Raw genomic sequence first — 115,343 nt, forward strand, 5'->3', positions numbered from 1 at the left:
GAATCAGACACAAAAAAACCAAAAAAGAAACACCAACCGAAGAGACCAAAGACCTAAAAACCCAAAAAACAGACAAGACCGACAAGACAGACCAAAAACCCAAAAAAGAAGAATCAGCCTATCCAAAAAGAGAAGCCGGTTCACGCCGTGAAGCACGAGGCGAGATAGTCCGTGAAGAGACGCTCACACCAGAGAACAACAGAAATCTTAAAAAAGACCACAAAAAAGCCAGTGAACAGCACACCAAAAAACACGCTGAACATAGCAATCCTGATGAAGTCGTGGTCAGTATCAAAGCAATCCCAACCAACGAGTCGGCAGGCAAAGTGGTTCATCTATCCTTAGATAACAGCAAGCCCATCACCCAAGCCCAAGCTGACATCAGCGATGATGACAGCCACACCGCACCGACCAAAGCGGTGGTTGAGACAGTGATTGAGACAGTAGCCAAGTTCAGCTCTGATGATACACAGGCACTATCTGTACAGGCTCAAGCCGACCACGCCCCTGCCAATCACAAGATAACAACTGATGATACGCTTCAACAAGACGAGCCAAAACAGCCGGTGGTTGAGCAAACACAGCCCAAGCAGGTAGCCCAAAGCGTGTTCACCCATGACGCTCGCATCAGTAAACTTGCCCTACAGATGGACAAAGCAACAAACGACCCACGAGTCGTCATGGCAGTTCTACAGACCACTGCCCCCATCAGCGGTACAGCAGGCGAGTTCATCACTCGTGTGCTAGGTCAAAATGTGGGCGATGATTTCATCACCAACTTCACCAATGCCGTTGCCAAACACCGTACAACGACTGATGAGGTGTTTAGCTTCGCCAATTATGGTTATGTGCCACTGCCTGAGGACTATTTGGCAGCATTTGACAGACAGACCAGCGTCGCTTCACGCATCAGCACGCCACAGGGTAAAACCGAAGTCGCTCTGCCACGCACCACTCAGCGAGCCGACAACGACCCACGAGGTCAGCTCACCGAGACGCTCGGCACATCTGATGACCATCAAGAACCAAGCGACAAGAACACCGCCCAAGATGACTTGATGACTACTGCCATAACTGCTGAACAAACCCCAGCTCAGATGCCTAAGGTTCAAGACGCACCACAAGCAAAGCAAGCACCTACTGAGCATGACAGCCAGCAAGAGCAGGCAATCTCTACTCAGACCGAGCAAGACAGTCCAAGCGAACATCAAAAGATGTTCAACCAAATAGATAAGGCGATAGAACAAATCAAAGAAACAGCTGATGATGTCGCACAAACCATCAACAATAAAATCGCCGATTTATTTGATGGGCTTGATGACCCCCAAGAGGACAAAAACCATCAAGCCAAACAAGACGAACAGCCTGCCGAACAACCGACAACACCAAAAGCGGACGACAGCACCAAAAAACCCAAAAAACGCACCAACAGCTACAAAGACATGATAGAAAATGTCGCAGGTCAGCTGTTGCCACAAGTGGGGATTTTGAATTTAGCACAGCCAAAACCTGCCAAAACTCGCATCAAAAAAACCGCAGGCAAAGGCGACAACAAGCCAAAATCTGAGGTCAGAAAAGCCGGCTCAAAGGTAGCCAAAGCTAAGGCTGAGACCAAAAAACCCAAAGACGAATAACCCAAGTTTATTCATCAAAAAAAGAGAGTGTCATAACTCTCTTTTTTTGATGGGCTTTTTGGTGTATCAAAGAGAGATTAAGGCACAGAAAATCGCTGATTCATACATCAGCGTTGCCAAGCTATTAAACATTGCTCGTCTGCTCAGTGTGCGTCACTGGCATGACTAATAAAGGATTTTTCAATGAACACAGAACAAGCAAAAGATTTAACCATAGATGATACTGTAGCGAGCTTCAGAAGAACAACCACCCCTGCACTAATCGAAAGATGCTGGAATGATGTCGATATCGATGACGAAGATCCTACCGCAGTGTTAGTGCTAGAAGTATCATCAGAATACGCTGAATCTATCGGTGCCGAAGCTGCTGATGAAGATGATTTTGCCGCACATGGCGATTGGGATATTATTGGCAAAAATTAGGTGACAAAAATGAGTAAAAATAACAAAAAACCAGATGATTTTGGCAAGGCTATTGATAACGCCATAGAAGGCAAGCCGTTGGATGGTTCTAAAATTTGGGTGGGTAGCACGCCAAAAGTTTTACAAATGCTTGGTGTACAAGACTTGCCCGTCTATATCCACAGAAAAACGGTACTAAAAGATGCTATCAGAAAACACAACATCACCGTCTCGGACTTAAAAGCAATCCCAAGCCAGCTAGAACATCCAATTGCCATCATGAAGTCAGCACAAACATCTAGCAATCCAAACGCTTATTTGGTTCTGACCGAACTGATTGAAAAAGAAAATACAAAAGATAAACCTGTCATCGCTGTATTGTCTGCCACACAAAAACAAGACGGCATAGAAATTAATTCGGTGTATGGTAAAAGCAAAAGCCAAATTGAAAGAGATTTGAACAATGTGCTGTATTGTGATAACAAAAAAGGTCAGCAATTTATTGATAGCTTCGGGTATCAATTACCCCCCCTCGCCATCTAATGCTGACCTTTGCCATAATTATAAAACAGATCAAGATTTAAATCAATACATTTTAGTGCAAAATAGCAGAGAACACGCCGAACAATTTTTAAAAACTGCCGAAGAAATCAAAGCCGATTTGGGATATGCACCATCTAAACAGCATAATGTCAAAATTCCAGCCGATGACAAAGGCAGTAAACTTGGCTCAAGCAAAAATGATGAACATTTAGCCAAACTTAATACCACTCACAGCTTGGCTGATGATCGCCAGAGCTGACATCTGCTCAGCTCATCATCAATAGACATAACATCACCAAAAGCACCAAATAATATCATTATCAATAGTAACAATAAGATAACAATATTGTTGTATTATTTTATCTACCCCCTGCGGAAGCAACTTTATGGTAAAATATCTCTCTTAAGCTAAATATACTAGTAACAATTTTAATCAATCCTAAAACTTAAGCTTGGAATGGTTGCCAATCAGTTGCAACCAAAAAACACCCACACGATCAAACCAAGCAATGCATGGCACTGTTTGGCGATGGGTATCTGCCTTTTAAGTGTTTGGCAGAATTTCATCAGCAGTCATCATTTGTGAGTAAATTATGAATAAAAAACCAATAAAAAGCACAACAAGAGCCGTGCTATCCATAGCAACAACTCTGGTATGCCAGTTAAGATGAAAGCCCTGACACTGGCGGTGGTATCCACTTTGTCCATGATGGCTGCTGCACAAACAAATGACAGTAATGTTCGGAACCAGACTGTTAATGGTAATTTGACTGTGCAAGGTACTGCGCGTCTTGCAGGTAATTTGACTGCGAACAACAGTGTGACACTTAATAAGGGTTTGACGGTTAATGGTAGCACGCTAACCGCCAGAAGTGGTTTGACTGTATCAGGGGATACAAAGCTTGGAAGTTTGACTGCAGGGACTACAAAACTGGGAAATACAAACGCAAGTGGTTTGAATGTGACAGGGGCTACAACCCCCCCTTACCGGTCAATTTACCCTATCATAGCAATCACTGGCTAATTTTTCTATGCGAATTATTCATAAATACCAATAAATCATCAAAATTGTCAATAAATTTACCACAACCGCCCAAAATTTCGCTAAAATACAAAAAATTTCACCCAAAATCACAAAAATATTTGCCTTTTTTATGGTTTTGGCGAAAATATCCCAATCAACTTGTTATATTTCATCAACGAACCCAAAACTTTCGTTATCAAATCAAACCTTTTTTATTAAGTAACCAACATGATTGACACTCGCCCCATCGCCTTAGACCTGCAAGACATTCACAAAAACTACGGCTCACTGTCCGTACTCAAAGGCGTCTCTTTGACCGCCTATGATGGCGATGTCATCAGCATTCTAGGTTCGTCAGGTTCGGGCAAATCTACCTTGCTACGCTGTATTAACCTACTTGAAAAACCCACCAAAGGTAGCATCACCATCGGCAATGAAGCCTTAATCTTGACCGAGAAAAAAGGCGAATTGGTCGCCAAAAATCCAAGACAGCTAGAAAGTTTACGCTCAAAAATCGGCTTCGTATTCCAAAATTTCAACCTATGGCCACACAAAACCATCTTGGATAACATCATTGAAGGTCCAACCCAAGTACTCAAACAACCCAAAGATCAGGCAATCGCCGAAGCCGAACACCTGCTCAACAAGGTTGGTCTGCTTGACAAAAAAAATGCCTATCCTGACAATCTGTCAGGCGGTCAGCGTCAGCGTGTGGCAATCGCTCGTGCTTTGGCAATGAAGCCACAGGTGCTACTGTTTGATGAGCCGACCTCAGCATTAGACCCTGAGCTGGTCAATGAAGTGCTGTCTGTCATGCGTGGGCTGGCCGCAGAGGGTCGCACCATGCTCATCGTTACCCACGAGATGCGTTTTGCTCGTGAGGTATCAGATAAGATTGTGTTTTTACATCAAGGACGCATTGAAGAGATTGGCACGCCTGACGAGGTCTTTGATAACCCAAAATCTGAGCGTGTGCGTGAATTCATGGCATCGCATCGCTCTTAGGGTTTGACTTAAGGTTTGTTGTTCAAGTTCGTTTTTGGTACTTATTTTGTTAGTATTTGCTTATTAATATCTGTTTTGTTAATATCTACTTGTTAGTTTAAGGACATTTTATGTTATATAAATTCGCAGGCGTTACCGCCATCGCTCTTGCCCTAGTCGCTTGCAGTCAAGACAAGCCTGCCCAGACGACCGAACAGCGTCAGCTGACCATCGCCACCGAAGCGGCTTATCCCCCATTTAATGACACCGCTCCAGATGGCAAGATTGTCGGCTTTGATGTTGAGGTCATCAATGCCGTGTGTGCCGAAATCAACGCCAAATGCGACATTGTCGCCCAAGATTGGGAAGGTCTAATCCCTGGTCTTAATGCCAAAAAATACGACGCCATCATCGCAGGCATGTCCATCACTCCAGAACGCCTAGAGCAGGTGGATTTTACCGAGCCGTATTTTTCTAATACCATCGTTTGGCTATCTAAGACCGATGGTAGCTTCGACCCAAACAACATCACCAACAAAATCCTAGGTTCACAGCGTTCAACCACAGGGGCTGCCTATATCGCCGAAAAATATGACGGCAAAGATGGCAACACCGTCAAGCTCTACGACACCTACCTAAACGCCTATCTTGACCTAAAAGCAGGTCGTAACGCTGCTGTCATGGCAGAAAAAGTCTCTGCTGCCGAATGGCTAAAACAAGAACAGCAAGGCTTTGGCTTGGTCGGCGAAGAGATTGACAACAACGACAATCTGGGCATTGCGGTTCGCAAAGGCGACACCCTAAAAGATGAATTCAACCAAGCCCTTACCAAACTCAAAGAATCAGGTAAATTGGCAGAGATTGAAACTGCCAGTTTTCAATAATTCATCAGCCATCACTAGCGTGGCAATCAGCCCACGCTAAAACCAATCAAAAATAAGTAAGGGGCAATCATCATGAAACTAAAACTACTTAGCATATTGGCAATCAGCACCCTTGTTGTTGCCTGTAGCAATAATCAAGGGGCAGACGACAAGAGTGCAGCCACCACCGGCGAAAAACAAATCCGCATCGCCACCGAATCTAGCTTTAAGCCATTTAGCTACCTAGATGCCAGCGGTAACTTGGTGGGCTTTGAGATTGACCTAGCCAACGCCCTATGCCAAGAGATGGCCGCCAAATGCGATATCCAAAGCCAAGATTGGGACGGTCTGATTGTCGGTCTAAATGCCAAAAAATTTGATGCCGTCATGGCAGGTATGTCAGCGACCAGCGAGCGTGCCAAAGTGGTGGATTTTAGCGATTCGTATTTTAACAACACCCTAGTCCTGCTTGGTCAAAAAGGCGTTGAGCTCAATGCCAACACCCTAGATGACAAAAACATCGCCGTACAGCAGGCCACCGTTTCTGCCGACTACCTAACCAAAAACCACCCCAAAGCAACCATCAAAGCATACAGCACCCAAGACAATGCTTATCTTGATTTGACCGCTGGTCGTGTCGATGGTATGTTGTCAGACATCGTTCCTGCATTAGACTGGCTAAAAACCGAGCAAGGGGCTGATTTTGAAGTCAAAGGTGAACCGATTGACATCAACGACAGCGTCGCCATCGCCCTACGCAAAAATGACCCACTAAAAGACGAATTCAACACCGCTCTTGCCACCCTAAAACAAAACGGCAAATATGATGAGTTGGTGGATAAATATTTTGACAAAACCATCATCAAATAACCAAAATGGGCGTCAGCCACTTAACTTAACCACAAGAAATATTAACAGGAGGCAACAATCACTAATTAGCAACATAGCAGTTTTGTTACATCTACCCCCTGCTCTTGTCCATGCAGGCATCGTTGTGTTAGAGCCATCCAACTTCAACCAAGAGATGAATCGTTAACGCTTGGTCATATAAACAAAACTTAACAAAACACCCCATGACGAAGCCAAACAATGCCATGAGTCGTGTTTGGCTTACGAATAAATAGCAACATTTCATCAGTCATTATTATTTGTGAGCAAATTATGAATAAAAACCTAATGAAACAGCGCAACAAAAACCGTACCGCCCATACCAACAACTTTAGTATCCACATTCCAATAACATCCCTGACACTGGCAGTAATAACCACCCTACCCCTGATGACTACTAAGGCATATGCTCAGCAGGGATTTGTTCCTGCTGGCACTATAGCGGGGACAGGAGCTACTGCGGTTGGACAAGGGTCTCAAGCAATGGCAAATTTAGCTACTGCGGTTGGATCTGATGCCCAAGCAACAAAAGCGAGCTCTACTGCACTTGGTGCAGGTTCTAGAGCAACTCAAGGGACCTCTACTGCACTTGGTGCAAGTTCTCAAGCAATGGGACTGGATTCTACCGCACTTGGGCAAGGTTCTCAAGCATTGGAGCAAAACTCTACTGCGGTTGGACAAGGGGCTCAAGCAACAGCAGTAGGTACTATTGCACTTGGGAAAAGTGCTCAAGCAACAATGACAAGCTCTTTTGCACTTGGGCAGGGAGCTCAGGCAACAGGACAGAACGCTATTGCCATTGGTAACAATACTATGGTTCGGTCTGTAGGAGCTGTAGCACTTGGTCATGGCATCACCATTAGTAATGACTCTAATCATGCTGTGGTGCTTGGCAATGGGAGTACATATACTACACCCATGCCAACAGCAGATTACTCATTTATGCTTCCATCAGCCACCAATAGCTCCGGAGTGCGTACCACAATCAATTTTGCAGGAACTCGTCCAACATCAGCCGTTTCTATCGGTGCAAAACATCAAGAACGCCAAATCGTCCATGTCGCTGCTGGTCGTGTTACTGCAGACTCAACCGATGCGATCAACGGCTCTCAGTTATACGGCGTGCTAACTGCGATACAGAGCATAAAAATACCAGATGTATTAATTGGTGCTGGAGAGCCAAATACTCAAGGCAAAGAAGGTGATATCTACATTAACAGCACTACCGGAGATCTGTACAAAAAAACAGGAAATAGATGGGGTGCTAAAGTTGGAAGTCTCAAAGGTCCTAAAGGTGATAAAGGCGAAACTGGTCCGCAGGGTCCACAAGGTCCAGCTGGTGAAAAAGGCGAACAAGGGGAACAAGGTCCTAAGGGTGATAAAGGCGACACCGGTCCACAAGGCCCTAAAGGTGATAAAGGCGACACCGGTCCACAAGGTCCAGCAGGTCCAGCTGGTGAAAAAGGCGAACAAGGGGAACAAGGTCCTAAAGGTGAGAAAGGCGAAATTGGTCCAGCAGGTCCACAAGGTCCTAAGGGTGATAAAGGCGATATCGATCAAGCCACTAAGGATAAAATCCAACAAAGCATCAATGATGCCAAGACCGCCAATGACAAAGCTGTCATCGCTGATAATAAAGCCACCCAAGCACAACAAACAGCCAATACCAATGCTGCTAAAATCAGCAAAGGTCTGAATGTTAAAACTCAAGATAATAAAACCACCAACCACCAGTTAGGCGATACGATTACCATCACTGGTCAGTCGAACATTAGCACCAACACAGAGCAAGGCAGTGTTGTCGTATCATTAAATGACGATATTACTGTTAAATCGGCAACTGCTGAGCGTGTCGTGGCAGATCAGGTAGTAGTCGGTCCTGTCAGTATCGCAAAAGACACAGGCATCAATGCAGGTGGTCTGACCGTGCAGAATGTCGCTGATGGTCGTATCGCACCAGACAGCACAGATGCTATCAATGGTGGTCAGTTGTTGGGTGTTTATAACCACATCGATGAGCGTGTCTTTGGTATTGGCAACCGCATTGATGAGATCGAAGACCGCCTACAGGCAGGCATCGCAGGTAATCATGCAGCCATGTCATTACCACAAGCCACACTAGCAGGTCAATCGATGGTCTCAGTTGCACTGGGTGCATATGCCGATAAAGGTGCCATCGCCATCGGTTATTCTCGGCTAAGCGGTAGCGGACGAGTAACCTTGAAGTCGCATTTAAGTGCTGATACCAAAAAAAAGGTCGGTGCTGGCGTAGGTGTAGGCCTTGCGTGGTAACCCACCTTCTGTAATACCAATATACTAATAATGCCCGTGTGCTTTGCCCTATTTGGGCTAAAGCACACAGGTTAATTGTCTTTGGCAACACAATACAAAACCCCAACCACAGTAAGCCATTAGTAATAAAACAACAATTATTATTAATAGTAACAATAAAATAACAACTCTCTTTCATTATTTTATCCCCCCCCTGCGGAGTAAATATTGTGGTAAAATACACCCATTTAAGCTAAATATATTAGCAATATTATCAATTAATAATATCAATTGATAATATTAATTGATAATATCAATTGATAATATTAATGAATAACAACTTAAGTTTGGGTTATAATCCAACAAAACACCCAAACAATTACACCAAGCAATGCACAGCAAGTTTGGTTCATAAAGGTTTGGTCATCAAACCGCATTGATTTTTTTAACCACCCTTGTAAAAATTCAGTCAACAAGGGTGGGCTAACTACGCTGGAATGAAAGTATGAATAAAGTCTATAAGGTTATTTTTAACCGCACCACACAAGTGTTTCAAGCTGTCTCTGAATTGGCTCGTGGTCATCAACGCACCCAAACCGGTAGCACATCATTAAGCAAAGACCCTACTCAAACAGGCAGTAGCTTTCATCTAAACCCAATTGCCAGTGCAATAGACTCTCTTAAACCAGCAGTTCGTTCGTTCGCCCTAACCACCCTACTGCTCAGCGGACTTAGCTTTTCTGGGAGCGTGTCGGCTCAGTTTTGGGAAGGTAGTAACAGTGGTGCAGAGAACTTGGTTTGGGGGGGCGTAACGTAACCACTAATAACAGTAACATAACTGGCAATCCTGCACCTTATACTGGACGAGGAAACGTCAATGCCTATAACTCGATTGTGATCGGGCACAATACTTTCCTTGGCAAGTCAGGGGTTGCCGGTGCAAGTGTGCCAAACGCAAACGTGATTATCGGTCACGGGGCAATCGGACGGGGTGAGCAAGTTCAAAATGCGATTGCTTTAGGGGCAAGAGCGAATACTGGTGGTAACCAAACAATCTCTATCGGGGCAGACTCGACAACCGTGAGTAACGGCAACATCTCTATTGGTTCGCAAGCGTCCTCTAGGGACCCAAACTCTCTTGCTATCGGGACAGGGGCTAAATCAAGAGGCGGATCAGTAGCGATAGGTAACGCAGCAATAGCAGAGAATACGTCTATTGTGATTGGTTATAGCTCACAATCTAAGTCTAGCAACGGGACAGTACTGGGGATTGAAGCAGTCAATGCCAGTAATAACGGGACGGTTTTGGGTTTCCAAGCGAGGGTTAATGACAATTCACTAGATGGGATTGCAATAGGACGTTCTGCAACAGTTCAAGCCAGATCGCAAGGCGGTATTGCGATTGGTTCTGGCGCGAATATTCAAGGTTTGAATTCTCTTGGTATAGGAACATCAGCTATAGCAAGAGGATCATCAGTGGCCATCGGTAGTTCAGCACGGGCGGATAACAGCTCTATCGTTATTGGTATAGGCTCAGTTGGCTTATCCACCAACGGTGTGGTGCTAGGGAATCAAGCAATCAACAATGGCAAAGACAGTACGGTTATCGGGTATGGGGCAAAGCTTTCCGGTGATGGGGCAGACAGATTCAGAGCAGGTCGGACTCGTGCATTAGAAAACTCCTTAGTTGTGGGGACAGATGCTCGTGCGTGGTCAGGATACTCGGTGGTGCTGGGGCGTGAGGCACAGGTTGGTGATGCTAATAATGATGCGGTTAGCGGTACAGCCGTAGGTGAGCGTGCCAAAGCACTTGCCTATCGTAGTACGGCACTGGGGAGTAATGCGTTGGTTAACGCCAGCGGAGACGGCGGTATCGCGATTGGTCGCTCTGCTTTATCAAATGCCTCACAAGGGATTGCGATTGGCTCGGGAGATGCAGATAGCGCTAACAACCCTGCAACGGTAAATGCAGAGGGGGGGGTTGCGATTGGGCATAACGCCAAGGTTGACACTGATCATATACGAGCAGTGGCGATAGGTTATAGTACAACTGCCGGTGGTGCGTATAACGTGGTCATCGGTAATGGAGCATCAGCATCTGGCAGTGAAAATGTGGCTATCGGTAGAAATTCAAATGCGACCGATGTGGGAGAGAGAAGTGATTTAGTAATTGGTAATAAGACCTTTAATGCGAATCAATGGCAAGGCTACAACAAGAAAAATTCTTTTGCGGTAGCTAGTGGGGGTAAAGAACGGGTTATTCAACATGTAGCGGCCGGTACGATTAGCCCCAACAGCACCGAAGCGATTAACGGCTCGCAGTTGTATCACATTGTAAATGGTATCGGGTTTGATGTGCATGATAATGCCGGTGCTAAAAAAGCAACCGTTGGTATTGGTAATAAACTGGAATTTAAGAAAGGGACGAATAACTTAGTTAGTGTTACGGTGAATAACAAAGGGGGTACAAACGGCTCAAAACAAAATGCAGAAGTCGTATTTGATGTCATAACGCAGGAGCTTGACAGTGCAAATAATAAAACAAAGGTAACGGCTGCGAGAGGTCCAGCAGGTTTGGCGAAGTCTGCTGATGTGGCACAGGCGATTAACGATGTGGCAGAAGCGTTACAAAAGGATATAAAAAACATTGGCGTAAGCTGGAAGCTGGCTACAAAAGCCGGCACAGGTGGTACAGCGAATAACAAACAGCATACAATCACATCTAATAAGACAGTAACATTCCAAGCCGGTAAAAACATAGCACTGACACAGACAGATGGAACCATCGATATTGCCGTAAGTGATACGCCAAGCTTTACATCAATGAGTACAAGCGGTGCTGCGACGATTGGTGGGAAATTAACGGCTCGAGGTGGTTTGGATGTGACCGGCGATACCACGCTTAGAGGTACCACTGCAAGTACGTTGAATGTGACCGGTGCGACCACGCTTGGAACTACCACGCTTGGAAGTACCACTGCAAATAGTTTGACCGTGACGAACACGGCAAATGTTGGTGGTATGCTAAATGCCAACGGTGGTTTGACGGTAGCAAATAGAAAAACGGTTGATTTTAATAATAATAGACTGACTGAGGTGGGTGATGCTACAGCTGATACTGATGCCGTCAATAAGAAACAGCTGGATGCTTGGGCTGACAAAGGGATAAAGTTTTGGGGTGATTCAAACAAAAACGGACAACATCTCACACGTCAGTTGGGCATGGACATAAAAATTACCGGCGGTGCTAATGAGGGTCAGTTGACTGATAACAATATTGGGGTGGTTGTTGGTAACAAGGGATTGGAAGTAAAACTATCCAAAACACTAACTGGGCTAACTTCAGTAACAACAAACTCACTAACAGTCAATAATGGTGCCACCTTTAAACAAGGCATAACCTTAGGTAATGCCAACAATGGTCCGAAGATTGTTAATAATGGTGATGCCATCAAGGTTCAGAAGAACGGAGGAGGGTATGCTCGAATCACCAATATTTGGGACGGTAAAGATGCTTTTGATGCAGTCAATAAAGGGCAGTTGGACGAGCTGGCTAATACAGGATTACAGTTTGAAGGTGATTCAGCTAGTGATGTTGCCACTCGCAAGTTAGGCCAAAAACTGAATATTACCGGCGGTGCTAATAGGGATAAGTTGACTAATAATAATATTGGGGTGGTTGGTGGTAGTAATGGTCTGGTTGTAAAACTTGCCAAGAATCTTAAAGGCTTAGAGTCAGTAGAGACGAAGACACTTACAACCACCGGTCGTATTACAGCCGGTGGTGGTTTGACAGTGACTACTGGGGGCTTGACTGTTCAGGCTGGTAAAACCAACTTGAACGGTGGCTTGACAGTAACCGGTGACACAAAAGTTGCTAAACTAACAGCAACCGGTGATACACAAGTTGTTAAGCTAACAGCAACTGGTGATACCTCGCTTCAAAACACCAATGTTGGTGGTACGCTGAATGTGACTGGCTCAACCAATTTGACCAATGGCTTGACAGTGGCCGGTAATACAAATGTTGCTAACCTAACAGCGACCGGTAATACATCGCTTAACACAATTACTACGACAGGTGCTGCGACCATCAACGGTACGCTAAATGCCAACGGTGGTTTGACGGTAGCAAGTAGACAAACGGTTAATTTTAATAATAATCAACTGGCTAATGTGGGTAATGCTACAGCAGATCATCATGCCGTCAATAAGAAGCAGTTGGACGAGCTGGCTAACAAAGGGATAAAGTTTTTGGGTGATTCAACCGTTGTCGGACAACATCTCACACGTCAGTTGGGCATGGACATAAAAATTACCGGCGGTGCTAATGAGGGTCAGTTGACTGATAACAATATTGGGGTGGTTGTTGGTAACAAGGGATTGGAAGTAAAACTATCCAAAACACTAACTGGGCTAACTTCAGTAACAACAAACTCACTAACAGTCAATAATGGTGCGACCATCTCTGGTAAATTAACGGCTCGCGGTGGTTTGGATGTTAGCGGTGGTGCATTGACAGCGAGCAGTGGTGCGACCATCTCTGGTAAATTAACAGCGAACAACGATTTTGAGGCGAAGGGTGCGACCACACTTAGAAGTACTTTGAATGTGACGGGTGCGACCACACTTAGAAATACTTTGAATGTGACCGGCGCTACCACTGCAAATAGTTTGACCGTGACGAATGCGGCAAGTGTTGGTGGTATGCTAAATGCCAACGGTGGTTTGACTGTGAAAAATGGTTTTACTGCGAGCGGGACTCAAGAGCTTAATTTTGGGGGGAATAAGCTGACCAATATAGGTAATGCTACCGCCAACAACCATGCGGTATCCTATGGCCAATTTAAGGAAGGTCTAGTCACGATTAACGGGATAGGGCTAAACCCGAGTAATAAAACAGACGGGTTAACGATTGAGGCGGGTAAAAATACCAATATTCGGAGTGATGTCAGAGGTAAGAAAGTTATCGTTAATGCGTGGGATACCAAAGTACAAGCAGTTGATGATGGAGTGTTTTATATTAATGAGAATAATGCTAACGATACTTATATTCGTAGCTATACATTAGGGGTAAAGCCAGAATTTAAGCAGAAAATACAGAACCTTGAAGATGGTATTGCCGCAGGATTGAAGTTTGTTGGTGATGATGGGCAAGAAGTCACTCGTCCATTAGGCGAAACATTGAAGATTGTTGGTGAAGCTGATAAGAATAAGCTAACAGATGGCAATATTGGTGTATTGAAGCACGGTACTGACGGTCTGAAAGTAAAACTTGCTAAGAATCTTAAAAACCTAGAGTCAGTAGCGACAAACACACTGACAACCACTGGAGCTGCGACGATTGGTGGTACGCTGGAAGTAACCGGACAATCAACCTTTAAAGATAAAGTGACTGTTGAGTCTGGTGGCTTAGATGTAACTGGCGACACCAATTTGACCGGTAATCTAACAGTAACCGGTGGCAATACAACCGTTGAGGCATTAACAGCAACTGGCCCAGTGGAGCTTCAGGATACATTGAAAGTTGACGGGCAAGCACAAGTAGAGTCATTGGTTGTTGATAATCAGGCGACCTTTAATGGTGCAGTTACAGCAAATAATGGAGTGACAGTTGCTAACGGTGATTTGAAAGTGACCAATGGTAATACTACGCTTAAGACTGTGACTGTTAATGAAACGCTGGCTGTAACTGGCAAAACAACACTGAAAGAAACCGAAGTTGGTGGTCCACTGACTGTAACCGGTGAAACCACTGTTGAGAACTTAACAGCGAACGGCACTACGACGCTTCAGAAGACGGATATTACAGGTCCGTTGAACGTGACCGGTAATACAACCGTTCAGAAGTTAACAGCAACTGGCCCAGTGGAGCTTCAGGATACATTGAAAGTTGACGGGCAAGCACAAGTAGAGTCATTGGTTGTTGATAATCAGGCGATTCTTAAGAAAGGTGTAACCTTAGGTGATGCTACTGGCCCACAGATTGTTAATGAAGGTAATGCCATCAAAGTTCAGACAAACAATGGCGGTGCAGCACGTATTACCAATATTGCTGATGCTGTGAATCAAAATGACGCAGTTAACAAGAAACAGTTGGATGAAAAGGCGGCAGAATTAACCAATACAGGATTGAAGTTTGTTGGTGATGATGGGCAAGAAGTCACTCGTCCATTAGGCGAAACATTGAAGATTGTTGGTGAAGCTGATAAGAATAAGCTAACAGATGGCAATATTGGTGTATTGAAGCACGGTACTGACGGTCTGAAAGTAAAACTTGCTAAGAATCTTAAAAACCTAGAGTCAGTAGCGACAAACACACTGACAACCACTGGAGCTGCGACGATTGGTGGTACGCTGGAAGTAACCGGACAATCAACCTTTAAAGATAAAGTGACTGTTGAGTCTGGTGGCTTAGATGTAACTGGCGACACCAATTTGACCGGTAATCTAACAGTAACCGGTGGCAATACAACCGTTGAGGCATTAACAGCAACTGGCCCAGTGGAGCTTCAGGATACATTGAAAGTTGACGGGCAAGCACAAGTAGAGTCATTGGTTGTTGATAATCAGGCGACCTTTAATGGTGCAGTTACAGCAAATAATGGAGTGACAGTTGCTAACGGTGATTTGAAAGTGACCAATGGTAATACTACGCTTAAGACTGTGACTGTTAATGAAACGCTGGCTGTAACTGGCAAAACAACACTGAAAGAAACCGAAGTTGGTGGTCCACTGACTGTAACCGGTGAAACCACTGTTGAGAACTTAACAGCGAACGGCACTACGACGCTTCAGAAGACGGATATTACAGGTCCGTTGAACGTGACCGGTAATACAACCGTTCAGAAGTTAACAGCAACTGGCCCAGTGGAGCTTCAGGATACATTGAAAGTTGACGGGCAAGCACAAGTAGAGTCATTGGTTGTTGATAATCAGGCGATTCTTAAGAAAGGTGTAACCTTAGGTGATGCTACTGGCCCACAGATTGTTAATGAAGGTAATGCCATCAAAGTTCAGACAAACAATGGCGGTGCAGCACGTATTACCAATATTGCTGATGCTGTGAATCAAAATGACGCAGTTAACAAGAAACAGTTGGATGAAAAGGCGGCAGAATTAACCAATACAGGATTGAAGTTTGTTGGTGATGATGGGCAAGAAGTCACTCGTCCATTAGGCGAAACATTGAAGATTGTTGGTGAAGCTGATAAGAATAAGCTAACAGATGGCAATATTGGTGTATTGAAGCACGGTACTGACGGTCTGAAAGTAAAACTTGCTAAGAATCTTAAAAACCTAGAGTCAGTAGCGACAAACACACTGACAACCACTGGAGCTGCGACGATTGGTGGTACGCTGGAAGTAACCGGACAATCAACCTTTAAAGATAAAGTGACTGTTGAGTCTGGTGGCTTAGATGTAACTGGCGACACCAATTTGACCGGTAATCTAACAGTAACCGGTGGCAATACAACCGTTGAGGCATTAACAGCAACTGGCCCAGTGGAGCTTCAGGATACATTGAAAGTTGACGGGCAAGCACAAGTAGAGTCATTGGTTGTTGATAATCAGGCGACCTTTAATGGTGCAGTTACAGCAAATAATGGAGTGACAGTTGCTAACGGTGATTTGAAAGTGACCAATGGTAATACTACGCTTAAGACTGTGACTGTTAATGAAACGCTGGCTGTAACTGGCAAAACAACACTGAAAGAAACCGAAGTTGGTGGTCCACTGACTGTAACCGGTGAAACCACTGTTGAGAACTTAACAGCGAACGGCACTACGACGCTTCAGAAGACGGATATTACAGGTCCGTTGAACGTGACCGGTAATACAACCGTTCAGAAGTTAACAGCAACTGGCCCAGTGGAGCTTCAGGATACATTGAAAGTTGACGGGCAAGCACAAGTAGAGTCATTGGTTGTTGATAATCAGGCGATTCTTAAGAAAGGTGTAACCTTAGGTGATGCTACTGGCCCACAGATTGTTAATGAAGGTAATGCCATCAAAGTTCAGACAAACAATGGCGGTGCAGCACGTATTACCAATATTGCTGATGCTGTGAATCAAAATGACGCAGTTAACAAGAAACAGTTGGATGAAAAGGCGGCAGAATTAACCAATACAGGATTGAAGTTTGTTGGTGATGATGGGCAAGAAGTCACTCGTCCATTAGGCGAAACATTGAAGATTGTTGGTGAAGCTGATAAGAATAAGCTAACAGATGGCAATATTGGTGTATTGAAGCACGGTACTGACGGTCTGAAAGTAAAACTTGCTAAGAATCTTAAAAACCTAGAGTCAGTAGCGACAAACACACTGACAACCACTGGAGCTGCGACGATTGGTGGTACGCTGGAAGTAACCGGACAATCAACCTTTAAAGATAAAGTGACTGTTGAGTCTGGTGGCTTAGATGTAACTGGCGACACCAATTTGACCGGTAATCTAACAGTAACCGGTGGCAATACAACCGTTCAGAAGTTAACAGCAACTGGCCCAGTGGAGCTTCAGGATACATTGAAAGTTGACGGGCAAGCACAAGTAGAGTCATTGGTTGTTGATAATCAGGCGATTCTTAAGAAAGGTGTAACCTTAGGTGATGCTACTGGCCCACAGATTGTTAATGAAGGTAATGCCATCAAAGTTCAGACAAACAATGGCGGTGCAGCACGTATTACCAATATTGCTGATGCTGTGAATCAAAATGACGCAGTTAACAAGAAACAGTTGGATGAAAAGGCGGCAGAATTAACCAATACAGGATTGAAGTTTGTTGGTGATGATGGGCAAGAAGTCACTCGTCCATTAGGCGAAACATTGAAGATTGTTGGTGAAGCTGATAAGAATAAGCTAACAGATGGCAATATTGGTGTATTGAAGCACGGTACTGACGGTCTGAAAGTAAAACTTGCTAAGAATCTTAAAAACCTAGAGTCAGTAGCGACAAACACACTGACAACCACTGGAGCTGCGACGATTGGTGGTACGCTGGAAGTAACCGGACAATCAACCTTTAAAGATAAAGTGACTGTTGAGTCTGGTGGCTTAGATGTAACTGGCGACACCAATTTGACCGGTAATCTAACAGTAACCGGTGGCAATACAACCGTTGAGGCATTAACAGCAACTGGCCCAGTGGAGCTTCAGGATACATTGAAAGTTGACGGGCAAGCACAAGTAGAGTCATTGGTTGTTGATAATCAGGCGACCTTTAATGGTGCAGTTACAGCAAATAATGGAGTGACAGTTGCTAACGGTGATTTGAAAGTGACCAATGGTAATACTACGCTTAAGACTGTGACTGTTAATGAAACGCTGGCTGTAACTGGCAAAACAACACTGAAAGAAACCGAAGTTGGTGGTCCACTGACTGTAACCGGTGAAACCACTGTTGAGAACTTAACAGCGAACGGCACTACGACGCTTCAGAAGACGGATATTACAGGTCCGTTGAACGTGACCGGTAATACAACCGTTCAGAAGTTAACAGCAACTGGCCCAGTGGAGCTTCAGGATACATTGAAAGTTGACGGGCAAGCACAAGTAGAGTCATTGGTTGTTGATAATCAGGCGATTCTTAAGAAAGGTGTAACCTTAGGTGATGCTACTGGCCCACAGATTGTTAATGAAGGTAATGCCATCAAAGTTCAGACAAACAATGGCGGTGCAGCACGTATTACCAATATTGCTGATGCTGTGAATCAAAATGACGCAGTTAACAAGAAACAGTTGGATGAAAAGGCGGCAGAATTAACCAATACAGGATTGAAGTTTGTTGGTGATGATGGGCAAGAAGTCACTCGTCCATTAGGCGAAACATTGAAGATTGTTGGTGAAGCTGATAAGAATAAGCTAACAGATGGCAATATTGGTGTATTGAAGCACGGTACTGACGGTCTGAAAGTAAAACTTGCTAAGAATCTTAAAAACCTAGAGTCAGTAGCGACAAACACACTGACAACCACTGGAGCTGCGACGATTGGTGGTACGCTGGAAGTAACCGGACAATCAACCTTTAAAGATAAAGTGACTGTTGAGTCTGGTGGCTTAGATGTAACTGGCGACACCAATTTGACCGGTAATCTAACAGTAACCGGTGGCAATACAACCGTTCAGAAGTTAACAGCAACTGGCCCAGTGGAGCTTCAGGATACATTGAAAGTTGACGGGCAAGCACAAGTAGAGTCATTGGTTGTTGATAATCAGGCGATTCTTAAGAAAGGTGTAACCTTAGGTGATGCTACTGGCCCACAGATTGTTAATGAAGGTAATGCCATCAAAGTTCAGACAAACAATGGCGGTGCAGCACGTATTACCAATATTGCTGATGCTGTGAATCAAAATGACGCAGTTAACAAGAAACAGTTGGATGAAAAGGCGGCAGAATTAACCAATACAGGATTGAAGTTTGTTGGTGATGATGGGCAAGAAGTCACTCGTCCATTAGGCGAAACATTGAAGATTGTTGGTGAAGCTGATAAGAATAAGCTAACAGATGGCAATATTGGTGTATTGAAGCACGGTACTGACGGTCTGAAAGTAAAACTTGCTAAGAATCTTAAAAACCTAGAGTCAGTAGCGACAAACACACTGACAACCACTGGAGCTGCGACGATTGGTGGTACGCTGGAAGTAACCGGACAATCAACCTTTAAAGATAAAGTGACTGTTGAGTCTGGTGGCTTAGATGTAACTGGCGACACCAATTTGACCGGTAATCTAACAGTAACCGGTGGCAATACAACCGTTGAGGCATTAACAGCAACTGGCCCAGTGGAGCTTCAGGATACATTGAAAGTTGACGGGCAAGCACAAGTAGAGTCATTGGTTGTTGATAATCAGGCGACCTTTAATGGTGCAGTTACAGCAAATAATGGAGTGACAGTTGCTAACGGTGATTTGAAAGTGACCAATGGTAATACTACGCTTAAGACTGTGACTGTTAATGAAACGCTGGCTGTAACTGGCAAAACAACACTGAAAGAAACCGAAGTTGGTGGTCCACTGACTGTAACCGGTGAAACCACTGTTGAGAACTTAACAGCGAACGGCACTACGACGCTTCAGAAGACGGATATTACAGGTCCGTTGAACGTGACCGGTAATACAACCGTTCAGAAGTTAACAGCAACTGGCCCAGTGGAGCTTCAGGATACATTGAAAGTTGACGGGCAAGCACAAGTAGAGTCATTGGTTGTTGATAATCAGGCGATTCTTAAGAAAGGTGTAACCTTAGGTGATGCTACTGGCCCACAGATTGTTAATGAAGGTAATGCCATCAAAGTTCAGACAAACAATGGCGGTGCAGCACGTATTACCAATATTGCTGATGCTGTGAATCAAAATGACGCAGTTAACAAGAAACAGTTGGATGAAAAGGCGGCAGAATTAACCAATACAGGATTGAAGTTTGTTGGTGATGATGGGCAAGAAGTCACTCGTCCATTAGGCGAAACATTGAAGATTGTTGGTGAAGCTGATAAGAATAAGCTAACAGATGGCAATATTGGTGTATTGAAGCACGGTACTGACGGTCTGAAAGTAAAACTTGCTAAGAATCTTAAAAACCTAGAGTCAGTAGCGACAAACACACTGACAACCACTGGAGCTGCGACGATTGGTGGTACGCTGGAAGTAACCGGACAATCAACCTTTAAAGATAAAGTGACTGTTGAGTCTGGTGGCTTAGATGTAACTGGCGACACCAATTTGACCGGTAATCTAACAGTAACCGGTGGCAATACAACCGTTGAGGCATTAACAGCAACTGGCCCAGTGGAGCTTCAGGATACATTGAAAGTTGACGGGCAAGCACAAGTAGAGTCATTGGTTGTTGATAATCAGGCGACCTTTAATGGTGCAGTTACAGCAAATAATGGAGTGACAGTTGCTAACGGTGATTTGAAAGTGACCAATGGTAATACTACGCTTAAGACTGTGACTGTTAATGAAACGCTGGCTGTAACTGGCAAAACAACACTGAAAGAAACCGAAGTTGGTGGTCCACTGACTGTAACCGGTGAAACCACTGTTGAGAACTTAACAGCGAACGGCACTACGACGCTTCAGAAGACGGATATTACAGGTCCGTTGAACGTGACCGGTAATACAACCGTTCAGAAGTTAACAGCAACTGGCCCAGTGGAGCTTCAGGATACATTGAAAGTTGACGGGCAAGCACAAGTAGAGTCATTGGTTGTTGATAATCAGGCGATTCTTAAGAAAGGTGTAACCTTAGGTGATGCTACTGGCCCACAGATTGTTAATGAAGGTAATGCCATCAAAGTTCAGACAAACAATGGCGGTGCAGCACGTATTACCAATATTGCTGATGCTGTGAATCAAAATGACGCAGTTAACAAGAAACAGTTGGATGAAAAGGCGGCAGAATTAACCAATACAGGATTGAAGTTTGTTGGTGATGATGGGCAAGAAGTCACTCGTCCATTAGGCGAAACATTGAAGATTGTTGGTGAAGCTGATAAGAATAAGCTAACAGATGGCAATATTGGTGTATTGAAGCACGGTACTGACGGTCTGAAAGTAAAACTTGCTAAGAATCTTAAAAACCTAGAGTCAGTAGCGACAAACACACTGACAACCACTGGAGCTGCGACGATTGGTGGTACGCTGGAAGTAACCGGACAATCAACCTTTAAAGATAAAGTGACTGTTGAGTCTGGTGGCTTAGATGTAACTGGCGACACCAATTTGACCGGTAATCTAACAGTAACCGGTGGCAATACAACCGTTCAGAAGTTAACAGCAACTGGCCCAGTGGAGCTTCAGGATACATTGAAAGTTGACGGGCAAGCACAAGTAGAGTCATTGGTTGTTGATAATCAGGCGATTCTTAAGAAAGGTGTAACCTTAGGTGATGCTACTGGCCCACAGATTGTTAATGAAGGTAATGCCATCAAAGTTCAGACAAACAATGGCGGTGCAGCACGTATTACCAATATTGCTGATGCTGTGAATCAAAATGACGCAGTTAACAAGAAACAGTTGGATGAAAAGGCGGCAGAATTAACCAATACAGGATTGAAGTTTGTTGGTGATGATGGGCAAGAAGTCACTCGTCCATTAGGCGAAACATTGAAGATTGTTGGTGAAGCTGATAAGAATAAGCTAACAGATGGCAATATTGGTGTATTGAAGCACGGTACTGACGGTCTGAAAGTAAAACTTGCTAAGAATCTTAAAAACCTAGAGTCAGTAGCGACAAACACACTGACAACCACTGGAGCTGCGACGATTGGTGGTACGCTGGAAGTAACCGGACAATCAACCTTTAAAGATAAAGTGACTGTTGAGTCTGGTGGCTTAGATGTAACTGGCGACACCAATTTGACCGGTAATCTAACAGTAACCGGTGGCAATACAACCGTTGAGGCATTAACAGCAACTGGCCCAGTGGAGCTTCAGGATACATTGAAAGTTGACGGGCAAGCACAAGTAGAGTCATTGGTTGTTGATAATCAGGCGACCTTTAATGGTGCAGTTACAGCAAATAATGGAGTGACAGTTGCTAACGGTGATTTGAAAGTGACCAATGGTAATACTACGCTTAAGACTGTGACTGTTAATGAAACGCTGGCTGTAACTGGCAAAACAACACTGAAAGAAACCGAAGTTGGTGGTCCACTGACTGTAACCGGTGAAACCACTGTTGAGAACTTAACAGCGAACGGCACTACGACGCTTCAGAAGACGGATATTACAGGTCCGTTGAACGTGACCGGTAATACAACCGTTCAGAAGTTAACAGCAACTGGCCCAGTGGAGCTTCAGGATACATTGAAAGTTGACGGGCAAGCACAAGTAGAGTCATTGGTTGTTGATAATCAGGCGATTCTTAAGAAAGGTGTAACCTTAGGTGATGCTACTGGCCCACAGATTGTTAATGAAGGTAATGCCATCAAAGTTCAGACAAACAATGGCGGTGCAGCACGTATTACCAATATTGCTGATGCTGTGAATCAAAATGACGCAGTTAACAAGAAACAGTTGGATGAAAAGGCGGCAGAATTAACCAATACAGGATTGAAGTTTGTTGGTGATGATGGGCAAGAAGTCACTCGTCCATTAGGCGAAACATTGAAGATTGTTGGTGAAGCTGATAAGAATAAGCTAACAGATGGCAATATTGGTGTATTGAAGCACGGTACTGACGGTCTGAAAGTAAAACTTGCTAAGAATCTTAAAAACCTAGAGTCAGTAGCGACAAACACACTGACAACCACTGGAGCTGCGACGATTGGTGGTACGCTGGAAGTAACCGGACAATCAACCTTTAAAGATAAAGTGACTGTTGAGTCTGGTGGCTTAGATGTAACTGGCGACACCAATTTGACCGGTAATCTAACAGTAACCGGTGGCAATACAACCGTTGAGGCATTAACAGCAACTGGCCCAGTGGAGCTTCAGGATACATTGAAAGTTGACGGGCAAGCACAAGTAGAGTCATTGGTTGTTGATAATCAGGCGACCTTTAATGGTGCAGTTACAGCAAATAATGGAGTGACAGTTGCTAACGGTGATTTGAAAGTGACCAATGGTAATACTACGCTTAAGACTGTGACTGTTAATGAAACGCTGGCTGTAACTGGCAAAACAACACTGAAAGAAACCGAAGTTGGTGGTCCACTGACTGTAACCGGTGAAACCACTGTTGAGAACTTAACAGCGAACGGCACTACGACGCTTCAGAAGACGGATATTACAGGTCCGTTGAACGTGACCGGTAATACAACCGTTCAGAAGTTAACAGCAACTGGCCCAGTGGAGCTTCAGGATACATTGAAAGTTGACGGGCAAGCACAAGTAGAGTCATTGGTTGTTGATAATCAGGCGATTCTTAAGAAAGGTGTAACCTTAGGTGATGCTACTGGCCCACAGATTGTTAATGAAGGTAATGCCATCAAAGTTCAGACAAACAATGGCGGTGCAGCACGTATTACCAATATTGCTGATGCTGTGAATCAAAATGACGCAGTTAACAAGAAACAGTTGGATGAAAAGGCGGCAGAATTAACCAATACAGGATTGAAGTTTGTTGGTGATGATGGGCAAGAAGTCACTCGTCCATTAGGCGAAACATTGAAGATTGTTGGTGAAGCTGATAAGAATAAGCTAACAGATGGCAATATTGGTGTATTGAAGCACGGTACTGACGGTCTGAAAGTAAAACTTGCTAAGAATCTTAAAAACCTAGAGTCAGTAGCGACAAACACACTGACAACCACTGGAGCTGCGACGATTGGTGGTACGCTGGAAGTAACCGGACAATCAACCTTTAAAGATAAAGTGACTGTTGAGTCTGGTGGCTTAGATGTAACTGGCGACACCAATTTGACCGGTAATCTAACAGTAACCGGTGGCAATACAACCGTTGAGGCATTAACAGCAACTGGCCCAGTGGAGCTTCAGGATACATTGAAAGTTGACGGGCAAGCACAAGTAGAGTCATTGGTTGTTGATAATCAGGCGATTCTTAAGAAAGGTGTAACCTTAGGTGATGCTACTGGCCCACAGATTGTTAATGAAGGTAATGCCATCAAAGTTCAGACAAACAATGGCGGTGCAGCACGTATTACCAATATTGCTGATGCTGTGAATCAAAATGACGCAGTTAACAAGAAACAGTTGGATGAAAAGGCGGCAGAATTAACCAATACAGGATTGAAGTTTGTTGGTGATGATGGGCAAGAAGTCACTCGTCCATTAGGCGAAACATTGAAGATTGTTGGTGAAGCTGATAAGAATAAGCTAACAGATGGCAATATTGGTGTATTGAAGCACGGTACTGACGGTCTGAAAGTAAAACTTGCTAAGAATCTTAAAAACCTAGAGTCAGTAGCGACAAACACACTGACAACCACTGGAGCTGCGACGATTGGTGGTACGCTGGAAGTAACCGGACAATCAACCTTTAAAGATAAAGTGACTGTTGAGTCTGGTGGCTTAGATGTAACTGGCGACACCAATTTGACCGGTAATCTAACAGTAACCGGTGGCAATACAACCGTTGAGGCATTAACAGCAACTGGCCCAGTGGAGCTTCAGGATACATTGAAAGTTGACGGGCAAGCACAAGTAGAGTCATTGGTTGTTGATAATCAGGCGACCTTTAATGGTGCAGTTACAGCAAATAATGGAGTGACAGTTGCTAACGGTGATTTGAAAGTGACCAATGGTAATACTACGCTTAAGACTGTGACTGTTAATGAAACGCTGGCTGTAACTGGCAAAACAACACTGAAAGAAACCGAAGTTGGTGGTCCACTGACTGTAACCGGTGAAACCACTGTTGAGAACTTAACAGCGAACGGCACTACGACGCTTCAGAAGACGGATATTACAGGTCCGTTGAACGTGACCGGTAATACAACCGTTCAGAAGTTAACAGCAACTGGCCCAGTGGAGCTTCAGGATACATTGAAAGTTGACGGGCAAGCACAAGTAGAGTCATTGGTTGTTGATAATCAGGCGATTCTTAAGAAAGGTGTAACCTTAGGTGATGCTACTGGCCCACAGATTGTTAATGAAGGTAATGCCATCAAAGTTCAGACAAACAATGGCGGTGCAGCACGTATTACCAATATTGCTGCTGGTGAACAAGACGGTGATGCGGTTAACTTTAAGCAAGTGAAGGACGGAATTGCTGGTATTACCACTAAAGGTCTTAAGTTTGCAGGCGATATTAACGGTGAAGTCCATCGTGAATTAGGTCAGGCGCTGACGATTACCGGTGGTGTAACCCAAGAGGGGAATCTGACTGACAGTAATATCGGTGTAGTGAAAAATCCTAATAATCAGGGATTGATTGTAAAACTTGCCAAGAATCTTAAAGGCTTAGAGTCAGTAACAACAAACTCACTAACAGTCAATAATAGTGCGACGATTGGTAATGGTTTGACAGTGACCGCTGGCACTACATCACTTAAAGACACCACTGTTGATGGTACGCTGAAAGTAACCAAAGGTATGGATGTAAAAGGTAAATCAACCTTTGATGCGATAGAGATCCCAAGTTCAAAACATAATCAACTGCCACTGTTGCTTGACAATACAGGTATTAGTGGTTTGCCAGGTAATATCGCAGCGACTGCTGATAATACACTGTCATCAGATATTGATGCCAAATTAGATGTTTCTCAACCAACAGATGATCCGGAAGAAAAAGCGAAACGATTATCTCGTGCAGCAAACATAGCTGATGTGTTGTCGGTGGGCTTTAACCTAAAAAACAATGGTGCATCAAGAGACTTTATTCGTGGTTTTGATACAGTTGACTTTATCGATGGTAAGGCAACTACCGCAGTTGTCACTCGTGAGGGTAACAGCAAAACAAGCAAAGTGACCTTTAATGTCAATGTTGATAATGACACCATTAAGCTGATTGACGGCAATAAGATTGCTGCTAACACCACCGATTTGATGGTAGGCAATAGCGGTCGATTAGATATTCCAATGGTATCTTTCGATGCGATAGACAATGCTAAGAAACTGATGACCGCCAGAGATATTGCCTATGCGATTAATCAATCCGGTTTCCAAGTCATCTCCGGTCAAACCGGACTTGGTACTAATTCTGGTGCATCCGAAGAAGTGGTGAGAGCTGGTGATTTGATTAAGCTGATTGCCGGTGACAACTTGGATATTAAACAAGAAGGTACAACCTTTACCTTCTCTCTTAAAAAGACATTAACGCTTAAAGATGATAAGGGTGATGTAACCACACTCTCCCCTGCAGGTGTTAAGACACAGGGTAATGGCGGTGGTAGTACTCTGGGCAACGGCGGTGGTAGTAATGTCGGTGGCAATGGTGCTGGCGGCGGTGCAGTCGGTAATGGCGGCGGTGAGAGCACAGTCGATAAAGGCGGGCTTACTGTTGCAGACAGAGACGGTAATGTCAGCAAAGTGACGGCGAACGGTGTTGCTGTTGAAGGCAAAAACGGCAGCAGTAGTCTTGAAGAAGGCGGTTTGTCAGTTATCGGTAAAGACGGTAGTAGCAGTCTTGAAGAAACCGGTTTGTCAGTTGCGGGCAAAAACGGCAGTAGTAGTCTTGAAGAAGGCGGTTTATCAGTTATCGGTAAAGATGGTGAAAGCAGTCTTAAAGAAGGTGGTTTATCGGTCATCGGTAAAAACGGTAGTAGCAGTCTTGAAGAAACCGGTTTGTCAGTTGCGGGCAAAAACGGCAGTAGTAGTCTTGAAGAAGGTGGTTTATCGGTCATCGGTAAAGATGGTGAAAGCAGTCTTAAAGAAGGTGGTTTATCAGTTATCGGCAAAGACGGTAGTAGCAGTCTTAGTGGCGATGGTGTGAATGTTATCGATAAAGATGGTAACGGGGGCGAGTTTAATGCAAAAGGCATCTCACTCATTGGACCAAAAAACCAATTAAACCTACAAAACAATAAGCTTGAAATGACCGCAACCAATGCTGGTAAAACCAATACATTTAGTATTGAAAATACGGCAGAAGGAGCGAAAGTTGGTGGCGTTGCTGATGGTGTTGACCCTAATGATGCAGTCAATAAGGGCCAGCTGGATGCACAGGCAAATAAAGGCCTGAAGTTCGTTGGTGATGACAATCAAGAAGTCCATCGTAAATTAGGTGAGACGCTAACCATTGTCGGTGGCTTAACGGATGCAACCAAGCTGTCTGATAATAATATCGGAGTGATGAAAGATGGTGATGGCAAGTTGGTTATAAAACTTGCTAAGAATATTAGCGGTTTAAGCAATATTGAAACCACTGGTCGTATTACTGCCGGCAATGGTCTGACTGTTGAAGCTGGTGGCTTAAATGTTAAAGGTGATACGACGCTTCAAAAGACAACCGTTACTGATTTCACTGCAAATGGCGATACAACGCTTGAAAAATCATTGACTGTTAAAGAGAAAGCGACCTTTAAAGATGCAGTTGAGGTAAATAATGGCTTGACAGTAACCAATGGCGAAACCAAGCTGAAAAATACTGCTGTTAATGGTACGCTGAATGTGACTGGTAATACAACGATTGATAAAACCTTGATAGTTAAGGGTGATACAACTGTTGAGAAGTTAACAGCAAATGGCGATACAACGCTTGAAAAATCATTGACTGTTAAAGAGAAAGCGACCTTTAAAGATGCAGTTGAGGTAAATAATGGCTTGACAGTAACCAATGGCGAAACCAAGCTGAAAAATACTGCTGTTAATGGTACGCTGAATGTGACTGGTAACACAACGATTGATAAAACCTTGATAGTTAAGGGTGATACAACTGTTGAGAAGTTAACAGCAAATGGTGATACAACGCTTGAAAAATCATTGACTGTTAAAGAGAAAGCGACCTTTAAAGATACAGTTGAGGTAAATAATGGCTTGACAGTAACCAATGGCGAAACCAAGCTGAAAAATACTGCTGTTAATGGTACGCTGAATGTGACTGGTAACACAACGATTGATAAAACCTTGATAGTTAAGGGTGATACAACTGTTGAGAAGTTAACAGCAAATGGTGATACAACGCTTGAAAAATCATTGACTGTTAAAGAGAAAGCGACCTTTAAAGAGGGTATCACCTTAGGTGATGCTACTACAGGACCACAGATTGTTCATGAAGGTGATGATACCATCAGAATTCAGCAGAACGATGGCAGTGCAGCACGCATTACCAATGTGGCTGATGGTCATATCGCACCAGACAGTAAAGATATCGTCAATGGTGGTCAGCTGATGAATGTTTATAACCACATCGGTAAAATTGAAAGTCAGCTACAAGCAGGTATTGCCGGTAATAACGCTGCAGCGTCCCTACCACAAGTCATGATGCCAGGCAAATCTATGGTATCGGCAGCATTGGGCGGCTTCCGTGATAAGAAAGCAATCGCCATTGGTTATTCTCGCTTGAGTGACAATGGACGCATGGCATTGAAGTCAAACTTAAATGTTGACACCGAGAAGAACCTTGGCTATGGTGTGGGCGTAGGCTTTACCTGGTAACCCACCCATTGCGATAACTTTTATCTTAGGAAAACATGATATGAATAAAAAACATACCGCATTGTTTGGTGTGATGTTGATGGCGATGACGCTAACTGGTTGTGTTTCAACTTCTGCTTTGGAAGTTGAAACAGACACAGAGGTTGAGTTTCCAAAGATTGATGATGCTGTTGTTTCATCAAATAACTATAAAGGCTCACGGGCTAATTGGAGTAACATTGCTCAGATTGAACATGGCATGAGTAAAGATCAGCTGTATCATTTGATTGGCTATCCGCATTATCATGAAGGCTTGTATGGTGTTTATGAATGGAATTACATCTTTAATTATCGTGATCAAGTAGGTGATTACAGACAATGTCAATTCCAAATTCGTTTTGATAAAAACAAAACCATCAATGCCATGTACTGGTCTGCACCTGAGTGTGAAGAGAAAGTAAAACAAGCAGGTTTGCTACACACTCAAGCAGTGATTCAAGACATCGTTCAGCAGATGCCATCTTCGCCTGCGACACCAACAGAAACTTTTGCCTTGCAAGCAGATGCTTTATTTGCTTTTAATAAATCAGGTATAAAAGATATGTTACCAGGTGGTCTGACCAAACTTGATGAGCTTGCAGATAAGCTAAAAGACTATCAAAGCCAAGGTAAAGTAAAAGCCCATATCATCGGTCATACTGACAGACTAGGTTCAAAAGAGTATAATCTGGCTTTATCAAAAAGTCGTGCTGATACGGTTGCTACCTATCTGTTATCAAAAGGTATTGCATCAGATATACTAAATACCACAGGTGCAGGTGAGTATATGCCAATAAAAGACTGCTCTATCAATGGCACCAAAAAACAACAAATCCGTTGTCTACAACCTAATCGCCGTGTTGAGGTGCAGATTTATGTTGAGCAGTAGTTTTTGGTAGAATTGTTTAAAAAGATGCCACCCTGATGGGTGGTGTTTTTCTTTGGTCATGGGCAATCTTGGGCTATTTGTTGGTTGCCAAAACCCAACCAAAATCTTTAGATAAAGTCCAGACCGATCTCTTGGCATTTCATGCTCTCTTGATTTTGTTGTTGCTTTATGGGCTTGACAAACCAAACCTACCACCCCAATCTTATAAAATGCGCTAGAATAACCAATTCCACACCAATCAACTTTTAAGATAACCATGCCAACCCATCTCGACCGAACCCATTCATCAAAACCCTTTCCCACCTTATGGATCTTAATCATGGGGGTGATGATTGCCATCGGTCCGCTCGCCATTGATATGTACCTACCTGCCCTGCCAAGCATGGCAGATGAGTTTGGGGTCAGCACAACCAATATCGCTCGTTCTGTGCCTGCTTATTTTATAGGACTGGTATTCGGTCAGCTGTTTTATGGTCCTTTTTCCGACCGTGTGGGGCGTGTCAAACCCATGTATATCGGTATGATAATCTTTGTCATTGCATCTATAATCTGTGCCACCACCAACACCGAAGCCATACTGTTCATGGCTCGCACCCTACAGGCAGTCGGTGCGTGCGTTACAGGAGTGGTTACTCGTGCAGCGATTCGAGACACCCTAAACCCCATACAGTCCGCCAAAGCCTTTAGCCTTATGGTAGTGGTTATGGGCGTTGCTCCCATTTTAGCACCGACCTTAGGAGCTGCTATTTTAAGAGTGGCAGACTGGCACACGATATTTTGGTTCTTGGCGGCTTATGGCGTATTTGTCATCATCCTAACCAAGCTGTTCTTAAAAGAAACACTAACCCCAGAAAACCGCAATACCCAGCCCATCAGTCAGACAATCACAGGGTACATTGACCTACTAAAAGATAAAACCTTCACCGTGCCTGCGGTGGCAGCTGGCGTGCTTCAAGGGTCGTTTTTTATTTATCTGTCCATCTCTAGCGTGCTATTCATGGAGAATTATGGGCTATCTGAGGAGAATTTTGCCATCGCTTTTGGGGCGAATGCCTTTGGTTTTATTGCTTTAACGCAGGTCAATCAATTTTTAATTAAACGATTTAGACTGGTGCAACTCTTGCGTTTTGGGGCATCGGTGCAACTGGCTTCAGCGTCTTTTCTGCTATTGCTTGGGCTTGTGTTTGGTGGCGATGCTCATGTTGCTTTGGTTTTTATGGCAATTTTTTGTTGTATTGCCGGACTGGGACTGACACAGCCTAACGCTGGAGCAATCGCCCTAGCCTTTCAAAAAAAGCGTGCAGGCATGGCAGCAGCGATGCAAGGGGCATTGCAATTTTCGGTAGGGATTTTTGGTGGCTTGCTTCTTAGTTTGTTTGACACAAACCCTGTGGTAAAACTGGGCATTACCGCCACCATACTGACAGCAGTAGGCACTTGGTTGGTATATCGCATTGATGCTCGGCTTGACTTATCAAAAGTTGATTAAACCAATCACTAGCACATCTAACAACACCCAAGACCAAAAAGGATTACAACCACCCATCAGCCACCACGATGATAAGGGTGGTTATTGATCACACTCATCGCTCGATACAGCTGTTCAATGAGTATCACTCGCACCAAAGGATGTGGTAGCGTCAAATCTGACAACGACCATTTAAAATCCGCCGCCGCCAGCACTTGGGGGGATAAACCGTCAGCACCCCCAATCACCAAAGCGATGTCCATACCATCTGTCATGGCAACACTCAGCTTATCTGATAGACCTTCAGTGGAGAGCATTTTTCCTTTTACTTCCAGTACCCACAATTTTTCTTTTGGGTGGCGAGCTGCCAAGATAGCCTGCCCTTCTTGCTGTTTGTATTTGTCAATGTCTGCAGGCGATGGGTTCTTGTGGCGTTTGGCAGGGGCAATCTCAACAATCTCGGTATTCATCATCGGCTGAATGCGTTTGGCATACTCATCAATGCCTGCTTGCACCCATGATGGCATCTTATGCCCTACGCTCAATATTCTTAATTTCATGTAAGATTTCCTTTGGTTTTTATATATTTTAAAGAAAAATCACAAAAAAATCTTGTTTATTTATGCGAATAAATGGCGTAAAATCAAAAACTTTGCTATGCTAAGTACAATTTTATTTATAGACAGCCTATCATGTCAAATACAACACAACCAACACACCTAGACCACCCTGCTTACAATCAGACCATCTATCGCTATGCAGGATTTTGGATTCGTTTTGTGGCACAGCTTGTTGATGGCATACTGTTTTTGCTCATCAGCTTGCCCTTGTTATACCTCGTCTATGGCGATGCTTATTTTGATGCGTATTTTAGTGTTGAGCCGACCCAAACGATGTTTTTTGGTGTGGCAGATATCCTGATTTCAGTAGGCTTGCCGTTGTTGGCTACTTTTTGGTTTTGGACAAGAAAAGGAGCTACACCTGGCAAAATGTTGCTTGGTTTGCAAGTATTGGATGAACGCACAGGCAATCTTTTAACATTAAAGCAAGCTTTCATTCGCTATCTTGGCTACATCGTATCTTCTGTGGTGTTTGGATTGGGGTATATTTGGGCAGGCTTTGATAAGAAAAAACAAAGCTGGCATGACAAACTTGCCAAGACTGTCGTTGTGCGTAAGCAGTAATCAATTATTATAAGCTCATTGCTTGATACGCCCAGTTTATGCACAGCTTGATATGGTATATCAACGACCATCATTGACATCTTAATTGTAGTTATAAACTCTTGATGAACGACTTATCACAAAGACAATGTACCCATAAGACCACCCATCATCAAGCTGACAATAAAAAATCCATCGGTGATTTTTATGAACAGCGTGCCAGAGCATGGGCAGAGCATTCAGGGCTTGAACTGGTTGCTTGTAATTTTTATGCCCCAAGACTGGGTGAAATTGACATCATCGCCAAACAAAGTAATACCGACAGATTTGGCAGGACGATACAGACGCTGATATTTATTGAGGTACGCTCTCGCAAACTTGGACAATTTACCAACAGCATTGAGAGTATCACCCCTGCCAAACAACGAAAAATTATCCAAACGGCACAGTATTTTGTGGCACAAAATCCGCAGTTTGAGCAGTACGATTGCCGATTTGATGTGATCGCCTTTGACCATCAAGAAGGCATTGAAAACGCCCAATGGGTACAAGCAGCTTTTTTGACGCAGTGGTAGTCGCTCCCCTTGAGTACAAATTGATTAAAATATGAATATTGATTACAACTACCCATCAAAATTGATGAGAATTTGTTAAAAACTGATTGATAAATGGCATGACTACAACACCATGTGTTGAAGAGCCATCAGTTATTAAGTCGTTAGTAGTTAAAAGGATAAAGCCATGCAGACATTCATACAACACACCCCGAAGATGGCAATGCTAATACTAGCAGCCGCCCTAAACTTGACAGCGTGCAGTACGCTTGGTGGTGGCGATGCCTTTGGGGTTTATGAGATGGGTCGCAGTATCCCTGAACGCATCAGTGATGAGAGCATCGAGCTGATGGCTCGCAAGAACCTAGCTCGCATTAGCGGAGTGAATGAAAACACGGTACGAATCGCATTTGATAGCTTTCGTAAAGAAGTACTCATCACAGGCGAAGTGCCAAGTCAAGCCATCAAAGATGACATAGAAGCAATGGTAAAATCCATGAGGGATGTTGCAGAGGTGTACAATTACCTAACCATCTCTAGCACCCCAAAAAGCCAAAGCCATACCCTACACGAAGGCTACCTAAAATCCAAGATTAACGCACGCCTGCTGACCAATCAAGGCATCAAATCATCACAATACAAAATAGTCGTACGAGACCAAACAGCCTATGTGATGGGACACATGAGTCCAGAGCAACAAGACCACATACTAGCAGCGATACAAAACACAGCAGGCATGGCATTGGCAGTAACACTGACCACGCTAATCAATGATGATATGCCAGCCACGCTAACAAGCACACAAGACATCACAGCTGACAACAGCGTAGTATATGGCGGCGTGGTTAGCACCGAGCCTACCAACGAACCCTATTTGCTTCAAGAAATCTATGTGCCTAACGCCAGCACCGACGCCCCAACCAACATCGCCCCTGCCTACACCCCAAAAAGTGGCACCAGTGGCTATGTACAACTACATCAAGGGACGAACAATCCATAACCCAGACTAACACAACACACAAAACCTGTATAAATTTGGGTATAAAAAGCCAAAATTTTGTTATAATAGCAAGACTAAACCCCATATTTTAAACCACTTTGGAACCAACATGAACGCTGACGACCTAATTGAACTACTACAACCACATTTTCCCAAAGCTCACCTTCAAGCCGCCAATCAAGGCAACAAATTTGAAGTACTCATTGTTGATGCCGTCTTTGAGGGCAAACGCCCCGTACAGCGTCAGCAAGCGGTTTATGCGATTGTGAATCCACACATCCAAAGTGGAGCAATGCACGCCTTAACCATTCATGCCTTGACACCTGATGAATACAACACCAAAAAGGGACAATAAATGGATAAATTTAAGATCATTGGCAAGAGCCGAATTGCAGGTGAAGTCGCCATTTCTGGCTCAAAAAACGCAGCCTTACCACTGCTTGCTGCCATACTACTCCCAAATGATGAAACCGTCCTGCATAATGTCCCAACCCTAAAAGACACAGAGACACTTGTCAAGCTCATCGCGGGTACTGGCGTTGCCATCACAAAAGAAGGTAACACGGTCGTGGCAGATGCTCGCAGTGTAACCAACTATTATGCTCCCTATGAATTGGTTCGCACCATGCGTGCGTCCATCTTGGTATTAGGTCCATTATTGGCTCGCTTTGGCGAAGCGGAAGTCTCTTTGCCTGGTGGTTGCTCTATCGGTTCTCGCCCTGTGGATCAGCATTTAAAGGCATTTGAGGCAATGGGTGCAACCATCGCTGTAGAAAATGGCTATGTCAAAGCAAAAGCTCCAGCAGGTGGCCGCCTAGTCGGTTGTAACTTTAGCTTTGATATGGTAACGGTAGGTGGCACAGAAAATGTCATCATGGCAGCCGCCTTAGCTCGTGGTACAACTCGCCTAGAGAACTGTGCTTGTGAGCCAGAAGTGGTGGACTTAGCCAATATGCTTGTGGCAATGGGAGCTAAGATTGATGGCATCGGCACGCCAACCATGATCATCGAGGGCGTAGAAAGCCTGCATGGCTGTGAGTACAGTGTTATTGCTGATCGCATTGAAACTGGCTCATATTTGGCAGGTGCATTGATGAGTGAAGGCGATGTATTGACCACCAACACATCAGCAGAGCATCTGCACCCTGTCTTAAAGAAATTTGAGGCAATGGGTGCAACCATCACCACAGGCGATGACTGGATTCGTGCCGTCATGAAAGGCAGACCTAAGGCGACAGACATTCGCACCCAAGCCCACCCTGGCTTCCCAACTGATATGCAAGCACAACTGATGGCGGTGTGCTGTTTGGCTGATGGCACCAGCACCATAATTGAAAATATTTTTGAAAATCGCTTCATGCATGTGCCTGAGCTTAACCGCATGGGAGCAAACATTCGCATTGACGGACATACCGCCATCGTTACAGGCGTGGAGAAGTTCACGCCAGCACCTGTAATGGCAACCGACCTGCGAGCATCCATGTCTCTTGTCATGGCGGCAGCGTGTGCCGAAGGCGAAAGCATCATTGACCGCATTTATCACATTGATAGGGGCTATGATGATGTGGAAAACAAACTAAAAGCCTTGGGCGTAAATATTGAGCGGATTAAGGGATAAAAGTTGCCAAACCCTTTGCCGGCAACCAACCATTGAGAAAGCAATCCATAACGACAAGTTAGAACAATGAGCGTTTTGTTGAGCTGTCGCTAGCACGCCTTTGTTAATTTTTTATAAAAAGTAAGGCAATATAATGACTGATGATTTTAACGGCTTGACCATCGCCCTATCAAAAGGGCGTATCTTAGATGAGACTCTGCCTTTATTTGAAAAGACAGGCATTCGCCCTTTAGAAGACATGAATAAATCACGCAAATTAATTTTTCAAAGCAGTGATTCAAATGTCCGATTTTTACTACTTCGTGCATCCGATGTACCAACTTATGTCGAGCATGGTGTGGCGGATATCGGCGTGTCAGGCAAAGATGTACTGCTAGAATATGCTGCCGCTGTGTATGAGCTGATTGATTTAAAAATTGCCAAATGCCGTCTTATGACCGCAGGCGTTAAAGGAGCAACCCTACCTTCTCGCCGTCTTCGTATCGCCACCAAATATGCCAATGTCGCCAGAGAATATTTTGCCTCTTGTGGTCAACAAGTAGATATCATCAAGCTCTATGGCTCTATGGAGCTTGCCCCATTGGTTGGGCTTGGCGATTTGATTGTGGATGTGGTTGATACAGGGAATACTTTGCGAGCCAATGGGCTTGAACCACTTGATGAGATTTGTCAAGTGTCATCACGCCTGATTGCCAACCCCATCAGTTACAAGCGAAAACTTAGCCAGTTACAACCCATTTTAGACATTCTAGAACAGGCGGCTAGCTAATACCGCCAAGCCTTTTATTCACACGGAACACCGATAAGTTGTGCCATTTACTAGCAGGTATATCATGCCAGATTTAGCCATTTTAAATAGCCAAGATGCTGATTTTCAAGACAAATTAACCAAACTGCTTGCCTTTGAGACTGTAACCGATACAGACTTAATTCAGACTGTTGATGACATCATCGCTCAAGTTCGTACGCATGGCGATGAAGCCGTATTTGAATTAACCAAGCGTTTTGACCAACATCCTGCCATCAGCATGGATGAGCTGTTCATCAGTCAAGCTCAATTAAAAGCCGCCTTTGATGGTCTAACCGATGAGGTAAAAACCGCCCTAGAGCTGTCGGCTCAGCGTATTTTTGATTTTCATCAACACCAAAAAGAGACAGGATTTCGCTTCGTTGATGGGCTTGGCAATACTTTAGGTCAAAAAGTAACACCACTTGACCGTGTCGGCATCTATGTGCCAGGCGGTCTGGCGAGCTATCCATCAAGCGTCTTGATGAACGCCATTCCTGCCAAAGTTGCAGGCGTGGCGTGCATTACGATGGTCGTCCCTGCTCCAAAAGGTGAACTCAATCCGCTTGTCTTGGCGGCAGCACACCTAGCAGGTGTGAATGATGTCATCACCATCGGCGGTGCACAGGCTGTAGCCGCATTAGCCTATGGCACATCTCGCATCGCCCCTGTTGATAAAATCACAGGTCCGGGCAATAAATATGTCGCTGCTGCCAAGCGTGCAGTTTTTGGGCAAGTAGGCATTGACATGATCGCAGGACCATCTGAGGTCTTGGTTTATGCTGAGGGCGAATCTGCGGATAATACTGACTGGCTAGCGATGGATTTGCTGTCTCAAGCTGAACACGATACAGTGGCACAGGCGATTTTTGTAACAACTTGCCCCAAGCAACTAGAGGCGGTCAAAGTCGCCCTTGATAAGGCATTGGCAAACCTACCAAAAGCCGACATCGCTCGTCAGGCACTGAGCAATCGTGGAGCGTTAATCCTTGTTAAAGACAGGGCTGAGGGTGTGGCGGTCATCAACCAAGTCGCCCCTGAGCATTTGGAGCTATCACTTGATCAGCCTGATGAAGTAGAAAAACTGGTGCGTCATGCAGGAGCGATATTCTTGGGCAGACATACCCCAGAGGCGATTGGCGACTATTGTGCAGGGTCAAACCATGTGCTACCAACATCAGGGACGGTACGCTTTAGCTCACCTTTGGGCGTGTATGATTTCACCAAAAAAACCTCGCTCATCTACTGCACAGCCAAAGGTTCGCAGCCATTGGCTCATACGGCTGATGTCATGGCGGTACAGGAGAATCTAGATGCTCATGCCCTATCAGCACGCTATCGTTATGGCGTGGTTAACTTAGACTAATACAACATCAATCAAATCACACGAGCGACAACATGAGCATCAACAAAAGACTATGGAGCAAAAAAGTTAGCCAGCTTACCCCTTATGTGGCAGGCGAACAGCCAAAAGTGTCTAATCTATGTAAGTTAAATACCAATGAAAATCCATTTCCCCCAAGCCAAAAAGCAGTAGCAGCCATGCAGGCGGTCTTGGCAGATAACGGTCAAGCGTTACGCCTATACCCTGAACCAGAATCAGATGAATTATGTCAGGTGCTTGCTCATTATCACGGTTTACAGCGTGAACAGGTCTTTGTGGGTAATGGCTCAGATGAAGTACTGGCATTTGTGTTTGCCTGTTTTTTTACCAAAGAATTACCGCTACTGATGCCTGATGTAAGTTATAGCTTTTATCCTGTTTATGCACAGACTTTCGGAGTGGACACCAAAATCATTCCACTTGATGATGAGTTTTGTATCAATCCTAAAGACTATGATACAGCGTGCAGTGGCATCATTTTACCCAATCCAAATGCCCCAACAGGTATACTGCTTTCATTAGATGACATTCGTACTCTTGCCACCAACCACCCAGATTCGGTCATCGTCATTGATGAAGCATACATTGACTATGCAGATGATGTCAAATCAGCATCAGCAATTGGTTTGATTGATGAGTTTGATAATATCTTAGTCACACAAACTTTCTCAAAATCTCGTGCATTGGCAGGGCTTAGAGTGGGTGCAGCTTTTGGCAACGCCAATTTAATAGCGGCACTCGCTACTTATCAGAACAGCTTTAATAGCTATCCTATTGACCGTGTGGCACAAGCAGGGGCGATGGCAAGCATCTTAGATGAAGATTATTTCATCAAACAGCGTCAAGCAGTTATTAGACTGCGTAATGACCTCACCGAATCATTAGTGGCACTCGGTTTTAAAGTATTGCCATCAGCAGCAAACTTTGTCTTTGCAAAGCCAAATCACACATCGCTTAGCACCAAAGAGATTTTTAATCAACTGCGTGAACAAGGTGTCATTATGCGTCATTGGGACAAGCAACGCATTGCAGATTATCTGCGTATTACAGTCGGTACAGCTGAACAAAATCAGCGTTTGATTACCGCATTAACAGAGATTTTATCCTAGCCACCTAAGGCAGAGAAGGATTTTCACGCCTTGTTATTTGTGCTACAATAACAAGGCATTTATATACAATATCGCCAGTTGTCATCAGACAACCAGCCAAAAGGAAATCACCATGACCGTCATCAAAAAAGAAGACTTTATCCAGTCAATTGCGGACGCCTTTCAATACATCAGCTACTACCACCCCACCGACTATATCACGGCTCTATCCCAAGCCTTAGAGCGTGAAGAAAATTCTGCCGCCAAAGATGCCATGACACAAATCTTGGTAAACAGTCGTATGTGTGCCGAAGGCAAGCGTCCAATTTGTCAAGATACAGGGATTGCAACAATATTTTTAAAAGTAGGCATGAATGTTAAATGGGACACCGACATGAGTGTGGCAGACATGGTAAATGAAGGCGTTCGCCGTGCCTACAACCACCCTGATAATACCTTGCGAGCCAGCGTACTTGCCGACCCTGCAGGCAAACGCATCAACACCAAAGACAACACGCCAGCCGTCATCCACATGGAAATCGTGGCAGGCGACACGGTTGATGTTACCTGTGCCGCCAAAGGTGGTGGTAGCGAGAACAAATCCAAACTTGCCATGCTAAATCCTTCTGATGACATCGTAGCATGGGTATTAAAGAGTATTCCAGAAATGGGAGCTGGTTGGTGTCCGCCAGGAATCTTAGGCATTGGTATTGGTGGCACACCAGAAAAAGCGACCTTGCTCGCCAAAGAATCACTGATGAGCCATATTGACATTCACGAACTAAAAGCCAAAGCAGAGACTGGTGCAGAGCTTTCTACCACCGAAAAACTTCGCCTTGAAATCTTTGAAAAAGTAAACGCACTGGGTATTGGTGCTCAAGGTCTAGGCGGTCTAACTACTGTGCTAGATGTAAAAATCCTAGACTACCCAACACACGCTGCTTCCAAGCCTGTGGCAATGATTCCCAACTGTGCAGCAACTCGCCATGTACATTTTGAGCTTGATGGCTCAGGGGCGGTCAATCTAGAGCCACCAAGCCTAGACGCTTATCCTGATATCACTTATAGCCCTGACAATGGCAAGCGTGTCAATGTGGACACCCTAACCAAAGAAGAAGTCGCCACATGGCAAACAGGAGATGTACTACTACTAAACGGTAAAATCTACACAGGTCGAGATGCCGCTCACAAACGCATGACCGATATGCTCAATAAGGGCGAGCAACTACCTGTAGATTTCACCAATAAACTCATCTACTATGTCGGACCCGTTGATCCTGTGCGTGATGAAGTGGTAGGACCGGCAGGACCAACCACCGCTACTCGCATGGATAAGTTCACTCGTCAAATGCTAGAACAAACAGGACTTATCGGCATGATTGGTAAATCAGAGCGTGGCAAAATCGCTTGTGAAGCGATTGCTGATAACAAAGCAGTCTATCTCATGGCGGTGGGGGGTTCTGCTTATCTTGTTTCTAAGGCAATCAAAAACGCCAAAGTAGTCGCTTTTGAGGATTTAGGCATGGAGGCAATCTATGAATTTGAGGTTAAAGACATGCCTGTAACAGTCGCTGTGGATAGCAATGGCGTGTCAGTTCATGCAACCGCTCCTAAGATCTGGCAAGCCAAAATTGGCAAAATCCCTGTAACTCAAGAATAAAATCACCCACCAATCATGATAAAGCCCAACCATAATGTGTTGGGCTTTATCATCAATGCCAACCCAAAATCAATCCCTGCCAAGTGGCACAGCACCTACAAATCCATCAAAGTAACGCACATCAAAAAAGCACAAGCGTTAATCTTGTGCTTTTTTAAGTTTATTATCATATGGCAAATGGCACACCACCATCGCTATCTTAGCTTAAGCGTCATCAACCCAAGCACCACCAAGATGATGCACACGATATAAAACCTAGCAACAACTTTGGTTTCTTTTAGACCCATCTCTTCAAAATGATGGTGCAGTGGTGCCATCAAAAAAATGCGTTTTTTGCGAAGTTTGTATGAACCCACTTGTAAAATCACAGATAATGCTTCCGCCACAAAAACACCACCCATGATGACAAAAGCAAGCTCTTGGCGAGTCATGACCGCCATCGTACCAAGCATTCCACCCAATGACAACGCCCCAACATCTCCCATGAATACATCAGCAGGGGCAGCGTTATACCACAAAAAACCAAGCCCTGCTCCGATGATGGCAGCACAAACAATGATAAGCTCTGCATTATAGGCGATATAAGGCACATGCATATAAGCAGCATAATTCATTGAGCCTGAAATATAAGCAAATACCCCAAGTCCTGCCACCACCAACACCACAGGCAAAATCACCAGTCCGTCCAAACCATCGGTCAGATTCACCGCATTTGATGAACCATTGATGGTAAAGTAAGTTAGGATAATAAATCCCAAGCCAAATGGAATCGCTGATAGTGGAACTACCCAATGCTTAAATACAGGGATGAGTAAATCTTGCATGGCAGCAGCGGTGGCAGTATCCTGCTGTAAAGCGATATAATACAAAGAACCGCCCACAAACAGCGAACCCACCGACAGCCAAAAATACTTTTTACGAGCGATGAGGCCTTGTGGGTTTTTGTGCTTAATTTTTAGCCAGTCATCTGCCCAACCAACTGCACCAAAAACCACCATCACTACCATCAAAATCCATACATAAGGATTGGATAAATCAGCCCATGCCAAAGTTGCAATACCGATTGCCGCTAAAATGAGCACACCACCCATTGTCGGCGTGCCTTGTTTGACAAGATGTGTTTTTGGACCATCATCACGCACCGCTTGACCATACTTTAAAGTACGCAAATAACGAATGACAGGCTTGCCTGCACCGATGACAATGAGCAGTGCCGTAATCACCGCCAGCAACGCTCGTAGCGTCAAAGAAGAGATGGCAATGTCGCTATGCTGAAACAACCAGTAAAGCATAATCAAACCCTTGTAGCATTATTATCTATCTAAATCAGTTATCTAAAAAATTTGTCTAAAATCTATATCATCAAAGCCAAATTCACCCAAGATTCGCCAAATCACAAATCAGCGTCTCCATTTTCATACCACGAGACCCCTTGAACAGTATGGTTGTAGCACCATCTTGTAAACGCAGTCTTAGAGCATCAAGCAAAGCTGACTTATCCTCAAAGTGTGTCGCTATCGGTCGCAATTCATTGACAGCACGCACCATGTGCTTCATATTCTCACCGACAGCAAAGATGGCGTCTAAGGCAAGTGGTGCGATGTTTTGCCCCAACTGATAATGTTCATCAGCTGCCGCTTCGCCCAGCTCAAAAATATCTCCCAACACCAAAATCTTAGCATTATCCTCTTGCTCTAGCACTTTGGCAGCAGCAAGCATGGAAGTTGGATTGGCATTATAAGTATCATCAATGATAAGATGCTCACCAAACGCCATGCGAGTCAATCGCCCTTGTGGGGCAGTAACAGATTGCAGTCCACGAACAATGCTGTGAAGTGGCACACCCAAAGCGTAGGCACACGCTGATGCCGCCAACGCATTAGTTACATTATGCTCGCCAATGAGTGGCAGCTGTACCGGCAGGCTTTCAATCTCATCAATCTCAATATTTGTATTTAAACTAAAAGTGCTATGCGTGGTTGCCACATCAATGTCATCAGCAAACAAATCACCCATCATCAGCACCGAGCTAACACCCTGCTCAGACAACATCTGTATGTCCTCATCGGACAGCTGTGCCTGTGATAGTGGTACATTTTGTTCACCAAAGCTAAGCATTCTATCGGTAAAATTACTGGCGGTTTGGCTTAACAGCGTACAAAATTCATCGCCAAAAGGCACAATCGCCACGCCATCTTCACTAAGTGCCGAGTAAATTTCTGCTTTAGCACGAGCAATGTTGGCACGCCCACCGAACTCGCCTAAGTGAGCCGTACCGATATTTAGTACGCATGCCACATCAGGACGAACAAGCCCTGCCGTATAAGCAATCTCGCCCACATGGTTCGCCCCAAGCTCCATCACAGCAAATTTATGTTCGTCAGACAGCTCAAGTAGCATCATTGGTACACCCAAATCATTGTTTAGGTTGCCACGAGTGATGAGTGTCGGGGCGATTTGACTTAAGATATGCCCTAGCATTTCTTTCGTGGTGGTTTTTCCTGATGAGCCTGTCAAAGCAACCACCATTAAATCAGGGTGAGCATCTCGGCGGTATTTACCAAGAAGTCCCAACGCTTTTTTGGTATCGCCTGTGATGAGTTGTGGCAAATCACTTGCCACCTGTTCACTAACAATGGCAAGCACCGCTCCTTTTTCTTTTGCCATCTCAACATAATCATGCCCATCAAAATTTTCACCTTTGATGGCAAGAAAAATATCGCCCTGCTCTATTTTGCGAGTATCGGTCGTAATGCGGCAACTTTGAGCATCAAATTCGCCTGACCATCTGCCATTTGTGGCGGCCTGCAGGTTATCTTTTTGCCAAAGATAAGGGGTATGCACTGTCATCTTGTTATCCTATTTATTAAATGCGTTGATAAATTCACCAACCACCGCCACATCATCAAAATCATAACGAACACCGTTAATCTCTTGATAGGTCTCATGACCCTTGCCCAGTATTACCACAATATCATCACCACCTGCCATCATCACCGCTTCTTTGATTGCACGCTTTCTATCAGGCTCAATGATGACCTTGTAATGTGCTTGGCAATCAAGCTGTGTTTGCATGTCTCTTAAAATCGCATTGGGATTCTCAGAGCGTGGGTTATCTGCCGTCAGTATCACCATATCGGCATGACGAACCCCCACATTTGCCATGATAGGTCTTTTACTCTTGTCTCTATCGCCCCCACAACCAAATACCGCAATCAGCCTACCTGTACAATGCTTTTGTAGGCTAATGAGTACTTGCTCGATGGCATCAGGGGTGTGTGCATAATCAACAATGAACAACCCTGTTTTTGATGGTACTTGTTGCATTCTGCCACGAGCACCATGTAGCTTGGCAACTAATGCCGGTAGATTGTCTTGTTGATTAGGATATAATGCCAAAAATGCCGCCACCGCCGCCATTAAATTATCCACATTAAATAATCCAAGCAGTGGGCTGTGCAATGTCATCAGCTTGCCTTGTGCCACAAGCTCAATTTGCACCCCATTTAGGCTTGGCGTAATCTTTTTGACAAAATAATCCGCCTTCTCATCTTGACAAGAATGACCAAGTAGCGAATAAGGCAAAGCACCATCATTGTTTTGAAGCAGTGGATAAGTAGCGTCTTGATTGGTGATACCATGGGTGAGCGTACTAAAATAATGCTCATCAAACAACCTTGCTTTGGCTGCACGGTAGTCATCCATGTCCGCATGATAATCCAAATGGTCGTGCGATAAGTTGGTATAAATCGCCACTTGTACAGGCACGCCTTGCAGTCTGTGCTGATGCAAACCATGGCTACTGGCTTCTAATGCCACCACTTGCACGCCATCTTTTGCCATCTGATACAAAAACTCATGCACCGACAGCACATCGCCTGTGGTATTGGCTGATTGTACAAGCTGACCCAACCTACCATTGCCTGCCGTCCCCATAATGGCAGATGGCACGCCAGACAGTTCGCACAGCTGTGCTACCAGCTGACTGACGGTCGTCTTGCCATTCGTCCCTGTTACCGCCACCACCGTAGGTAGCTTGGCAGACCTATCCACTTGAAATCTAGCAGCAATCAAATCACCCAAATAATGGCGAATGGTTGGCAGATATACGATGGGCGTAGACAGTGTTGATATATCCAGTTCTTGCGGATTGATTTGCGATAAAATAAATGCCGCCTTACCATCCACTGATTTGAGATATTCATTAGCACGCAATAGACTTTGTTGATCCCCACCCACACTAGACAGTAACACAAAAACATCGCCCTCATTAAGACGACGACTATCTAAGCAAAACTGCCCAAAAGGCAAATCTGCCACCATCTTAATGGCATCACTTGGCAGATGCAGACTTATCGTATCAAATAAAGTAGCAAGCGTTGTGGGTTTCATGGCAAATTCCTTATAACTCTTTATTATGATTGGGATATTTTTTATTACGTCTTATTGAGCCTTAGGCGTACTCTTGGCATCGGCTTGTAACGGCTTATCAAAAGGCACATTATACAGACGAAGTGCCTCTTTCATGACATGATGAAACACAGGTGCAGCAACCACACCGCCAGAATACTGACGGCGTGGGTCTTCTACCAAAATCGCAATGGCAAATCTTGGATTTGATGCTGGGGCAATTCCGACAAATGTCGTGCGATACTGGTCAGTATAATAACCACCTTCAGGCTTGGTACGGCGACTCGTGCCCGACTTACCTGCCACACGATAACCATTGATGGCAGCAGCTCGTGCCGTACCTCCCGACTCCGTAACCAATTCCATCATCTTGACAATCGCTTCAGCGTGCTCTGGTTTAATCACCTGAATAGACTCTGGGCTTGGCTGATTTTTAACCAGACGCAATGGACGCAATTCACCATGATTTGCCAAAGCAGCGTACGCTTGAACCACTTGGGCAAGCGTTACCCTCTGTCCATAGCCATAGCTTAGCGTAGCACGACGAGTAACATCTTTTTCGCTGGGGTCTTTGACGCTACCTGATGCTTCGGCAGGGAAATTTAGGGCAGTTTTTCGCCCAAAGCCAAAGCGTCTTTGGATATCAGAGATGGCATTGGTTGGTAAGTTTAGTGCGATTTTGGCTGAAGCCACATTACTTGACTTTTGAATCAGTCTTGCCAAGGTGATGGCACCATAGTTGCCACTATCACGAATAACATAGCCACCGATATACATACTACCTGGTGCGGTTTCAATGAGTGAACTGGTGGTGTATTTACCTGACTCCAAGGCGGCTGCCACCGTAAAAGGCTTCATCACCGAACCCGGTTCAAAGGTGTCTAGCAACGGTCGATTACGCTCGTTTGCCCCTGTCCGCTCAGACAGATTGTTGGCATTAAACGATGGCCAAGAACCCAACGCTAATATATCGCCAGTTAATACATCCACCACGATGCCAGAGCTTGAACGAGCAGACTGGGCACGCCCCACTTGCTCCAACTCTTTGTATAGCACATACTGCAAGCGTGAATCAATGGTAAGCTCAATGTTCTCGCTCTCAATCTTTGGCTTAATTTCTTTAATCTCTTTGATGGCTGATCGGCGAGCATCTTTTAGAACCAATACCTGCCCTCGCTCGCCTGCAAGCTGTTTTTCGTATTGTGCTTCAATGCCTGCTCGACCGACATAGCCACCATTTTTCTCATCACTTGACTGTGCCATATAGCCTAGAATCTGTGCATTCGGCTCAGCTTGTAGATAATATCTTTGAAAGAATTTTTCTTCACTCACGCCCACAAAGTCCAGCTTAATAACCGGTTCAACCACCTCTGGCGATTCTTTTGTCAATAAAATCATACGGCGAGAGCCAGCCCCCCTTGGCAGAGCTTCTTTGATGGCACTCTCGTCAGCATAGTCTATGGCATTGTTGATTGCTACTGCTTTTTGTAGTTTTTCCAACGGAAAATTTGCCACTACAGCTAGTCTTACCAAATCCATCTCGGTAAGCTCTTTGGCAGCTTTGGCACGAGCTTTAGCATCAGTGGTTGTCTTAATGATTTTATCCAAGCGATAATATTCATTGGCATAATCATAGGGGCTAAATACCACCGTTGATAGCGGAGCATTCGCCGCCAATGGTGCTCCATTAGTGTCGGTAATCATGCCACGATATACAGGGACACTGCGTTTTGAGGTGATGAGCCTTTCGCCCTGCTCCACCAGATAAGATGAATTGATGATTTGTAGATAAAACGCACGAGCAAACAACACCAAAAACGCAGTCGCCATCATAAACCAAACCAAACGATAGCGATTGACATCTTGCATACCGCCCAACATGGTCGCTTGGCGTCGATGATTTTTCTTACCAAATATACTCAACAATGACGATATCATGGACAAAACCATTGATGGGCGTTGCTCGTCTTGTTTGGCATCAGTCTTGTTTGGCATGGCTTTTTGACGCAACGGTGGCACAACTTTTGATGAAGCCCCTTGTTTTTGTGTTGGTTTTTTCATTATTGAACCACCTTTGTTGCATTGGGTTGGACGCCATTGGGTCTATTTGGTGCGATGACACGGCGATGATCCCCTGTTGGAAAGAACATACCCAACTCGCTCACCGCACGGCTTGCCACCTGTGGCGTTGCACTAAAAGTCTGCTGTTCAATGAGCAATCGCTGTTCTTCAACCTGCATGGCTGTCAGCTCACTTTTTAACTGCTTTAAGTAGCGATAGGTGGCATGATGTTCTTGTGTCTGGGCTGAGATACTCACCCCCGTCCACATGATAGCAACCAAAAGCACACCCAAAAACAAACGATACAAACCCACCATACTGACCGCTTCATCAGTAGTGGCTTGTGATTGGGTGAAGTGAGCAAGTTTATTATTCATGGTATCTATCAGATTTTAAATGGTGCAAAACAAAATAAATGACTTTAAAATAACTATCAATTTAAAGATGAATGAAGCATGACTTCAAGGGCAATCAACCCACAAAGGCGACATCTCGGCGCACCGCCCCCCGTAGCCACGCACTTCTGGCACGAGAGTTTTGTTTGACCTCATCATTACTTGGAGCGATACGCATCGGCTTATCAAAATATTTTTCTCGTTTGGGTGGCATGAGCAACTGATCATCGCCTTCATGGCGACCACGACTGTGGTTGTTTAAGAACTGCTTAATGCGTCTATCTTCTAACGAATGAAAGCTAATCACCGCCAAACGCCCGCCTGCTTTTAAGATACCAAGACTTTGTGCCAAAAAGTCATCAATATCACCAAGCTCATTATTGATAAAGATTCTGAGTGCCTGAAAACTTTGGGTGGCTGGGTGCTTGCCTTTTTGCCAAGCTGGGTGTGCCGCCTTGATGGTCTCTGCCAGTGCTAAGGTTGAATCATAACTATCCATCGCTTTGATGGCACGAGCAATCTTGCGACTGTGTCGCTCCTCACCGTACTCATACAACACATCTGCCAGCGTATCAACATCAACCCGAGCCAACCAAACACCCACAGACTCGCCACGAGTCGTATCCATACGCATATCCACCGCCCCATCTCGCATGAAACTAAATCCACGCTCGCCATCATCAATCTGCGGACTAGACACCCCCAAATCCGCCATCAGCCCATCAATCTGGTCCACACCAAGCTCTGATAATCTGTTGGTTAATTGGGCAAAGCTATCATGAATGACTTGCACACGCCCATCTTGGGTGGCAAGATGATTGGCGACTTCTATCGCTTGAATATCTTTATCAAATACAAACAATCTAGCATCATCGCTTAGATATTCCAAAAGCAAGCGACTATGCCCACCACGCCCAAAGGTTGCATCTACATACACACCATTCATTGAACCTTTCGGGGTCGCCAGCAAATCTTGCACACCTAGCACCATCGCTACCGTTTCATGTAGTAGAACCGTTTGGTGAGTGAATTGTTGCTTGCTATTCATGATGCCTCTTGTTGGTTGATGCGTGCATTGATTGTCTTGCTTGGTATTTGATTGTTAAAATGCGTATTATCTCAAGCTTTATTATATAGTCAAGCCATTTATATCACTCGATCGGTTATTTGTGTAAAATTCATACACAAGCCTGCCAAGCCACCAATATCCATACCAAAAAACCAAATTTTTATTTAACCACTTATTCTATCAAGGATTTTTTGGATAATCCAATCTGTTTTTGTATGTAATTGTTGCTAAAGCCCTAGTTGTTCGCCCACCTTCACTTTTCACTACAAAAACCAAGCAGATTTTGGTATCATACCCTAACTTAAATTTATTTTAATGTATCTCAACCATCCACAATGTTTTGTTTCGCTGTTTTTAGCATTTTTTAAGACAATAAGAGAATTTTCATGGCCTTTACCAAAGTTCGTACTCGTATCGCCCCATCTCCAACAGGCTTTCCTCATGTTGGCACGGCTTATATCGCCCTGTTTAATATGGTTTTTGCCAAATCTATGGGCGGGGAATTTATTTTACGCATTGAAGACACCGACCAAGTCCGCTCCACCGCTCAAAGCGAACAGATGATATTGGGCGCCTTACGCTGGGCAGGTTTGACATGGTCAGAAGGTCCTGATATAGGCGGTCAGTTCGCCCCCTATCGTCAATCTGAGCGTAGCGAGATTTACAAAAAATACGCTGAAGAGCTTTTGGATAAAGGACTCGCCTTTCGTTGCTTTTGTACCACCGAAGAATTAGACGCCATGCGTCGTGAACAAGAAGCAAATGGTCAGCCCATTCGCTATGATGGTCGTTATGCAAACTTATCTCGTGAAGAAAGCGACAGGCTAGCCAAGAGTGGCAAGCCTTTTGTCATCAGAATGCGTGTACCAACCGAAGGGGTCTGCACCTTTAATGACATGTTAAGGGGCGAGATTAGCATTCCTTGGGAGACGATAGATATGCAGATTCTACTAAAGACGGACGGACTGCCAACCTACCACCTTGCCAATGTCGTGGACGACCATCTCATGCAAATCAGCCATGTCATTCGTGGCGAAGAATGGATCAATTCCGCCCCCAAGCATCAGTTGTTATATGAGTATTTTGGTTGGGAAATACCCACCTTGTGCCATATGCCACTACTTCGCAACCCCGATAAATCCAAGTTATCCAAACGCAAAAACCCAACCTCCATCACCTACTATCGTGATGCAGGCGTACTACCAGAGGTATTAATCAATTATTTAGGGCGTATGGGCTACAGCCTGCCGAACGAAGCAGAAGTCTTTACATTAAACGAAATGATTGAGTCATTTGATATTAAACGAGTCTCTCTGGGCGGACCTGTGTTTGATATTGAAAAGCTCTACTGGCTCAATGGCGAGTACCTACGCAAAATGAGTGCAGAAGAACTAAAAACACGCATTTTAACTTGGGCATTTAATGATGAAAAATTAACCAACATTGCCAAAGCCATTCAGCCTCGCATCAATACCTTAACCGATGCGGTGAATTGGGCATCTTTTTATTTTCAAAACCTGCCCAACATCAAGGTAGAAGATTTTGCTCATAAATCACTAGATAACGACAAGCTCTTAGCAATCCTATATCTGGCAACTTGGCAGTTAGAGGCTTTGCCAGTATGGAGCGAAGAGAATATCTACCAGACTCTAAAAGGTCTGGCAGGTCATTTTGAGATTAAATTAAAAGACTTTATGCAGCCGTTCTTTGTCGCCATTGCAGGTAGCACAAGCTCCACCCCTGTGATGAACTCAATGTACATCATTGGGGCAGACATGACCCTAGCTCGCCTACGCCACGCCTGCGAAGTACTGGGCGGACTTGGCAAAAAGAAATTAAAAAAATTAGAAGAGGTCAATAAAGCCTTACCAAATTTTCTAAGCTAGGCATCAAGAAAACAAAAAAGCCGATGATTTTCAATGAGTTGTCGGCTTTTTTCAATTTTAAAAAAATTTTTCTTGACAGCCCATAAAGCACATTATATAATACGCCCACCTTAACAAAGGGGCTATAGCTCAGTTGGTAGAGCACTTGCATGGCATGCAAGGGGTCAGCGGTTCGAATCCGCTTAGCTCCACCAAATTTGTTAATGTGGAATGTAAGCACCTAGGCAATCATCTTACATTTCAAAAGTTGAAAGACTTTTCTCTTGTGCTCCATTCGTCTAGAGGCCTAGGACACCGCCCTTTCACGGCGGTAACAGGGGTTCGAATCCCCTATGGAGTGCCAATATTCTAAAAAGCCAGTCTTACTACGGACTGGCTTTTTTATTTTTTGTTATTATTTTTCTTTATTGGGTGCTACATTGATGATTTTGTCTTAAAAGCGATATCATTTTCTGTTATCATAGCACTTATTTCTTTGGATAAGAATCTGCCACATGACCAATCAAATCGACAGCCAATTTCTAAGCCAATTAACCAACCTGCTAGATGTCAGCCAAATAAAAACTGATGCAGACAGCCTAGACAACTGGGGTAAGGACTGGACGAAACACTTCGCCCCTGCTCCATCTGCCATCGTCTTTCCACGCACAACCGAAGAAGTGGCTAGCATCATCCGCCTTGCCAACAAATACAAAGTACCACTTGTGCCATCTGGTGGTCGTACAGGTCTGTCTGCTGGTGCAGTTGCCAGTCATGGCGAGGTGGTGGTCAGCTTTGATAAGATGAACGCCATCGGTGTATTTTATGAAGCTGACCGCATGGTAGAGGTGGAAGCTGGTGTGATTACCAAAACCTTGCAAGAATTTGCCGAAAGCAAAGGATTATACTATGGTGTGGACTTTGCCTCCGCAGGTTCTAGCCAAATCGGTGGCAACATTGGCACCAATGCAGGTGGCATTAAAGTCATTCGTTACGGCATGACACGCAACCAAATCTTGGGTTTGACGGTTGTTACAGGCAAAGGAGATATTTTGGAACTAAACGGCGGTATGCTAAAAAACGCCACAGGCTATGACTTTCGCCATCTGTTCATCGGTGCAGAAGGTACGCTTGGCTTTGTTACCAAAACATTGATTAAACTTGAAAAACAGCCTGTAAACCTTACAGCGATGGTCTTGGGTGTGCCTGATTTTGGTTCAGTGGTGGGGCTGCTTGATAAGTTTGGCAAGGCATTAAATTTGACCGCTTTTGAATTTTTTGATAGTGTCGCTATTGATAAGGTACTAAATGCAGGTCATGCCAAAGAGCCTTTTGAGAGCCGTACGCCTTTTTATGTTTTATTGGAATTTGAGGCGGTCTGTGATGAAGTTTTGGATACTGCCATGAATGTGTTTGAGAGTGCGATGGCAGAAGGTTTGATTGTTGATGGCGTAATGAGTCAAAGCGTAGGACAACTTCAAGACCTATGGAAACTGCGTGAAAGTATCTCCGAAACCATTTCAGTATTCACCCCTTACAAAAATGATGTGTCAGTACTCATTACGCACTTAGGCGATTTTATTAGTGATATCGATCAGATTGTCAAGGACAATTACCCTGATTTTGAGATTTGTTGGTTTGGGCATATTGGCGATGGCAATTTACATCTAAATATCCTAAAGCCTGACACCCTTAGCAAGGACGACTTTTTTGCCAAATGTCAAACGGTCAATAAATATGTCTTTGAAACTGTACAAAAATACAAAGGCTCCATCTCTGCCGAACACGGTGTGGGTATGACCAAAAAGCCATATTTGGATTACACTCGCTCCCCAACCGAGATTGAATACATGAAAGCAGTCAAGGCGGTATTTGACCCCAATGGCATCATCAACAAAGGCAAGATTTTTGACAGTTAGCCAATTTAAACATCTGGGCAATTTGAATAATCTTTAAAAATGCACGCCTAACTTTAGGGTGCATTTTTGTTATACAGCGTTGCTTGTTAATAAGTACTCATAAGCTACGACTTGTTGGCAAGTTGGACAAGATTGGATAACCATCAAATTAGGGTTGTATCATCTCAGCAAAACACTTATTTTCTACGCCCATTACGAAACACAAAAGCATCATCATAAAATGACGCATTATCATTATCCCAAAAGTGTGGCACGCCTAAAATGGGTAAAGGTGATAAGTCTCTTGGGGTTGCCCCTGCCACTAGCCAACGAATAAGCCGAACACTTAACAGTTCGTCTAGATAACTTAGCCTACCTGCCAAATCTTTGGAAAAGTATTCATCATCCACCTCAATAATCAGCGTATGACTACATAAAGGTTTTCTAGGCGTGATGAGTTGCTCAAGTAAAGCATGCCCAAAGATGACAACCTGACTACTTTCTTGGTCGCTGATGGCATTGGGGTTGTGCCAAAAGATTCTGGGGCTAACCAATGAGTTTTGCCAATCAAAATTTTTTAAAGCGGTGGCAATGCCCTTATCTTTGGTTACCAAAATCGCCCCGTTTTCATCAAATACCGTGATGGCATCTCTGACACGATTGCGTCCACCTAGCTGATCATCGTACGCCATCTCACGAATATGCACATGGTTTAACACCGCCTTTGATTTAGGGAATACCGACCAGACACACGCACCAAACCAATCATGAAGATTGTTTCTAGTCGGAATGTTGGCAGTATCAAAAATATGCTTTTCATAGGCTGTGCCATGTGGCAAATCATCTTGACTGACAAAACGCAATGACCGCTCCGTACCGTATAGCACAGGCTTGATGGCATACTGGCAACAATAGCCATTCAACCAATCAGCAAGCTCTCCTGTCTGCTCGCTCTCAACAAAAAGCTGATGAATATGTTGATAAGGCATCAGCCACGGTGCAGACAGATTGATGGTTGCAAAAAGAGAAGAAAAATCACTCATGGTTATATAATGGTTATATATTAGGCTTAATACATCAAGCAATATTGTACAATGTTTATGCTCATCATACCACCTTTACCCACCACACCAACAAACAAAAACGCCCAAAAAGTGGGCGTTTTTATACTTAATCATACAATTTATTTCAATAATAGCTTATTGATGCGTTTTAAATACCCTGCTGGGTCATCAAGCGTACCGCCATCAGCAAGCAAGGCTTGATCAAAGATGACTTGGGCTAGGTCATCAAAGTCGCTACTATCATCTAAACGAGTAATCAGCGGATGCGTTGGGTTAATCTCAAGGATTGGTTTAATCTCAGGCACATTTTGCCCCATTGCCTTTAACATCTGTGCCATCTGCGGTGTTAATTCGCCATCACCCACCACCAGACAAGCAGGACTATCTACCAGACGGCTAGAGACTCTCACATCTTTGGTACGCTCGCCTAGTGTGCTTTTTAGGCGTTCAACCACAGGTTTTAGATTTTCTGTTTGTTGCTTCACTTCTTCTTTTTCAGCTTCATCAGTCAAATCACCCAAACCCACCGCTCCTTTGGCAATGTTTTGAAGTGGTATGCCATCAAACTCATGCAGAAAATTCATCGCCCATTCATCAACACGAGAAGTCATTAAAATAACCTCAATGCCTTTTTTATTAAACAGCTCAAGCTGTGGGCTATTCTTGGCAGCGGCTAAATTATCAGCGGTCAAATAATAAATCGCTTTTTGCCCCTCTTTCATGCGTGCCTTATAGTCAGCAAAACCTGTAGCAAGCTCGCCATTGGTGCTGGTGGTATAGCGAAGTAACTTGGCAATGCGTTCTTGGTTTGACATATCCTCGCCCAAACCTTCTTTTAGTACATCGCCAAATTCAGCATAAAATGCCTTAAACTTATCTTGCTTATCTACATCTTCACTGTTTGCTAATGAGGCAAGCAAAGTCAGTATACGGCGTGCATTACCATCACGAATTGCTTTAACATCTTTGCTTTCTTGGAGAATCTCACGACTGACATTCAGTGGTAAATCTGAAGTGTCAATCACACCCTTGATGAAGCGTAGATACATCGGCAGTAGCTGTTCGGCATCATCCATGATGAACACTCGTTTAACATAGAGTTTTAGCCCTCTTTGTTGTTCTCGGGCATATAAGTCATGCGGTGCTTTGGTCGGGATATATAATAACTGGGTATATTGCACACGCCCTTCAACACGGTTATGCGTCCAAGTAAGCGGATCACTAAAGTCATGACTTAGTGTTTTATAGAACTCTTGATATTCTTCATCGCTGATGTCAGCGGTTGCACGCGTCCATAGGGCAGACGCCTTGTTGATGGTCTCGTATTCATCGGTAGTAACATACTGCCCTTTGCCAGCGATTGGCTTGCCCTCGTCATCTAGCTCATCTTGCCATTGTTCTTTGTACATCTGAATAGGAAGGCTGATGTGGTCAGAGTATTTATTAATGAGTGAAGTGATTTTGTAGCGATTTAGGTAGTTTTGTTCACCTTCGGCATACTCATCTTTTAGATGCAAGGTGATGGTTGTGCCTCGTGCCTGCTTATCAATAGACTCAGTCGTGAATTGCCCTGTGCCATCAGATACCCAACGAACACCTTGACTGCTATCCTCGCCTGCCTTTCTGCTCTCAACAACAATCTTATCAGCAACAATAAAACCTGAATAAAACCCCACACCAAACTGTCCAATCAGGTTGCCGTCTTTTTTGTCCGTCTCCGACAGCTTATCCAAAAATGCCTTAGTGCCTGATTTGGCAATCGTACCTAGATTTTCAATGACATCGTTCTTATTCATGCCAATGCCATTATCACTGATGGTCAAAGTCTTATCAGTTGGATTGATATCAATCTTCACTGCCAACTCGCCATCGTTTTCGTACAAAGTGCCGTCTGTGGTCGCCAAAAAACGCAATTTATCGCAGGCATCAGAAGCATTTGACACCAGCTCACGGATAAAAATATCAGGATTTGAGTATAATGAGTGCGTAACTAAATGCAAAAGTTTGGTAACTTCAGCTTCAAACTGATGGTTGGTTGCGGTCATGATTTACTCCCATATGATTAAAAAATACACCAAATAATTTAGAGATAAAAACTGATTTTTCAAGAGCCTAACTCTTAAAGCGTTCATAAAATAATAATTGATATAATATAACATATTGATTTTATTAAATTTTTTTTCTTTACCTTGTGTTTGACTTATGCTAATGTAGCAAATAGGTTGACAGTCAACCTTATCAAATCAAAAGGAGTGTGTATCATGGCAACAATGAAAGCAATGACCTACTACGGAGCGAACGACATTCGTTTTGAAGAGCGTCCAAAACCCACCATCATTGACCCAACAGACGCCATCATCAAAATGACCAAAACCACCATTTGCGGTACAGATTTGGGTATTTGGAAGGGTAAAAACCCAGAGATTGAAGCTGTCGCTCGTGAAAAAACCGGCGAGTGGAATGGCCGTATCTTAGGACATGAAGGCATTGGCATCGTTGAAGAAGTTGGTTCTGCCGTCAAAAATTTCAAAAAAGGCGATAAAGTCATCGTCTCTTGCGTCAGTCGTTGTGGTTCGTGCGAAAACTGTCAAAAACAACTGTATTCTCACTGCCAACAAAATGGCGGTTGGATCATGGGCTATATGATTGATGGTACACAAGCAGAATATGTGCGTACACCATTTGCCGACAACTCTTTGTACATTCTACCAGACAACCTAAACACCGATGTTGCCGTATTCTTATCAGATGCTCTACCAACAGGGCACGAAATCGGCGTACAGTATGGCGATGTCAAACCAGGTGATACCGTTGCGATTGTTGGTGCAGGTCCTGTAGGCATGGGCTGTCTTTTGACTGGTCAGCTTTACTCGCCATCAACCATCATCGTCATTGATATGGACGAAAACCGCTTGGCAATGGCAAAAGAAATGGGTGCGACACACACCATCAATCCTGATAAAGAAGATGCTGTTGCTAAAGTACTTGAAATCACAGGTGGGCGTGGCGTAGATTGTGCCATGGAAGCGGTCGGCTATCCTGCCACTTGGGACATCTGTCAAAAAATCGTCAAAGAAGGTGGCAACATCGCCAATGTGGGCGTACACGGTCAGCCAGTTAACTTTGAACTAAACAAATTATGGATTAAAAACCTAAAAATCACCACAGGTCTGGTAAACGCCAATACAACTGGTATGCTACTAAAGGCTTGCGAGTGCAGTAAATTGCCAATGGAAAAATTGGCAACTCATCACTTTAAATTTAGTGAAATTGAGAAAGCCTATGATGTGTTTAAACACGCATCAGAGACAAAAGCGATGAAAGTGGTGATTGAATACTGATTGCTTACTAATTGCTTGATTGACAAATAAACATAGCCATTGTCAATAATGGCTATGTTTTTATCTTCTGCCTGCTTATCACGCCGAGCAAATCTACCAACCACCTGATATCTGTAAAATCCATATAAACAAATAAGTTGCAACGACTTGCATTTACCCCTTATATCCCCTAAGATAAGCCAAATCCTGTCAGCTGTTTGATGATTTATGAACCACAAGTTTACCCCCTATCACCAGTTAATAGCGTCCCTACATGCCAAAGATAGCATTCGTAGCTTTCGCCCACAGACTGCACTGATTAACCTATCTAGCAATGATTATCTAGGGCTAATCAATGACCAAGCCTTAAAAGATGAATTTTTACACACTTATCAGCACTGCACTGATTTTAGATTTGGCTCATCGTCATCACGGCTACTGACAGGCAATTTCAACGCCCATGAACAGCTAGAAGCCACGCTATCAAAAGCATACAAACGAGAGGTGCTGATATTTAATAGTGGCTATCACATGAATATTGGTATCATGCCTGCTTTATGCGATCAACAAACGCTTATTTTGGCGGACAAATGGGTACATGCCAGCATGATAGATGGCATACGCTTAGCCAAAGAGCGTGGCACAAAATCTTATCGCTATCGCCATCAGGATTTTTGTCAATTAAACGCACTGCTTGACAAGCACCACGCCCATTATCGCCACATTATCATCATGACCGAAAGCGTCTTTAGCATGGACGGCGATGTGACAGATTTAACCGCTCTTGCCGCCTTAAAGCAGGCATATCCCAATGTGTCTTTATATGTGGACGAGGCTCATGGCGTGGGCGTATTTGGCAGGTATGGACTTGGAGTGGCAGAGCAGATGAGCGTGATGAATGAGATTGATTTTTTGGTGGGGACATTTGGCAAGGCATTTGCTAGCATCGGCGGCTTTTTGGTCTGTGATGAGGTCATCAAACAGGTGCTGATTAATACCATGCGACCTGTAATTTTTAGCACCAATCTGCCACCCATCAATGCCTTGTGGTCAGATTTTATTTTCCAAAAGTCATCATCGCTTCACAAAAAACGCCAAGAGCTACTAGACAATGCCAAATATTTTATTCAAAGACTCAAAGAATTAGGCTATCAATGCCCATCAGACAGCCACATCATACCCATCATCATCGGTGATAACAACCAAACAGTTGCTTTAGCGGATAAGTTTCGCTCACATGGTTTTTATGTACTGCCCATTCGTCCGCCCACTGTGCCTGTAGGCACATCTCGCCTGCGAGTGTGCTTGACCGCTGATATCACACGAAAACAAATTGATGACTTTCTTCATGTGTTAGGTAGTTTTCAATGATCAATACTCATGTGGACACCCATAAAGTCGCTCAAAACTTCGCCAAAGCTCATGCCACTTATGGCAAAGCAGCCATCGTTCAGCACCAAATGTGCCAGACGCTCATCGACTTGTTGTCATTACACCTGCCCAACATTAGTCCAAAAAGCGTACTAGAGATTGGTTGTGGCATCGGAAACTTGACCAATATTTATACAAGCATATGGGAGATTGAACAACTATATCTTAATGACTTGTACAATGTGGGTATTGATGGAGCAGATTTACTAATCGGTGATATAGAAAGTCTTGATTTGCCAAAAGTGGACTTAGTTTTATCAAGCTCAGCACTACAATGGATAAAGGACTTATCTAGCCTTATTCAAAGAGTCTTTCAAAATTTGACAACTGGTGGTGTACTTGCCTTTGCAAGTTTTGGCAAACAAAACTTAAGTCAAGTCAAAACATTGACAGGCATGGGGCTAGACTATCATAGTATGGATGATATTTTAACCATGCTAAAAACGGTAGGTTTTGATGTCATCAGCACCCATCAACATCAAGAAGTGCTATATTTCTCTTGCCCCAAAGACATCTTAAAGCACATCAAAGATACAGGTGTGGCAGTGGGCGGACAGGTGTGGACACGCTCTTCCTTGAATGCTTTTTATGATAATTATGAAAAATTTGCCACCGATAAAGGCTATCCTTTAAGCTATGATACGCTATTTATCATAGCAATCAAACCTTAAACACTCGCCCCCACACTTCTGGCCAAATCAATACTCTCTTCAGTACATGGATAGATTTCTCAAAACGATTTCGCATCCGTGTTCTGTCGCCATCTTTCAATCACTTTACCTATTTTGCCGTATCTAAATCAGGCTATTTTCATGGTAGATTTAATCTAAAGTGTAGTGCAAAATACCAAAATCATCATTCTGTAGAAGTTCTTTTTTCTGCTTTTGATAATTTTCTTCAGAAATGGCTCTGGTGGCATTTTCATATAATTTCACTTTAAAACCTAATTTTAAAGCATCTTTCATTGAGTGATATACACAATAATCTGCAGCCAAACCTACAAAGTGTAATTCTGTAATCTTTAATTCTTTAAGGCATCCTTCAAGCCCTGTTGATTGCACATAATCATTATCAAAAAAGCTACTATAACTATCTACTTCTGGGTTGGTGCCTTTACGAATAATGACTTTAAAGTACTGTGTTTTCAAATCAGGGTGAAACTCTGCCCCACAGCTCCCAGCTATGCAATGATTGGGCCACAGCACTTGTTCTATACCATTTATTATTATCACATCAAAAGGTTTCTTGCCTAAATGATTAGAGGCGAAACTTTTGTGATGCTTAGGATGCCAATCTTGTGTGGCAATAATGTGCTGATACTTGGGTAGTAATACATTTACTATAGGGATGATTTCATCGCCTAGCGGTACGGCTAACGCACCACCAGGCATAAAATCGCATTGGATATCAATCACAACAAGAGCTTTCATTTTTTAGCTAAAAATCGGAGAATTGTAGGGTTTGTTTGTTCTGGAATCAAGCTATTGTTAAGTTTGATACAATCAAAATTTCCCACTGGATGCACCTTTGCGGTACGACTATTATATGGCTTTAGAACCTCTTTTCGCTTACCTAATTTGACCAAACCTTAAACACTCGCCCCCACACTTCTGGCCAAAGCAATGCCCTCTTCAATGGATAGGTAGGTTTTTTTGCTTGGGGTGTCTCTAAAGACCACATCGCCATCAGCGAACACCACACACTCATCAACGGCGATTTGTTGCCAGTTTTCATTGGTGGTGAGTGGTATCGTTACCAAAATAGTTACCTTATCCTTATCGGTCGCAACATCACCAAAATTGACACTCATCTCACCATCAGACAGCTGAGCTTCGCCAAAAGGAGCTTTACGAGTCAGATAAAATAAGAGACTTCCTGCATAAGCCAATTGCCAGCTACCATTAGAAATCAAGCAATTAAATAGACCGTTAGCAGATAAATATCGGCACTGAGCGGTTAAAAAAGCAAATAACACCTCATCAGATGGGCGAGTCTTAAAGGTTGCTTTTAGGCGGTTTAATAGATAACAAAAAGCAAGTTCGCTGTCGGTCGTGCCTACAGGAGCGTAATATTCAGCGTTGCCATTGGCAGCCAAACGCTGAGTACGACGCACAAAACTCTGACTCATCTGTCCGTTGTGAGCAAACGCCCACTGCTCGCCCCATACTTCACGCACAAAGGGATGAACATTAGATAGATTGTTTTTATCTCCCATCGTGGCTCGCCTAATGTGAGCGATGACATTCATCGCACGGATGGGATACTGATTGATCAAATCTGCCACTGGTGATAAATGGCTTGGCTGATTATCATGAAACTGGCGTAACCCCATATTGCCAGTTTCACCACGCTCAAAAAAGGCAATGCCAAAACCATCTTCATGATGGTCGGTCGCTCCGCCACGCTGACGAAAGCCAGCAAAGCTAAAACCGATGTCGGTGGGGGTGTTGCAGTTCATTCCAAGTAATTGGCACATGGGTTCTACCTAGTTTTTTATGAATTAAAAATATCCAAAGGTTTGATTTTAAATTGCAAAGACGTGGGGTCGGGCGTACCGCCTTTGCGTTGGGCGGTGAGCCTGCCAATGACAAGACTTCCTTTTGGGCTAATCTGCACATCGCCTTGAGCATAGTGGTTGATGACTTCATTGATGTTTTTTAGGCAATAATCAATCATACCGTCCCCATAAAAACGACTCACCAAAAACCACTCGGCACACAGCATGCCACGCCCCTTGATAATGTCGCTGATGATGAGATATTTGTTGGAAGTCAAAAATTCTATCAGTTTTTGGGTATCACTACTGGGCAATTCGGTCAAATACCACCGTCTTTTGTCCTTTAATGAGATTTGCTCCCTTTCGGTGGGGATAATCTCGCCTGTAAATTGTTTGAGCGTTTTGGCAATGTCATCATCAAATCCCCACATTTGCTGATAGGTGGTTACTGCCCGTTTGTCTATTTGATTAAAATTGGCGGACAAATCTGCTTTTTTTACAGAGATGTTTTCACGATAAATAATATCATCAACACAAATGGTTAATTGAATTTGCAAGTCGGCTTTTTTGTATTTTTGGGTAAAGTCAAATTGCTCGGCACTAATGCCAAATTGTGTGACTTTGTTTTTATTTAGGCGTGTGGGCATTTGTATGGCATTGAGCGTTTGAATATCATCAACATGATAGCCCATTGTGGCAAGCCATGCTTGGGCGTGCTTGTCATTTTTATAATTATTGAATTTAGCGACAATGGTTTTTTCATTAGCAAAACCGCCTTTTGCGGTGTTTGAACCCAATTGTTGCTTATCATTAAACATTGTCATTTTATCCTAATATGATTTGATGTTTTTTAAAATGGCTTTTAAAACAGGAATTGCCACGCTATTGCCAAACTGCTTATAGGCTTGGGCGTCTTTTGGGTTGATGATAAAATCATCACCAAAGCCTTGTAATCTGGCACATTCTCTGGGGGTGAGTTTGCGAATGTGTCCGTCTATGTGGTACAGTCCCGTTTTTGCCCCAATGCCCCCGCCATGAGCCGATAGCGTAATGGCATGACCGTCCGTATGATAAATACGCTCGCCTTGTCCGCCTTTACCGACAATGCCAATTTGAATGGGTTTGTTGGGTAATATTTTATTGCCATGTTTATCAAAAATGGCTTGATAATTATTTTTAAAAATAACATCATCACGCTGTATTGGGGCAATATGGGAATGATTTTGTAAAATATCCAAAACACAAATCGGGGAATTATCGCCAATGGGAAAAGTAAAGCCATCTTGTTGTAGGCTGTCATGAAACCCGACAATGTAAATCCGCTCTCGGTTTTGAGGTACACCAAAATGCGATGCGTTTAATACTTGATAATGCACACGATAGCCCAAGTCATTTAAATGAGCTAATATTACTTTTAGGGTATTGCCATTATCATGCTTGGCGAGATTTTTGACATTTTCTAATAGGACGATTTTGGGGGTGTGGTGTTTAATGATACGCACAATATCAAAAAACAACGTCCCACGCACATCATCAAAGCCTTTTTGCTTGCCAGAGATAGAAAACGCCTGACAGGGAAATCCTGCACACAAAATATCATGGGCAGGAATGTCGTGTTCGGCAATCTGGGTGATATCGCCATGTGGCATGATGCCATAATTGGCGTGGTAAGTGTGGCAGGCGTGGCGGTCTATCTCACTGGCAAACACGCAAGTTGCCCCAAAATGGCTTAGAGCTTGATGAAAACCGCCAATACCTGCAAACAAATCAATAAAGGTGCTTCGGGCTAAATTCATGAGCGGACAGCACGCCCCCAATGCAAACTCGCCAGCCGTTTCATCAAATCAGGGTTTTTTACCATAATGTCATCGCCTGTACGCCCTTGTTCACGATTATAGTGGATAACATTTAGGCGAAGCAACCAAAAGATTGTGGCAGAGTAAGCAAGCATGACAGGCAGGGCAATTTTTTCATCATTGGTAAGCGGACGAATGCTTTCATAACCGTCAATAAAAGCAGTCATTTTATCAGTGCTAAAATTGACGCTTTCGCCATCAGTCGCATTACCCCAAGTGGTACAAAAATCATTGATGGTAATGGCAATATCCATCAGATAACGCTCAACCGATACCTCTGTAAAGTCAAGCAGTCCTGTTAGACTAGCCGTATCATCTGAAAAGTCCCACAGCGTATTATCCGTAAACATATCCAAATGGCACAAGCCTTTTGGCAAATCATCAGGCAGATTGGCATAAGCTGTCCAGATGTCATTCATAAGACGAGCCTCATCAGAGGGCATATAGGCGGTCTCACGGTCTTTGACCCTTGCCCAGTCATAAAGTGGCACGCCGTACTTTTCGGCAGGCTCTAAGGTTTTTAGGGTTTGATGCAAAGTTGCCAATGCTTTTCCCATCTCAAAGCACATGGATTCATCGGTATTGGCAGGGTGTAAACCTGATAATTTTGGCACCACCAAAATCGCCTTATTCTCATATCGCATGACACAATCTTCGCCGATATTTTGACCCTTAGCGGTCAGCTTGATGAGTGGCGAGGCGATCGGTAGCTTGTCTTTTAGGGCGTGCATGACGGTCGCCATTTTAATAATATCAGCAGGCACTCGCTCTTCGTATAAAGTAAACACATAAGAGAAGCTCTCACCACTGTCCGTATCGGTCTGGATAAACCAATTAGAATTTTTGATGCCTTGCGTGATGGGAATGGCTTTATTAAACTTCACACCGAACAAACCACAAAACGCAAAAAATTCATCATCAGACAGGTGGGTATAGACAGACATGGCAGGCTCTCGGTAATAATGGATAAAATAAAATCAGCCAAAATGGCTATTTTAAAACTTTTTGGATAAATTTACCATAAAAAACCACCAGATAGGTGGTTTTAATCTGCTAGCAACTAGGCTAGAGATTTAAAAATCTTGAATAAAAATGACAATAAAAAAATAATGATGTAAAAAAGGCAGTACAAACAATCAAATTGATCAATAAATAAACCCCAAGAAAAAATCTCTACCAAGATGGTTGTATAAATACGCCTTTATTGTCATAATAAGCGCAACAAATCAGATATCACATACAAGAGAAAATCATGCTAGCAAAACGCCTAATCCCCTGCCTTGATGTTGAAAATAGTCGAGTTGTCAAGGGTGTAAACTTTGTGGACATTAAAGATGCAGGCAATCCTGTTGAGGTTGCTACTCGCTACAATAATGACGGTGCCGATGAGATTACTTTTTTGGACATCACCGCCACCAGCGATGGGCGAGACACCACCTATCATATGGTAGAACAAATCGCCAAAAATATCTTTATTCCACTGACAGTAGGTGGTGGCGTGCGTAAAATTGACGACATCAGAAATCTGCTAAACGCTGGAGCGGACAAGGTTGGTATCAACTCTGCTGCCATCACCAACCCTGAGCTGGTCAGCGATGCCGCCGCTCGCTTTGGTTCTCAGTGCGTCGTGGTCTCTATTGATGCCAAGCGAGTGGTACGAGCAGATGGTAGCATTGGTTTTGAGATTTTTACACATGGCGGTCGCCGTGCTACTGGCATTGATGCGGTTGAATGGGCGGTTGAGATGACCAAAAGAGGAGCAGGCGAGCTACTTGTTACTAGCATGGATGGCGATGGCACACGAGCAGGCTATGATTTGTTGCTCACACGCACCATTAGCAATCTTGTGAATATCCCTGTCATTGCATCAGGTGGCGTGGGCAACTTACAACACCTAGCCGATGGCGTACTCCAAGGCGGTGCTGATGCGGTGCTAGCAGCAAGCATCTTCCACTTTGGCGACCATACCATCTTTGAAGCCAAACAGTACATGGCAGAACAAGGCATCTCTGTCCGCCTTTGATGGATTGGGCGAAAGACAAATAAAACCAACTTATTTACCATCAGAAAAGCCACTTGGTCGCAACCAAAACGCACGAAAACCGCCCTATTTTTGCCAAAATATGCTATCATAAGCAAAATTTTATACCCATTTTTTAGTAAAAAACGAGTCAACTATGAACTACACCACCCAAAAATCTGCCGTCACTCACCTTGATGGTGCTTTAGACCAAAATCAAGACCTACGCATCGCCATCGCTGTCGGTCGCTTTAACGGATTTTTGGTTGAGAGTTTGGTAGAAGGGGCATTAGACGCCCTATTGCGTCATGGCGTACAAGGTCAAAACATCACTGTCGTGCGTGTGCCAGGGGCATTTGAATTGCCTTTAACCGCTCAAAAACTCGCCAAATCAAAAAAATATGACGCCATCGTCGTTTTGGGTGCGATTATTCGTGGAGCGACACCACATTTTGACATCGTAGCTAGCGAGTCTGCCAAAGGCTTATCTAAAGTTGCTCTAGATTATGACATTCCTGTCATCAATGGCATTCTTACCACCGAAAACATCGAACAGACCATTGAGCGAGCTGGCACCAAAGCAGGCAACAAAGGCTATGAAGCTGGCATGACTGCCATTGAGATGGCAAGCGTATTAAAGGCGATTTAATAATCTGGTATTGGGGCGGTTTTTCATCAGTAACAGCATTGAATATCGCACCTTGCTCCAATTTTTCCATTGAAAGATGATTTCAATGTAGCACTATTTTATTTTAAGGTATATTATGAACACCACCAACGACCAATTCGACATCAACGAAACAGGCTATAAAACCAGCTACACCGCCGTGCGTAAGGCTCGCCGATTTGCAGTGCAAGGTCTGTATGAATGGCTGATGACCGATTATCGTTTTGCCACACAGAGTCGTGATTTATTAGGTGGTAATGAGCCACATACGATTGTCGCCCGTACTCGTAGCGAAAATGCCATGCACACAGTGCATCTAGGCTATTATCATGAGCTAATGCGTGAGATTCCCATACAGGCAGGCGAGTTGATTGTGGACATTTCTCGTTATCTTGACCGCAATTTTGACAAGTTAGATACCATCGAAAAAGCCGTACTACTCATCGGTGCATACGAATTAAAACACAGCCTGCACATTCCATACAAGGTAGTGTTAGATGAAGCCATGCAGTTAAATACTCACTTTGGGGCAACCGATGGGCATAAGTTCATCAATGCCATCTTAGACAGATATGCCAAAGAGGTGCGTGCTAGCGAAAAACAAGGTGCCAACTTACATTCTACTGATACAAGCCCCCTGCCAAATCTGGACTAAATCCAAAAGTGGCACACCGATAAAAACAGCACACCAAAAATGCTAAATTTTCATTAAAAATCCCTGTTTGCTAAGCAGGGATTTTTAAAAATTTCAAAAACAATGTAGATATTCAAAGGTTTAAAAGCAACCACTCTTTTATTAACCGTGCCATTGTTATTGGTTTTTTCGCTATTTTTATAATATAGGTACAGTCAAGCCAAACAGTCTAACCATCATCATATGGCAAACATCAATTAGATTGTGATTCATGTGCTTTTAAGACTCATCATCCGACCAGAATACCATAATGTCCGAATTTTCTTTAATCAATACGCATTTTAAAAACAGCACCAACCGACACCAAAATACCGTACTAGGGATTGGTGATGATTGTGCTGTCAGCACCATTTCAGCCAATACCGAGCTTGTCAGTTGCATGGATACGCTGATTGCAGGGCGACATTTCGCCTTTGAAACCACCGCTTATGCCATCGGTTATAAGTCGGTGGCGGTTAATTTATCCGACCTTGCCAGTATGGGAGCTACACCTTATGCAATTTTGTTGGGGCTGTCTTTACCCAAAAACAATGCAAATTGGCTAAAAGAATTTGCTTTGGGTGTGTCAGATATTTGCAATCAATTTCATGTAGAGTTAATCGGCGGCGATACCACAAAGTCAGATGTCTTGACCATCAGTGTTACCGCTTTAGGTTTTATCAAAAAAGGACAGGCTATTAAACGAGGTGGGGCAAAAATTGGCGATATGATTTGTGTCAGTGGTAACATCGGCACAGCAAGCCTAGCATTATCACACATTTTAACTGGACAACAAACCACCTTACAAAATGCGTTGGATTTGCCCATGCCTAAGGTGGATTTAGGTCAAAAACTGGTCGGTTATGCCAGTAGTATGATTGACATATCAGATGGCTTGGGGCAAGATTTGGGGCATATCTTAACAGCCGGCGGTGTCGGAGCAGTGCTTCATCTGGAGGATATTCCCTGCGATGATGAGGTGGATGCCCTGCCTTTTGATAAAAAATATCAACACATTTTAAATGGGGGTGATGATTATGAGTTGTGCTTTACAATATCAAAAGACAACTTTGATAAATTCAATGCTCTTCACCCCAACCAAATTTTCAAGATTGGCAAGATTACAGAACAACAAGGCTTACAACTGTACCACCGCCATCAAAAAGTGGATATTGCTATTCAGGGCTGGGAACATTTTTGATGAATGGTTTAAAAAGCGATAATATCAACAATCAATGCCCAATCCAAAAAATTTATTAACCAACCTTTTTACCGATAAGGCAATTATTATGAGCCATAAACCCAATATTTATAAATCTAACATTTGCCCACCTTGCCCAAGTTCCGCCACACTTTGGGAAAAATGCGTTTATTGGCTTGGTATCGGTCTAGGCTCTGGCTTGCCAAAACGGGCGGCAGGCACTTGGGGGACTTTGGGAGGATTGATGATCGCCCTACCAATGTTGTTGTTGGGATTTTGGGGTTTTTTAATCATAACGCTCATTGGTTGTTTGGTGGGTAGTCATATTTGCGGTAAAACTTCGGATTTGATGAATGTGCATGATGACCCACATATCGTTTTTGATGAATGGGTGGGAATGTGGATAGCGTTATTACCAAGCGTTTGGTTGCTTTGCTCGGATAAAAATCCAGTGCAGTCGGTGCTGATGCACCCTTTGCTTGCTGTGTTGTTCATCATTCCTTTTATCTTGTTTCGCTTTTTTGATATTATTAAACCCTTTCCCATTAAATGGGTGGATAAAAATGTCTCTGGCGGATTTGGCATTTTGATTGATGATGTCTTAGCAGGGGTGATGGCAGGGATATTGATGGTTTTGGTAAGCAGATTTATCATTGCTTAGTTCAGCTTGGCTCATCTATTTTGTGACACATAGCCAAGCATCTCATGCGTTGTTATTGTTTTCATGCTTCATCTGATGACCAACCATCACAAAATACAGCACACTCAAAACAAACAGCCCAAGTTGAAACACGCCCAACATAGAAACTGGGTCTGACACATACAAAGGCAGGCACATCATCAGCATCGCCAGTAAAACAACAAAACGACCAAATGCCGATTTAGGTTGTTGATGGTGTCTTTGTGGCACGCAGATATCCTGATCAGCACCATAAGCCACATCGTATAAGAGCGAATAGTGGACGGTTTGTTTTTGTGCTCGAGGATACGCCATGAGTGCATAAAACGCCACGCATAAAAACCAAACAGGAATGAATACAAAAAACAAATGCACGCCACTCATCAGCAAGATGACAGCAAGCACAAGCCCAAACAGCCAAGTCTTGATTGCACTTATGTTGGCAGATTTACCCCCATACCAAAACGGTCGCACGCCCAGACGAGGTAGGATAAAATGCTCACAAGCAATGATTGCTCCCACAGGTGCCATGACGATATTAAAATACGCCATCAAATCCAACCACTTCAAAAAAATCAATGGCAAGCACGCCACTGCTGTCGTCAGCACGCCAAGCAACAATACAGTCTTAGTAAAACCCAAGTGCCATAAAGCATCAAAGGCTAATGCCGCACGGTACAAACTAGGCACAGCAGTAGTAACCGATGCCAGTACCACCGCCAATACCCCTGCCAACCCCAAAATCGGCACAACCACCCCACCGATGTCAAGTTCATGTACAGACACGCCCAGTAATATGGCACTGCCCGCCCCGAGCATACCTGCCCCCACCCATGCCACAAAATGACCGCCATAGCACGCCCATACCGAATGATAGCCATATCGCCATTTCTTAGCAAATCGCAATGTGCTCATATCACCCAAGCCCAGATGCAAAGGCAGATTTAGCCCCCATGTAAAAACTGCAATATGCCACATACTAAGCGACCTATTATCAGAAGACGGCGTCCACAAATAAGTAGAAAAAATCTCACCAAACGACAAGCCTGATTGTTTCCCTGATTGCCATAAAATTGGTAAACTTGCCAAAGCACATACAACAAAAATAACAAACAGATAAGGCGAAACATACCGAGCAAAATTTGTCAGCTGTCTAAACCCCATAAGGCTAATTAGTACAACCATCAAACCAACAAACCCCACCAAGACGACAAACAGCATACTGCTAGGATACCAATTCATCTGAGGGGGCTGTCCTATTATCCCTTGTATCGCTTGTGCGGATATGGTCATCATACCCCCTGCGATGACTAGGAAAATAAGACCGTTCACCACATTGAACACACGCACAAAACCCACGCCTGCCGTGCGAGACAGATATTCATACAAAGTCAATCTGGCACGCACTGCCACAGGTGCACACACCCAAGCCCAGCTTAGCACTGCCAGCAGATTGCCCATGACAAGCCCCACGAGTACCGCCATCGGAGATGCGCCCCAAGCTGCAAAAGCCGCCCCAATCACAAACTCCCCACCAGCCACATGCTCAGCAGCATAAGTGGCAGCAAAATGAGAACCGCCCAACAGCTTATCGCTAGGCACTCGGACATTTGTGTATTCTGATTGGCTTGGTTTCATAAAACTCATGGGAATATTATCAACATTATCAAGTAATTATCCAAATGATTAAGCCACCATAAGACAAGTAGCAAAAAAGAGTCTGATGACGCATCATCATTTCAACGGCGAACTGATACTAACAGTTGATGGCTTAAAATAACCAGATGACCAAAACCAACTGTTATCTTGCACTTATTATATGCTAAAATAACCAAAGCATACATTCATCATTTTATATTTTGGTTATTAAAAATACCCATTAAGGATCTATCATGCTTAGCGTCATCATCATGGCAGCAGGTAAAGGCACCCGCATGAAATCTACCAAACCCAAAGTCTTGCAACCTTTAGCAGGCAAGCCTTTACTTGGTCATGTCTTAGACACCGCCAAAAAACTAGGCAGTCAACAGAACATCATCATTTATGGCTTTGAAGGCAAGCAAGTCAAAAATGTGTTTTCAAATGAAAGTATTGATTGGGTAGAGCAAGCTGAGCAGTTAGGCACAGGGCATGCTGTCATGATGACCTTACCTGTACTGCCAAGCACAGGGAAAAGCTTGATTTTATCAGGTGATGTGCCTTTGATTGGCGTAGATACCTTAAGTAAATTGGTGGAGAATGACAGCCCCTTTGCCATGCTAACCATGAGCGTAAACAACCCATTTGGACTGGGCAGAATCATTCGCCAAGATGGCAAAGTCATTGCCATTGTTGAACAAAAAGACGCCACCGACGCCCAAAGAAAAATCACCGAAATCAACAGCGGTGTGTACTGCGTAGCAAACGAAATCCTGCATAAATACCTAAAGAATCTAAACAATAATAACGCCCAAGGCGAGTATTATCTAACCGATATTGTCAAAATGGCGGTGGACGATGGCATTGATATTGCTACCGTGTCGCCCACACACGCTTTTGAGATTGAGGGTGTCAATGACCGTGTACAGCTAGCCCAATTAGAACGCACTTGGCAAATCCATCAAGCAAATCAGCTCATGCAAGCTGGCGTGCATATCATTGACCCCACTCGCTTTGATTTGCGTGGCAATCTAACAGTCGGCAGAGATGTTGAGATTGATATCAATGTGATTTTTGAGGGCGACTGCATACTTGGCGACAATGTCAAAATCCAAGGAGGCTGTGTGATTAAAAACACCACCATTGCAAGCAATACAGTGGTTGCTCCTTATAGCATTCTTGAAAATGCAATCGTAGGTGAGGCTAACAAGATTGGACCATTCGCCAGACTTCGTCCAAACGCAGTAACAGCGGACAATGTTCATATCGGTAACTTTGTTGAGCTTAAAAATACCCAAATGGCAAGCGGTGCAAAGGCCAATCATTTGGCGTATCTAGGAGACAGTACTGTGGGCGAGCGTACCAATGTGGGGGCTGGCACGATTACTGCCAATTATGATGGCGTCAATAAGCACAAGACCACCATCGGCAAAGAAGTACGCATTGGTTCTAATGCAGTATTGGTCGCTCCTGTCGTGGTGGGCGATAAAGCCACCATTGGGGCAGGCTCGGTCATCACCAAAGATTGTGAAGAGAATAAGCTGACCATCGCTCGTGGCCGACAATCCACCATCAGTGGCTGGATACGACCTGAAAAAAACTAAGGTCAGCTCCACCAAAATTCATCATTCACCATCAGCCATATCTATATATCTATGCGTAACTTTAACATCACCACCCACCTAGAACGCCAAAACATCGTCTTGTCTTGGCGTAGATATGGCATTGACGCCCTAAATGGCATGACTCTTGGATTGTTTAGTTCACTCATCATTGGACTGATTTTGAAGAACATCGGCACTTGGGCAAACATCGCACCATTGGTCAATGTCGGCACACACGCCCAAGCTGCAGTTGGGGCAGCGATTGGGGCGGGGGTTGCTTTTGGACTAAAAGCACCACCACTTGTGCTGTTTGCTAGCGTTGCTACAGGCTTGGTTGGTGCTGAACTTGGCGGCGTGGTTGGGGCATTGGTCGCTGTAGTGGTTGGGGCAGAGATTGGTAAGCTGTTTTATAAGACCGCCCCTATTGACATCATCATCACGCCTGCCATCACGCTGATTACAGGCGTGACAACCGCCCAACTCATCGCCCCCGCCATCTCAAGTCTGATGACTTCTTTGGGTGATTTTATTAGCTGGTCCATGGCTCTTTCACCCATCTTGATGAGCATCGTCATTGCCATCGCTATGGGTATGCTACTCACCCTGCCCATCTCTAGTGCTGCCATCGCCATCAGCTTGGGGTTATCCGACCTATCAGCAGGAGCGGCGACAGTTGGTTGTGCTGCCCAGATGATAGGCTTTGCGGCAATGAGCTATCGAGACAATGGCATCTCTGGCATCATCTCTCAAGGATTAGGTACAAGCATGATTCAGATGCCAAATATCCTAAAAAACCCTTATATTTGGCTACCTACCATATTGGCAGGGGCGATACTTGCACCGATTGCTACGGTGATTTTTGGCATGACCAACATTCCCATCGGTGCTGGTATGGGTACTTCAGGCTTGGTGGGGCAAGTTGGCACGATAGAGGCAATGGGAGCTAGTGTGCATACACTGATGCTTATTGTGCTGTTTCATGTGATACTACCCGCCATCTTGACACTCGCCATCTCTCGCATTATGCGTCGCAAAGGGCTAATTAAAGATGGAGATTTAACCCTGACCAATCTTTAATTGATTTTAATCCCCCTTGCCCACTTAGGCTTGATTGTCCATTTTATTACCAAAACCAACAAGCCTAAGCCTTGCCATCATCAAACAGGAAACTTTTATACAAGAATCGTCAATCAACTATTTTAAAATCACCCCACAGTTGGTATCATATACAAAGAATTAAGACAGAACCAAACCAAGTAGAGCATAAACCCCATGAACAATTTAGACATTCAAGTCATCGACCACCCTTTAGTCCGCCACAAGCTATCCTTGATGCGTGCAGCTTCGTGCAACACTTATCGGTTTCGCACCCTAACCAAAGAGCTAGGCAGATTGATGGCGTACGAAGCCAGCCGTGATTTTGAGATTGAAACCTTTAAAATGCAAGGGTGGTGTGGTGAGATTGACGGAGAGCAGATTAAGGGCAAGACAGTAACGCTTGTGCCTATCTTGCGTGCTGGTATTGGTATGCTTGACGGTGTACTTGACCTGTTACCCACTGCTAAAATCTCAGTTGTCGGCTTGCAACGAGATGAAGAGACGCTTGAGCCTGTGCCATTTTTTGAGAAATTTGTCAGCGACATTGACAGACGCCCTTCTCTGATTCTAGACCCAATGCTCGCTACAGGCGGTAGTATGGTTGCTACCATTGATATGCTCAAAAAGCATGGATGCACCAACATCAAAGCTCTTGTTCTGGTCGCCGCCCCTGAAGGCGTGAAACTGGTGAATGATGCTCACCCTGATGTTAAAATTTATACCGCCGCCCTAGATAGTCATCTTAATGAAAATGGCTACATCATTCCTGGTCTTGGTGATGCAGGCGATAAGATTTTTGGCACCAAACAAATCTAAACACCTGATTTAATTATTGCCATTATAGTCAATAAAAATATCCGCACAGTCAGCTGTTGCGGATATTTTTGTGATTGATTTAGGCATCAGGCAATCTTGCCATCCAAATCCCCACGCCCAAGCACAGCACCATAAATAGCCCACCAAGCCATAGCCTACCATCAGGCAGACGAAAGAACATCAGCACACAAGACAACAGCATCATACCCCACGCCAAATATTTGGCGAAACGGGGCATGGCTCGTCTCTCTTGCCAGTCTCTTAATATCTTACCAAAAACCTTGTGATTCATGAGCCTTGCGTGAAAGCGTCGTGAGCTTTTTGCCCAACAATAGCCTGCCAATAAAATGAACACCGTTGTCGGCACACCTGGTAAAACCACCCCCACAATACCAAATCCCACAAAAATAAAACCCATAATCAAAAATGCCAAACGCAGCCATGGGTTGTTGTGCAGCTGCTGATTTTTCTTGAGCAAGCGATGATGTTGATGGTCAGACATGACAACACAAAATGGCAGTGGGCGAGTGGATAACTCCGATGGTTTGGCAGATGAGCGATTCAAAATACAATCCATTAAAAATAATAACAACTAAATCACCAAGCGAATGCCTGATGGTCGGTTATAATTATAGCATTTCAACTCTCGCTGTAAGATTGAAAATAAAAATAATACACTTTAATATAGTGAAACAACACCACACCATAGGGCATGATGATTGTTTAATCGGTTTCTTACGCATTCAATAAGCCCTACCATCACCCCATGCCATGACATATTAAAAGGCTTTGCTAGTGCGTGGTCAAAATATCCACATCAACTTCCTTATCGTGCGTACCAAATTTATCCACTAAGGTTTTACTGGCTTCATTTAAGCCAATGACATCCACCGCCACCCCAAGTTTGCGGTATTTTAGCACCACCTTATCAAGAGATGATACAGCGGTAACATCCCAAAAATGAGCATGGGTTAAATCAATACTCACCGACTTGACCGCCTGATAATCAAAACGTGCCACAAACTCATCAGCACACGCAAAAAACACCTGACCGATGACTGCATACGCCATACTGTCATCATCGCCTGTGGGCAAAGGGCGTACCGATAGATAACGCCCAATTTTATTGGCAAAAAACAACGCTGATAACAGCACACCTGCAAACACGCCTAAAGCAAGGTTGTGGGTATAGACCACGATTGCAACCGTGATTATCATCACGATGTTAAAACCAACGGGGTGCGTTCTTAGCTCCTTGACTGATTGCCAGTTGAATGTGCCAACAGACACCATAATCATCACTGCCACAAGTGCTGGCATGGCAATAATTTTTAATAAATCACTCAAAAACACCACCATGATGAGCAAAAATACCCCAGCAAGCAAAGTGGATAAACGAGTGCGACCACCTGATTTGACATTGATGACAGACTGACCTATCATCGCACAACCTGCCATACCACCAAACAGCCCAGCCACAATATTGGCAACGCCCTGCCCCTTACATTCTTGGTTTTTGTCGCTATCGGTTTGAGTCATCTCATCAACGATGGTGGCAGTCATCAAAGATTCTAGCAATCCTACCGCCATAAGACTAAATGAATACGGCAACACAATCATCAGAGTTTGTAAATTAAAAGGCACATCAGGCAGCAAGAATACAGGCAAGGTATCAGGTAGCTTGCCCATATCACCCACCGTCCGCACATCCATGCCCATGACATATGCCACCGCCGTCAAAACGACAATGGTAACCAAAGGAGATGGCAACAACGAGCCGATGATGGGCAGGCGTGGAAACAGATAAATAATAGCAAGACCTGCCACCACGAGAGCGTAGGTTGTCATGCCATGACCGATAAGCTCAGGCATCTGTGCCATAAAAATCAAAATCGCCAACGCATTGACAAAGCCTACCACCACCGCACGAGCCACAAACCGCATAAGCAGCCCAAGTTTTAAGAAGCCTGCGATGATTTGCAAAACTCCTGTCAAAATCGTCGCAACAAGTAAATACTGTAGCCCATGCTCTTTAACCAAAGTTGCCATGACTAACGCCATCGCCCCCGTTGCTGCCGACATCATGGCAGGACGACCACCAAAAAAGCTAATCACCACCGCAATACAAAACGATGCGTACAGCCCCACCTGCGGATCCACCCCTGCAATGATAGAAAAAGCAATCGCCTCTGGAATGAGTGCCAGTGCCACCACAAGCCCTGACAACACATCGCCACGCACATTACCAAACCATGCGTCTTTTGAAAAATGCTTGGCAAAATTGATGAGCATACCACCCCCTCTTGATGATGTAAAAAATTTGGCAGTATAAAGAAATCTGCCCAAAAAGTCCAACAAAACAAAACCACCCCATTCGGAGTGGTTTTATGCTTATCATGATACTAGCCATAATGCTAGCATGATGACTGCATGAAAGCAGATTATTGCTCAATGCCTTTCATGGTCAATTTGATGCGTCCACGATTGTCAATGTCTTGAACCTGTACCTTGACCGTTTGACCTTCGGTTAGGTAGTCGGTAACATTTTCTACACGCTCATCAGAGATTTGGCTAATATGTACCAAGCCATCTGTACCTGGCAAAATGGTAACAAACGCCCCAAACTCCACGATGCGAGCCACTGTTCCTGTATAGACCACACCCACTTCCACTTCGGCAGTAATCGCCTCAATCTTGGCAATGGCAGCACGAGTAGAGGCTTTAGATTCACCAAAGATACGAATGGTGCCATTGTCATCAATATCAACTGTCGCACCTGTCTCTTCGGTCAAGGCACGAATGGTTGCACCACCTTTGCCAATGACATCACGGATTTTTTCAGGGTTGATTTCAATGGTGGCGTAGTTTGGTGCATGGGCATTGATTTCAGTGCGAGAAGTTGCAATGACCTCATTCATGGCATTTAGGATATGGATACGACCTGCGTGTGCTTGGCGTAGGGCTTGCTCCATAATCTCTGGAGTGATGCCCTCAATTTTGATGTCCATCTGCAAGGCAGTGATACCATTGATAGAACCTGCCACTTTAAAGTCCATATCGCCCAAGTGATCTTCATCGCCCAAGATATCAGAGAGTACAGCAAATCGATCGCCTTCTTTAACCAGACCCATAGCAATACCTGCTACTGGGGCTTTTAGCGGAACGCCAGCGTCCATAAGCGACAATGAAGCACCACAAACACTCGCCATCGATGACGAACCGTTAGACTCAGTGATGTCTGATACCACACGAATGGTATAAGGGAAGCGATCCGCCTTTGGCAACACTGCTTGTACACCACGACGAGCCAAGCGACCATGACCGATTTCACGGCGTTTTGGACCGCCCTCACGACCTGTCTCGCCCACCGAATAATGCGGAAAATTATAATGAAGCATAAAATGGTCTTGTTTAGTACCTGACAAGGTATCAACCAAGCTCACATCACGAGTTGTGCCAAGCGTGGTAGTAACAAGTGCTTGGGTTTCGCCACGAGTAAAGAGTGCTGAACCATGCGTATAAGGCAATACACCCACCTGAATGTCCAAAGCACGCACGGTGTCTAAATCTCGCCCATCAATACGGGGTTTACCTGATAGGATATTATCACGCACGGTGCGGTATTTTAGGGTTTCAAACAGCTCTTTAATTTCTTTTACCTTGTCGGCATGGTCTTCGGCAGTTTCGTCCCCTGCCAGTAGCAATGCTTCTTTGGCAAGTTCGTCTAGGCGAGCATAACGGTCTTGTTTAACAGTGATGGTATAAGCCTCGCTCACTTTAGCGGTGAACTGCTCTTTTAGGGTGTTGTTTAGCTCTTCGTTGATGGCAGGAGCAACAAACTCAGCTTTGGCATTGCCAACGGCTTGAACAAAAGCATTAATGTTATCAATAACGATTTGCTGCTGAGCGTGTCCGTATAGCACCGCCCCAAGCATTTGGTCTTCAGACAGCTCATCAGCTTCTGATTCAACCATTAACACGGCTGATTTTGTTCCTGCAACAACCAAGTCAAGCAAGCTGTCTTTCATTTGGGCAAGATTTGGGTTTAAAATGTATTCATTGCCAATAAAGCCCACACGAGCCGCCCCAATCGGACCGTTGAACGGTGCAGGGCTAATCGCCAGTGCTGCTGACGCACCAATCATCGCTGCAATATCAGCATCTTGGGTTTTGCCTGATGAGATGACGGTAGCGGTAACTTGAATCTCGTTATAGTAGCCCTCTGGGAACAACGGACGGATAGGACGGTCAATCAAACGACTGGTCAGAGTTTCAAATTCTGATGCACGACCTTCTCGCTTGCCATAGCCTCCTGGAATCTTACCAGAAGCGTACATTTTTTCTTGGTAGTTTACAGTCAATGGGAAAAATTCTTGACCTGCAACAGCTTCTAGGCGTACAACCACTGCCACCAGTACAGAAACATCACCCATATGTACAAGCACACTGTTCGCTTGACGAGCGACACGACCTGTTTCTAGGACAACTTGTTGATTGCCATATTGAAATTCTTGACGAATAATGTTAAACATAAGGTTTCCTTATAACTTTAATTGCAAACCATAAAAGGCTAATGCTTGATTTTTAGATCAATGGCTTTAAAATTCAGGCATTAGCATTCTAAGGCACTGCAATTAGGATTTTAAAAAATTAAAAAACGGCGTTCATAAAAACACCGTTTTTCATTTAGGGTTTGCTGGCAAAAACCAACAGTAAAACCCAAACACCCATTAACGGCGTAGTCCAAGTTCACTGATAAGAGTAGTGTAACGGTCTAGGTCTTTGCCTTTTAGGTAGTCTAGTAGCTTACGACGCTGGTTTACCATACGAATCAGACCACGACGGCTGTGATGGTCAGCTTTGTGAGCTTTAAAGTGACCTTGTAGGTCATTGATACGAGCAGTCAAAAGAGCTACTTGCACCTCTGGGCTACCTGTGTCGTTCTCGCCTCGTTTGAATTTAGCGATGATTTCTTCACGTTGTTGATTGGTTAGCATGACTAATCCTTAAAAATACGCAATGCAAAAAAGTACAGGCAAACATCGCATTGCTAAGGTTTGCCTAAGCCTATCGGCACATGGGTTGATTATAACACAAAAATTTTAAAAAGTCATTTTAAAATCACAAAATCAAAAATCCCTCTGCGTGAAGAACAAAGGGATTTTAACAATTCCATTAAAAAATTAGAAATTGTAGCGTAGTCCAACTTTAGCACCGTATTGGTTGACTGCTGTACCATCAAATTTGCCTAAATAGTTGTCGCCACATCTAGTGTAAGCTGTGAATTTAGAGCATACTGTGCACCAACAGGGATACCTGCACCAAGTTTGGTCATTTTCTTTGCTTCATTATAATTTTCATTCTTCAAAGAGCCATCTGTTGACATGATAGTCTTAAACCCTTCTTCTTGATAGTTGAGTTGATTGATGCCAATACGCACACCTGTATATGGTGTGAAACCTTTGTTGGTTTGATAGTCATAAAAAGCAGATGCACCCACTGACTGAACTTTCAAGGTTTCCGTCCATTCGTCATGGTCAGGCCTACCACGCTCTCCTATCGAGCCTTTTGCTTTAATTTTACCAAAATTGGTATAATCTAACGCATAGCGTGTCGCACCAAAATCTTTACCAACTGCAATACCAAATCCTGCCTTACCATACGTCCCATTATCTTGAATTTTTAGTTTTGATGCACCAACATTACCCTGAACATACACACTGCCGGTATCAGCCATCGCTAGAGTTGAAATGCTTGCCACTAGGGTAGCTAAAAGTAACTTTTTCATCATTGTTCCTTAAAAATCACCTTAGTCAAGCCTAAGGTCTGTGAAGAAATACACTTTTTTACAAAAGCTTAGCTATTATACCCCCCTCCCTGCAATGTTTTGCAAGTGAAAATTAAAGAAATATTACAAAAAATTATCTTTGCGTTATAAAAATCGCTCTCTATGTATACTTGTTATAAAGCTCAAAAAAATAAAAGCCCCTCGCCAAAAAACAAGGGACTTTTTTAAAACTTAGAAAAAACAAGGGGTTTTTAAAACTTAGAAAGCATAACGCAAGCTGGCTTTAGCACCATATTCCTTGATTTTAAAGTTATCTACTTTACCCAAATGGTTATATTCTACACCACCATCAATCGTCCATTGTGGACTAACAGCATATGACACACCCGCCACAGCACCCACGCCTATTTGAGTTTTCTTGGCACTGATAGATGGGTAATGTGGCTTATCGGCGGTCACTCTATAATTTCTATCAAAACTTAGTTTGTTAGCAGCCAAGCGAACGCCAGCATATGGCGTAAAGCCTGAATAAGACTGCAAGTCATAGATAGCAGACACCCCCAATGAATGTGCTTTTAGGGTAGTTTTGCGGTAGTCATTTGGATCATTAGCAAAGCCTGTTTCGGTGTGCTGAATTTTACCAAAATTGGTATAATCCACCGCATAGCGTACCGCACCCAAATCTTTACCAACAGACACAGAAAGTGTCATATCTTTATCTTTGATTTTGCTTTGGATATCTTTATCTTTGATTTTGCTTTGGATATCTTTACTGTTTAGGCTAGATACGCCCACTGAGCTTTGTACATAGGTATTAGCACCATTAGTAACATTGGCAACTGCTGTTGCAGACAGACTGGTCATCACAAGCATTGAGAGTAATTTTTTCATAAATCATACCTTAAATATTGCAAAAAAGTTTGTACCTAAATCATATTTTTAGATCATATCGCCAATCACCGACATCATAAAAACAGGCAGTGATGGGCATGCAATCAAAAACTTGGGTATTTTATGCTAACAGCTGACAGATTGCAACCAAAATTGTATGATTACATGGACAACCGATACACTTAATGGTCAAACACACTGTTTTGGCAAACATATTTATCAAAACAAACTTGACTTTTAATTATGCCACCAATCGCAAAGGCTGTAATCGCCCATTTGTCTCTAGTCGCCCAAGCCCCACAAAACAATCATCATGATACAGGCGAACTTGACAACTCTCATGGGCGACATCAAGCCTACTCATACGGTCTTTAATGTTAAGTCTTTGCCCCATTTTGATGCGTGCAGTTTCGTCAGTGGTCAACTGGATAATGGGTAAATGACCAAGCAAAACATCAATCGGTAGCAGTTTGTCAAAACGCTCATCAAAAGACAAACCTAATAGCTCATCAAGACTGATCGCACTTGCGACCTCAAATCCACCTGTGCTTGTGCGGTGCAGGGCAATCAGATGCCCCACCGTCCCTAGTCTCTTAGCAATCGTCTCGCCCAATACTCGCACATAAGTACCCTTAGAGCAGATGACCTCAAAGGCAATCTCATCATCACTTAGCCAAGTTAACTTTAGATGATGAATGACAATGGGGCGAGCCTCTCGCTCCACCTCAATGCCATCTCGAGCATATTCATAGAGTTTTTTGCCGTCTTTTTTTAGGGCAGAATACATGGGCGGAGTTTGCAACTGCTTACCTGTAAGCAAGTGGGCAATGTCGTTTAATTGCTCTTGAGTAAAGGGCGGTATGGGGGCAGTTTTGATGGTTTGACCCTCTTTATCGCCTGTGTCGGTCTGACTGCCTAGCTTGATGATGGCGGTATAGCCCTTGTCAGCATCTAGCCCAAAGGCACTAAATTTGGTCGCCTCACCCAGACAAATCGGCAAAAGCCCTGTTGCCATTGGGTCAAGCGTACCTGTATGCCCTGCTTTTTTGCTGTCAAATTCTGCCGACATGAACAGGCGTTTGGCTTGAGCAAGGGCGGTATGCGAGCTGATGCCACTGGGTTTGTTAAGCAGTAATACACCTGAGACGATTTGTTTAGCCATCACTCGTCCGTCTCACTCACACTCTCGCCTGTTTTTTTCATGGCTTCGCTAACAAGGGCTGCCATGTAGTTACCATGTGCAGTTACTTCATCATAATGAAATCTTAGGCGTGGCGTGGTGCGAGTTTTCATCGTGTGAGAGAGTTCGGTACGCAAAAATCCTGCGGCGTTTTTTAAGACTTTTAAGCTCTCACGATGTGCATCAATATTCATGCCACCGTCTTGGGTCGGTTCTAGAATCGTTACATAGACATCAGCATAACCCAAATCAGGGCTAACTTTGACACTAGAGATGGTTACAAACCCTGTCAAACGGGGGTCGTTAATCTCATCACGGATAAGTACAGACAGTGTACGCTGAATTTGATCAGCTAGGCGTTGTAGGCGTTGATTCATAATGTTTTCCTTATTTGGAATGACTGATTGCAATGATTGTAATATGTTGTGGCTAGTATAATATATTTTTTATAAAGAACAAAACCCTACATCAGTAGGGTTTTGTTGATCGTTAGCGATTATAATTCACGCTTTACTTCGTGAATCTCAAAGACTTCAATCTTATCGCCAGCAGCGACTTCATAGCCCTTGACCGCAAGACCGCATTCCATACCAGATTTGACTTCATTCACATCGTCTTTATAGCGACGCAGTGATTGTAGCTGACCTGTGAAAATAACCTTATCATCACGCAGAACACGGATAGGCTTGTTGCGATAGATGGCACCTTCTTGAACCATACAGCCTGCCGCCGCACCGAACTTGCTTGAGCGGAATACTTCACGCACCTCAGCAATACCCAAGATTTTTTCACGGTGTTCAGGAGCAAGCATACCACTCATCGCCGCCTTGACATCGTCAATCAAGCCATAAATCACGCTATAATAACGAATATCTAGCCCTGCTTCATCTGCCTTGCGTTTGCCTGCTGTATCGGCACGCACATTAAAGCCAAGCAATACCGCTTCACTAGACTCCGCCAAAATCACATCGGATTCACTAATCGCCCCCACACCTGAGCTGATGACACGCACTTTCACCTCATCGGTCGATAGCTCATCTAATGCACCCAATAGAGCCTCTAGCGAGCCACGCACATCGGTTTTTAAGATGATGTTCAGCGTTGAGATTTCACTACCCATGTTCTCAAATAGCGTGTCTAGACGCATCTTGTTTTGACGATCTAAGATGCGTTCTCGTTCACGAGCAGCACGGAAATCTGCCACTTCACGGGCTTTTTTCTCATCAGAGACCACCAAAAACTCACTGCCTGCCATCGGTGCATCAGGCAAACCCAAAATCTCTACAGGAATTGATGGACCTGCCGTCTTGATACGCTGACCGTTTTCGTCATTCATGGCACGAACTTTGCCGTAGAACTCACCGGCCAACACCAAATCGCCTTGGTTCAGCGTGCCTTTTTTGACAAGTAAACTTGCCACCGCACCACGACCTTTGTCAATGCGTGATTCAATGACCACGCCTTGTGCCGCACCATCAATCGGTGCTTCAAGCTCCATGACTTCTGCTTGGATACTGATGGTCTCAAGTAGCTCATCAATACCCATGCCTGTCTTGGCAGAGACTTGAATCATAGGCACATCACCGCCCCATGCCTCAGGCACTACTTCTTTAACCGCAAGCTCGTTGATGACACGGTCTGGATCGGCAGTGTCTTTGTCCATCTTGTTGATGGCGACAATCAGCGGTGTGCCTGCTGCACGAGCATGGTCAATCGCCTCTTCGGTCTGTGGCATCATGCCATCATCAGCTGCCACCACCAAAACCACGATATCAGTTGCCTGTGCACCACGAGAACGCATGGCAGTAAAGGCGGCGTGACCTGGTGTGTCTAGGAAAGTAATCACCCCTCGGTCAGTTGTTACATGATATGCACCAATATGCTGTGTGATGCCACCTGCCTCGCCACTGGCGACTTTCGCCTCACGAATCTTATCAAGTAGCGATGTCTTACCATGGTCAACATGACCCATGATGGTAACTACAGGTGGGCGAGCTTGTACATTGCCCGATTTTTCATCTACAGACTCTTGTAGGTCGTCTTCTAGCTTGGTGTCTGAGACCAATACCAAATTATGACCAAATTCTTCAACCACAAGACCTGCAGTATCTTGGTCAATGGTGTCAGATTCACGCACCATCTCACCCATTTTCATGAGTGATTTGATGACCTCACGCACCTTGACCGCCATTTTTTGGGCAAGGTCAGAAACAACGATGGACTGCCCCACCTCAACATTATAAATAATTTTTTCAACAGGCATTTCAAACTTATGCTTGTTAGACTGCGAAGATTTTAGACCACGCTGTTTAGGACGAATCTCAAGCTCTTCTTTGCCTTTTTTCTTACCGCCTTTGCCACGAGCGTTATTGGTGCTTGCACCACGCTTAATCTCACGACGCTCTTTTTCAAACGACTCTTCTAGTGCAGCACCTACCAAGCCTTTGGCAAGCGGTTCATCTTTACGCACGATGGTGCTAGTGGCATCGTCTTTTTCTGAATAACGACTTGCCATCTGCTTCATCTGCTCAAGCGTGCGTTTTTGAGCCTCTTCGGCTGCCTTACGGCGATTTTCTGCTTCTAGTTGGCGTAGTTTTTCTTCTTCTGCCTCACGAGCCAAGCGAGCTTTTTTCACCTCTGGTGTCTCAACCTTGCTAGGCTTGGCAGTCTTTTTGTTTTTATCTGATTTGTTTTCAGCTTTATTGGTGTTGTCGTCTTTTTTGGTTTTTTTGACCACAACGGTAGCACTTGATACTTCTGCTGGCGTACCGCTTTGGGTATTAGCACGCATGGCAGCCAAAGTTGCTGCTTGACGCTCTGCTGCTTCTTTTTTGCTGCGTTCGGCGGCTTGTTTTTCTTCGGCGGCTTTTAGGCGTGCTTCTTCAGCCGCTTTTGCTTGGGCAGCGACTTCTTCAGCGATTTTGTTAGCGTTAGGTTTTTCAAAGACGATTTTTTTGGTTTTGACGACATTGACCGCCTTAGCTTTACCTGATGTTCCAGTTACTTTGGCAGTAGAAGTGGTTTTTGATTTAATACTGATGCGTTTATTTTCTTTATCTTGGGTATTATCTACCATGTTTTTCACCTAATTCTTGGCAAAGGCAATACCAAATTTGTAGCATTGCCAATTTATCTGATGGCTTGCCAAATCACGCAAATTAGGTGTTTTGGCAAGCGACTAATTCAATGCAAAGGCACCCATTATAAGGCACTCGCACAGGCGGCACGCATGGTTATTCAAACCACGATTGGCGTGCACTCATGATAAGATCGCCTGCAAGTTTACTATCTAGACCTTCAATGTCCTCAATGTCAAATACCGCCTGCTCTGCCAAATCGTCTAGCGTAATAACATCACGCTCAGCCAATTTATAGGCAATCTCAGTGGTCATGCCTTCTAAAGCAAGCAACTCAGCACTTGGTTCTTTGATGTTTTTTTGTTTTTCAAGCTCATCAGCGATGACGATTTCTTTGGCACGCTCTTGAATGGTGGCGATCACTTCATCGTCCAAACCGTCAATATCATAGAAAGTCTCAACAGGTACATAAGCGACTTCTTCAATGCTAGAAAACCCAATCTCCGCCAGTGCCTCTGCCAAGTCTCTATCCACCTCTAAACGCTCGTAGAATAGGCTGATGGTCGCCTCCGATTCTGACGCTTGACGCTCTAGGTATTCAGACTCTAGCATCATGTTAAGTTTATAGCCTGTCAGTTCTGATGCTAGGCGAACATTTTGTCCTTGTGAGCCGATGGCACGAGCCAACTGGTCATTGGTAGCAAAGATAATATCGGCAGTTTTGGCGTCTTCATCTAGTACAAGGCTTGACACATCGGCAGGCTCTAAGGCACTGATGATGTACTGGGCAGGGTCATCGCTCCACACCACGACATCAACACGCTCACCGTCTAGCTCTTGCTGTACCGCTTGGATACGAGTGCCACGCATACCAATACACGCACCCACAGGGTCAATGCGATGGTCATTGGTTTTTACAGAAATCTTGGCACGCATACCTGGCAGACGAGCCACATCACGAATCTCAATGATGCCCTCGCTAATCTCTGGCACTTCTTTGGTCATCAAGGCAATCAGCATATCTTTGTTTGTACGAGACAATAAAAGCTGTGAGCCACGACCATCACGGTTCACTTGATACAATAAAGCGGTTACTCGTGATTTTGGACGCAACATCTCTCTTGGCAAAGACTGTTCTTTGGCAAGATAGCCCTCAGCATTCTCGCCTAAGTCAATCACATAGCCATCACGGCTTTGTTTTTTGACCTCGCCTGTGATTAGCTCGCCAATGCGTGCTTCAAAAGCATCGGCAACCAATGCACGCTCTGCTTCACGAATCTTTTGTATGATGACTTGCTTGGCTTGAGTAGCAGCGATACGACCAAACTCAATGGATTCAATTTGCTCTTCTTTGATATCGCCGATTTTCCACTCATTTTCATCCAAATCACTGATGGCAAGCTGACAAGCTGGCATCTCGTGATCTTCATCTGCCACAACCGTCCAATAACGGTAAGTGTCATAATCGCCCGTCTTACGGTCAATTGATACACGAATGGCAACTTCTGGCTGTTCGGTATAAACTTTTTTCTTGGTAGAGACAACCAACGCCTGCTCAATCGCCTCAAAAATATCTTCAGGATTTAGCCCTTTTTCGTTACTTACCGTCTCAACAACGGTCAAAATCTCACGGCTCATATAACACCCTTTGGGTTAATTTTCGGTTAATCTTATTGATAAATAAAGCACTAAAAGCATCAGCCTTCATAGATCAAATGTGCTTTATCTACATTATTAAATTCAATCTCAAATTCTAGCTTATCTTCAGTAACAACCGTCATACTGCTCTCGCCTGCCGTCATCAAGCGACCTACGACCTTACGGCGTTTGGTATCGCCTTGTCCGATGGCGTGAATCAGACGCAAATTGACAATTTCACCGATGAATAAGGCAACTTGTTCAGGTGTGAATAGCGGACGGTCAAAGCCAGGACTTGACACCTCCAAAATATATTCGCCTGCAATCGGATCATGCACATCAAGCACACCTGACACTTGATGATTGACCGCCGAACAATCCTCAATGGTGATATGCTCGCCATTGGCACGCTGTTTGGCATCGACCTCAATATAGATACGGAGCAAAGATTTGCGACCTTGTGGCATGAACTCAATACCCCACAGGTCAACACCGCACGCACGCACAGCAGGTGCGATCAGCTCGGTCAATTCAGCGATTTTACTCGATGGTTTCATATTGCTTGGTATGTCCTTTAATAAAAATGACCTGTTTGTATTGTATCATCTGTAAATGACAAATACAAAAAAACCCACAAAACTCTTGTTGGTGGGCTTTAGATTTATTAGCCTAATCTTATCTGCTTGATAAGATACCCCAGTGTTACCAGTAGGTAAAAACAATAAGGATTTAAAAAGTGGTAGCGGGGGCTGGATTTGAACCAACGACCTTCGGGTTATGAGCCCGACGAGCTACCAGACTGCTCCACCCCGCATCAATTTAGAACACCATTCTATCATGATTTTTTAGGTTGTCAAGCGTTTTGTTAAAATTATTTGTATTCTAATGGCATGATAGATGGTTCATACTCTAATCGTGCCTCAGAACCGCACAGCACCATATTGGCAAGTTTTGCTTGAACTGCTTAAAAGACCAAACCATTAAAAAACCGAACGACGAACATCACTCGGCTCAAATATTTGGTGCGATCGGAGGGACTTGAACCCTCACGCCGTGAAGCACTACCCCCTCAAGATAGCGTGTCTACCAATTCCACCACGATCGCAAAGTAGCACTTATTATAACGATAAATCTTAAAATATCAAGTGATTTTTATTAGTGCGTGTCTGTCGGTGTTTCGTTGGTGCTTGGCGTACTCATTGCTGGCATCGTGTGAGCCATAGGTATGTCAATACGGCGCTGGTCTTCTGCTTGACGCTGAGCGTACCAAGACAAAACCAAACTGGTAACAAAAAACACCGTCGCTAGCACAGCAGTAGCACGAGTCATAAAATTGGCTGAGCCTGCTGCACCAAATACCGTGCCTGCTGCACCTGCACCAAATGACGCACCTGCATCAGCACCTTTGCCATGTTGCAACAAAATCAAGCCAACCATGGCGATGGCAACCACAATATGAAAAACCAATAATACTGTAAACATAATCTAAAATCACTGCTTGATGATATTTTTCAATCTTAACTTTAAAACCAACCCAAATGATATCAGCTGAATGCTTGAGCGATGAGAGAGAAACTCTCTGCCTTTAATGACGCACCACCCACCAACGCACCATCAATCACTTCACAGGTGGCAAGCTCTTTGGCGTTGTTATCATTGACGCTGCCACCATATAGCACACCCACATCATCAATGCCTTGGCTTGCCAAGTTCGCCTTAATGTGGCGGTGCGTAATCGCAACTTCATCAACTGTCGGCGTAAGCCCAGTGCCAATCGCCCACACAGGTTCATAAGCGATGAGTAGCTGTTGTTTAGGCACATCTAAGCCATGAAGCACAGACAACTGTTCGTCTAGCACCGCCAAGGTTTCGCCTTGATCGTACTGCGTCTTCGTCTCGCCAATACACAGCACCACAACCAAACCAACATCAATGGCGTGCCTAATCTTATCTGCTAGCACCACATTCGTCTCGCCATGATAGCTACGGCGTTCTGAATGACCGATGAGAGTGAAGTTTGCACCCATATCAACCACTTGGGTGGCGGATACATCGCCTGTGAATGCACCCATCTTACCAAATGCACAGACATCTTGAGCACCCACCCAAACAGATGAGTCTTTTAAAATCTCTTTAACCGCCCCAAAATGCAAAAAAGTAGGACAACAACCAATATGGCAACTTGCCTGCTTTGATGCCAAACTGATGGCGTGAGCGAGTGCGGTGGCATCAGCGAGCGTTGCTGGGTTTAATTTCCAGTTACCAATGACATACTTAATCATGATAAGTCCTTTGATTGACCCCTACTTAAAAATAAATGCGGTTTATAAACAGGTCATTATAACGCATTTTTTTGATAATACGCAGATTTTTTGTTGTTTTTTATCACAAACCGACAAAAAACATACTCACGATACAGCAAATATAGTATCATGTAGGGCATGATAGCAATCACTTTCGCCGATCACTTTGACCCATAATTTGTCCATGAACGCATCATCTTTGACAGACTTATCACGGCTTTTATTAGACAAGCAACTACTCAGCTTAGCTCAGCTTAGCCAAGCCGAACAAGAATCCGCCAAGCAATCAATGAGCTTGGTGCGTTTTTTGGTTAGGCACGATTATCTACCTTCCAAGACCATTGCTCAGGCATTATCCGACGCCTTAGGCGAGACGATTGTAGATATTGATGAGATAGACCTATCCACCCTACCCAACGACCTTGTTGATGCCGAGCTACTCAATCGTCATGAAGTTCTAATCTTAGCACACAAAGATGGGCAGGTATTCATCGCTACTAGCAATCCACTTAGAACACAGATGATTAGTGAGATGGCTTTTGCCACCAATGCCCACATCGTGCCTGTGTTGGTTGATGAGACTAAGCTGTCTTTTGTCATGCAAAGCCTACGGCTTGGGGCGTTTCATGACTTTGGCACGCACGATGATGAACATGATATCGATACCGCCCCCACCGATAATATTGATGCCCTACTAGAGACACCAACGGTAAAATTCGTCCAAAAAATCCTACAAGACGCCATCGCACTTGGGGCATCCGACATACATTTTGAGCCGTTTGAGCACCATTATCAAGTCAGATTTCGCATTGATGGCGTCATGCAGGTTGTCGCCACACCGCCTAAGACTTCTAGCCGTCAGATCAGCACTCGCCTAAAAGTGATGGCTCAGCTTGACATCGCCGAATGCCGAAAACCCCAGGATGGTCGTATTAAGTTTTGGGCTAATGAACATGGTGGCAAGTCCATAGATTTTCGTATCAGCACCACACCGACCTTATTTGGCGAAAAGATTGTTCTACGGCTACTGGACTGCACCCAAGCAATCATTGGCATGGACGCATTGGGCATGAATGATGAACAAAAACACCTGTATCTGACCGCCCTAAAAAAATCACAAGGCATGATACTCATCACAGGTCCGACAGGCTCAGGCAAAACCATCTCACTATATACAGGGCTAGGTATCTTAAATCAGCCCACCATCAACATTCAGACAGTAGAAGACCCTGTGGAGATTCAGCTTGACGGCATCAATCAAGTCAATATCCACCCAAAGATTGGGCTAGATTTTGCTGAGGTGTTGCGTGCCTTTTTACGCCAAGACCCAGATGTTATCATGGTGGGCGAGATTCGAGACATACAGACAGCAGAAATCGCCATCAAAGCCGCCCAAACAGGGCATTTGGTGTTGTCCACTTTGCACACCAACTCCGCCCTTGATGCGGTGATTCGCCTAAAAAACATGGGCGTTGCCACCTTTAATATCGCAAGCTCCATCAGTCTCATCATCGCCCAACGATTGGCTCGCAGACTCTGCCAACACTGCAAAAAACCTGTACAAATCCCCCACCAAAGCCTAACACAGCTTGGCTTTAGTGATACAGACATTGCACAGGCGACTTTCTTTGAGGCGGTGGGGTGTCATGCCTGCCGAGAGGGGTATCGTGGACGCATTGGTATCTATGAAGTACTGCCCATTACCCCCAAACTTGCCACACTCATCATGGCAGATACACCACGCCAAGAGCTTCAGGCATACGCCAACCGACAAGGCCATCAATCCATCAGGCAATCCGCCAAACAACAAGCCATGCTAGGCATCATCAGTTTACAAGAGATGGAAAGACTCACGCATGACTAAGCCCATTAAGCCCACCAAATACACCAAACCCACCAACAAAACCTACACCTACAAAGGCATAGGACTGCGTGGCGACAAGCTAAGTGGCGAGATAGATGCCCCTACCTTGCATATGGCACGCCTACAACTACACAAAAAGAACATTGCCCCCACCAGTATTCGCCAAAAACACCGCTCGCTGACATGGACAAAACCCATCAGCTCCACCGACATGACTCTATTTTTTCGGCAGATGTCCACCATGCTACTTTCAGGCATTGCCCTAACCAAAGCACTAGATACCGCCCAACAAAACAGCAACAACCCCACACTAAAGACCGCCATCAGCACCATCAAAACCGATATTGAATCAGGCTTGAGTCTCGCCCACGCCCTAAAAAAACACACGGCGTTTGGTGGGCTGACTATCGCCTTGGTTGATGCAGGCGAACGCTCAGGCTGTCTTGATGTCATGCTCACACGCATCGCCCAATACCAAGAGCGACTAGAGACACTCAAAAACAAGCTCAAAAAAGCCATGTATTACCCCATCTTTGTCATGGTGGTGGCAGTCATCGTAACTGTCATTTTACTCATTAAAGTTGTGCCGATTTTTGCTCAGATGTTTGGCAATCTAAACCAAGAGCTACCCCTACCCACTCGCATCATCATGACGATATCCGATGTACTGGTGGCTCATTTTTGGTCGCTAATTACCATCATTTGTATCATTATGCTTGGGATAATTTGGTTAAAAAAAACCGACCGAATCTCTTGGCCATTATACCGCTTAAGCCTACAACTGCCCATCATCAAGACCATCACCATAAAAAGTGCCTTAGCTCGTTTTACCAGAACGCTCGCCACAACCTGCCAAGCAGGCATTCCACTCACCAACGCCATAGAACTATCTGCACAAGCAACCCATCATCACGCTTTCATCAAAGAGCTAAAAATCATCACAGATCAGGTGCAAGCTGGCAAAAAATTAGCCGATGCTCTAACCAAAAGCACGCTGTTTTTGCCGATGACGGTGCAGATGATTCAGGTGGGAGAAGAAGCAGGCAGACTGCCCCAAATACTAGATACCATCGCAGATTATTATGACGACCAAGTCAATCAACACATAGACGGTCTGACAAGTTTGGTTGAACCTGCTGTGATGGCACTCTTAGGCGTGATTGTCGGCTTGGTCGTCATGGCAATCTATCTGCCCATCTTTCAAATGGGAGTAAACCCCCATGGATAACATCAAAGCCCTATTATCCACCCTGCTCGCCCATCAGCCAACGCTTGCCATCTTGGTGGGTGTCATCGGTCTTGTGATGGGTAGATTTATCAATATCATCGCTCATCGTACACCGATGACCATGATGAATCAGTGGTGGCATGAAGTGATGGCATTCATTCAGCATGACGATCGCATTGATGACACCACCAAAGCACGCCTAGACAGCCTACATTTGCACAGCTATCGTGCAGATAGCCCCACCCACTCCAACCATCTCATCACCGCAATCACCGCCCTGCTATCCATGATGATCGCCCATCACTTTGGGGCGAATACTCAGATGCTACTGGCACTTGTTTTTGTGTGGTATTTGGTGGCGTTGTCTTGTATTGATTGGCAAGTTAGGCTATTGCCTGACCGCCTGCTTGCACCACTGGGCATGATTGGACTGCTAGCCAATACCGCAGCGTTATTCACCACACCTGTGCTGTCAATATGGGGCTTGGTGGTGGGATTTATGGTGTTTTGGGGTGTCAATGTGCTGTGCCGATGGTTCATTCATCAAGACGGCTTGGGGCTAGGCGATGCCAAACTGCTTGGCGTGCTTGGGGCGTGGCTTGGTGTGTCTGCCATACCCATCATTGTGCTAATCGCTTCATTGCTTGGCGTGATGGTCGGTGTCCTGGGTAGAGTCTTTGGCGGTCGTCATGACTCAACACTGGCTTTTGGCCCTTATCTGGCGATTGGCGGTCTGATTGCCATGCTTTTTGGCGAGCAATTTTGGGCATGGTATTTGATGGTCTAAACCAATCAATAGCCAATCAACATAAGCAATCAATCAAAACAAGAAATCATCATGACACTCACCATCGGACTTACAGGCGGTATCGGCAGTGGTAAAAGTGCCGTCAGCGACTGGTTTGCACAACAACACATTGATGTCATTGATGCCGATGTCATCGCCCACACCATCAGTACCAAAGGCAGTCCTGTTTTAGATGAACTGGTGGCGGTATTTGGCGAGTGGGTGATTGATGCCGATGGCAACTATCATCGCCCTGCCATGCGAGAGCATCTGCTAGCACACCCAGACGACATCAACAAACTAAACACCATCACCCACCCACACATTCAGCACGCCATTCGCACCGCTTTGGCAAATAGCAACTCTGCCTATCGCATCTTATCTGTACCGCTGTTGGTTGAAGGCATGGGTCGCACGCCCAACCTTGCTCAGCTGTGTCAGCGTATCTTGGTGGTAGATGTACCACTGGATATACAAAGACAGCGTGCCATCAAGCGTGATATCCACAAGCTATCGCACACCGACCAACTGGCGTATGTCAATGCCATCATCGCCAAACAAGCCACACGAGCACAACGGCTAGCAGTAGCCGATGACATCGTGGACAACAGCCAATCACTAGCTGAGCTATACTCACAGCTACAAAGACTACATCAGCTGTATCTACAGCACGCATCACAGATTAGCCACACCCCTTGTCCCTAAAACCAAAACACACCAACAAAAAAGGGAGCTATCATCTCCCTTTTTAGAACACCACCGATACGGCTTAATAATAGGCAAAGTTAAAAATCATCTCGCCATTAACCTTACCTGGTACAATATCTTGAGTGTTAGTTCTAAAATATTTGGCGGTAAATGTTAAAGGATAGCTTCTTGCTCCATTTTGAGTATCTGCCTTATTGCCAAGCTTTTGCATATATCCTGTTTGTTTAGTGATTGCCTGCCCCAATGTACCTTGAGTTCCTGCATTGTACACGACAGGACCAAATTTAACCGGTGTCTTACTGTCATTTAGATATACCTGAATACCAACATTTTGGGCAGTAGAACCCGCCGCAGGTGTTAGAACAGAGGTTGTATTACTCACATTGTTGTTATCGGTCAAAACAACCCAAGGTTCGACATTTGCCCCTCGATCACAATTTAAATTCACGGTTGTCGTGCCGCCATATACTTCATTGCGTCCATTAGCAAAGTGTCCAACACCAATCTTATCCAGCTTCACCGTCTGATCTTTTAACCCTGAATAGTCGCAAGTACGAGGCAAAAAGGTAAACTCCATTCGTCTAATATTGATGGGGTAATCAATTTTTCCTGAAATCTTCCCCATCTCTGTATGCAATTTAAACATCCCTGCCACTTGTTCATTCACCACAATAGTTTGACCAACAGCATCGGGTTTTAGCAGTATGATCTCAGATTGTATTCGAAAAGGGTGATTAGTACTCCGTCTGCGAATTTCATTCCAATAATTACCCTTACGCCTATTGCCGGCTGTCTTATAACCATCATTCACCATCGTATTCGGCTGCCCTGCAGCCCCCACCCCCATCCATAGACGAAGTCCAACTGTTTTCGTGGGTTCTAGTTCGTAAATAGTCTGCCCACCTATCGTGGTTATAATCGGTAGAGTAACCGCAACATCCGCACCTAAAGTCCAAGGTGCTGTTCCCCCACGATATTGCGTATCATTTCTCGGCGTACCAGAAATCCATAAATTAATTTGAGAGGTTTGCCTACCTAGTGAATGGTTAAGCGTCAATGTATCTCTAGGGTAGCTAACCGTACCCTGTGCTGAAATCACTATACGCTGACCTCGAGTATTTCGGTCAAAAATGCACAACTCACTCGGTAAGCCATTACCTTCCTCAATCACAACAATATCATTACCGACACCGGCAGGACAAGACTGGATTCTAGCTCGACATGCCCACACAGTCATCCCTTGATTGTGTTCTCAAATTCCTTCGGTCGGTGCAGCTGCCTGAGCAAACGCCGTTTCCAAATTTAATCCACAAAAAAGAGCGACCGAAAGTTGTAACAAGTGGCGTGAAAATAAAGAAGATTGACCAAATTTCATCGTTATTCCTATCTGTTTGGCAAAATGCCGAAAATATCAAACTTGTGCTTTTTATTGTTTTAACCGGACTGATTAGCCGGTCTATCAGCAGGGGCGATTCGCCCCACACAAGCGGTATGATGATACGATTTTTACCAAAGGGTTATTGTGCTTGACACTGCACCGCATAGGTATTGACGGCTTGGCTGTTTGTGCGGTTAAGGTTTGGAATGTGGTAATCAAACACACAGCGGTCGGCTTTACCACCACCCCACACGATTTTTATCTTGCCGGCAGTTTTTTGTAGATCGCCTGCGAACAGTCGTCCGCCTTGTACCACATAGCCTATCATCTTGCCTTGCTCATCAAAGGCTTCTGCCGCCATCGGTGGAATACCACCATTTGCCAGAGTAACATCAAACAACACCATAGCGTTCTGCTTGGCTTTAAAATCTAACAAAATGGCACTATCCGCCTTTGGAATGACCTCTTGTTTGGTAGAAGATAGCTCCACATTGAACGGTAGATTGTCCGGATCGATGGTAACGCTGTTTTCTTCATAAGGGGATAGGTAGTTTACAATCGCATTACCGAAGCGGTCAATCTTTATGCCACCTGCACCAACCGTTGCCCCCTCAGCCCCTTTGGCATGAATGATTGCAAAGCTGTCGCCCACATTTTTCGCTAGCGTAATGCCTTTGGGGTGGACGACAATGCCACCATTTGCCGAGACAGAACTGACGGTTGCGGTTGCTGTCTTGGGCAGCAGTGGGCGATAGGCTGACATAGCGGTGATCATAGCCCAAGTTGGCAGAGATGGCACTGCCGCTGTCTGAGCCAGAGTAGCCTACGCCATAGTTCCAGTTGCGTGCTTGTCCGAGCGAGCCAGATATAGAGACGCTTCTTTGGCTATTATCGCCATTGGTGCTGTAACTGCTTGATAAGGTCGGAGCACTAGAATCGCCCATCGGTATAGAAACGGACGCATACACTCGCTTATCGGTCTTGTTTTCTTCACTGTCATAAGTGTGGCTATAGCCTAAATTATAGCTTAGCTTCTTATAACGGTTGGAGTAGCTAAATTGGAATTGGTTGATGTGTTTTGGACTGTTCCAAAATGTGCGTCTCACCCCAGACAAAAACAGCGTGCCTTTGTTTTCGCCCAACCGCTGACTGACAACCAGTTGTGTTTGGTTTTTTAGTCTGGCATTGAGCGTACGCAGATTTTCTAGGTACAGTGGCTGATCGTTGTGCCAGATGGTATCTTGTAGCGTGTGAAAATCACAGCTAGAATAACGATATGCCACCAGTGTTACGCTCGTATCGGTTCTGGGTACGCTAACGCTATACTCAGCGTGGATACTGTAGCCTTTTTGTGAGTTGGGCTCGTAGGGCAAATCAGCGATTGAATAGGTTATGTCGGTAGAGAATGCCCCAATCGGCGTATTAAATGCCATACCACCTAAGACCGAGCGGTAGTTACGAGTCAGCTGTGCTGCACCGTTTAAGGTTAGGTTATTACTAAAGCCGTATTGCAACGAACCTTGTACTAGCTTGGCTTTTGAAAGATAGTCGCCATAGCGATAACGCCCTGCCGACACTTAATAACGCCACTGCCCTTGACGCATAAGCTGGGCAACGCTGGCATAAGGCACATTAAAGGTGCGGATTTGCCCGTTAGCTTCTGTAATTTCCACTTTCAGATCGCCGGTATAGCCGGTCGGATACAGGTCATCAATCACAAACGGCCCTGCCGGTACGGTGGTTTGATACAAAATCTGTTTGGCTTGATAGATGGTAACTTTTGCGTTACTATTGGCAACATACGGTCATCACTGGCGATACTCACCCCACGCAAAGCGACGCCCTCGACCAACTGTCCACCTGCATTAAAATCGCCCACCGTCAGCTCGCCACCAATGGCGACAATGCCACGCCGTGCGTAGGTCTCGTTGCTGATATATTTACCTGTGCTTCGCTCGCCAAAACGGTTACGGCTAAACTCTTTTGAACCACTGTGGCGAATGCCCCCAACCAAGCAGATTGATACCGCCTTGAATGCCTAGATAAGACTGGTCGGTAATTGACCCTGATTTGGCAAAAGAACGGCAATGATTGACATTGTAGTTCACATATGCCGTAGGTACGCCATCTTGCCACAGTGCAGGCGAATCCAACCTCTAGGACGACGCACAACCAACGCCTGTGGAATGGTCAAATCAAAGCGGAAATTACCCAAGTTAAACTTGGCTGTCCCCTTGACCGCTCGGTGGAACGGCACACAGTCAGTATCGGCAGAGATAGCACCGAACGCCTCATCTTTTAGGTCTAGTATCGTCTTAAGTTGGGGCGTTAGGCATAGTACACTGCGGTTGTCCTGCTCTATATAGCGGATTTTGCCAGTGCCTTTATGCTCGCCATTGACATAAATGTCTGAGTCATACTCACCGCTTGGCACGGCGTCAGCATAGCCAAAACGCCTAACATCAATGCGGTTTTCTTGTTTTTCACTGCGTAAAAAACTGCTACTGAATTCAACAAAGTCATCACCCACATCAGACGACCACGACTCTGCCGTGTCTGATGATGTGTTTGATGATACATCTGCCTCACCGATTAGTTGCCCACCATCAATCTGCCCAACAGGCTCAGCATTGGCAGATTGCAAAGCCAATCCCGATAAGACCATCAAGGTGGTTTTTGACAGAGCAAACAAAGGCGTTTTTTCACAAGGGTGTTTCCTTTAATATCACCCACCAATGGGGTGCTTAAGCATATTTTATAACAATAACAACAAGTTTAACAATGATTTATCGTGATTAAACAGTGATTTGACAAACAATTAAACGCTCACCCAAACGATTCAAACCCTGACCAAGCAGGGTGCGATGAATGCCGCTTTTGTGGTGGGAGAAATCCTGCCATATTGGGCGATGACAACAACCGATGGCAGGCTCTCTTGTCCTATCGCCTCAACATTACTAAAAGTGATGTGATAAGGGGTTGGGTTGGTGGCGGTGAGCGTCTCGCCGTTTAGTGTCCATTTTACCTGCTGTGGGGCGTCTGCGATGTCCATCGCCAGTGCCGGTCGGAAAAAGAACTTGATACGGCTACGGATAGACATTTGCAGATAGCTTTGTCCTTTGGTCTCCGCTTCGGTTGGTTTGGGTGGAATGTCTAATACATTAAGATAAAACACCGATTCACGGTCCTGTGGCAGTGGCTCGCCAGTATAGACCACACGCAGTGTCTGACTAAACGATAGAGTATTCTACTTCAGACTTTACTTTACCCACTGTTGCTTGACCAATTGCATAGTATTCAACAGAATATTGCATAGCACCATTTGCTAGACCGTTTAAAGGTTGATATTGCTGACCTCTATAGGCTGCATTACCAATCTGGATTGGCGTACCATTTACTTCATTCAAACGCAAGTTTACATTAGATGCGTAGGTAGGCTGACCCTCTTCAAGATTTTTTAATGTATAAGTTACGGTATCAACATTTGGAGAAGTACGGAATTCAACACGCACTAATTGGTTGAGACTATCTGTTTTACAACCCTCTAATTCAATAGAAAAGTTTTTACCACCAGCCACTTTACCGGCTACATCTAACTTGGTTGCTTGCACTTTGTCCAAAGTAACAGTTTGTTCGTTTGTACCAGTTTTAATGATACAAGTTTGGTCAATAACCTCGCCTTCAAATTTAACCTTACCATCATATTTGCCAGCATATCCAGCAACTTGTGCAGAAGCGGTGGTTGAAGCTAAAGCTGAAAATACTACTGCTGTAGCAAGAAAAATTTTTTTCATTTAAGAAAACCTATAAAAGATTAAAAAAATTAAGTTTGGCGTTGTTACCATGAATACTGGCAAAAAAATGACGCATCCATAACACGCCGATAATTATTATACTCCCCCCTGCAAAAGCAAACATTACTTTCATTCCATTAACAATTGTTATACAAATCATACCAAAAGCCCTACGCCTAGCTAGGTACTTGGTTGGGGGTGTATGGCTTGTTTTTGGGTGTCTATGCGATGACTTTGCACGGTCTTGGCGTGGTCTTGTCTTGGTATTTATTAGGCGTTGGTTTGGTCTTTACTAGGCATTGACATAGTCTTTGGTCTGGGGTAGCCATGTGTCTATTATCCGCTGTGCCAACATCTGCCGTGAGTCATGCCTGTCGTCCGACTGCATCAGCCGATGGGCGATACTGTGTGCCGCCACGAGTAGCACCTCATCACGCACGATATCCGCCAGATAGTAGCCCATATCGCCTGTTTGGCGTTTGCCCAACAACTCGCCTGCCCCACGCAGTTCTAGGTCTTTTTGGGCAATCACAAAGCCATCGGTACTGTATTTTAGTACATTGAGCCGTTGAATGCCTGTGGGCGATAATGGTAGCTGATATAGCAGTACACAAAAAGATTTGTTTGAGCCACGCCCCACACGCCCACGCAGCTGGTGTAGCTGTGATAGACCCAGACGCTCGGCATTTTCAATCACCATCAAGGACGCATTAGGCACATCTACGCCCACCTCAATGACGGTGGTGGCGACCAGTAGGTCAATATCGCCTAGCTTAAACTGGTGCATGACTGCCTGTTTGTCAGCAGGCTTCATCTTGCCATGCACTAGCCCAACACGAATGTCCAGACGCTCGCACAAATCTGCATACAACAGCTCTGCCGACTGTGCGTCTAGGACGCTAGATTCCTCAACCAAAGGACACACCCAGTAGGCTTGCTTGCCTGCTTGACAGTTGACAGAGATTCTCTCGATGACTTCATCACGGCGGTCTCGGCTGATAGTTACGGTAGTGATTGGCGTGCGGTTGGGCGGTAGTTCATCAATCACTGAGATGTCCATGTCGCCATACATACTCATGGCGAGTGTTCTTGGAATGGGTGTGGCGGTCATGGCAAGCTGATGCGGTGTGGCGTTGGCGACACCTTTATTGGCAAGACGCAATCTTTGTTCCACCCCAAAGCGGTGCTGTTCATCAATGATGACCAAGCCCAATTTGGCGAACATGACACCATCTTGGAATAAAGCGTGCGTCCCTACCACGACCTGCACCTCGTTGGCGATGATTTGTGAGAGCATGGCGTTTTTTTCTTTGGTGGTCTGCTTGCCTGCCAAAAAACCCACGCCCACGCCCAACGGCTCAAACCATTTTTGAAAATTGATGAAATGCTGTTCTGCCAAAATCTCGGTCGGTGCCATCACTGCCACCTGCCAACCACTATCTAGGGCATGGCACGCCGTGAGTGCCGCCACTAGCGTCTTGCCTGCACCGACATCGCCTTGGATTAGCCTTAGCATGGGCTTACTGGTCGCCATGTCTGCCACCGTCTCTGCGATGACTCGCTTTTGGGCATGGGTCAGCTCAAATGGCAAGCTAGCAACTAGCCTGTCCGCCAGTGGACTGGTCGCATCGCAGTATGGGGCTTTGTGCTGATAAAGGTTGTTACGGCGATACAAAAAAGCCAACTGATGTGCCACTAGCTCCTCAATAATGAGACGGCGACAGGCAGGGTGCGTGCGTTCTTTTAGCCCCTCTAGTAGTGCCGTCTGAGCAAAGATATCGGCATCTTTATCCGGTAGATGGATCTGCTTGAGTGCGGTCAATAAATCCGCCTGCACATCTAGCACGCCTGCTTGATGCAACTCATCGGCAGATAGGCAATATAAGGTTTCATGTGAAACGGCATTGATGGCAAGACGAACCAACTGGCGGATTTTATTCTGATGTAGTCCCTTGACAGCAGGATAAATCGGCAACAGCCCACTCTCAAACGACCTTGTCCCTGTGATGTGATACTCTGGGTGTGCCATCTGCACCCCATAGCGACTGACTTTAATCTCGCCAAAGGCGGTGATGTTCGCCCCTAGTACCATCGTGTTTTTTAGCCCTGCATAGGTCTTAAAAAACCTAAGCACCAGTACCCCTGTATCATCATCAATGGCGACACTCATGCCAGTTCGGTTCATCTCAACATTCGTTACCACACCACGCACCAGTACGCTCATGCCATGCTCAACATTGCCAATCGGCACAAGGCGAGTCCTATCCTCATAATCACGGGGCAGGTGCATGAGCATATCAAAGATTCTATGCACCCCAAGCTCTGATAGTCGCCCTGCCAAGCTAGCCCCCACGCCAGACAGTGCCGTCATGGGCAGATGAATCACAGACTGTACAGATTTATTTGACATGGTGTACCTTAGATGACCATTCTTTATCGTGTTGATGTTGATGCTGATGTTTTGACAATGCTTTTTAAAATATTTTTTGTTAAAATACTTCTACAGATGGTTTTGATTGTACAACCATTTTTTAAAATTGAAAAGACAATATCACAAAAACCCCATCGCAAACCTTTGTTTTACAGCCCATGCTTTTGCCATCATCAAGATGGCAAAGATATCGGTACACTTGCCAGTTTTTTAAAAAATACTTGGCATTCTAAAAAAAGCCTAATATCATAAGCCCAATATTATCATGGTCATTTAGCCAAGGCAGTCTCATGAGACAAGACAACTCATCAACCGCTCCTGTAGCCAACCATCACCAACCATCACCAACCAACTCCCAGACTGGCACTCACACTGGCACCCAAAATCCAATCCAGTGGTTTCGTCATTGTGCCCCTTATATCAACACTCACCGTAACAAGACTTTTGTCATCATGTTCGGTGGCGAGACGGTGGCACACCCTGATTTTAACCGCTTGATTCATGATTTTGCACTACTGCATAGCTTGGGTATTCGTCTGGTATTGGTTCATGGGGCACGCCCACAGATTGAGCAGACACTAGCCCAAGCAGGCATTGACAGCAGTACTCACAAGAACCTTCGCATCACGCCTGCTGTCGCCATGCCACACATTCTATCGGCTGTGGGGTCGATTCGCCTATCGCTAGAAGCACGGCTGTCCATGGGGCTTGCCAACTCGCCTATGTTCGGTGCACGCATTGACGCTGTTTCTGGCAACTTCATCGCCGCCAGACCCTATGGCGTGCGTGGTGGCATTGACCATCAGATGACAGGCGAAGTACGCAGTATTGACAGCACCGCCATTCATCATAATCTAAAACAAGGGTATATCGTCATCTTAAGCCCCATTGGTTTTTCGGCAACAGGCGATATTTTCAATCTATCAGCCGAAGATGTCGCCAAACATACCGCCTGTGCCTTGCAAGCGGACAAGCTCATCTTGTTGGCAGAAGATGCCATCTACCATGACGGTCATCTCGTCCGTGAACTCACCACCCAAGAAGCAACAACACTACTAACACAACCACTCGCTACAGACGAGATGGGCAGACTGATAGACTGTGCCATTGGCGTGAGCGATGTGGTAGAAAGAACGCACATTCTACCCTTTGCCAAAGATGGCGTACTGCTTGAAGAGCTATTCACCACCGATGGGCTAGGCACGATGATTACTCGCACGCCCTATGATCAAATCCGAGCCGCTACGCTTAGCGATGTGGTCGGCTTACTTGCTCTACTAAAACCGCTAGAAGAAGCAGGCATTCTCATCGCCAGACCCCAACAACGACTAGAAGCAGACATTGAACATTATAGCGTCATTGAGCGAGATGGCATGGTCGTTGGCTGTGCGGCCTTGTATCCGCTTGATGAACATGGTGCAGAGATTGCCAGTATTGCCATTCACCCTGACTATCGTGGTGGCAGTCGTGGCGATGACTTGTTAAGATTCATGGAACATCAGGCGAAAAGTTTGGGGTTTTTACGCATTTTTGCTCTAACCACGCATACTAGCCATTGGTTCATTGAGCATGGTTTTTATGAAACCGAAGTTACCGCCCTACCCATTGAACGCCAACAACGCTACCACAACGGCAGAAATTCTAAGGTTTTTTGTAAGGTTTTATAAAAATCCACACGCCCACAAGCCATCAGACAACAAGGCATAGATGGCATGATGGCGACATAAGACCCACACGGTCAGTCATTACTGTGTCGCCCATCACCACACCAAAACACCACAAAAAACCCCTTAAAATCACTTTTAAGGGGTTTTTAACACCAACGAATGGTTTATTTATGGTGGTGTTCTTCTGCACCATGAGCGGCTGCATGGGCTGCCATTTCTTGTTGGGCTTTTTCAATGGCAGCTTTTGCCTGTGCATCGTCTAATAGCTCAACAGTAAAGATTAGCACGCTGTTTGGCTCAATAGCAGGGTTGCCAGTCTCGCCATAGGCAAGCTCTGATGGCACATACAGTTCGTATTTTGCACCTTTTTTCATCAACTGAAGACCTTCAGTCCAACCCTTGATGACTTCGTTCAGTTTAAACTGTGTCGGCATACCACGCTCATAAGATGAGTCAAACACCTCGCCATTAATCAGCTTGCCCTCATAATGTACAACTACCGTATCCGTCGCTTTTGGTGTCGCTCCCTTACCTTCGGTGATGACTTTATATTGTAGTCCTGATGCGGTGGTCTTTACGCCTTCTTTGGTGGCATTCTCGGCTAGGAACTTCTCGCCATCTGCTTTGTTTTTGGTTGCTTTTTCTTCGGCTTCTTTGATTTTGCGTTCTTCGTACGCCTTACCCACTGCTTCAATTTGCTCATTGGTTAAGGCACTTTCTTTACCTGCGACCGCATCAGCAACGGCTTTGTTATAAATCTCAATATCAAGCGTTTCGCCTGTTTGCTCAGTCATGTTCTTTAGGTACTGACCTTGCTCATAACCAATGATATAGCTGATTTTTTCAATTTCGGTGCTTTTATCGGTAACAACGGTTGATTTTTCAGTAGCTTTTGATTCGTCTGTGGCAGTGTTCGCTTTATTACAGCCTGTCAATGCCAAAACCGCCATCACACTGACAGCCAATAAGGTTTGTTTTTTCATAATAATCTCAAAAATGGTTAAAAAACAGGTTAAGAACCCATAACGCAATATCATACCAAAAAAGATATCTAAGTGCGGTGAATTTTTGACTGGTCATGTATAGAAATTGTTAATATTGTTATGAAAGATTATCCACACAGACCATTTGGCTGATTTTAGTGTTACTATATCACCAAGCAATCATCTTGCATCGTGCATTGATGGTATTGCAACACTCTTTAAAATAAAAGGCTGATGGCAGATGCCACTTTTTTATTTTATAATACGGTAGTTTTTTATCAACTTTTGGAGCAGATTCATGGAACATTATATGAATTTCGCCATTTTTAACCAATATCTGCAAGGTCCGATTGGTTCTGTTATTGGTGCTATTTTAATTTTTATCTTAGGCTGGCTTATCGCCCTTATCTTGGCATCATTCGCCAAAAAAGCGTTGTCAAAACTCAATTTGAACAATCGCATCAGCCAATCAACTGGACATCATTACAACTTAGATACCCTAATTAGCAAAATCATCTTTTGGTTTGTGATGATCATCAGCATCTCAGCTGCACTCAATCAACTTAACCTAAACTCAATCTCAGCTCCTTTTGCTAATATGGTTAATCAAGTTCTGCTGTTCTTGCCAAACCTACTGACCGCCGTCGCCATTGGTGTTGTCGGTTGGGTAGTAGCGACCATTGCACGCAATGCCACCACCATTGCACTATCTAAGACCACACTAGATGAAAAACTGTCTCAAGAGGCAGGTGTCAAGCCAATGAGTGGTGCGGTCGCTGATATTGTATATTGGTTCATTTTACTGATTGTTTTGACCGTCATCTTGGGTCGTCTGGGTCTAGAGGGCTTATTTACGCCATTGACCAATATGATTGACAAGACTTTCAATTTCATTCCAAATGCTCTGATGGCGGCATTGGTATTTTTCATCGGCTTTATCGTTGCTAAAGTGGTGCGTGGCATCGTCATCAACCTTATCGCAGGGTTGAATATCCAAGCATTAGCCAGTAAAGCAGGCATTAGTGAACAAAACAGCCTACCAACCATCGCAGGTTCGCTGTCATTCATGTTGGTCATCGTACCATTTACCATCGCAGCACTTGATGCGTTGAAAATTGAGACCGTTTCACGCCCTGCCACAAATATGCTCAACCAAATCCTAGAAGCGCTGCCAAGCATCTTTACAGCGGTGGCGATTTTAACGATTACTTATTTTGTGGTGCGTATGTTGGCGAACATCGTCAAGGGTATCTTGTCAAATACTCAAATTGACGCTTTGCCTGCCAAACTTGGACTACAAGGTGCTTTTGGCAACAAGAAAATCTCAGACCTAATCAGCTGTGCCATCTTATTGTTTGCCATGCTGTTTGCGTCTATCGCTGCAGCCGACCTACTGGGCTTTGAACAAATCAGTGGCATCATCACAATGTTCATCGCTTTTGGCGGACAAATCATCTTGGGTGCTGTTATCCTAACCATCGGTTTTTGGCTTGCCAACATCATCGCAGGTGTCGTAGAACGCTCTAATCAAGGCAGTAGCTTCCTAGCTAACATCGTGCGTGTGCTTATCATGGGCTTGGTACTGGCAATGGGTCTAAAAGCGATGGGTATCGCTGATAGCATTGTAAACCTTGCGTTTGGTCTAACACTAGGTGCTGTGGCGGTAGCATTTGCTCTTGCCTTTGGTCTAGGCGGTCGTGAAGCTGCTGCTCGCTTATTAAAGCGTATTCAAGACAAAGCAGAAAGCGAAGCAAACAATAAAACCACCACACCAAAAGATGGGCAATAACAATACCCACCTTTAGGCAAATAACAAAATAAAAAACGACATCTTAGGATGTCGTTTTTTTGGTTTAATTTCACTACTGGGCATGGGACAGATAATATCCACTGACTGGTTGCAAAAACTGCTTATTGATGACGATGCACTGTCTGGATTTTTCTGCCAAGATATGCGACTTTTCTTTTTCTATATTTCCGTCTTCTTTATCAGCTTGATTCAATCTTTGATTTTCATCAGCACTAAACTCAAAAAAATCCACCGACACAGGGCAAAATACCTTTATATCTCCTAAGTTCCACGCCATATAACCATAAAGGGCTTCAGGTCTTTGGTTTAGAGTATCTTGATTATCGGTTTCACATTTTTCTTTGTAGCTTTCGCCCAAATAATCTTCACAGTCTTTAGCATGAAATCGCAGTTCTTTTTTCTGCTTGATATCTTCCTTAGTCATTCCATTAATGGTCTGAGAAGTGGTATTGCCATTATGGATAAGATACCAAGATGAGTTGCTTGGTCTTTCTATAAAGCGTGGGGCATACAACGATAAATCAGAAAATTTAGTATAACCACCAAGAAAAGCAACAAACCCAATAAAGATAAATACACAAATAAAACCCACAAGTCTATTACTATCTTTTGGTGAAAATGATTTTTCTTCCTGCCGGTTAAATATGAACAACGATGCAATATTAATAATGATGCCAGTTATTGGAAGGGCAAAAAATATGTACCACTGCCAATCTTTTCTCATCTCAAATGCTATGATTATTTGTGCATACAAGAATGGATATACATAAGAATAACCAAATACCAAAAAACAGATTGCAGACAAAAACAAGAGATTGGCGGATTTTCTAAATTCGGTAACAAGTAAAACAAGTGGCAACATCACCACAAATGCAAGCCCCAAATACAATAAAAAAGAATCGTCATCCAACCAATCAAAATAGATGGATAAGCCCCAAATCAAAATCATAAAAGATATGAACGCATAACAGTACTGAATCTTCTTCATAAGACCATTTCTGTTCAAATCTGGAACTTGCAAAGCCTTATCAATATTATTCAAAAACAAAAATAGCAAAAAATACAATAAAAAATAAACCGCCAAAAGCAAAACAGAAAAGAAATAGGCAACGACAATACCAATCAAGGCTGATGGGCTACCAATAACCTCTGAAAAAATACTATCATAACCAATACTCCCCAAATAAGACCTTGACTTAAAGGCACCTACCAAGATTGCAATAAAAGTTAGAATGGGAAAGTATGAAGGCATAGATCTTAATACAAAACTCCAATTTATCTTGCTTGACTCATCAACATTTTCTCCAACTTTCTGAGCAGGGTTTTTGGTGCCTATCAAACCCCCATTCACATCATCAGTATATTGACTACATTTAGGGATTGATGCCGGTGGATTTTTCTTGGTCTTATTGCAAAATAGCTTGAACATATCACGATCTCTCACTTCTAAAAAACAGCGATCAATTTTTATTGACCGCTGTTTTTAATTTTGGCAATGGGTGACAATCAGCCCCCAATCTTCTTGTATTTCATACGCTTAGGGGTGGCGTCTGCCCCCAATCGCTCTTTACGCCATTTTTCATATTCTGAATAATTGCCATCAAAGAACTCTGGCGTTTCATTTTCAAATGATAAAATATGCGTAGCGATACGATCCAAGAACCAGCGGTCATGCGACACCACCAATACCGTACCAGGGAACACCTCCACCGCATCTTCTAAGGCACGCAAGGTCTCCACATCAAGGTCGTTTGATGGTTCGTCAAGCAGTAGCACATTAGCACCTTGCTTTAAGGTTTTGGCAAGTTGTAAGCGGTTGCGTTCACCACCTGACAGGTTGCCTACCAGTTTTTGTTGGTCTTGACCCTTAAAGTTAAAGCGTCCGATATAGGCACGGCTTGGCGTGGTGTATTCGCCCACCGTGATCATATCTAGACCGTCCGACACCTCTTCCCACACGGTTTTTTTGTCGTCCAGATTATCACGCACCTGTCCCACATAGGCGACTTTGACACTCTCGCCCACCTCTACCGTACCTGTATCTGGCATATCTTTGCCTGTAATCATATTAAACAGCGTGGTTTTACCTGCTCCATTAGGACCGACAATCCCCACAATCGCCATTGGCGGTACGGTAAAAGACAAGTTTTCGTATAGCAAACGACCGTCAAAGGATTTGGATATGTTCTTGACCTCAATGACTTTATTGCCCAAACGAGGTCCTGGCGGAATGTAGATTTCTGCCGTTTCGTTACGCTGTTGGAACTCACGAGAGTTCATCTCCTCAAAGCGTTCTAGGCGAGATTTGGATTTGGCTTGCTGACCCTTTTGGTTTTTGCGAACCCATTCTAGCTCTTGCTTTAAGGCTTTAGCAAATGCTTCTTCTTGCTTTTGCTCTTGCTCTAGGCGTTTATTTTTTTGTTCTAGCCATTCGGTGTAGTTGCCTTGATAAGGATAGCCATAGCCACGATCCAGCTCCAAAATCCACTCAGCTACATTATCCAAAAAGTAGCGGTCGTGGGTAATCGCCACAATCGTACCAGAATAATCTTTTAAGAAGCGTTCAAGCCACGCCACACTTTCAGCGTCTAGATGGTTGGTTGGTTCATCAAGCAAGAGCATATCAGGCTTAGACAGCAAAAGACGGCACAGGGCAACACGGCGTTTTTCACCCCCTGACAGCTTAGATACATCAGCGTCCCATGGTGGCAGGCGTAGGGCGTCTGCTGCTTTTTCAAGCTGAGTGTTTAGGTTGTGGGCGTCCCACGCTTGAATGGTGTCCTCCATCTTGCCTTGTTCGGCAGCCAGTTTGTCAAAATCGGCATCAGGCTCGGCATATTCGGCGTAGATTTGGTTTAGGCGGTCAAGGGCATCTAGGGCTTCACGCACGCCGTCCTCCACATTGCCACGCACATCTTTGGTGGGGTCAAGCTGAGGTTCTTGGGGCAGATAGCCAACCTTAATGCCTGCCTGTGGGCGTGCCTCGCCACTATATTCGGTATCCACGCCTGCCATGATACGCAGTAGTGTAGATTTACCTGCACCATTTAGACCCAGTACGCCAATCTTCGCCCCTGGAAAAAATGATAAAGAAATGTCCTTTAAAATCTCTCGCTTAGGTGGGATGATTTTGGACACTTTGTTCATTGTATAGATATATTGAGCCATAGCTATCCTATTGATTTACCAATAAAAGTTTAAAATACAAAAATTTTTTTTACAAAAATCAACCAATTATTATCGCATGCTTTAGTACACTAGGCAAATGATTTTATGTGGTTGTAAAACTTTTTCTAGACATCAATTGACTTTCTGATAAAGTATTATATAATTACATAATTGATAGATTGTTTTTTATATCCATCAATTATGTATATTAACCGTAACATCATCCAGAGGGATTTTTTATGAAAGTTAAATTTGCCGCCGTCATTGCTGCAGCTGCAGTACTATCTGCCTGTGCCACACCACATGTTGTTCAAACCACCAAGATCAATGATCATCAGCTAAGCTGTGCACAACTAAAATCAGAAATCGCAGAAGCCAAAAAATTTGAACAAGATGCTCGTGCAGAACGCAAAGTAACTGGCAAAAATGTCGCTGCTGCCCTATTCTTTATCCCTGCCCTGTTCGCTACCTATGCCAACACCGAAGAAGCGATTGATGCCGCCAAAGAGCGTCAAGCCAAGCTAACTGACATCTACAACAAAAAACAATGTAGCTGATTGACTCACAAGCATTAAAAAAACCGTTCTTTTGAACGGTTTTTTTAATGCTTAATCAACGATGATGGGTGTGCCTATCTTGTTTTGCACTTCCTCAAAAACCACCCCATCAGCAAGCTCCACAAGCTTTAGCCCAGTCTCTGTAACATCTAGCACAGCCAAATCGGTGATGATGCGATGCACGACTTTTTTGCCGGTAAGCGGTAAATCACAGTTGGCTTTGATTTTTAGTGAGCCATCTTTGGCAGTATGCTCCATCAGCACAATGACTCGTTGCACGCCTGCCACCAAGTCCATCGCCCCGCCCATGCCCTTGACCATTTTATCTGGTATCATCCAGTTGGCAAGATCGCCAAATTCTGAGACTTCCATCGCCCCCAAAATGGCAAGATTAACTTTACCACCTCGAATCATGGCAAAGGACTGCGAGCTTGAAAAAAAACTTGCTCCTTTTTGAGCGGTAACCGTCTGCTTGCCTGCATTGATCAAATCAGGGTCAATGGTATCTTCATCAGGAAACTCACCAATGCCTAACAGTCCATTTTCGGACTGGAGCATCACATTGACATCATCTGGAATGTAGTTTGCCACCAAAGTCGGCAAACCAATTCCCAAATTGACATAAAAGCCATCTTTAAGCTCTTTGGCGGCTCTTTGAGCCATTTGTTGTCTTGTCCAAGCCATTGGTTACTCCTTGTTCTTGATGGTTCTTTGTTCAATGCGTTTTTCTGGATTGGCATTGACAACAATGCGGTGTACATAGATACCTGGCAAATGAATGCTATTAGGATCAAGTTCGCCCACTTCTACCAATTCTTCTACTTCCACCACGCAGATTTTGCCAGCTGTTGCGACATCAGGGTTGAAGTTTCTTGCGGTTTTGTTAAAAATCAAATTACCTGCCTTGTCCGCTTTATGTGCCTTAATAAGCGATACATCGGCGACAAGCGAGCGTTCTAGCACATAGTCTCGTCCATCAAAATTACGAATCTCTTTACCTTCAGAGACTTGTGTTCCCACACCTGTTGCGGTAAAGAAAGCAGGAATGCCGGCACCGCCAGCACGCAGTTTCTCAGCCAGTGTACCTTGTGGGGTTAGCTCCACCTCCAAATCACCTGACAAGAACTGGCGTTCAAACTCTTTATTCTCCCCCACATAAGATGCAATCATTTTTTTGATTTGGCGAGTTTGCAAAAGCAATCCAAGCCCAAAATCATCTACGCCTGCGTTATTACTGATACAAGTCAAACCCTGCACGCCACTATCACGCAAAGAAGCAATGAGACTCTCTGGAATGCCACAAAGCCCAAAACCACCCACCGCAATCACTTGTCCATCTGCCACAATGTCTTTTAGTGCCAGTTCGGCACTGTCAAATACCTTAGAACTCATAAAATCCTTCTTTTTAGCTTATGAAAAACAAAACCCAATCAACCACTCAAGTAAACAACAAAAATACACTTGCAATCATCATACCTGATGTAGCCAAGATAACCAAACAATAACCCATAATGGCTCGTGCGTCAAGCCCTGCAATACCCAGTAGTGGCAACGCCCAAAACGGCTGAATCATGTTTGTCCATGCGTCTCCCCAAGCAATCGCCATCGCAGTAACAGCAGGGTCAACACCCAATTTCACCCCAGCGGGTATCATAACAGGACCTTGTACCGCAAACTGCCCACCACCTGATGGCACAAAAATATTCACCAGCCCTGCACTTAAAAATGCAAGTGCAGGAAAACTCTCTGTAGATGCAGAGTGGACAAAAAATTCGCTAATTCTTGTGCCGATAGAAATACCATCAGCATTAACTCCGGTCATTAGCCCCATGATACCACCATAAAAAGGGAACAAAATCACAATGCCTGTAATACCGCCAATTCCACCATCCACTGCACGATAATAACGCTCTAATGTACCATGGGACAAAAGCCCAATGAATAAAAACAGCCCAATGACGATGTTTAACCCTAGATTAAAGCCATTCGCTCCAAACTCATCCACATAATACAGCAACACTATTGCCAATAATAGCAACATCATCGCACGACTGTCATCTAATTTTTGTGCAGGTGTATGGCGCAGTGGTGGTGTGTGGACCTCATCTTTAATCAGATTTGGATCAATCAAGGTGGGGTTTTTAGGGTGCATCAAGCGATTTAACATTGGAATGCCAATCAACAAAATCCCCACAATCAGCAAGTTATGGCTAGAAAACAAAGTTTGTGATATGGGTAGTGCTTCGGTCAAAACACCGCCAGACAAAGTCTTTAGAGTCTCACCGCCAGAACTTAATGTTAAAGGTATAGAACCTGATAAACCGCCGTGCCAAATCAAAAATCCTGAATAGGCAGATGCGATTAACAAAGGATAATCCACATGTTTAACTTGTTTGGCAATAGCCTTGGCAAACACCGCCCCCGCCACTAAACCAAACCCCCAATTTAGCCACGAGCCAATCAAACCAACCAAAGAAACCGCCACAATGGCTGTTGTCGGCGAATGGATACACCCCGCCAATTTTGTCAAAAAGCGTTGTACAATCGGTGCATTAGCAAGAGCGTAGCCTGTTACTAAAATCAATGCCATTTGCATGGCAAATCCATGTAACGACCACAACCCCCTACCCCAATGTCCTGCCATCTCAATCGGTGATTGCCCTGTTAAAGCAAGCCCTGCAAAAAAGGCAATAAATGTCAAGACAATAGAAAAAACAAAGGGTGAGGGTAAATAGCGATTCACTAATTGCACGCTTGCATTCGTCATTGCTTGTAAAATCATAAAATCCCTTTTTATCACCAACGATTTAAACTATCTCATACCCCAACCATGACTGGCAATAAAAGATTGCCCTGTAAATACATTGGTCGGAAAACTTGCCAAAAACAAAGCTAACGCTGACACATCATCGGTGGTGGTAAATTCACCATCTACCGTTGAGCCTAGCATGATATTTTTTACCACCTCTTCTTCGCTGATATTTTTTTCTCGAGCTTGTTCTGGAATTTGCTTTTCTACTAAAGGTGTTTTAACGAAACCTGGGCAAATGACATGAGAGCGAACATTATGGCTTGCACCTTCTTTAGCAAGCGTACGACACAAGCCCAGTAGACCATGTTTAGCGGTTACATAAGGGGATTTTAGGGCTGATGCTTCATGGGAATGCACCGACCCCATATAGATGACCGTTCCAGAATTTTTTGTGTACATATGTGCCAAAGCGGCTTTGGTAGTTAAAAAAGCACCATCTAGATGTATCGCAAGCATTTTTTTCCAATCTTCATAAGATAACTTATCGATAGGGTTGATGATTTGAATGCCCGCATTAGAGACTAGTATATCCAAACTACCAAATTCGGCCACAAACTCATTAATAGACTGGTTCACTTGGTCTTCTTTAGTAACATCTAATAATACAGCTTTTGCTTGACCGCCTAAGGTATGAATTTCTTCAACCACACTTTGTGCATTGCTTATATTAATATCAGCCACACCAACCACAGCCTTCGCCTTGGCAAACTCTATGGCGATTTGTCGCCCGATACCACCACCTGCTCCTGTAATAAAGGCAGTCTTATTTTTTAGATCATAATGCATTAATCAAGCTCCTTATATGTCATGATATTAAAAAGAACCAAACAGCGTACCTAGTATAATGACACTAATGGTAGCAAAAATAGGAATCGCTATGGTAACAACAGCTAGATTCATATAAGATTGTTTGTGTGTTAAGTGACAGATAGCAAATAAAGTAATAACCGCACCAGAATGGGGCAGAGTATCTAAACCGCCTGCCGCCATGACCGCAATTCTGTGCAGTAATTCTGGATCCACATTATGCTCAATGGCAAGTTTTAGGTAATCTTCTCCGAGTGTTTGCAAGGCAATGCTCAGACCTCCTGACGATGAACCTGTAATGCCTGCCAATACGCTCATGGCAACCGCTTCAGAAACCAAAGGATTATCTGGAGAAATGCTTAAAATATTATCACGAATGATGGCAAATCCTGCCATAGTAGCAATCACCGCTCCATAGCCAACTTCTGACGCCGTATTAAAAATAGGCAACATAGACCCATAAACGCCTTTATTAACAGACTCTTGTAGGTGTGTTAGATGCTTTAAATTTAATAAAACCAGCACAAGACAGGATATTAACAAAGCAATGATGATGGACCATAGACCTAGATTTGACTTAATTGCAAGCTCAGGAAATCTATCATTAATCACGCCAAAGTCCATACCAGGAAACACAGCGTAAGTTAGCAAGGCGTTAATACCAATAACCAAGACAAGCGGAATTATCGCCAATACAAATGGCATATCAGAAGTTAAAAGACCATCATCATTATCATTATAGGCACCATAGCCCTCGCCCATCTTTTTGGCAATTCTAGCACGACTTTGCAACCACCAAGTTCCCAATACAAACATGATGCCACCGCCAATCAATCCCAAAATCGGTGCTGAAAAAGCATTGGTCTGATAGTACGGAATAGGAATGGCATTCTGTATGGCTGGCGTGCCAGGTAAAGCAGTCATCGTAAAGGTAAACGAACCAAGTGCAATGCAAGCAGGGATTAGGCGTTTGGGCATGTTTGCTTGACGAAACAGAGCTTTTGAAATTGGATAGATGGAGAAAGCCACCACAAAAAGTGAGACACCCCCATAAGTTAAAATACCACAAACTAAGACAACCACCAAAATTGCCCTACTTGCACCCAGTTTTTTCGTAACAGTATTGGCGATGCTAGTCGCTGCACCAGAATCTGCCATCAGCTGCCCAAATAAAGCACCTAGCAAAAACACCGGAAAAAACTTTAACAAATATCCGCCAAGTGCTTTCATGAAAGTTTCGGTATAAGCAGGCAAAAGCAACATGCCTTCACCCGATAATATGACCGCCAATGCTGCCATGAGTGGTGCTAATATCAATACCGACCAACCTCGATAAGCAAAATACATCAGTAAAATGAGCGAAATGATAATTGGAAGTGTTGCAAACATGTCAATTCCCTTTGATGATACAATTTTTTAAAATAATTTTTGACTAGCATTTCATCATTTGCCAGTCTAGCTTCCTCCCTGTAGGGTAATGACATTTTAACACTAATTTTTTGATATAATCAATCATAGATATCCAGTGATTAAAAATTTTCTCGTTAGTTGGTCCATTGCGTATTTGATGGTGTTTATCGCCATATTAACCTTAACCAAGCATATGCACAAGCCACAATGCAAGCGACGGCATGAATACCAAAGCTAAAATACGAGTTAGGTCTGCACATAAAAAGGGTATCACACCTTTATAAGTCTCTTTAACCGCAACATCTTTAGCAAGACTATTAATTACAAAAATATTCATGCCGACAGGCGGTGTGATCAACCCAATCTCCACCACCATCAAAGCCAGTACACCAAACCAAATGGCCTTATCTGTAGGATCTAATCCCCAAAAGTCCATGCCCATAATGATGGGAAAAAATACAGGGATGGTCAATAAAATCATAGATAAGCTATCCATGACACAGCCCAATATAAGATAAATCAAAATCATAGCGAACAGCACAGTTAAAGGTGCCATACCAGTATTTAACACCCATTGAGCAAGAGCGGATGGCATTTGTGATAAAGCAAAAAAAGCATTTAATACATCTGCACCAATCAAAATCAAAAAAATCATGGCAGTTGATGATGCCGTATCAAGCAATGCCTGTATTAAACCATCTTTTGTCAGCTCTTTAGTTAAAAACGCCAGTGCACCAACCGCTACTGTACCGATCGCCGCCGCCTCAGTTGGGGTAAAAATACCACCATAAATCCCACCAATCACTAATGCAAAAACCGCCACTACAGGCCACACACCTTTTAATAAACCGATACGTTGAGACCAATTAACATAAGGCATAGCAGGACCACTGTTTGGCACCACTCGCACATATATTGCAATAGCGGCCATATAGCCAAGCATGGCGACAATCCCAGGAATCAATGCTGCCATGAACATTGAAGCGACATTTTGCTCAGTCAATACAGCATAAATTACCAAAACCACTGACGGTGGAATCAAGATACCCAAAGTACCCCCCGCCGCTAAAGCCCCTGTAGATAACGCATCGGAATAATTGGCACGCTTTAATTCAGGCAAAGCAACTCGACCCATCGTCGCAGCTGTAGCTAATGATGAGCCGCAAATCGCCCCGAAGCCTGCACATGCACCTACCGCACTAATTGCTGTACCACCACGATAGTGCCCCAAAAATGCATTGGTTGCCTCAAACAATCGCTTGGATAGTCCACCACGAGAAGCTAAGTTACCCATCAATAAAAATAATGGCACAACAGATAAGTCATACACCGAGAATCTGGCAAATGGCATGCTTTTTAAATAGTTTAATAAGGGCAACCACCCTGCAAGCATGACATACCCCAACGCTCCAGCAAGAAGCATCGCCACACCGATATGGATACGAAGCACGAGTAAAAAGATCGTCAAAACACCCATCAGCAAGCCAATAATCATCGAATCCATCACTCTATCCCTTTTATTGAATCTCGTACTGTTTAAAAAATCGCCAAGCAGTGTAAAAAGCTGTCAAGGCCAGTAAGAAAAACCCTGGTGCAATCGTTATATGAGCTAGCCATTCTGGCAGAGCCAAAATCATGGTTCTAGTACCATGCTTAAAAGCTGACACCGCCCCAAAATAGCTACGCCACATCAGTACAAGAGCCGCCAACCCCAACAGGATACTAGCGAAAATATCCAAGTACTTTCTTACTGCTACAGGGGCTTTTAAGGTAAAAAAGTCAACAATAACATGAGCTTTTTTCATTTGAGCATAAGGTAAAAATGCAGCAATCGATAACGCACAACCAATCTGAACAAGCTCCACATCACCTTTGATTGGTGCATCAAAAATCGAACGACCAATAACACTGGCTGTTGACAGTAGGCAAATACCAACTAAAACCGCCACACCACCGAACGCAGACAACTTAGACCATGTCCATAAAAATCGTCCAATTATGTCACCTGGCTTACCCTCACAAATCTCAATCTCAACAGCATCTGCCATAACCACTCCATTACATATTTAAACAAGTGCTCATCTTACGATAAGAATTGTTTAAACTATTAAATAACGATTAATTAGTAGTATCTGCCATCAGCTCTCTAGCACGATCAACCATCGCCTGCCCATCATAACCTTTGGCATTCATATCGGCAATCCACTCCAATTCGACCTTTTGGGCGGCATCCCGAATGCGTCTTACCTCATCCGAACTGATGACATTAATCAAATTGCCTTTATCCACCGCTTTTTGATATGCTTGTTCGACCTCCTCATCCCATGCCTTACCAAGGCTTGCCGAGAGCTCTATGCCAGAATTCTCATCAATCACTTTCTTTAAATCGTCAGGCAAACCATCATATTTTTGCTTATTCATCACAATACTAAACAATGCACTGTACAGTACAGGATCAGGGCTGTTTATCTCAGAGTGGTATTTGGTCATCTCATGCAATTTTAAAGTAGGAACAACCTCCCAAGGCAAAATATAGCCATCAACCACACCTTTTGAGACAGATT

Annotated in this window: 89 protein-coding genes, 4 tRNA genes and 2 pseudogenes (2 of these 95 cut by a window edge); 45 read left to right on the forward strand and 50 right to left on the reverse strand. The window is 44.3% G+C overall.

Annotated elements, in window-relative coordinates; genetic code table 11:
* From L3D27_RS09655 to L3D27_RS09715, 13 genes are all read left to right on the forward strand, one after another.
* Positions 1 to 1,634 carry the 3' end of an Rne/Rng family ribonuclease gene (locus L3D27_RS09655; RefSeq protein ID WP_432481055.1) on the forward strand. Its footprint begins 1,921 nt before the window's first position, so 1,634 of the gene's 3,555 nt are visible here — the last part of the coding sequence; its start codon lies beyond the left edge, outside the window; the stop codon is at positions 1,632 to 1,634.
* 183 nt (positions 1,635 to 1,817) lie between these two features.
* Positions 1,818 to 2,057, forward strand: a complete 240-nt coding sequence (locus L3D27_RS09660; protein WP_432481056.1) for a hypothetical protein — start codon at positions 1,818 to 1,820, stop codon at positions 2,055 to 2,057.
* Between the two features lie 9 nt (positions 2,058 to 2,066).
* Complete coding sequence (locus L3D27_RS09665; protein ID WP_432481057.1) at positions 2,067 to 2,579, forward strand: hypothetical protein; 513 nt, start codon at positions 2,067 to 2,069, stop codon at positions 2,577 to 2,579.
* Between the two features lie 55 nt (positions 2,580 to 2,634).
* Entirely contained in the window at positions 2,635 to 2,838 is a 204-nt protein-coding gene (locus tag L3D27_RS09670; protein ID WP_432481058.1) for a hypothetical protein, read from the forward strand.
* Positions 2,839 to 3,246: 408 nt separating this feature from the next.
* On the forward strand, positions 3,247 to 3,603 hold the full coding sequence (locus tag L3D27_RS09675) for a hypothetical protein (protein ID WP_432481059.1): 357 nt from the start codon (positions 3,247 to 3,249) through the stop codon (positions 3,601 to 3,603).
* A gap of 228 nt (positions 3,604 to 3,831) precedes the next feature.
* Positions 3,832 to 4,608, forward strand: coding sequence for an ABC transporter ATP-binding protein (locus L3D27_RS09680; protein WP_432481060.1), 777 nt, complete (start codon positions 3,832 to 3,834; stop codon positions 4,606 to 4,608).
* 110 nt (positions 4,609 to 4,718) lie between these two features.
* The gene (locus tag L3D27_RS09685) at positions 4,719 to 5,471 is read left to right on the forward strand and encodes a transporter substrate-binding domain-containing protein (RefSeq protein WP_284673460.1); all 753 of its coding nucleotides are present in this window, start codon (positions 4,719 to 4,721) and stop codon (positions 5,469 to 5,471) included.
* 72 nt (positions 5,472 to 5,543) lie between these two features.
* The gene (locus L3D27_RS09690) at positions 5,544 to 6,320 is read left to right on the forward strand and encodes a transporter substrate-binding domain-containing protein (RefSeq protein WP_432481061.1); all 777 of its coding nucleotides are present in this window, start codon (positions 5,544 to 5,546) and stop codon (positions 6,318 to 6,320) included.
* A gap of 291 nt (positions 6,321 to 6,611) precedes the next feature.
* Entirely contained in the window at positions 6,612 to 8,630 is a 2,019-nt protein-coding gene (locus tag L3D27_RS09695; protein WP_432481063.1) for a YadA-like family protein, read from the forward strand.
* Between the two features lie 484 nt (positions 8,631 to 9,114).
* The gene (locus L3D27_RS09700) at positions 9,115 to 9,426 is read left to right on the forward strand and encodes an ESPR domain-containing protein (protein WP_432481064.1); all 312 of its coding nucleotides are present in this window, start codon (positions 9,115 to 9,117) and stop codon (positions 9,424 to 9,426) included.
* 128 nt (positions 9,427 to 9,554) lie between these two features.
* Positions 9,555 to 28,607, forward strand: coding sequence for a YadA-like family protein (locus L3D27_RS09705; protein WP_432481065.1), 19,053 nt, complete (start codon positions 9,555 to 9,557; stop codon positions 28,605 to 28,607).
* Positions 28,608 to 28,647: 40 nt separating this feature from the next.
* Positions 28,648 to 29,514, forward strand: coding sequence for an OmpA family protein (locus tag L3D27_RS09710; RefSeq protein ID WP_432481066.1), 867 nt, complete (start codon positions 28,648 to 28,650; stop codon positions 29,512 to 29,514).
* 256 nt (positions 29,515 to 29,770) lie between these two features.
* Entirely contained in the window at positions 29,771 to 31,003 is a 1,233-nt protein-coding gene (locus L3D27_RS09715; RefSeq protein ID WP_432481067.1) for a multidrug effflux MFS transporter, read from the forward strand.
* A gap of 56 nt (positions 31,004 to 31,059) precedes the next feature.
* On the opposite strand, the gene rlmH is transcribed toward L3D27_RS09715, so the two are convergent.
* Positions 31,060 to 31,542 carry a 23S rRNA (pseudouridine(1915)-N(3))-methyltransferase RlmH gene (rlmH, locus tag L3D27_RS09720; RefSeq protein ID WP_432481068.1) on the reverse strand — a complete coding sequence of 161 codons (483 nt, stop codon included), beginning with the start codon at positions 31,540 to 31,542 and terminating at the stop codon, positions 31,060 to 31,062.
* Positions 31,543 to 31,674: 132 nt separating this feature from the next.
* On the opposite strand from rlmH, the gene L3D27_RS09725 reads away from it, so the two are divergent.
* From L3D27_RS09725 to L3D27_RS09770, 10 genes are all read left to right on the forward strand, one after another.
* Entirely contained in the window at positions 31,675 to 32,166 is a 492-nt protein-coding gene (locus L3D27_RS09725) for an RDD family protein (RefSeq protein WP_432481069.1), read from the forward strand.
* 104 nt (positions 32,167 to 32,270) lie between these two features.
* Positions 32,271 to 32,720, forward strand: coding sequence for a YraN family protein (locus tag L3D27_RS09730; protein ID WP_432481070.1), 450 nt, complete (start codon positions 32,271 to 32,273; stop codon positions 32,718 to 32,720).
* Positions 32,721 to 32,886: 166 nt separating this feature from the next.
* Positions 32,887 to 33,699, forward strand: coding sequence for a BON domain-containing protein (locus L3D27_RS09735; protein WP_432481071.1), 813 nt, complete (start codon positions 32,887 to 32,889; stop codon positions 33,697 to 33,699).
* A 109-nt stretch (positions 33,700 to 33,808) separates the two neighbouring features.
* Entirely contained in the window at positions 33,809 to 34,054 is a 246-nt protein-coding gene (locus L3D27_RS09740) for a BolA family protein (protein WP_284673470.1), read from the forward strand.
* Positions 34,055 to 35,317: a UDP-N-acetylglucosamine 1-carboxyvinyltransferase gene (gene murA / locus L3D27_RS09745; RefSeq protein WP_432481072.1), complete on the forward strand. Its 1,263-nt coding sequence runs from the start codon at positions 34,055 to 34,057 to the stop codon at positions 35,315 to 35,317.
* A gap of 133 nt (positions 35,318 to 35,450) precedes the next feature.
* Positions 35,451 to 36,086, forward strand: coding sequence for an ATP phosphoribosyltransferase (gene hisG, locus L3D27_RS09750; protein WP_432481073.1), 636 nt, complete (start codon positions 35,451 to 35,453; stop codon positions 36,084 to 36,086).
* A gap of 64 nt (positions 36,087 to 36,150) precedes the next feature.
* Positions 36,151 to 37,470 carry a histidinol dehydrogenase gene (gene hisD / locus L3D27_RS09755; protein WP_432481074.1) on the forward strand — a complete coding sequence of 440 codons (1,320 nt, stop codon included), beginning with the start codon at positions 36,151 to 36,153 and terminating at the stop codon, positions 37,468 to 37,470.
* A gap of 32 nt (positions 37,471 to 37,502) precedes the next feature.
* A complete protein-coding gene (hisC, locus tag L3D27_RS09760; RefSeq protein WP_432481075.1) occupies positions 37,503 to 38,597 on the forward strand; it encodes a histidinol-phosphate transaminase in 1,095 nt (364 codons plus the stop codon).
* 112 nt (positions 38,598 to 38,709) lie between these two features.
* Entirely contained in the window at positions 38,710 to 40,236 is a 1,527-nt protein-coding gene (locus L3D27_RS09765; RefSeq protein ID WP_432481076.1) for a fumarate hydratase, read from the forward strand.
* Positions 40,237 to 40,251: 15 nt separating this feature from the next.
* A complete protein-coding gene (locus L3D27_RS09770) occupies positions 40,252 to 40,488 on the forward strand; it encodes a hypothetical protein (protein ID WP_284673476.1) in 237 nt (78 codons plus the stop codon).
* Here the strand turns inward: L3D27_RS09770 and mraY are convergent.
* From mraY to rsmH, 6 genes are all read right to left on the reverse strand, one after another.
* Positions 40,431 to 41,528: a phospho-N-acetylmuramoyl-pentapeptide-transferase gene (mraY, locus tag L3D27_RS09775; protein ID WP_373628237.1), complete on the reverse strand. Its 1,098-nt coding sequence runs from the start codon at positions 41,526 to 41,528 to the stop codon at positions 40,431 to 40,433. The two genes, L3D27_RS09770 and mraY, sit on opposite strands and share 58 nt — an antisense overlap.
* A gap of 82 nt (positions 41,529 to 41,610) precedes the next feature.
* Entirely contained in the window at positions 41,611 to 43,086 is a 1,476-nt protein-coding gene (locus L3D27_RS09780; protein ID WP_432481077.1) for a UDP-N-acetylmuramoyl-tripeptide--D-alanyl-D-alanine ligase, read from the reverse strand.
* 9 nt (positions 43,087 to 43,095) lie between these two features.
* On the reverse strand, positions 43,096 to 44,628 hold the full coding sequence (locus L3D27_RS09785; protein WP_432481078.1) for a UDP-N-acetylmuramoyl-L-alanyl-D-glutamate--2,6-diaminopimelate ligase: 1,533 nt from the start codon (positions 44,626 to 44,628) through the stop codon (positions 43,096 to 43,098).
* A 51-nt stretch (positions 44,629 to 44,679) separates the two neighbouring features.
* Complete coding sequence (locus L3D27_RS09790; RefSeq protein ID WP_432481915.1) at positions 44,680 to 46,596, reverse strand: peptidoglycan D,D-transpeptidase FtsI family protein; 1,917 nt, start codon at positions 46,594 to 46,596, stop codon at positions 44,680 to 44,682.
* Between the two features lie 110 nt (positions 46,597 to 46,706).
* On the reverse strand, positions 46,707 to 47,084 hold the full coding sequence (gene ftsL, locus L3D27_RS09795; RefSeq protein ID WP_284673481.1) for a cell division protein FtsL: 378 nt from the start codon (positions 47,082 to 47,084) through the stop codon (positions 46,707 to 46,709).
* Between the two features lie 94 nt (positions 47,085 to 47,178).
* Positions 47,179 to 48,150 carry a 16S rRNA (cytosine(1402)-N(4))-methyltransferase RsmH gene (gene rsmH / locus L3D27_RS09800; RefSeq protein ID WP_373628233.1) on the reverse strand — a complete coding sequence of 324 codons (972 nt, stop codon included), beginning with the start codon at positions 48,148 to 48,150 and terminating at the stop codon, positions 47,179 to 47,181.
* A 407-nt stretch (positions 48,151 to 48,557) separates the two neighbouring features.
* Between rsmH and gltX the strand changes: the two genes are divergently transcribed.
* The 4 genes from gltX to L3D27_RS09820 all read left to right on the forward strand — a co-directional run bounded on the left by gltX (position 48,558) and on the right by L3D27_RS09820 (position 51,955).
* The gene (gene gltX, locus L3D27_RS09805; protein WP_432481079.1) at positions 48,558 to 50,057 is read left to right on the forward strand and encodes a glutamate--tRNA ligase; all 1,500 of its coding nucleotides are present in this window, start codon (positions 48,558 to 48,560) and stop codon (positions 50,055 to 50,057) included.
* A 118-nt stretch (positions 50,058 to 50,175) separates the two neighbouring features.
* A tRNA-Ala gene (locus L3D27_RS09810) sits at positions 50,176 to 50,251 on the forward strand.
* A 73-nt stretch (positions 50,252 to 50,324) separates the two neighbouring features.
* Positions 50,325 to 50,400, forward strand: a tRNA-Glu gene (locus L3D27_RS09815).
* 151 nt (positions 50,401 to 50,551) lie between these two features.
* Positions 50,552 to 51,955, forward strand: coding sequence for an FAD-binding oxidoreductase (locus tag L3D27_RS09820; RefSeq protein WP_432481080.1), 1,404 nt, complete (start codon positions 50,552 to 50,554; stop codon positions 51,953 to 51,955).
* A 176-nt stretch (positions 51,956 to 52,131) separates the two neighbouring features.
* Here the strand turns inward: L3D27_RS09820 and L3D27_RS09825 are convergent, their stop codons facing one another.
* Positions 52,132 to 52,977, reverse strand: a complete 846-nt coding sequence (locus L3D27_RS09825) for a DUF3025 domain-containing protein (protein WP_432481081.1) — start codon at positions 52,975 to 52,977, stop codon at positions 52,132 to 52,134.
* A 140-nt stretch (positions 52,978 to 53,117) separates the two neighbouring features.
* On the reverse strand, positions 53,118 to 55,043 hold the full coding sequence (gene htpG / locus L3D27_RS09830) for a molecular chaperone HtpG (RefSeq protein ID WP_432481082.1): 1,926 nt from the start codon (positions 55,041 to 55,043) through the stop codon (positions 53,118 to 53,120).
* Positions 55,044 to 55,259: 216 nt separating this feature from the next.
* On the opposite strand from htpG, the gene L3D27_RS09835 reads away from it, so the two are divergent.
* The 3 genes from L3D27_RS09835 to L3D27_RS09845 all read left to right on the forward strand — a co-directional run bounded on the left by L3D27_RS09835 (position 55,260) and on the right by L3D27_RS09845 (position 58,420).
* Complete coding sequence (locus tag L3D27_RS09835; protein ID WP_373628229.1) at positions 55,260 to 56,339, forward strand: zinc-dependent alcohol dehydrogenase family protein; 1,080 nt, start codon at positions 55,260 to 55,262, stop codon at positions 56,337 to 56,339.
* A 207-nt stretch (positions 56,340 to 56,546) separates the two neighbouring features.
* Positions 56,547 to 57,689: an aminotransferase class I/II-fold pyridoxal phosphate-dependent enzyme gene (locus tag L3D27_RS09840; protein WP_432481083.1), complete on the forward strand. Its 1,143-nt coding sequence runs from the start codon at positions 56,547 to 56,549 to the stop codon at positions 57,687 to 57,689.
* Positions 57,686 to 58,420, forward strand: a complete 735-nt coding sequence (locus L3D27_RS09845; RefSeq protein WP_432481084.1) for a methyltransferase domain-containing protein — start codon at positions 57,686 to 57,688, stop codon at positions 58,418 to 58,420. Before L3D27_RS09840 ends, L3D27_RS09845 begins: the two co-directional genes overlap by 4 nt.
* Positions 58,421 to 58,570: 150 nt before the next feature.
* On the opposite strand, the gene pncA is transcribed toward L3D27_RS09845, so the two are convergent.
* The 5 genes from pncA to L3D27_RS09870 all read right to left on the reverse strand — a co-directional run bounded on the left by pncA (position 58,571) and on the right by L3D27_RS09870 (position 63,046).
* A complete protein-coding gene (pncA, locus tag L3D27_RS09850; RefSeq protein WP_284673490.1) occupies positions 58,571 to 59,179 on the reverse strand; it encodes a bifunctional nicotinamidase/pyrazinamidase in 609 nt (202 codons plus the stop codon).
* A gap of 158 nt (positions 59,180 to 59,337) precedes the next feature.
* A complete protein-coding gene (locus L3D27_RS09855; RefSeq protein WP_432481085.1) occupies positions 59,338 to 60,225 on the reverse strand; it encodes a class II glutamine amidotransferase in 888 nt (295 codons plus the stop codon).
* Positions 60,226 to 60,242: 17 nt separating this feature from the next.
* The gene (locus L3D27_RS09860; protein ID WP_432481086.1) at positions 60,243 to 61,070 is read right to left on the reverse strand and encodes a hypothetical protein; all 828 of its coding nucleotides are present in this window, start codon (positions 61,068 to 61,070) and stop codon (positions 60,243 to 60,245) included.
* Between the two features lie 6 nt (positions 61,071 to 61,076).
* Positions 61,077 to 62,042 (reverse strand): DNA cytosine methyltransferase, encoded by a 966-nt coding sequence (locus tag L3D27_RS09865; protein WP_432481087.1) that lies wholly within the window; start codon positions 62,040 to 62,042, stop codon positions 61,077 to 61,079.
* Complete coding sequence (locus tag L3D27_RS09870; RefSeq protein ID WP_432481088.1) at positions 62,039 to 63,046, reverse strand: homoserine kinase; 1,008 nt, start codon at positions 63,044 to 63,046, stop codon at positions 62,039 to 62,041. The genes L3D27_RS09865 and L3D27_RS09870 overlap by 4 nt, the downstream gene beginning before the upstream one ends.
* A 308-nt stretch (positions 63,047 to 63,354) precedes the next feature.
* Between L3D27_RS09870 and hisF the strand changes: the two genes are divergently transcribed.
* The 5 genes from hisF to L3D27_RS09895 all read left to right on the forward strand — a co-directional run bounded on the left by hisF (position 63,355) and on the right by L3D27_RS09895 (position 67,324).
* Positions 63,355 to 64,125 (forward strand): imidazole glycerol phosphate synthase subunit HisF, encoded by a 771-nt coding sequence (gene hisF / locus L3D27_RS09875; RefSeq protein ID WP_432481089.1) that lies wholly within the window; start codon positions 63,355 to 63,357, stop codon positions 64,123 to 64,125.
* A 154-nt stretch (positions 64,126 to 64,279) separates the two neighbouring features.
* Entirely contained in the window at positions 64,280 to 64,771 is a 492-nt protein-coding gene (ribH, locus tag L3D27_RS09880) for a 6,7-dimethyl-8-ribityllumazine synthase (protein ID WP_284673496.1), read from the forward strand.
* A 115-nt stretch (positions 64,772 to 64,886) separates the two neighbouring features.
* Complete coding sequence (gene nusB / locus L3D27_RS09885; protein WP_284673497.1) at positions 64,887 to 65,444, forward strand: transcription antitermination factor NusB; 558 nt, start codon at positions 64,887 to 64,889, stop codon at positions 65,442 to 65,444.
* A gap of 289 nt (positions 65,445 to 65,733) precedes the next feature.
* On the forward strand, positions 65,734 to 66,663 hold the full coding sequence (thiL, locus tag L3D27_RS09890) for a thiamine-phosphate kinase (protein ID WP_432481090.1): 930 nt from the start codon (positions 65,734 to 65,736) through the stop codon (positions 66,661 to 66,663).
* Positions 66,664 to 66,748: 85 nt separating this feature from the next.
* Entirely contained in the window at positions 66,749 to 67,324 is a 576-nt protein-coding gene (locus L3D27_RS09895) for a phosphatidylglycerophosphatase A family protein (protein ID WP_373628251.1), read from the forward strand.
* Positions 67,325 to 67,366: 42 nt separating this feature from the next.
* On the opposite strand, the gene L3D27_RS09900 is transcribed toward L3D27_RS09895, so the two are convergent.
* Positions 67,367 to 68,980, reverse strand: coding sequence for a hypothetical protein (locus tag L3D27_RS09900; protein ID WP_432481091.1), 1,614 nt, complete (start codon positions 68,978 to 68,980; stop codon positions 67,367 to 67,369).
* Positions 68,981 to 69,231: 251 nt separating this feature from the next.
* Between L3D27_RS09900 and glmU the strand changes: the two genes are divergently transcribed.
* From glmU to upp, 3 genes are all read left to right on the forward strand, one after another.
* Complete coding sequence (glmU, locus tag L3D27_RS09905; RefSeq protein WP_432481916.1) at positions 69,232 to 70,584, forward strand: bifunctional UDP-N-acetylglucosamine diphosphorylase/glucosamine-1-phosphate N-acetyltransferase GlmU; 1,353 nt, start codon at positions 69,232 to 69,234, stop codon at positions 70,582 to 70,584.
* A 51-nt stretch (positions 70,585 to 70,635) separates the two neighbouring features.
* Positions 70,636 to 71,661: a PTS transporter subunit IIC gene (locus L3D27_RS09910; protein WP_284673500.1), complete on the forward strand. Its 1,026-nt coding sequence runs from the start codon at positions 70,636 to 70,638 to the stop codon at positions 71,659 to 71,661.
* Between the two features lie 195 nt (positions 71,662 to 71,856).
* Complete coding sequence (gene upp, locus L3D27_RS09915) at positions 71,857 to 72,498, forward strand: uracil phosphoribosyltransferase (RefSeq protein WP_284673501.1); 642 nt, start codon at positions 71,857 to 71,859, stop codon at positions 72,496 to 72,498.
* A 79-nt stretch (positions 72,499 to 72,577) separates the two neighbouring features.
* On the opposite strand, the gene L3D27_RS09920 is transcribed toward upp, so the two are convergent.
* The 15 genes and pseudogenes from L3D27_RS09920 to tpiA all read right to left on the reverse strand — a co-directional run bounded on the left by L3D27_RS09920 (position 72,578) and on the right by tpiA (position 87,354).
* Positions 72,578 to 73,000: a YbaN family protein gene (locus L3D27_RS09920; RefSeq protein WP_432481092.1), complete on the reverse strand. Its 423-nt coding sequence runs from the start codon at positions 72,998 to 73,000 to the stop codon at positions 72,578 to 72,580.
* Positions 73,001 to 73,290: 290 nt separating this feature from the next.
* Positions 73,291 to 74,790, reverse strand: coding sequence for a SulP family inorganic anion transporter (locus tag L3D27_RS09925; RefSeq protein WP_432481093.1), 1,500 nt, complete (start codon positions 74,788 to 74,790; stop codon positions 73,291 to 73,293).
* 149 nt (positions 74,791 to 74,939) lie between these two features.
* Positions 74,940 to 77,030 carry a polyribonucleotide nucleotidyltransferase gene (pnp, locus tag L3D27_RS09930; protein ID WP_432481094.1) on the reverse strand — a complete coding sequence of 697 codons (2,091 nt, stop codon included), beginning with the start codon at positions 77,028 to 77,030 and terminating at the stop codon, positions 74,940 to 74,942.
* Positions 77,031 to 77,228: 198 nt separating this feature from the next.
* Entirely contained in the window at positions 77,229 to 77,495 is a 267-nt protein-coding gene (rpsO, locus tag L3D27_RS09935) for a 30S ribosomal protein S15 (RefSeq protein ID WP_284673505.1), read from the reverse strand.
* Between the two features lie 251 nt (positions 77,496 to 77,746).
* A complete protein-coding gene (locus tag L3D27_RS09940) occupies positions 77,747 to 78,286 on the reverse strand; it encodes an opacity family porin (protein ID WP_432481095.1) in 540 nt (179 codons plus the stop codon).
* Between the two features lie 258 nt (positions 78,287 to 78,544).
* Positions 78,545 to 79,177 (reverse strand): opacity family porin, encoded by a 633-nt coding sequence (locus L3D27_RS09945; RefSeq protein ID WP_284673507.1) that lies wholly within the window; start codon positions 79,175 to 79,177, stop codon positions 78,545 to 78,547.
* Between the two features lie 241 nt (positions 79,178 to 79,418).
* Positions 79,419 to 80,339 (reverse strand): tRNA pseudouridine(55) synthase TruB, encoded by a 921-nt coding sequence (truB, locus tag L3D27_RS09950; RefSeq protein WP_432481096.1) that lies wholly within the window; start codon positions 80,337 to 80,339, stop codon positions 79,419 to 79,421.
* Positions 80,339 to 80,734 carry a ribosome-binding factor A gene (locus L3D27_RS09955; RefSeq protein ID WP_284673509.1) on the reverse strand — a complete coding sequence of 132 codons (396 nt, stop codon included), beginning with the start codon at positions 80,732 to 80,734 and terminating at the stop codon, positions 80,339 to 80,341. Before L3D27_RS09955 ends, truB begins: the two co-directional genes overlap by 1 nt.
* A 119-nt stretch (positions 80,735 to 80,853) precedes the next feature.
* Positions 80,854 to 83,412, reverse strand: a pseudogene (gene infB, locus L3D27_RS09960) (translation initiation factor IF-2); the annotation flags it as partial.
* Positions 83,413 to 83,590: 178 nt separating this feature from the next.
* Positions 83,591 to 85,072, reverse strand: coding sequence for a transcription termination factor NusA (gene nusA / locus L3D27_RS09965; protein WP_373628217.1), 1,482 nt, complete (start codon positions 85,070 to 85,072; stop codon positions 83,591 to 83,593).
* Positions 85,073 to 85,131: 59 nt separating this feature from the next.
* Positions 85,132 to 85,629: a ribosome maturation factor RimP gene (rimP, locus tag L3D27_RS09970; RefSeq protein WP_284673511.1), complete on the reverse strand. Its 498-nt coding sequence runs from the start codon at positions 85,627 to 85,629 to the stop codon at positions 85,132 to 85,134.
* 180 nt (positions 85,630 to 85,809) lie between these two features.
* Positions 85,810 to 85,886 (reverse strand) — tRNA-Met (locus tag L3D27_RS09975).
* Positions 85,887 to 86,092: 206 nt separating this feature from the next.
* Positions 86,093 to 86,177 (reverse strand) — tRNA-Leu (locus tag L3D27_RS09980).
* Between the two features lie 50 nt (positions 86,178 to 86,227).
* Positions 86,228 to 86,554 carry a preprotein translocase subunit SecG gene (gene secG / locus L3D27_RS09985; protein ID WP_432481097.1) on the reverse strand — a complete coding sequence of 109 codons (327 nt, stop codon included), beginning with the start codon at positions 86,552 to 86,554 and terminating at the stop codon, positions 86,228 to 86,230.
* A gap of 62 nt (positions 86,555 to 86,616) precedes the next feature.
* A complete protein-coding gene (gene tpiA / locus L3D27_RS09990) occupies positions 86,617 to 87,354 on the reverse strand; it encodes a triose-phosphate isomerase (protein WP_432481098.1) in 738 nt (245 codons plus the stop codon).
* 205 nt (positions 87,355 to 87,559) lie between these two features.
* Here tpiA and pilB point away from each other — a divergent pair, with 205 nt between their 5' ends.
* Genes pilB through coaE form a run of 4 tightly spaced genes read left to right on the forward strand, consistent with a single transcriptional unit; the run spans position 87,560 to position 91,959 of the window.
* Positions 87,560 to 89,239: a type IV-A pilus assembly ATPase PilB gene (gene pilB / locus L3D27_RS09995; protein WP_432481099.1), complete on the forward strand. Its 1,680-nt coding sequence runs from the start codon at positions 87,560 to 87,562 to the stop codon at positions 89,237 to 89,239.
* Positions 89,232 to 90,467: a type II secretion system F family protein gene (locus L3D27_RS10000; RefSeq protein ID WP_373628213.1), complete on the forward strand. Its 1,236-nt coding sequence runs from the start codon at positions 89,232 to 89,234 to the stop codon at positions 90,465 to 90,467. Before pilB ends, L3D27_RS10000 begins: the two co-directional genes overlap by 8 nt.
* Positions 90,460 to 91,254, forward strand: coding sequence for a prepilin peptidase (locus L3D27_RS10005; RefSeq protein ID WP_432481100.1), 795 nt, complete (start codon positions 90,460 to 90,462; stop codon positions 91,252 to 91,254). The genes L3D27_RS10000 and L3D27_RS10005 overlap by 8 nt, the downstream gene beginning before the upstream one ends.
* 51 nt (positions 91,255 to 91,305) lie before the next feature.
* On the forward strand, positions 91,306 to 91,959 hold the full coding sequence (coaE, locus tag L3D27_RS10010) for a dephospho-CoA kinase (protein WP_432481101.1): 654 nt from the start codon (positions 91,306 to 91,308) through the stop codon (positions 91,957 to 91,959).
* 64 nt (positions 91,960 to 92,023) lie between these two features.
* Here coaE and L3D27_RS10015 read toward each other — a convergent pair whose 3' ends face one another.
* The 9 genes and pseudogenes from L3D27_RS10015 to recG all read right to left on the reverse strand — a co-directional run bounded on the left by L3D27_RS10015 (position 92,024) and on the right by recG (position 99,544).
* Positions 92,024 to 93,193 (reverse strand): fimbrial protein, encoded by a 1,170-nt coding sequence (locus L3D27_RS10015; RefSeq protein WP_432481102.1) that lies wholly within the window; start codon positions 93,191 to 93,193, stop codon positions 92,024 to 92,026.
* Between the two features lie 21 nt (positions 93,194 to 93,214).
* Positions 93,215 to 93,337: a hypothetical protein gene (locus L3D27_RS10020; RefSeq protein ID WP_284673519.1), complete on the reverse strand. Its 123-nt coding sequence runs from the start codon at positions 93,335 to 93,337 to the stop codon at positions 93,215 to 93,217.
* Positions 93,338 to 93,479: 142 nt separating this feature from the next.
* Entirely contained in the window at positions 93,480 to 93,746 is a 267-nt protein-coding gene (locus L3D27_RS10025) for a FimD/PapC C-terminal domain-containing protein (protein ID WP_432481917.1), read from the reverse strand.
* 96 nt (positions 93,747 to 93,842) lie between these two features.
* Positions 93,843 to 95,354 (reverse strand): annotated as a pseudogene (locus L3D27_RS10030) (fimbria/pilus outer membrane usher protein); the annotation flags it as partial.
* Complete coding sequence (locus L3D27_RS10035) at positions 95,314 to 95,448, reverse strand: hypothetical protein (RefSeq protein WP_373628207.1); 135 nt, start codon at positions 95,446 to 95,448, stop codon at positions 95,314 to 95,316. The pseudogene L3D27_RS10030 and the gene L3D27_RS10035, both read right to left, overlap by 41 nt.
* Positions 95,445 to 96,005, reverse strand: a complete 561-nt coding sequence (locus L3D27_RS10040) for a FimD/PapC N-terminal domain-containing protein (protein WP_373628205.1) — start codon at positions 96,003 to 96,005, stop codon at positions 95,445 to 95,447. Before L3D27_RS10040 ends, L3D27_RS10035 begins: the two co-directional genes overlap by 4 nt.
* 174 nt (positions 96,006 to 96,179) lie before the next feature.
* On the reverse strand, positions 96,180 to 96,563 hold the full coding sequence (locus tag L3D27_RS10045; protein ID WP_432481918.1) for a fimbrial biogenesis chaperone: 384 nt from the start codon (positions 96,561 to 96,563) through the stop codon (positions 96,180 to 96,182).
* Positions 96,564 to 96,570: 7 nt separating this feature from the next.
* Entirely contained in the window at positions 96,571 to 97,134 is a 564-nt protein-coding gene (locus L3D27_RS10050) for a fimbrial protein (protein WP_432481103.1), read from the reverse strand.
* Between the two features lie 292 nt (positions 97,135 to 97,426).
* A complete protein-coding gene (gene recG, locus L3D27_RS10055) occupies positions 97,427 to 99,544 on the reverse strand; it encodes an ATP-dependent DNA helicase RecG (RefSeq protein WP_432481104.1) in 2,118 nt (705 codons plus the stop codon).
* A 311-nt stretch (positions 99,545 to 99,855) separates the two neighbouring features.
* Here recG and argA point away from each other — a divergent pair, with 311 nt between their 5' ends.
* Positions 99,856 to 101,232 carry an amino-acid N-acetyltransferase gene (gene argA / locus L3D27_RS10060; protein WP_432481105.1) on the forward strand — a complete coding sequence of 459 codons (1,377 nt, stop codon included), beginning with the start codon at positions 99,856 to 99,858 and terminating at the stop codon, positions 101,230 to 101,232.
* 164 nt (positions 101,233 to 101,396) lie between these two features.
* Here argA and L3D27_RS10065 read toward each other — a convergent pair whose 3' ends face one another.
* A complete protein-coding gene (locus L3D27_RS10065) occupies positions 101,397 to 102,215 on the reverse strand; it encodes an FKBP-type peptidyl-prolyl cis-trans isomerase (protein ID WP_432481106.1) in 819 nt (272 codons plus the stop codon).
* 310 nt (positions 102,216 to 102,525) lie between these two features.
* Here L3D27_RS10065 and L3D27_RS10070 point away from each other — a divergent pair, with 310 nt between their 5' ends.
* Positions 102,526 to 104,004 (forward strand): mechanosensitive ion channel, encoded by a 1,479-nt coding sequence (locus L3D27_RS10070; RefSeq protein ID WP_432481107.1) that lies wholly within the window; start codon positions 102,526 to 102,528, stop codon positions 104,002 to 104,004.
* Positions 104,005 to 104,077: 73 nt separating this feature from the next.
* Here the strand turns inward: L3D27_RS10070 and L3D27_RS10075 are convergent, their stop codons facing one another.
* Together L3D27_RS10075 and ettA are read right to left on the reverse strand one after the other, a co-directional pair.
* Positions 104,078 to 105,454 carry a hypothetical protein gene (locus L3D27_RS10075; RefSeq protein ID WP_284673528.1) on the reverse strand — a complete coding sequence of 459 codons (1,377 nt, stop codon included), beginning with the start codon at positions 105,452 to 105,454 and terminating at the stop codon, positions 104,078 to 104,080.
* 77 nt (positions 105,455 to 105,531) lie between these two features.
* Positions 105,532 to 107,193 (reverse strand): energy-dependent translational throttle protein EttA, encoded by a 1,662-nt coding sequence (ettA, locus tag L3D27_RS10080; RefSeq protein WP_432481108.1) that lies wholly within the window; start codon positions 107,191 to 107,193, stop codon positions 105,532 to 105,534.
* A gap of 239 nt (positions 107,194 to 107,432) precedes the next feature.
* Between ettA and L3D27_RS10085 the strand changes: the two genes are divergently transcribed.
* Positions 107,433 to 107,750 carry a hypothetical protein gene (locus L3D27_RS10085; protein ID WP_284673530.1) on the forward strand — a complete coding sequence of 106 codons (318 nt, stop codon included), beginning with the start codon at positions 107,433 to 107,435 and terminating at the stop codon, positions 107,748 to 107,750.
* Between the two features lie 51 nt (positions 107,751 to 107,801).
* Here the strand turns inward: L3D27_RS10085 and L3D27_RS10090 are convergent, their stop codons facing one another.
* From L3D27_RS10090 to L3D27_RS10125, 8 genes are all read right to left on the reverse strand, one after another.
* A complete protein-coding gene (locus L3D27_RS10090) occupies positions 107,802 to 108,434 on the reverse strand; it encodes a 3-oxoacid CoA-transferase subunit B (RefSeq protein ID WP_432481109.1) in 633 nt (210 codons plus the stop codon).
* A gap of 3 nt (positions 108,435 to 108,437) precedes the next feature.
* Complete coding sequence (locus tag L3D27_RS10095; RefSeq protein WP_284673532.1) at positions 108,438 to 109,142, reverse strand: CoA transferase subunit A; 705 nt, start codon at positions 109,140 to 109,142, stop codon at positions 108,438 to 108,440.
* A 46-nt stretch (positions 109,143 to 109,188) separates the two neighbouring features.
* Positions 109,189 to 110,532, reverse strand: a complete 1,344-nt coding sequence (locus tag L3D27_RS10100) for a short-chain fatty acid transporter (protein WP_284673533.1) — start codon at positions 110,530 to 110,532, stop codon at positions 109,189 to 109,191.
* A gap of 30 nt (positions 110,533 to 110,562) precedes the next feature.
* The gene (locus L3D27_RS10105; RefSeq protein WP_284673534.1) at positions 110,563 to 111,348 is read right to left on the reverse strand and encodes a 3-hydroxybutyrate dehydrogenase; all 786 of its coding nucleotides are present in this window, start codon (positions 111,346 to 111,348) and stop codon (positions 110,563 to 110,565) included.
* Between the two features lie 27 nt (positions 111,349 to 111,375).
* Complete coding sequence (locus L3D27_RS10110) at positions 111,376 to 112,758, reverse strand: GntP family permease (RefSeq protein WP_284673535.1); 1,383 nt, start codon at positions 112,756 to 112,758, stop codon at positions 111,376 to 111,378.
* A 202-nt stretch (positions 112,759 to 112,960) separates the two neighbouring features.
* Positions 112,961 to 114,283, reverse strand: coding sequence for a TRAP transporter large permease (locus tag L3D27_RS10115; RefSeq protein ID WP_432481110.1), 1,323 nt, complete (start codon positions 114,281 to 114,283; stop codon positions 112,961 to 112,963).
* Between the two features lie 13 nt (positions 114,284 to 114,296).
* Positions 114,297 to 114,827 (reverse strand): TRAP transporter small permease, encoded by a 531-nt coding sequence (locus L3D27_RS10120; RefSeq protein WP_373628191.1) that lies wholly within the window; start codon positions 114,825 to 114,827, stop codon positions 114,297 to 114,299.
* Between the two features lie 70 nt (positions 114,828 to 114,897).
* Positions 114,898 to 115,343: the 3' end of a TRAP transporter substrate-binding protein gene (locus L3D27_RS10125; RefSeq protein ID WP_432481111.1), read on the reverse strand. The gene runs 625 nt beyond the window's last position; only the last 446 of its 1,071 coding nucleotides appear in the window; its start codon lies beyond the right edge, outside the window; its stop codon occupies positions 114,898 to 114,900.

The organism is Moraxella sp. ZY200743 (assembly GCF_050885545.1).
In the GTDB taxonomy this organism is placed as follows: domain Bacteria; phylum Pseudomonadota; class Gammaproteobacteria; order Pseudomonadales; family Moraxellaceae; genus Moraxella; species Moraxella haemolytica.

Coding starts and splice junctions, on each gene's coding strand:
- L3D27_RS09660 (WP_432481056.1), top strand. CDS start 1,818: ATGAACACAGAACAAGCAAAAGATTTAACCATAGATGATACTGTAGCG.
- L3D27_RS09665 (WP_432481057.1), top strand. CDS start 2,067: ATGAGTAAAAATAACAAAAAACCAGATGATTTTGGCAAGGCTATTGAT.
- L3D27_RS09675 (WP_432481059.1), top strand. CDS start 3,247: ATGAAAGCCCTGACACTGGCGGTGGTATCCACTTTGTCCATGATGGCT.
- L3D27_RS09680 (WP_432481060.1), top strand. CDS start 3,832: ATGATTGACACTCGCCCCATCGCCTTAGACCTGCAAGACATTCACAAA.
- L3D27_RS09685 (WP_284673460.1), top strand. CDS start 4,719: ATGTTATATAAATTCGCAGGCGTTACCGCCATCGCTCTTGCCCTAGTC.
- L3D27_RS09690 (WP_432481061.1), top strand. CDS start 5,544: ATGAAACTAAAACTACTTAGCATATTGGCAATCAGCACCCTTGTTGTT.
- L3D27_RS09695 (WP_432481063.1), top strand. CDS start 6,612: ATGAATAAAAACCTAATGAAACAGCGCAACAAAAACCGTACCGCCCAT.
- L3D27_RS09700 (WP_432481064.1), top strand. CDS start 9,115: ATGAATAAAGTCTATAAGGTTATTTTTAACCGCACCACACAAGTGTTT.
- L3D27_RS09710 (WP_432481066.1), top strand. CDS start 28,648: ATGAATAAAAAACATACCGCATTGTTTGGTGTGATGTTGATGGCGATG.
- L3D27_RS09715 (WP_432481067.1), top strand. CDS start 29,771: ATGCCAACCCATCTCGACCGAACCCATTCATCAAAACCCTTTCCCACC.
- rlmH (WP_432481068.1), bottom strand. CDS start 31,542: ATGAAATTAAGAATATTGAGCGTAGGGCATAAGATGCCATCATGGGTG.
- L3D27_RS09725 (WP_432481069.1), top strand. CDS start 31,675: ATGTCAAATACAACACAACCAACACACCTAGACCACCCTGCTTACAAT.
- L3D27_RS09730 (WP_432481070.1), top strand. CDS start 32,271: ATGAACGACTTATCACAAAGACAATGTACCCATAAGACCACCCATCAT.
- L3D27_RS09735 (WP_432481071.1), top strand. CDS start 32,887: ATGCAGACATTCATACAACACACCCCGAAGATGGCAATGCTAATACTA.
- L3D27_RS09740 (WP_284673470.1), top strand. CDS start 33,809: ATGAACGCTGACGACCTAATTGAACTACTACAACCACATTTTCCCAAA.
- murA (WP_432481072.1), top strand. CDS start 34,055: ATGGATAAATTTAAGATCATTGGCAAGAGCCGAATTGCAGGTGAAGTC.
- hisG (WP_432481073.1), top strand. CDS start 35,451: ATGACTGATGATTTTAACGGCTTGACCATCGCCCTATCAAAAGGGCGT.
- hisD (WP_432481074.1), top strand. CDS start 36,151: ATGCCAGATTTAGCCATTTTAAATAGCCAAGATGCTGATTTTCAAGAC.
- hisC (WP_432481075.1), top strand. CDS start 37,503: ATGAGCATCAACAAAAGACTATGGAGCAAAAAAGTTAGCCAGCTTACC.
- L3D27_RS09765 (WP_432481076.1), top strand. CDS start 38,710: ATGACCGTCATCAAAAAAGAAGACTTTATCCAGTCAATTGCGGACGCC.
- L3D27_RS09770 (WP_284673476.1), top strand. CDS start 40,252: ATGATAAAGCCCAACCATAATGTGTTGGGCTTTATCATCAATGCCAAC.
- mraY (WP_373628237.1), bottom strand. CDS start 41,528: ATGCTTTACTGGTTGTTTCAGCATAGCGACATTGCCATCTCTTCTTTG.
- L3D27_RS09780 (WP_432481077.1), bottom strand. CDS start 43,086: ATGACAGTGCATACCCCTTATCTTTGGCAAAAAGATAACCTGCAGGCC.
- L3D27_RS09785 (WP_432481078.1), bottom strand. CDS start 44,628: ATGAAACCCACAACGCTTGCTACTTTATTTGATACGATAAGTCTGCAT.
- L3D27_RS09790 (WP_432481915.1), bottom strand. CDS start 46,596: ATGGTTTTGTCCATGATATCGTCATTGTTGAGTATATTTGGTAAGAAA.
- ftsL (WP_284673481.1), bottom strand. CDS start 47,084: ATGAATAATAAACTTGCTCACTTCACCCAATCACAAGCCACTACTGAT.
- rsmH (WP_373628233.1), bottom strand. CDS start 48,150: ATGAATAGCAAGCAACAATTCACTCACCAAACGGTTCTACTACATGAA.
- gltX (WP_432481079.1), top strand. CDS start 48,558: ATGGCCTTTACCAAAGTTCGTACTCGTATCGCCCCATCTCCAACAGGC.
- L3D27_RS09820 (WP_432481080.1), top strand. CDS start 50,552: ATGACCAATCAAATCGACAGCCAATTTCTAAGCCAATTAACCAACCTG.
- L3D27_RS09825 (WP_432481081.1), bottom strand. CDS start 52,977: ATGAGTGATTTTTCTTCTCTTTTTGCAACCATCAATCTGTCTGCACCG.
- htpG (WP_432481082.1), bottom strand. CDS start 55,043: ATGACCGCAACCAACCATCAGTTTGAAGCTGAAGTTACCAAACTTTTG.
- L3D27_RS09835 (WP_373628229.1), top strand. CDS start 55,260: ATGGCAACAATGAAAGCAATGACCTACTACGGAGCGAACGACATTCGT.
- L3D27_RS09840 (WP_432481083.1), top strand. CDS start 56,547: ATGAACCACAAGTTTACCCCCTATCACCAGTTAATAGCGTCCCTACAT.
- L3D27_RS09845 (WP_432481084.1), top strand. CDS start 57,686: ATGATCAATACTCATGTGGACACCCATAAAGTCGCTCAAAACTTCGCC.
- pncA (WP_284673490.1), bottom strand. CDS start 59,179: ATGAAAGCTCTTGTTGTGATTGATATCCAATGCGATTTTATGCCTGGT.
- L3D27_RS09855 (WP_432481085.1), bottom strand. CDS start 60,225: ATGTGCCAATTACTTGGAATGAACTGCAACACCCCCACCGACATCGGT.
- L3D27_RS09860 (WP_432481086.1), bottom strand. CDS start 61,070: ATGACAATGTTTAATGATAAGCAACAATTGGGTTCAAACACCGCAAAA.
- L3D27_RS09865 (WP_432481087.1), bottom strand. CDS start 62,042: ATGAATTTAGCCCGAAGCACCTTTATTGATTTGTTTGCAGGTATTGGC.
- L3D27_RS09870 (WP_432481088.1), bottom strand. CDS start 63,046: ATGTCTGTCTATACCCACCTGTCTGATGATGAATTTTTTGCGTTTTGT.
- hisF (WP_432481089.1), top strand. CDS start 63,355: ATGCTAGCAAAACGCCTAATCCCCTGCCTTGATGTTGAAAATAGTCGA.
- ribH (WP_284673496.1), top strand. CDS start 64,280: ATGAACTACACCACCCAAAAATCTGCCGTCACTCACCTTGATGGTGCT.
- nusB (WP_284673497.1), top strand. CDS start 64,887: ATGAACACCACCAACGACCAATTCGACATCAACGAAACAGGCTATAAA.
- thiL (WP_432481090.1), top strand. CDS start 65,734: ATGTCCGAATTTTCTTTAATCAATACGCATTTTAAAAACAGCACCAAC.
- L3D27_RS09900 (WP_432481091.1), bottom strand. CDS start 68,980: ATGAAACCAAGCCAATCAGAATACACAAATGTCCGAGTGCCTAGCGAT.
- L3D27_RS09910 (WP_284673500.1), top strand. CDS start 70,636: ATGCGTAACTTTAACATCACCACCCACCTAGAACGCCAAAACATCGTC.
- upp (WP_284673501.1), top strand. CDS start 71,857: ATGAACAATTTAGACATTCAAGTCATCGACCACCCTTTAGTCCGCCAC.
- L3D27_RS09920 (WP_432481092.1), bottom strand. CDS start 73,000: ATGTCTGACCATCAACATCATCGCTTGCTCAAGAAAAATCAGCAGCTG.
- L3D27_RS09925 (WP_432481093.1), bottom strand. CDS start 74,790: ATGCTCATCAATTTTGCCAAGCATTTTTCAAAAGACGCATGGTTTGGT.
- pnp (WP_432481094.1), bottom strand. CDS start 77,030: ATGTTTAACATTATTCGTCAAGAATTTCAATATGGCAATCAACAAGTT.
- rpsO (WP_284673505.1), bottom strand. CDS start 77,495: ATGCTAACCAATCAACAACGTGAAGAAATCATCGCTAAATTCAAACGA.
- L3D27_RS09940 (WP_432481095.1), bottom strand. CDS start 78,286: ATGAAAAAGTTACTTTTAGCTACCCTAGTGGCAAGCATTTCAACTCTA.
- L3D27_RS09945 (WP_284673507.1), bottom strand. CDS start 79,177: ATGAAAAAATTACTCTCAATGCTTGTGATGACCAGTCTGTCTGCAACA.
- truB (WP_432481096.1), bottom strand. CDS start 80,339: ATGGCTAAACAAATCGTCTCAGGTGTATTACTGCTTAACAAACCCAGT.
- L3D27_RS09955 (WP_284673509.1), bottom strand. CDS start 80,734: ATGAATCAACGCCTACAACGCCTAGCTGATCAAATTCAGCGTACACTG.
- nusA (WP_373628217.1), bottom strand. CDS start 85,072: ATGAGCCGTGAGATTTTGACCGTTGTTGAGACGGTAAGTAACGAAAAA.
- rimP (WP_284673511.1), bottom strand. CDS start 85,629: ATGAAACCATCGAGTAAAATCGCTGAATTGACCGAGCTGATCGCACCT.
- secG (WP_432481097.1), bottom strand. CDS start 86,554: ATGTTTACAGTATTATTGGTTTTTCATATTGTGGTTGCCATCGCCATG.
- tpiA (WP_432481098.1), bottom strand. CDS start 87,354: ATGATTAAGTATGTCATTGGTAACTGGAAATTAAACCCAGCAACGCTC.
- pilB (WP_432481099.1), top strand. CDS start 87,560: ATGAACGCATCATCTTTGACAGACTTATCACGGCTTTTATTAGACAAG.
- L3D27_RS10000 (WP_373628213.1), top strand. CDS start 89,232: ATGACTAAGCCCATTAAGCCCACCAAATACACCAAACCCACCAACAAA.
- L3D27_RS10005 (WP_432481100.1), top strand. CDS start 90,460: ATGGATAACATCAAAGCCCTATTATCCACCCTGCTCGCCCATCAGCCA.
- coaE (WP_432481101.1), top strand. CDS start 91,306: ATGACACTCACCATCGGACTTACAGGCGGTATCGGCAGTGGTAAAAGT.
- L3D27_RS10020 (WP_284673519.1), bottom strand. CDS start 93,337: ATGAAATTTGGTCAATCTTCTTTATTTTCACGCCACTTGTTACAACTT.
- L3D27_RS10025 (WP_432481917.1), bottom strand. CDS start 93,746: ATGGTGTTGTTTGATGTTACTCTGGCAAATGGTGGTATTCCACCGATG.
- L3D27_RS10040 (WP_373628205.1), bottom strand. CDS start 96,005: ATGGTCTTATCGGGATTGGCTTTGCAATCTGCCAATGCTGAGCCTGTT.
- L3D27_RS10050 (WP_432481103.1), bottom strand. CDS start 97,134: ATGAAAAAAATTTTTCTTGCTACAGCAGTAGTATTTTCAGCTTTAGCT.
- recG (WP_432481104.1), bottom strand. CDS start 99,544: ATGTCAAATAAATCTGTACAGTCTGTGATTCATCTGCCCATGACGGCA.
- argA (WP_432481105.1), top strand. CDS start 99,856: ATGAGACAAGACAACTCATCAACCGCTCCTGTAGCCAACCATCACCAA.
- L3D27_RS10065 (WP_432481106.1), bottom strand. CDS start 102,215: ATGAAAAAACAAACCTTATTGGCTGTCAGTGTGATGGCGGTTTTGGCA.
- L3D27_RS10070 (WP_432481107.1), top strand. CDS start 102,526: ATGAATTTCGCCATTTTTAACCAATATCTGCAAGGTCCGATTGGTTCT.
- L3D27_RS10075 (WP_284673528.1), bottom strand. CDS start 105,454: ATGTTCAAGCTATTTTGCAATAAGACCAAGAAAAATCCACCGGCATCA.
- ettA (WP_432481108.1), bottom strand. CDS start 107,193: ATGGCTCAATATATCTATACAATGAACAAAGTGTCCAAAATCATCCCA.
- L3D27_RS10085 (WP_284673530.1), top strand. CDS start 107,433: ATGAAAGTTAAATTTGCCGCCGTCATTGCTGCAGCTGCAGTACTATCT.
- L3D27_RS10090 (WP_432481109.1), bottom strand. CDS start 108,434: ATGGCTTGGACAAGACAACAAATGGCTCAAAGAGCCGCCAAAGAGCTT.
- L3D27_RS10095 (WP_284673532.1), bottom strand. CDS start 109,142: ATGAGTTCTAAGGTATTTGACAGTGCCGAACTGGCACTAAAAGACATT.
- L3D27_RS10100 (WP_284673533.1), bottom strand. CDS start 110,532: ATGATTTTACAAGCAATGACGAATGCAAGCGTGCAATTAGTGAATCGC.
- L3D27_RS10105 (WP_284673534.1), bottom strand. CDS start 111,348: ATGCATTATGATCTAAAAAATAAGACTGCCTTTATTACAGGAGCAGGT.
- L3D27_RS10110 (WP_284673535.1), bottom strand. CDS start 112,758: ATGTTTGCAACACTTCCAATTATCATTTCGCTCATTTTACTGATGTAT.
- L3D27_RS10115 (WP_432481110.1), bottom strand. CDS start 114,283: ATGGATTCGATGATTATTGGCTTGCTGATGGGTGTTTTGACGATCTTT.
- L3D27_RS10120 (WP_373628191.1), bottom strand. CDS start 114,827: ATGGCAGATGCTGTTGAGATTGAGATTTGTGAGGGTAAGCCAGGTGAC.